This is a genomic window from Micromonospora fiedleri (assembly GCF_016774385.1).
GTDB classification, from domain to species: Bacteria; Actinomycetota; Actinomycetes; order Mycobacteriales; family Micromonosporaceae; genus Micromonospora; species Micromonospora gifhornensis.
Window position 1 is genome coordinate 340428 of the sequence record NZ_JAETXL010000006.1, and the last position, 115343, is coordinate 455770.

Sequence of the window (115343 nt, forward strand, 5' to 3'; positions counted from 1 at the left end):
GCAGGCGAGCACGCGTACCCGCGTCTCCGGGTTGACCAGGTGGGGTGCGGAGAACGTGCGGGAGACGGTGGAGATGTGCACCCCGGAGGCCCGCGCTACGTCCCGGATCGTGACTGGCACTGCGGCCCCCTTCGTCGATGTGTCGGCGGTCACGGGTGCCGCCAATTAATGCAAACGGTTGCTCCAGTGTCAACGGCCGATGATTACAGCTAGGTTTCACGGCCGCGCTCGCCATGCCCTCCAATACTCATGAATCACCACAAAGGCCGCTGATTACTGACGCACCGTTGACGCCGAGGGATCGAGCATGATTACTTCGCTGCAAAGGTTTGCAGAGAGATCGAGGAGGATCGGTTCGTGTCTCCGCAATCCGGCAGACGGGCCCGGTACGCCGTGGTCGGCACCGGCGCCCGCGCCGAGATGTTCGTCCGCGCGTTGGTCCACGACCACGCCGACACCGCCGAACTGGTCGCCTTCGCCGACGTCAACCAGGCCCGGATGGACGCCCACAACCGCTGGCTCAGCGAGCTCGGCCATCCGCGGGTGCCCACGTACCACGCCGGGGACTTCACCGCGATGCTGGTCAAGGAGCGGGTCGAGGTCGTCCTGGTCACCTCGGTGGACGTCACCCACGACGAGTACGTGGTCGCCGCCCTGGAGGCCGGTTGCGACGTGGTCACCGAGAAGCCGATGACCACCGACGCGCCGCGCTGCCAACGCATCCTCGACGCGGTACGCCGCACCGGCCGGCGGGTCACCGTCGCCTTCAACTACCGCTACAACCCGCTGCACGAGCAGATGCGCCGGCTGCTCGCCGAGGGCGCGGTCGGCGAGATCGGCTCGGTGCACTTCGAGTGGCTGCTCGACGTGCGCCACGGCGCCGACTACTTCCGCCGCTGGCACCGCGACAAGGCCAGCTCCGGCGGGCTGATGGTGCACAAGGCCAGCCACCACTTCGACCTGGTCAACTGGTGGCTGAATGCCACACCCGTGCAGGTGTACGCGGCCGGACGGCTGTTCTTCTACGGCGAGAACGGCCGCCGGCACGGCTACGCCCGCGACTACGACCGGGCACACGCCAGCCCCGCCGCCGACGACGACCCGTTCGCGCTGCGCCTGGCCGAGCACCCCCGGCTCCGCGAGCTGTACCTCGACGCCGAGGCCGAGGACGGATACCACCGGGACCGCAACGTCTTCGCCCCCGGAGTCAGCATCGAGGACGACATGGCTGTGCTGGCCACCTACAGTACCGGCGCGACGATGACCTACCACCTCACCGCGTACGCCCCCTGGGAGGGCTACCGGGTGATGGTCAACGGCAGCCGGGGCCGCCTCGAACTGGAGGTCACCGAGAGCGACTACGTCAGCCCGGCCGCGGCCGGCGCGCTCAAGGGCGCCGCGCTGCACGGCGACCAGGCCGCCGCCGAAGGTGGCTCGGCCACACTGACCCTGCGTCCCTTCTGGTCCCCACCCCAACGCATCGAGGTCGACGGGTACACCCGCCACGGGCACGGTGGCGCGGACGCCCGGATGACCCAGGTCCTCTTCGGCGGGGCGACCGACCCGCTGCACCGGGCGGCCAGCGCCCGGGACGGCGCACTGGCCCTGCTCACCGGGTTGGCCGCCAACCGGTCCTTCGACACCGGCGCCCCGGTACGCGTCGCCGACCTGCTCACCCTCGACTGACCTCTACCCCAGGAGTCGCACCCCGTGCCCACCTCGACCCGACCAGACCTGCTCCTCCCCGCCGACCCGGGCCAACGCGCACTGGCCCGGGAGCTGTACGCGCTGGTGGCAAGGTTGCCCATCATCTCCCCCCACGGGCACGTCGACCCGGCGCTGCTGGCCGAGGACCAGCCGTTCGGTGACCCGGCGCAGCTGCTCATCGTGCCCGACCACTACCTGACCCGGATGCTGCTCAGCCAGGGTGTACCCCCGTCCGAGCTGGGTGTGCCCAGCCGCGACGGCACCCCGGTGGAGACCGACGGGCGACGGATCTGGCGTCGCTTCGCCGAGCACTGGCACCTGTTCCGGGGCACCCCGTCACGGCTGTGGCTGGAACAGACCTTCACCGAGGTCTTCGGCGTCGACACCCGACTGTCCCCGGCCACCGCCGACGAGGTGTACGACGCCCTCGCCGCCAAGCTCGCCGAGCCGGACTTCCGGCCCCGGGCGCTGTTCGAACGGTTCAACATCGAGGTGCTGGCCACCACCGAGTCGCCCCTGGACGACCTGGGTCGGCACGCGAAGCTGGCCGCCGACGGCTGGGGCGGTCCGGGTGGGCGGGTGGTCACCACGTTCCGCCCGGACAACGTGGTCGACCTGGAGTTCGAGGACTGGTCGGCGAACGTCGACCGGCTCGGCGAGATCACCGGCGAGGACACCGGCACGTACGCCGGTTATCTGGCCGCGCTGCGGGCCCGCCGGGCGGCGTTCATCGACGCCGGGGCCACCTCGTCCGACCACGGTCACCGCACCGCCCGCACCCTCGACCTCGGCGCGGACGCGGCGACGCTGTTCGACCGGGCCCGGCGGGGCCGGGCCGAGCCCGGCGACACCGAGGCGTTCGCCGCACACATGCTGCTGGAGTTCGCCCGGATGTCGCTGGACGACGGCCTGGTCATGCAGTTGCACCCGGGCGCGGTCCGCAACCACAACCGCTGGCTGTACGCCCGGCACGGCCGCGACGTCGGCGGCGACATCCCGCAGGTCACCGAGTACGTGCACGCGCTCGCCCCGCTGCTGGACGCCTACGGCAACGACCCCCGGCTGCGGGTCGTGCTCTACACCCTCGACGAGGACACCTTCACCCGGGAACTCGCGCCCCTGGCCGGCGGGTACGCCGCCCTGCTGCTCGGCGCGCCCTGGTGGTTCCTGGACTCCCCCGAGGTGCTGCGCCGGTTCCGGGAGACCGTCACCGAGACGGCCGGCTTCTACAACACCGCCGGGTTCGTCGACGACACCCGCGCGTTCTGCTCCATTCCGGTACGCCACGACGTGGCCCGCCGCATCGACGCGGGCTTCCTGGCCCGGCTGGTCGCCGAGCACCGGCTGCCCATGGACGAGGCCGCCGAGACCATCGTCGACCTGGCGTACCGGCTGCCGAAGCAGGTCTTCAAGTTCGGGGAGAAATCATGACCACCATCACCGACGTCACCGTGCACGACGTGCGGTTTCCCACCGCTGCCAGCGGCGACGGCTCCGACGCCATCAACCGGGGTGACTACTCGGCCACCTACGTCGAGCTGAGCACCGACGACGGGCCGACCGGTGCCGGGTTCACCTTCACCAACGGTCGTGGCAACGAGATCACCTGCGCGGCGGTCGACGCCCTGGCCCACCACGTGCGGGGGCGGACGATGCAGGAGATCACCGCCGAGCCGGTGGCGTTCTGGCGCTCCCTCGTCGCCGATGTGCAGCTGCGCTGGCTGGGCCCGGAGAAGGGGGTCATCCACATGGCCGCCGGGGCGCTCGTCAACGCGGTGTGGGACCTGCGCGCCAAGCTGGCCGGCAGGCCGATGTGGCGCTACCTGGCCGAGATGCCCACCGACGAACTGGTCGCCAACGTGGACTTCGGCCACATCACCGACGCGCTGACCCCGGACGAGGCCGCCGCCATCCTGGACAAGGGCCGTGACGGGCTCGCCGATCGGCTGGCCGTGCTGGAGCGCGACGGTTTCCCGTCGTACACCACCTCGGTGGGCTGGCTGGGCTACCCCGACGACAAGGTGCGAGCCTTGACGCGGGAGGCGTACGCGGCCGGGTGGCGGGCGATGAAGATGAAGGTGGGCGGCCCGCCCGCCGACGACCTGCGGCGGGCCCGGATCATCCGGTCGGAGATCGGCCCGGACGCGCTGCTGATGATGGACGCCAACCAGGTGTGGGACGTCGACGAGGCGATCACCAACATGACCGCGCTGGCCGAGGTGGACCCGTACTGGATCGAGGAGCCGACGCACGCCGACGACATCCTCGGCCATGCTCGCATCGCCCGGGCGGTGACCGAGTTGACCGGCGGGCGGTGCCGGGTGGCCACCGGCGAGGTGGCCGCCAACAAGGTGATCTTCAAGCAGTTGTTGCAGGCCGAGGCGATCGGCGTGATGCAGATCGACGCCTGCCGGGTCGCCGGGGTCAACGAGGTGCTCGCCGAGATCCTGCTGGCCGCCAAGTTCGGGGTGCCGATCTGCCCGCACGCGGGCGGCGTCGGCCTCTGCGAGTACGTCCAGCATCTGGCGATCTTCGACTACCTGCGGGTCGGCACCAGCCTGGACGGTCGGATGGTCGAGTACGTCGACCACCTGCACGAACACTTCGTCGACCCGGTACGCACCCGCGACGGGCGGTACCTGCTGCCGACCGCTCCCGGTTACAGCGCCACCATGCACCCGGAGTCGATCGCCACCTTCCGCTTCCCGGACGGCCCGACGTGGCGATGACCGTGGGCGCGTCCCGACTCGACCTGGGGGCGCTGCGCCGGCTGCCGGCCGACGCGCGTCCGCTGGTTGAGCCCGGCACCGTGCCGGCCGGGGTACTGCACCTGGGGCTCGGCGCGTTCCACCGGGCCCACCAGGCGGTCTACACCGAACAGGCGGTGGCGTCGGCCGGTGGTGACTGGGGCATCGTCGGGGTGGCGCCGCGCAACGCCGACCTGGTGCGGGTGCTGACCGCGCAGGACAACCTGTTCAGCGTCAGCACGCTGTCCGCCGCCGACCGGCACACCCGGGTGATCGGGGCGCTGGCCGGGGTCCGGCTGGCCGCCGCCGACCCGCAGGCGGTGGTGGCGCTGCTGGCCGACCCGGCGATCCGGGTGGTCACGCTGACGGTGACCGAGAAGGCGTACCAACTCGATCCGGCCGGTGGGACGCTGCGCCCGGACCCGGCGCTGGTGGCCGACCTGACCAGCGACCGCCCGCCGGTGACCGTGCCCGGTCTGCTGGTGCGCGGGCTGCTGGCCCGGGCCGCCGCAGACGCCGGGCCGATCGCCCTGGTCAGCTGCGACAACCTGCCCGCCAACGGCCGCCGGCTACGCGGCCTGGTCCAGCATGCCCTGGCGTACGCGCAGGCGCCGCGACAAGCCGTCGACTGGGTCGGCGCGCAGGTCGGGTTCCCGGGCACGATGGTGGACCGGATCGTCCCGGCCAGCACGACGGAGACCCTCGCGGCGGCCCGGCGGGCGCTCGGGGTGGAGGATCTGGCGGCGGTGGCGGCCGAGCCGTACACCCAGTGGGTCATCGAGGACGACTTCCCCGGCGGACGGCCGGCGTGGGAGCGGGCCGGCGCGGTGCTCTGCGCCGACGCCGGGCCGTGGGAGCGGTTGAAGCTGCGTACGCTCAACGGGGTGCACTCGGCCGCCGCGTACCTCGGCGCCTTGGCCGGCTGCGAGACGATCGCGGACGCGCTCGCGCTGCCGCACCTGGCGACGGTGCTGCGCCGGCTCATCGCCGAGGACGTGGCCGCCAGCTTCACCCCACCCGAGGGCGTCGACGTGGTCGACTACGGCGAGCAGGTGCTGGCCCGCTTCGGCAACCCGGCGATCCGGCACCGCACCCTGCAGGTGGCGATGGACGGCTCGCAGAAGCTGCCGCAGCGGATCCTGCACACCATCGCCGACCTGCGCGCCGGGGGCCGGTCGGCGCACTGGGCGGCGCTGGTGCTCGCCGCCTGGATCCGGTTCGCCCAGGGCACCGCCGACGACGGTCGTACGCTGCCGCTCGACGACCCGCTCGCGGACCGTATCCGGGCCGCCCTGGCCGACGCGCCGCAGACCCCGGCCGGGGCGGTCGACGCGGTGCTCGCCCTCGACGAGGTCGTCCCGCCCGAGGTGGCCGCCGACGCGCAGGTACGCGCCGACGTGACCGCCTGGCTCACCGACCTGACCCGCCACGGCGTCCGCCCCACCCTCACCGCCGCATGAGGGAAAGGAAGGGCACCTTGTTAACGCCTGGTGTAGAGGAAGGGCCCCCTGTTAACGCACCACGGGTCGCGCTGATCGGGGCGAACGGGCACGGTCGCTGGCACCGGCGGGTGATCGGCCCGCTGCACGACTCGGGACGGCTGCGGCTGGTCGCCCTGGTCGACCCGAGGCCGATCGAGGAGGAACCGGCCGCGCCGGTGCCGGCGGGTACCCGGATCTTCACCGACCATCGGGCGATGCTGGCCGAGGTGGCCCCGGAGGTGGTGGTGATCTGCACCCCGCCGCACACCCATCTGCCGATCGCCCGGGACGCGGTGACCGCCGGCGCCGACCTGCTGCTGGAGAAGCCACCGGTGCTCAGCAGCAATGAGCACGAGGAGTTGGCCGGTGCCCTGGCGACCACCGGCCGGGTGGCGCAGGTCGGGTTCCAGGCGCTCGGCTCGGCGGCACTGACCGCGCTGACCGACGCGGCGACGACCGGCCGGCTCGGTACGGTCACCGGCATCGCGACGGTCGCGGCCTGGCAACGGCCGGACGCGTACTACGCCCGCGCCCCGTGGGCCGGACGGCGGCTGCTCGACGGCCGGCCGGTGCTCGACGGCGCGCTGGCCAACCCGCTCGCGCACGCGGTCATGCAGTGCCTGGCCGTCGCCGAGGCGGTCACCGGGCAGCCGGTGGAACCGGCCACCGTCGAGGTGGAGCGGTACCGGGTCCGGCCGATCGAGGTCGACGACACGGCGGTGCTGCGGCTGCGACCGGTGGCCGGTCCGCCGATCGTCGCCGCGGTCACCCTCGCCGGGGAGGACTTCATCGCCGGCGAGGTGATCGTCACCGGCACCGAGGGCCGGGCGGTGCTGGAGTACCCGACCGACCGGCTGTGGCTGTCCGGCGAGGCGGGTCCGCGGGTGGTGCCGGGCCGGCAGGGCCTGCTGGAGAACCTGCTCGCGCATCGGGCCGACCGTCGGGTGCCGCTGATCGCGCCACTGGCCCGGACCGCCGCCTTCACTGCGGTGTTGACCGCGGTGCAGGCGGCACCCGAGCCGACGCTGCTCGGCGGGGACCTGGTCGACCCGGTCGGCGAGGGTACCCAGCGGGTGCTGCGCATCCGCGGCGTCAACGCGGTGTTGCGTCGCGCCGCCGAACATGGCGAACTGCCGTCGGAATCGGGCGTGCCGTGGGCGGTCGCGCCGTGGCGGGTCACCACACCGGAATAGGAGGTAACCGCAACCGGACTGCAAATCGGCGATCCGAAATGGATCGACGCAATGCGTTGACCAGCCACGTCCCGACCAGGGCAGGTCGGGTCAATTCCGGCCGATCACAATTAATGCAACAAACCTGCATAACAATAATATTGACCACCATAAAACTCCATCCGTAGCCTTCGTTACATACGAGAAACACAACGAAGGAACGGACCCACCCCATGCGCAGAATCGCCGCCGGCGCGGCACTGATCACACTCACCCTGACCGTCGCACCCGCTCCCGCCGCCGCCCACGCACCGGCCGGCGTCGCCGCACTGTCCTCGTCGGGCCTGTCCTCGTCGGGCCTGTCCTCGTCGGGCCTGTCCTCGTCGGGCCTGTCCTCGTCGGGCCTGTCTCCGCTGGCTCGCCAGCTCGGTCGGCAGACGCTGCCGGCCGGTGACGGCTGGGCGTCCGCCGGGCCGGGCACCACCGGCGGCTCGACCGCGACCGCCGACCAGGTGCACGTGGTCACCACCCGAGCCGAGTTGGTCGCCGCGCTCGGCGGCGACAACGCCACGAACGCCACGAACAGCACCCCCAAGATCGTGTACGTCAAGGGCACCATCGACGGGTTCGAGGGCCCCGACGGCACGCTGCTGGACTGCACGGATCTCGCCGATCCCGGCTACTCGCTGCCGGCGTACCTGGCCGCGTACGACCCGGCGGTCTGGGGTCGGGTGGCGCCGAGCGGGCCGGTCGAGGAAGCCCGGGTGCGGTCGGTGACCAACCAGACCCGGCACACGCAGATCAACGTCGGCGCGAACACCACAGTCATCGGGCTGCGCGGGGCGCGGCTGACCGGCCTCACCCTGATGATCGACCGGGTCTCGAACGTGATCGTCCGCAACATCACCTTCGACGACGCCCGGGACTGCTTCCCCGCCTGGTCCCCCACCGACGGCGAGGCCGGCAACTGGAACTCCCAGTACGACCAGATCTCGGTGCGCCGCAGCGAGAACGTCTGGATCGAACACAACACCTTCACCGACGGCGACAACCCGGACAGCGCCCAACCGGTCCACTTCGGCCGCCCGTACCAGGTGCACGACGGCGCGCTGGACATCACGCACACCGCCAGCCTGGTCACCGCCGCCTGGAACCGGTTCGACGGGCGGGACAAGCTGATGTTGATCGGCTCGTCCAACACCGTCGGCCCGGACGTCGGCCGGCTCAACGTCACCCTGCACCACAACCTGTTCGACGGGTCGCTGCAACGGCTGCCCCGGGTGCGTTTCGGTCAGGTCGACCTCTACAACAACGCCTACCGGCTCGCCGGCGACGACTTCGAGTACGCCATCGGCGTGGGCGTGCAGTCCGCGGTGTACGCGGAGAACAACCACTTCACCCTCGGCACCGGCATCACCGCCGCAGACCTGCTCTACGACTGGGGCGGCACCGCCATCACCACCCGGGGCAACTGGGTCACGCCGGCAGGCGGGCTGCCGCGTCCGGTCGACCTGGTGGCCGCGTACAACGCCGGACACGACCCGGACCTGTCCCCGAACGCCGGCTGGACCCCGACGCTGCGGCACGGCCCGGTGCTGCCGGCACCGCTGGTGCCGCTGCTCGTCGGCCCGCTCGCCGGTGCCGACCGACTGCCGCTGTAGCGGCACTCCCACCAAGTCACCACCACCACCAAGGAAAGTGAGGCAAGGATGAGACGCACAGTCGCGCTACGAGTCCTGGCGGCGCTGGCCACCACGGCCACCGGAGCCGCCGTCTGCGTGGCCGTCATGACGCCACAGGCGTCGGCGGCCGTCGGCAGCGCCACCGGCTTCGCGACCCGCAACGGCGGCACCACCGGCGGTGCCGGCGGGCAGACCGTACGCGCCACCACCGGCACCCAGATCCATGCGGCCCTGTGCAACCGGGCCAGCAGCAGCACCCCGATCACCATTCAGGTCGAGGGGACCATCAACCACGGCAACACCACGAAGGTGTCGGGGTCGAGCTGCAACACCGCCGCCGACGTGATCGAGCTCAAGCAGATCAGCAACGTCACGATCCTCGGAGTGGGCAACGGCGCCACCTTCGACCAGATCGGCATCCACATCCGCGAGGCCAGCAACATCATCATCCAGAACGTGACCGTCCGGAACGTCAAGAAGTCGGGCTCCCCCACCTCCAACGGCGGCGACGCCATCGGCATGGAGGCCAACGTCCGCAACGTCTGGGTCGACCACGTCACCCTGGAGGCCTCGGGCGGCGAGTCGCAGGGCTTCGACGGGCTGTTCGACATGAAGAACAACACGCAGTACGTGACGCTGTCCTACAGCATCCTGCGCAACTCCGGTCGCGGTGGCCTGATCGGCTCCAGCGAGAGCGACCTGTCGAACGGTTTCGTCACCTTCCACCACAACCTGTACGAGAACATCGACTCCCGCGCTCCCCTGCTGCGCGGCGGTGTCGCGCACATCTTCAACAGCCACTTCTCCCGGATCAACGAGTCCGGCATCAACTCCCGCGCCGGTGCCCAGGCCAAGGTGGAGAACAACTACTTCCAGAACGCCAAGGACGTGCTGGGCACCTTCTACACCGACCAGGCCGGCTACTGGCAGGTCAGCGGCAACATCTTCGACAACGTGACCTGGTCCAGCCGTAGCGGCGACACCAACCCGGCCGGCCCCAACCCGACCTCCAACACCAGCGTCAGCATCCCGTACTCGTACCGCCTCGACCCGGCCAACTGCGTGCCGGACATCGTCCGCCAGACCGCTGGCGCCAACAAGGGCATCCGTACGTCGAACGGCAGCTGCACGCCGACGAACCCGACGAGCAACCCGACCACGCCCACCCCCGGCCCGACCACCCCGACGCCGGGCCCGACCAGCCCGACCCCGACGCCGAGCCAGCCCAGCGGCACCAACCTGAGCATCGGGGCCGGTTCCGACGGCTCCAGCAAGGCCAGCGGCACCAGCTACGGCGACGTCCGCGACGGCAACATGAGCACCGCCTGGTCGCCGTCCGGCTCGACCGGCCAGATCTCCATCAAGTGGGACACCGCCACCCGGGTCTCCCGGGTCAACATCCGCGAAGCATCGGGCGCGGTCGGCAACGTCCGGTCGTGGCGGCTGCTCAACCACGACACCGGCGCGGTCCTGGCCACCGGCAGCACCGCCGGCGTGATCACCTTCCCGGCCACCTCACTGCGGAAGATCACCTTCGACATCACCAGCTCCTCCGGCACCCCCCGAATCGCCGAATTCGAGACGTACGCCAACTAACACCTGACGTGCCGGCCACGCCGGCACCTGCACCTGCACCTGCTCACCAACCCGGTGGGGGCCGTCAACGCGGACGGCCCCCACCCTCACGTCTCAGCCCCCTTTGCTCTGCTTCAACCCACGCACAGGTTCTACGGCCAGAACGTTGCGTGGGTTGAAGCAGAGCAAAGGGGTGCCAGGGGACACCGGGAGCCCGCGCCGACGGGGCTGTTCCGGGTTACTGCGGCGTGCCGGCAGGGTTGGGGCGTACGGCGGAAGCGGCGGGCGATGGAGGCGGCGGCGCGAACACTGCCACCCGTCCGGCGGCAACGAGGGCGTACGAGCCGATGCGGTCATCCTCACCGCGCTCGCCGACCTGGCTCCGGCGGGAGGCGAGCGGGTCCTCGACGTGGCCGGAGGTCACCGGCTGCTGGTCTGGCTGCCGGAGCCGGGACCGCGGCCCGCTCAACGCGTCAACTGGACCGCTTGGCGGCGCAGGACGCGCTCACGATCACGGTGATCGGTGATCCGGCGACGATGCGGTGCACTACGAGGAACGCATGCACCGTCGTGGCCTGGCCTTCCTTGTCGGAACCACTACCTACGGCTCCCGCATCCAGGTCTTCGGATCGGTCACGAAGACGCCCTTGCCTTGGTGCCGTCGGATGACCCGCAGCGCTTCCAGCCGGACGTAGACCATCTGGATGGTGGACGTGCCCACCTTGTAGTCCGCCGCCATCTGGGCAATCGACGGCAGCTTGTCTTCCGGCTTCAGCTTCCGCGCCTCGACAGCTGCGATGACATCGTCGGCGATGCGGATGTAGTCAGGCGTTGTAGGCATGGCGCTCCTTGCGTGGCTCGCCAATTCGATCACGAAACGCCCACAAACGACAACAATCAGTGGTTAACTTAAACGACTAAGCCGTTAGTGTTGAGCCCGAGCCGCTCCTCGCGTGGCAACGAGTTCGGCTCATCCCCCTGGTCGGGGCAGGTGCGCGTGCCCGTCCCGGCCCAGACAGGCTGCTCTGTCGTCGTACTGCCGAATGGGCAGCGGCGGCCGAGCGGGCGGGCCGTGCGGACGCCGGCCACGCACGGCCCGCCCTTCCACCCCTACCGCACTGACCTTCGCGCTTCCGCTCGCCCGAGGAGAGGACCGACGTGGCCCAGGTGTATCGATCCGGCCGGCTCTACGGGACCGGGCTGCCGGCCCGGTTGACCCCGCACGAGGTACGCACCCGCAGCTTCGACCCACGTCGCCGTGGGGTCGACCCCGATCAGGTACGCGAATTTCAGAACCGGGTCGCCGGTGACCTGGTCGACCTGCACCGGCACATCCGCACCCTGGCCGAGGAGAACGAGCGGCTCAAGCGGGCGCTGCGCGACTGGCAGACCATGCACGCCCGGGAATGCCGCCCGCCGAACGACGGCCACTGGTGACTGTGCGTCCTGCCCCAGGTGACCTGCTCCGGATCGACGGGCGCGCCTCGGTGCAGTTCGCCGGGGACCGGGCGCTGACCCTGCGGGTCGTCTCGGTCAGCGACCGCCAGGCGTACGACGGCTGGATCTGGCTGACCGGGTACGTCCTCGACCGGGGTGGGTCGGGGTTAGCGGCGGGTGGCGAGGATGGCGAGGGTTTCTCGGCGTACCTCGTCGGGCTCGTGGAACAGGCGGCGGTGGGCGAAGCGGACCACCAGGATGCCGATGGTGGCCAGCAGTGCGTCGCGGCGCAGGTCGATCTCGCGTTGGCGAGGGTTGCCGTGGGTGGTGGCCCCGTCGAGTTCGATGTTGACCTGTTCCTGTTCGGCGAACAGGAACAGGTACATGGTGCGCCGCCCGATGCTGATCCGCTTCTGCCGTTGGAAGGCCGGCATTCCGGGGGCGGTGAACACGCGCTCGTGCCCCCAGATCTCCAGCGGACTGCGGCAACCCTCGGCGAGCCGGGTCACCAGCGTGCGCAGGGTTGCCCGCTCCGGCAGCGTTGACGTGTCCCGTAGGGCCGTCGCCAGCCGCGCGGGGGTGGTCAGCCGGTCGTTGACCGCCTTGATCATCGGTGCTCGCCGCTCGGCGGGCGGCAGCAGGGGCCAGGAGTCGACGAGGGCCTGCTCGATGCGGGTCACCGCCAGCGCGTGGCGTACCACCACCTGCGGGGGCTCAAGAGTGAAGTCTCGACGTCGGTGCACCCGCACGCCGGGTCGGCTGCGCAGGCCCCCACCGAACGGCGCGGTCAGATGCACCAGGTCGTCGCCCGGCTGCCGGCACAACCCCCACACGTGGAGCGCGGTGAAGTGGCTCAACGCGCCGCGCCCCTCGGCCCAGGCGTACGCCGCGCGGCATCGCAGGGCGGGGTCGAGTCGGCTGATTGTCGGCTCGCTCGGACATGAGTCGCCGAGCAGCTGCGCTGCCACGAACACCTCGGGCAGCACCCGCACCAGCTCACCGTTGCCGCAGGCCCGCTGCAGAATCCACTCCGGCACCACTCGCTCGGCCGCAGTCCGGGTCACCAGCCCGCCACCCCGTGCCACCAGTTCCCGCAGCACCCCGTTCACGCCGCGACCCTGCCCACCCCCACCACACCGGCGCAACCTCCCCACCCCTGCCCTGTGGACACGCCACTGCCCTGTGGAAATCCCCTGCCGGACCGCGAAAGGTGCTACGAGCGGGCCGTGCGCCGTCGGGGGTGGGTGGTGGAGATCCGATATAAGAGACGGATGGAGTTACCGCCGTATCTGGCCACCATGCCGATGCACGCCATCACCGAGATGCACGGCGAGCCGGGCCTGCGGGAGAGGTTCCGGCTGGAGTGTGAGGCGTTCGACGCTGACGCCCGGCGTCGGTTCGACGAGGCGTTGGAGTTGGCTGCCCGGCTGCACCGCGACGACCGGCGGTCCCGGGAGCCGTACGTCAACCATCTGCTGCGGGTGGCGATCCGGTTGATGCACCACTACCAGGTACGCGAACCGGACGTGATCGTCGCCGGTCTGCTGCACGACGCGGTGGAGGACCATCCGGCGGAACTGGCCGGCGAGGCGTACACCGGGGGTGATCCGACCACGGCGGCGCTGGCGGTGCTCGCCGACCGGTTCGGTACGCGGGTGGCGCGACTGGTCGCGGCGGTCACCAATCCGCCGTGGGATCCGGATCGGGACCGCAACGAGCAGTACCGTGAGCACCTCGTGCACAGTCTCGACGGTGAGCCGTGGGCCCGGGTCATCAAGGTCTCCGACTTCACCGACAACGGTGTCGGCGTCATCCACTCGGTCGGGCCGAAGGTGGAGGCGTTGGCACGCAAGTACCGTCCGTTGGTGCCGCTCTTCCGCGACCTGATCACCCGCGCCGACACTCCCCTGTCCGCGCCGGTACGCCAGCACATCCTCGACCAGCTCGACCTGGCCGAGGAGCGGTTCAGCGCCATCCTCGACCAGCCCGCACAACACGCCTGAGCACTGCGCCTGAACGCAGCACGCCTGAACGCCGTCGGGTGATCACGGCGCCGGCCTCACCGAGGCACCGGTTGGGTCAGCGTTGCGCGGGTGGGCGGCTGTGGCGTGGGTAGAGGCGGTCGACCAGCAATGCGGCCTGGGCCACCGAGCCGCCGCTGACGCCGAGGCCACCGCGGGCCGCGTCGTAGAACTGGTCGCGTGCCTCGTTGGCACGGTGCAGCAGGTCGGGCAGCCCGTCGGTGGCGGAGCCGTCGCGGGCCAGGAGTTCGACCTCCCAGACCGCGTCGCGCCACGCCCGGGCGGCGGTCACCGTCGGGGCGTCGCCGAGCAGCAGGACGCTCTCCCAGGCGATGGTGTGCCGGAAGTTGGCCTCGGCGACGCCAGCGGGCGCGGTCGGCGAGCGACGTGGCCACGATCGTGCCGATGGTGCCGACCAGCACACCGATCAGGGCGGGCAGCTGCGTGACGAGGTTCCCCATGGCGCACAGCCTGCCAACCGTCGGCAAACCCGGCGTAGTGGCGTCAGCGCAGCCGTTGCAGGGCGGCGGTGATCGCCGTCGCGTCGAAGCGGGCCGGGTCGAAGGCGGTGGATTCGGCAAGGCCCAGCCAGTCGCGGCGGTCCTGGTGCTCGGGATGCGTGGGGTCGGCGAGGATCTCCACCAACTCCGCGTAACCCCACACGCCTCCGCAGTCCTCGGGTGGGGCGGCCCGCCGGCCACCGACACAGCGCGGGTACGTCACGGCCGGATCAGGGTCGAGGATCTGTTCCACCAGAATGTCGTGCTCCCAACTGTCACCGAAGTCGTAGGTGTAGTGGAGCTTGTCGTTCACGGCGGTCGCGACCTGTTCCAGGGTGACCCGTGACTCGGCCCGGTGACCGAGTTCTGCGTCCGGCCGGCCGAAGCTGCCGTACGGGGTTTCGAAGACGTGCAGGTGACTGTCGTCCCAGTCGAAGGCGACCTGAATCAGCGTGTGCAGCCGGGCCAGCGTGATGTCCCCGGGCACGTCGAGGCGGCGCCAGATCGGCGGGCGGGCTCCCTTCAGACCGACTTTGATCCGGTAGATGGGGGCCGGCCCGGCGGACTTCTTCCGCTTGGGCGGCAGTTTGGCGGTGCGGGGTCCCGGTACGGCACCTCTTCGTCCCCGCCCCGGTATGCGGTCCAGCAGCGCGGAGATCGAGGCGATGTCCAGTTCGCCGTCGTGCCGGTGACGCGGCAGGCTGGCCGGCTCGGGCAGCGCCCGTAGCCAGCTGCGCAGGAGCAGGGCGAACGCCGGATAGCCGGGGCCGTCCTCGTCGTCGAGGAGGTCGTCCACGTCGCGGTCATGGTCTTGGTCGTGGTCGGCACGGACCTCCAGCGCCTCCTGCACGGCGCGGCGGAAGTCGGCCGGCTGAATCTCCTCGTCCCGGATGGAGACGCCACCGGCCTGCAGGTCGGATCGGAGCGACCGGCGCGCGGCATCCCACTGGTCGGGGTCGATCAGGAGGATCTCCTGCGCAGCGCCGCAGTCGAGGGGATCGACCACCACGAACACGGCCAGCGACCGGCCGGCCCGCTGGAACATGCCAGCCAGCAGGAAGGTCTCCCCCATCGGGTTGAGGAACTGGCGGCACTCCTGTGCCACGACCGGGATCTCCAACTCGGCGAGCCAGGCCGGCGCGTCGACGCCGGCCTCGGCGAGCCGACCGGCTGCCTGCGCCGCGAATCGGCTCGTGTCGCCGTCGCAGATTGCGGCGATGCCGGCGAGCATGGCCCGCGCCGATGCCGTGGCCGTCGTCTCCAGCGTCGGCACGAACAGCTCCGGCAACGCCCGGTCGAAGTCCTCCCCGACGAGGGCACCGACCGCCAGGAACATCGCGGCGGCTACCTCGATTTCCGTCGGGTCCTGCATCGCGCCCAGGTCGACCAGCGGCATTAGGCCGTCGAGTTGCTCCGGCGTGGGCTCGCCCCCGGCGCAGTGCGGGCAGTCGCACTCTTCCGGCGGGTCCACCACCACGAGCGGAGCACCGCTACGGACGGATCGACTCTTCGGCTTACGGCGACGACTCACGGGACTCACGCACTGCAGTCTGCCCCATGCCGAGGACGCGGCGACGTACAGGCACGGCATGTCCGACGCCCACCACGTGCACCAGGCAGATCGAGCGGTGCAACGACACGGCGGGGACCCGATCGGGTCCCCGCCGTGGTCATGTACCGGTCAGGAGGTGAACTTGTCCAGCGCCAGCTCGATGGCACCGTCGTCCGGCGAGGCGTACGCCCGCATCGTCGACTTGTTGTAGGAGATGAAGCTCGGGCAGCGGATGGCCGGAGCGTTGATCCGACCGCCGTCACCGATCTTCTCGCCGGTCTTGGCGTTGTGGAAGGTCAGCGTATAGCGCGCGGAGACGTAGTCGACCGTGATCTTCTTGTCGTCGCTGTCCTTGTAGTCGCACTTGCGCGGCTCGCCCTCGCTGCCCTCTTCGAAGGTGAGGCAGCCGACGACCGAGACCTTGGACCAGTCGGAGACCTTGGCGTAGTACGGCTTGTTGTAGCCGACCGACTTGCTCAGCCAGGATTCCGGGCGGTCCGGGGAGTTGGCGAAGGTGTAGACCTTGGCGTTCTTCGCGCTGGTGTACGGCGCGGCGTTGAGGACGGGGTTGCCGTCACACACGGCCGACAGGTCGCTGGAACTGCGGGCGGTGATCGCGTTGTTGTTGTCCGGCTGCTCCTCGTCCACGGGCGGCGGTGCCGCCGAGGGGGATTCGGAGGTCTGCGGAGCGGCGGCCGACGGGCTGCTCGATCCGCTGGCCACCGGCGTGGGGTTGTCCTCGTCGTCCGCGGAGAGCATGAAGTAGCCGATGGTGCCGCCGCAGGCGACGAGCACGGCCATCACCGCGGCGCCGATGCCCAGCCCGAGCCAGAGGCCGTTCTTCGACTTCTGCGGCGGTGGGGCGCCGTACGGCGGCGGGGGCGGTGGGACCGGCGTGCCGTACGGCGACGGGTAGCCGGACTGACCGACCGGGGATCCCGGCGGCATCGGCTGACCGACCGGAGAGCCGGGCGGCATCGGTCCGACCGGAGATCCGGGCGGGGTGCCCCAGCTCCCGGCGTTGGGATCCGGCTGCCCCCCGTACGGCGGGTAACTGTCACTCATGTGTGGCCCTTGTCAAGTCGAGAGGTTCGCTGGCACATGATCAGGGTCAGGGTAGTTACCGGCGCAAACTCGCGCACGGTCACGCTGCGGCGATTCCGTAACGTGAGCAGGCCAGCGGCGACATTCACCACCGTTGGTGGCGACTCCCATGCAGGGTGCGACGACGTGATCCGACGGTGCGGACTAATGGGGCAGACCGCCGGAGCGAGGTGTGGCATTTGCCATAGGGCAACCAGTCGCGCATTCGACGCCGCCGGGGCCGGCTCGGCCGAGATCCTGTGTGGCCGGAGCCGCCAGCGGGTACCTGACCCTCACCTGCACGAGGGAGGACGAGATGACCACCGATCCCAGGTACACCCCGATCGCGGTCACCGCGACGGGCAAGTTGGTCGCCGACGGCGGGGACACCGACGGCGGCGAGGTGGTGGGCGCGGACGACGCGGCGGCCAACGCCGCCCGGGCGGGCGCGGACATCGACCTCAGCGAGGCGCGGCGCGACACCGACCCGACCCCGGTGGGTGCCGCCGACGCCGAGGCCGATCGGCGACGCGCGGCCGAGCAGAGCTGACGCGGGTACGCCCGACGCGACGCCCCGGGGAGCGCTCCCCGGGGCGTCGACCGTTGCCGAGACTTCGATGCATCGAAATATTGCGTCATTGTTTCGACCCGACGTAGGCTCTCGTGGGAGCGCTCCCGGCCAACCGTCCTAAGTGGCCAGAGTTGCCGTACCCCACCGAGCCGTACCCGTCCACCAGGCCCGCACCCACCACGAGCAGATTGCGACGGTCCACCATGAAGCATCCCCCGTCCCGTCCACGACGTCTCCTGGTCGCGGCCGGCACCGTCGGCGCGCTGACCCTCGGCGCGCTCGCGGCGCTGCCCGCCGCCAACGCGATGGCCGCGACCGGCTGCTCCGTGACCTACACGACGAACAGTTGGTCCGGCGGCTTCACCGCGAGCGTCACGGTCACCAACCTGGGCGACGCGGTCAACGACTGGACCCTCGGGTTCAGCTTCCCGGACGGTGGGCAACGCGTCACGCAGGGCTGGTCGGCGACCTGGAGCCAGAGCGGCAACGCCGTCACGGCCCGCAGCATGAGCTGGAACGGCGCCCTGGCCACCGGTGCCAGCACCAACATCGGCTTCAACGGCAGCTTCACCGGCAACAACCCGTCGCCGACCTCGTTCACCCTCAACGGCACGGTCTGCACCGGCTCGACCACCACTCCCCCGCCGACCACGCCGCCGCCGACCAGTCCGCCGCCGACCACGCCCCCGCCGGGACAGACGCCGGTGCAGATCAACGGTCAGCTGCGGGTCTGCGGGGTCAACCTCTGCAACCAGTACGGGCAGCCGATCCAGCTGCGCGGCATGAGCACCCACGGCATCCAGTGGTTCGGCAACTGCTACAACAACGCCTCGCTCGACGCGCTGGCCACCGACTGGCGCGCCGACCTGTTCCGGATCGCGATGTACGTGCAGGAGCAGGGGTACGAGACCGACCCCGCCGGGTTCACCAACCGGGTGAACAACCTGGTCGAGGAGGCCACCCGGCGCGGCATGTACGCGATGATCGACTTCCACCTGCTCACTCCGGGTGACCCGATGTTCAACCTGGAGCGGGCCAAGACCTTCTTCGCCGCCGTCTCCGCCCGGCACGCGTCGAAGAACAACGTGATCTACGAGATCGCCAACGAGCCCAACGGGGTGAGCTGGTCGACCATCAAGAACTACGCCGACCAGGTCATCCCGGTGATCCGGGCCAACGACCCGGACGCGGTGGTCATCGTGGGCACCCGGGGCTGGTCCTCGCTGGGCGTCTCCGAGGGCTCCAACCACACCGAGATCGTCAACAACCCGGTCAACGCCAGCAACGTCATGTACGCGTTCCACTTCTACGCCGCCTCGCACCGGGACAACTACCGGGCCGAGGTGGAGCGGGCGGCGGCCCGGCTGCCGCTGTTCGTCACCGAGTTCGGCACGGTGGACTACACCGGTGACGGCGGTGTCGACCTGGCCAGCAGCACCCAGTGGCTGGACCTGCTGGACCGGCTGAAGATCGGCTACGCGAACTGGACCTTCTCCGACAAGGCCGAAGGCAGCGCCGCGCTGCGACCCGGCACCTGCAACGGCAGCAACTACACCGGCACCTCGGTGCTGACGCCGTCGGGTGTCTTCATGCGGGAGCGCATCCGTACCCCGGACAACTTCCCGACCAGCTGATCAGCGCCACGCCACGGCGGCCCCGGGGGATCTTCCCCCGGGGCCGCCGACGTGCGCGAGCACCGATTCGTCAGGACAGGTCGACGACGCGGTCGGCCCACCGGGCCAGCAGCGCGGCATCGTGACTGATCACCAGCACGCCGGCGGAGTGCCGGCGCTGGTACTCCCCGATCACCGCCGCCACGTGGGCCTGGGTGGAGGCGTCCAGCATCGCGGTCGCCTCGTCGCACAGCAGGTACGCGGGCCGGTGCACCAGCGACCGGGCCAGGCAGGCCCGTTGCAGTTGGCCGTCGCTGACCGCGTGCGGGCGGCGGGTCAACAGGTCGGTGGTGAGCCCGACGGTGTCGGCGAGTTCGGCCGTACGCTCGCGGGCCTGCTCCGGCGGGGTGCCGGTGGCGCGCAACGGCTCGGCGATGATGTCCGCCAGCGTGAGCCGAGGGTCGGTGGCGGCGCGCGGGCTCTGGAACAGGATCGCCACCCGGGTACGCACCGCCACCGGCACCTGATGCCGGGTGCCGGTCACCGTGGTGCCGTCGAGGCTGACGTGACCGGAGTCCGGCCGGTGCAGCAGCGCCAGCAGCCGGGCCAGGGTGGACTTGCCGCTGCCGGAGGGGCCGCTGAGCCCCACCGTCTCACCGGCGGCGATGTGCAGATCGACGCGATCGAGCACCCGCTGCGATCCGTAGCTCGCGCTGACCTGGCTGGCGGCCAGGGCGCGGCCGGTCACGCCGGCACCTCGGCGCAGAGTTCGGCGCGCTCCAGCGGATGGTGGCAGGCGACCTGACCCGCGCGGGTGCCGGTGAACGCGGGCTGCACCCGGCAGGTCGGGGTGGCCCGGTCGCAGCGGGCGGCGAACGCGCAGCCGGTCGGCAGGTCGGTCAGCATCGGCGGGTGCCCCGGCACGGGCCGGAACGCCCGCTGCGGCAGCGCGTCGAGCAGCGCCGCGCTGTACGGGTGCCCGGGTGCCTCGAACAGCGCCTCGGTGGGGGCGTGCTCGACGATGCGGCTGGCGTACATGACCGCCACGGTGTCGGCCACCCGCTGTGCCGCAGCCAGGTCGTGGGTGATCAGCAGTACGGCGGCGCCGGCGTCGCAGCGTCGGCGCAGCAGGTCGAGGGTGTGGTCGACAAGCGGGCGGTCCAGGCCGGTGGTCGGCTCGTCGGCCAGCAGCAGCGGCGGGTCGGGCGCGAGCGCCAGGGCGGTGGCCAGTCGCTGGGCCATGCCGCCGGACAGCTCGTGCGGGTAGCGGTCGAGGTCTGCCGGGTCCAGGCCGACGTCGACGGCGAGGCGGTCGGCGGCGGCAGGGGCGTCGGCGCGGGTGTGGCCGTGTGCCCGCAGCGTCTCCTCCAGCAGCCGACGGCCGGTACGCACCGGCGTCAGCGAGGTCGCCGGGCTCTGCGGCACCAGCCCGACGACCCGTCCGCGCACCTGCCGGGCCAGTTGTCGTGGCGGGCAGGCGAGCAGGTCGACCGGCGCTGACTGCGCTGCCCCACCGCCGCCGCGCAACCGGGCACCGCTGCGCACCGCGGCGCTGCCGGTGCGCGAGCCAGGGCTGCCGTTGCGCACCCCGGCGCTGTCGGTGCGCAGCAGGGCGCGGCCGGTGACCGTGGCGTTGCGGGGCAGCAGGCCGAGCAGGGCGTGGGCGAGGACCGACTTGCCGCAGCCGGACTCGCCGACGACGGCGACCAGTTCACCGGGTCGGATGTCCAGGTGCAGGTCGGTGACGGCGTGGACGACGGCGTCCGGCAGCCGGAAGCGGACCGTGAGCCCGGCGACGGCCAGCAGCGGGTCGGTGGTGGTCACAGTTGCAACTCCGCGCGTACCCGGGGGTCGAGGTGGTCCCGCCAGTGGGCGGTGAGGGCGGCCAGCGCGAGCGTGACCACGATCAGCACCAGGCCCGGGGTGAGACTGGCCCACCAGGCGCCGGCGAGCAGGGAACCCCGACCGTCGTTGATCATGTTGCCGAGGGAGGCCAGGTGCGGGGGCAGGCCGAGACCGAGGAAGGACAGGGCGGTCTCGTGCCACACCGCGTGCGGGATCATCAGGGTGGTGGCCAGCGCGAGCCGGGGCAGCACGTGCGGCAGCAGGTGCCGGGTGAGCACCCGCATCCGTCCGGCCCCACCGGAGACGGCCGCGTCGATGAACGGCCGGTGCCGCAGGCTCAGCAGCTCGGACCGGACGATCCGGGCGGTGGACAGCCAGTGGGTGAGCCCGACGGAGAGCACCACCGCGCCCAGGCTGGGTCGCAGCATCGCCACGATGAAGATGCCCAGCAGCAGGTGCGGCATCGCCGCGATGGTGTCCACCAGCCGCATCAGGATCCGGTCGACCCAGCCGCCGAGGGTGCCAGCGAGCGCACCGACGGCACCGCCGATGACGGCGGCGACCACGGCGGCGAAGACGCCGACCAGCAGCGAGACACGCAGCCCGTAGATGCTGCGCAGCAGCACGTCGCGGCCGAGATCGTCGGTGCCGGCCGGGTGCGCCGGCGACGGCGCCAGCCGGGTCTGCGACAGGTCGATCGCGCTCTGGTCCAGCGGCCAGAGCACCGGGGCGAGCAGGCAGGCGAGCACGGCGACGGCGAGCACCGTGCCGGCGACGGTCGCGCCGAGGCGGCCCGGCCGGAGTCGGGGCAGTCGGCGTACCCGGGTGAGGACGGCGGCGGTCATTCGAGCCGTACCCGTGGGTCGGCGGCGGCGTACGCGAGGTCGGTGGCGAGGTTCGCGGCCAGCACCACGACGGTGGTCGCCAGGGTGATCGCCGCCAGCAGCGGGAAGTCGCTGCCCAGCGCGGCCTGCACGGTCACCGCGCCCAGGCCGGGCAGCGAGAACACGGTCTCCACCAGCACCGCCCCGCCGACGAGTTCGGGCAGGTGGGTGCCGATCAGGGTGAGGAAGGGCAGCAGTCCGGTGCGCAGGGCGTGACCGAACAGGACGGTACGCCCCGGCAGGCCACGGGCGCGGGCGGCCAGCACGTGGTCGTCGCGCAGGCTGTCGGCGACCGAGTCACGGATGAACAGCACGAACCATGGCAACTGGGACACCGCCAGCACCCCGACCGGCAGGATCAGGTGCCGGGCGACGTCGGCCACGCCGGTGCCGGTGGCGGTGATGTCGGTCAGGCCGCCGGCCGGCAGCCAGCCGAGGCTGAGCGCGAACAGCGCGATCGCGGCCAGGCCGAGCCAGAACGACGGCACGGACTGGATCGCGTACGCGGTCGTGCGCAGCGCCCGGTCGAACCAGCCACCCCGGCGGTACGCGGCCAGGGTGCCCAGCAGCAGGCTGGCCACCAGCACCACGACCAGGGCGGCACCGCACAGCAGCAGGGTCCAGCCGGCGCGGGCGGCCAGCACGTCGACCACCGGCTCGTGTCGGCTGGTCGACCAGCCCAGGTCGCCCCGGAGCAGGTTGCCCAGCCAGCGGAGGTACTGCACCGGCAGCGGGTCGTCGATGCCCCAGTTGGCCCGGATCTGGGCGAGGTTCTCCTCGCTGGTGGTGAAGGCCGCCGCTCCGGCGTACTGCTGGGCCGGGTCGATCGGTGAGGCCGCGCCGAGGGCGAACATGCCCGCGCTGGTGGCGAAGAGCACCGGTACGGCCACCAGCAGCCGGTTGCGGATCATGCGGCCGGCGCCGGTGCGCCGTCGACGCCGGGCTCGGGTCGAGGCGGTCACGAGCGCCGGGTCCAGGTGTGGATGTTCCACCAGATGCTGTTGGCGACGTCGTGCTCGTGCGGCTCGACCCGGGGCACCACACCGTTCACCGAGTCCCGCACCACGTAGGTGTGCTCCAGGTAGGTGAGGAACACCCACGGCACGTCGGTGGCCAGCTGCCGCTGGAAGGTGGCGTAGGCGGCCTTGCGCCGCGCGGGGTCGGCCTCGGCCCGGCCGTCGCGCAACGCCCGGTCGGTCACCTCCGAGGCGTACGAGCCGGGGTTGAAGAAGCCCTGCCCGGCGAAGTCGGAGTGGAACAGCTTGTAGGAGACGAAGTCCGGGTCGTACGGGGTGCCGTAACCCATGATCAGGGCGTCGGAGCCCATCCGGGGAGTGATGGCGTCCCAGGTGAGGCCCTCGGGCGTGACCGCGATGCCGATCTTCTTCGCGTCCGCGGTGACGGCCAGGGCGAGCTCCTTGCGCAGGCTGTCGGCGGCCGGGTACATCAGGCTGAAGGCGGCCCGGGTGCCGTTCTTGACCCGGATGCCGTCCGGGCCGGGCCGCCAGCCGGCGGCGTCCAGCAGCGCGGTGGCGGCGGCCGGGTCGGCGGTCGGTGCGCCGGCCACGGACGGCTCGGCGAACTCCGACGACGGCGGCACCGGACCGTACGCCGGCTCACCGGCCCCGCCGAGGACGCCGTTGACCATCGCGGCGCGGTCGACGGCGACGTTGAGCGCGCGGCGCACCGCCACGTCGCCGGTGACCGGGTTGCCCATCGGCAGCATGACGCCCCGGTAGTCGGCGGTGGGCGTCTTGTGCACCCGGTAGCCGGCCTGGGTGTCGAAGCCACTGGCCAGCTTGGGCGGCAGTTCGGCGGCGTCGAACTCGCCCGCGCGGGTGCGCTGGGCGCGGACGTTGTCGTCGGGTACGAACGCGACCACGACGCCGCTGTTCGTGGGTCGGCCACCCCAGTACCGGTCGTTGGCGGCCAGCACCAGCCGGTCACCCGGGGTCCACGAGGTGACCCGGTACGGCCCGGTGCCGATCGGCTGCCGGTTGAAGGCGGCCTTGTTGACGTCCTGCCCGTCGAACGCTGCGGCCGGCACGATGCCCAGGGTCAGCCGTTGCAGGAACGGCGCATAGGCGTACCGGAGGGTGAAGACCACGGTGGCGTCGTCCGGTGCAGTGACCGAGGCGAGCATGTCCAGGTCGCTGCGCAGCGTCGAATCGACCTTCTCGTCGAGCACCGCCTGGTAGGTGAAGACGACGTCCCGCGCGGTCAGCGGGGTGCCGTCGTGGAAGAGCACCCCGTCGCGGAGCCGGGCGGTGACGGTCCTGCCGTCCGCGGAGACCGTGGGCAGTTCCCGGGCCAGGGCCGGGACGAGGTGGTTACGCTCGTCCCGGCCGACCAGACCGTCGAAGATCAGCGCCGCCCCGTCGACCCCGTAGTTGAGCACCGGGTTGAGGGTGTCCGGCTCTCCGGCGGTCGCCACGATCAGGGGGGCGTCGGCCGCAGCGCCCGACGGGTCGGTCGGTGACGAGCAGGCGACCAGGGCGAGCAGCAGTGCGGCGCTGGCGGCCAGCCGGACACCGGTCGTTCGGGGCATGACTGTTACCGCTCCTCGCGGGTGGCGACGATGGGTGCGGCGTCCGACCCGAGGTGGCCGGCCGGTAAGCCGCCCAACGGGTGCGATCTTGGATCGCCACAGCGCCATACTTGCGTAGTTGCAAACTCATGGCAAGAAGCCGCGCTGTGGCCAATGCCACGTTCGCCTCACCCCGCGCCGATCAGGGTCAGACCCGGCCGTTCCGCATCATCCAAGCCCCGGAAAACCGCAGCTCACGCCCGGGTTAACCGCACCCCACCACCCGATGAAAGCCCAGCCCATCCCTCTCGTGCCAGCTCACGCATCCCTGGTGCCCAGCTCACGCCTTTGGCCCACCTCACGCGCCCCCCGGTGCCAGCGCACGCCCTGACTCCCCGCTCACGCGCCCCCGGCGCCCAGCTCACGCGTCGGTGTGACGTCTCCCGATCACTCGTCGCCGCCGTCGTCCCCACCGTCGTCGCCGAAGGCGTCGAAGACCTCCTCGGCGACCATGCCTCCGGCGAAGCCGAGCGCCGCACCGCCGACCACACCGGCGGCCACCGCGCCCATTCCGGGTCCACTCCGTCCGTGATGGTCGTGGTCGTGGCCGTAGGCGGGCTGATGCGGCGGATACCCGTACCCCGGCTGGCCGTAGCCGGGCTGGCCGTAGCCGGGAGCGCCGTAACCCGGCTGCGCGTAACCGGGAGCGCCGTAGCCAGGGGCGCCGTAGCCGGGTTGGGTGGCGCGGTACTGCTCCAGGGCCTCGCGGAGCCAGCCGTCCACCACGGCGGCCCAGTCGAGTCGCTCGGCGTCAGCGTGGGCGACCCGGTAACGGCCGTAGGAGTCGTGGCCGCCGGTGAAGAGACCGCCTCGCCGGTCGAACTCCAGGACGATGTCCATGCCCTGCTCGTCGGCCAGGAAGGTCACCTCGACCTCGGTGACCCCGTGGGCGTACTGCGGGGCGGCGAAGTACTCGATCTCCTGGTAGAACGGCAGCGTCTGGTGCACCCCGGCGATCTGCCCCCGCTCCAGGTCGGCGCCCTTGAACTGGAAGCCGAGCCGACCGAAGGCCTCGAGGATGCGCTCCTGCACGGGCAGCGGGTGCACGTGCACCGGGTCGAGGTCACCCTTGTCGACTGCGCCGCGGATGACCACCTCCGTACGCAGCCCCATGGTCATGCCGGGCAGGCGCTGCCCGTACACGTCGGTCACCGGGGTCTGGATCGGCATCTGGACCTGGAACGGCAGGGACAACTGCTGCCCCTGCGCCAGGCGCAGCCCACCCGCGACCGGCGTGCGGTGGAACTCGACGGTGGCGTCGTGGTCCCCCTCCTCGCCGTCGATCTCGATCCGGGTGACCAGCCCCACGACGATCTGGTCGATGTCCACGTCGTGGCTGCCACCGGTCAGGTTCACCTGCCCGCCGAGCATCAGCCCGGGGCGGGTGCTCGGACTGGACAGGACCGTGTCGACGCTGGGCGCGCCGATCCCGAAGGCACCCAGCATCTTCTTGAACACCACGAGCATCTCCCTCGACAGCGGCAGGCGCGGCGCGGACGCGAGACTCTTACGCAGATCCGTTGTGCCGCAACGGGATCAGCGCCATCCACGATGGATCCCGTCGGGTCGGCAAGCTAACATCACCAACTGTGAGATAGCTGAGAGGGGTCGGGCTATCACAATCAGTGAGAGTTTCGCGCCGCCGGTCGCGGCGGACGCCAGCCGGTCGCCGGGCCCAGCAACGAGTCGGCGGGTCCGGTGGAGCCGGCCGGGTAGTCCCGCAGCGGCACCGCGCCCGCCTTCCAGGCGGCCAGCACCGGCTCGACGATGCGCCAGCACTCCTCGGCCACGTCGCCGCGCACCGACAGGGTCGGGTCCCCGTCGAACGCGCCGCGCAGCACCTCGCCGTACGCCGGCAGGTCACCGGGGCCGAACTCCGCCATCAGGTCCACCTGGTCCAGGTCGAACGGGTTGCCCGGACCGTTGATGTTGAGGTCCAGGCCGAGCCGGTCCGGTCCGAACCCGATCCGCAGCCGGTCCGGACGCTCGTACCCGGTCAGCCCGTCGGGCACCCGGTCCGGCTGCTTGAAGGTGATGACCGCTTCCTTGCGTACGCCGGCCATGGCCTTTCCCGACCGCAACCGGAAGGGCACCCCCGCCCAGCGCCAGGTGTCCACGGTCAACACCAGCTCGGCCAGCGTCTCCGTGCCCCGGGCCGGATCGACGCCCGGCTCGTCGACGTAGCCCGGCAGCCGCCGACCGGCGATCTCGCCCGCGGTGTACCGGCCTCGGCGGCTGGACGCCACCGGGTCGTCGCCCCACAGCCGGGTGGCCCGCAACACCTGGGCCAGGCGGCCCCGCAACTCGCGGGCCTCCAGACTGGGCGGCGGTTCCATGGTGAGCAGGGCGAGCACCTGGAGCAGGTGGCTCTGCACCATGTCCACCAGCGCGCCCGCGCCGTCGTAGTAGCCGGCCCGACCCTCCAGGCCGAGGGTCTCGTCGAAGACGATGTCCACGCAGGCCACGTGCGTGGAGTTGAGCACCGGCTCGAAGATCCGGTTGGCGAACCGCAGGCCGAGCAGGTTCAGCACCGTCGACTTGCCGAGGAAGTGGTCGATGCGGTGCACCTGCTCCTCGGGCACCAGGGTGGCCAGCAGGTTGTTCAGCGACCGGGCCGAGATCCGGTCCACACCGAACGGCTTCTCCAGCATCAACCGGGTGCCGGGCGGTACGCCGATGCGGGCCAGTGCGGCGGCCGAGCGGGCGGCCACCATCGGCGGCAACGCGAAGAAGATCACCAACGGGCCGCTGCAGTCGCCCAGCAACCGCCGCAGGTCCTCCTCGCGGGTCACGTCGGCCGGCACGTACCAGCTCTGGCGGATCAGTTCGGTCTCCCGGGGGCCGTCCGCGCCGACGGTGGCGAAGGACTCGGTGACCCGGCGACGCCACCGCTCGTCGTCCCAGTCGTCCATACCGCTGCCGATCAGCCGGAGACCGGGCAACGCGCCGCTGGCCACCAGCCGCCCCAGGCCGGGCAGGAGCAGCCGACCGGTCAGGTCACCGCTGGCGCCGAGCACCAGCAGGGTCTGCGGTATGCGGGTGGTGGCGGGCATCGCGGGAGCGGCTGGGGAGGCGATCGGGGCCGACGTCGTCATGTCCTTACGATGCCCTGTCCCCGGCCCAGGTCGTACCGCGGCCTCTGACCTCGACATCGGCGGACACGCCTGGTCGTCGCTCCACCTGCGGATCGTGACCACTCGCGGGCGTCGGGCTGGCGCGGCGATCTTTGTGTGGCAGGCTGGTCTCAGCCGTCGGCCGGACCCCGGCGGTGTGCCGACACAGCGAGGAGACGATCGATCCGATGGCTGCGGACGTCACCACCACCGACGAGTGGCAGGCCCTGCGCAAGCACGCCGACGAGATCCGCGCGACGCACCTGCGGGACCTGTTCGCCGCCGACCCCGAGCGGGGCGAACGGTTGACCGTCGAGGTGGCCGACCTCTATGTCGACTACAGCAAGAACCTGGTCACCGACGAGACCCTCCGGCTGCTGACCGCGCTGGCCGAGCGGGTCGGGCTCGCCGACCGGATCGCCGCGATGTTCGCCGGTGAGCACATCAACGGCACCGAGGACCGGGCGGTGCTGCACACCGCGCTGCGCCTGCCCCCCGACGCCGCGCTGACCGTGGACGGTCAGGACGTGGTCGGCGACGTGCACGCCGTACGGCAGCGGATGGCGCACTTCGCCGATCAGGTACGCGGCGGGCAGTGGCGCGGGCACACCGGCGAGCGGATCCGCACCGTGGTCAACATCGGCATCGGCGGCTCCGACCTGGGACCGGTGATGGCGTACGAGGCCCTGAAGGCGTACCGCGACGCCGGTATCTCCTGCCGCTTCGTGTCGAACATCGACCCGACCGACATCGCCGAAGCCACCGCCGACCTGGACCCGGCGACCACCCTGTTCGTGGTGGTGTCGAAGACGTTCTCCACCCAGGAGACCCTGGCCAACGCCCACCAGGCCCGGCGCTGGCTGCTGGCCGGGCTCGGCGGCGACGAGCAGGCGGTGGCCAAGCACTTCGTCGCGGTCAGCACCAACGCCCAGCGGGTCGCCGACTTCGGCATCGACCCGGCGAACATGTTCGGCTTCTGGGACTGGGTCGGTGGCCGGTACTCGCTGCCCTCGGCGGTCGGCCTGTCGGTGATGCTCTCCATCGGGCCGGCGCGCTTCGACGAGATGCTCGCCGGCTACCACGCCGTCGACGAGCACTTCCGCACCGCACCGCTGGCCCACAACGCGCCGGCGCTGCTCGGGCTGCTCAACGTCTGGTACACCAACTTCCTCGGCGCGCAGACCCACGCCGTGCTGCCCTACTCGCAGTACCTGCACCGGTTCCCGGCGTACCTGCAACAGCTGACCATGGAGAGCAACGGCAAGTCGGTACGCGTCGACGGCCAGCAGGTGTCGTACGACACCGGGGAGATCTTCTGGGGCGAGCCCGGCACCAACGGCCAGCACGCCTTCTACCAGCTCATCCACCAGGGCACCCGGCTGATCCCGGCGGACTTCATCGCGTTCAGCGAACCCCACCACGACATCGGCGACATGCACGACCTGTTCATGTCGAACTTCTTCGCCCAGACCGCCGCGCTGGCCTTCGGCCGTACCGCCGAGCAGATCGCCGCCGAAGGCACCCCGGCCGAGTTGGTGCCGCACCGGGTGATGCCCGGCAACCACCCCACCACCTCGATCGTGGCCGCCCGCCTCACCCCCGCCACCCTCGGCCAGCTGGTAGCCCTCTACGAACACATCGTCCTTACCGAGGGCGCGATCTGGGACATCAACCCCTTCGACCAGTGGGGCGTAGAACTAGGCAAGGTGATGGCCAACCAGCTGGCCCCGCTGCTCACCGGCGCCGAGCCCGACCTGGACGGCCTCGACTCCTCCACCGCCACCCTCATCCACCGCTACCGCACCCAACGCCACCGCCCCTAACCTGCCCCTCCCCCTTTCGCGGGGCACGCGGGGCACGCGGAGTCGCGGGGCACGCGGGGCACGCGGGGTTGATCAAGAGGTTTCGGTCACGCCACGCCGACGCACATGACCAAAACCTCTTGGTCAACTTCATCCCTGCACCGGGACTCCTCCTGGTCAGCGTTGATCAAGACGTTTTGGTCAGGACGGGCCGCCACCCGGGACCGAAACCGGTGCACCGGGAGGACGCTGTAGCGGCACCACCTCTTGATCAGCTTCCAGGACGGGGGGTGGTGGTTCAGAGGGGCGGGTAGGTAGTCGCGTTACGTCGGCACCGGCACCAGGGGCTACCGCGACTGCCGCCGTCGGTGCAGTTGGCTGGGCTCCGAAGGGTCGGAAGCGGCGATCAACCGCCGATCCATCACCTCCGCGTGCTCACCACCGCACGCTGAGTGCGGCATGCGTGCGCACCAAATCCGTACCTCCAGATCCGCACCTCCGGCGCTCGGCTTGGGTGCCCTTCTCAAGGTCACGCTCGATCCAGGATCGAGTGGTTACCTTGTCGCTCTGATGCCACTCGATCCCTGATCGAGCGTGACCTTGCAGGGGAAGGGTGCGCACTCGGGTCAGCTACGCGTTTCGAGGACTTGCGACCGCGGCCAGGCTGGGTCGTGGTCTCCTCGTTGTTCTGCTTGGCCTCTTACCGCGTCGCTGCTGACCTGGGACAGGCCCGAACAGGCGGGCACAGGGACCGACTGGCGGCGGGATCTGTCACGCAACTGTCATCCAACCGTGCGGTCGACTCCAAGGTCCTTGCGCAAGGTGGTCACCGATCGGGACGGCGCGTCGGGTTGCCGACCTCGACGACGAAGGAGACCGCTGTGGTGATGCCGTGGCCCTGGCCGATGCCCGACGATCATTCGTTCCGGGCACTGTGGGACGCGCCGCAGGACCATGACGAGGACGTCCGTCTCGCCGCACTGGTCGCCCAGCGACTCAGCGCCGACTGGAGCACCCGTCGGCAGCAGATCACGGTGATGGTGCAGAACCGCGTCGTGATCCTCACCGGCCTGGTCGCCGGCGCGGAGACCCGGCGGGCCGCCGGCGAATTGGCCTGGGATGTCGAGGGCGTTGCGGATGTCTGCAACGCCCTCCGGCTTGCGGGGCATCGACGCGGCCGTCGCTGAACTTCGACCCGCTCGCGCCGCCTGGCACCGGCGAGCGCGAGCGGGTCGGACCTCACCACCCCCGCACCCACGCGATCTTGCACTTTTCGTCGCGACAGATCCGGCGAAAAGCCGCGTAAGGGCGACCAAATGTGCAAGATCGCCGGGATGAGGGCTCGCCGAGCAGCGCGGACTCGTGCGAGGGGCGTCAACGCGTGCCGCGCGTGGAGCTGCGCGGGTGGGCGGTGGGGCCGGGTGGGGTCAGGAGGCGGCGCTGGTGGGGGCGGTGCTCGGGGCGGCGGTCAGGTAGGCGAGGGCTGCGGTGCGGGTGTCCGCCACGGCGAGTACGTCGTGGAGGCCGGTGACCTGTAGGACCTGGCGGATCAGCGGCGACGTCACGGCAACGCAGAGCCGTGCGCCGCGTTCGACGGCGTCGTGGTGGGCGCGGACGAGCAGGCCGAGGGCGGTGGAGTCGATCAGGTCGGTGCGTACCAGGTCGACCAGGACGTGACCGCCCATGTCGGCCGCGTGTCGTAGCGCCATGCGCAGGGTGTCGCCGGTGTCGAGGTCCACGTCGCCGGCGGTGGTCACCACGGTGACGCCGCCGAGGTGCTCGATGCCGAGGATGCCGCCGGGCGGGGTGCCGGGCGCCGGGCCGAAACGGATGCAGTGGGCGCACCGGTGGGGACCGTCGGCCAGCGGGGATCCGCCCCAGCCGTGCTCGGACAGCAGGGTCCAGACGACCTCGCCGTCGGCGAGCGGACGCGTACCGGTGACGCTGTCCCCGCAGTTGTCACAGGTCAGGGTGGCCAGTTGGGCAGCCAGGACGACAGCCATACCGGGCTCCTTCCCACGTCGTGATGATCGGCCACCCACCCTGCACGGGCCAGGTGGCGGGCACCGCGCAGACACATGACGGTTGGGTGACGAATCCACTTCCGGCGGGCGTCGGGTCGGATGGCTGACCGCCGGCTGCCACAGCCCCGTTGATCTGGGACTATGACAGTGAGGTACGGAAATATCACTGCGTGCGACAGGAGGTCGAAGGATGCGGACCGGACTGCCCACCGATGAACCAGTCGGCACGCTGGAGGTCGTACACCGATTCCGGGGGCCGATGCCGACGGGGGTGACCGTCTCGCACCGCGGGCGGATCTTCGTCAATTTTCCCCGCTGGGGCGACGAGGTGCCGGCGACCGTGGTGGAGCTGCGCCACAACCGTGAGGTGCCCTATCCCGACCTGCGGTGGAACTCCCCCGCCGGCAACGACGACGCGTCGGCGTTCGTGTCGGTGCAGAGCGTGGTGGTCGACCCGGTCGACCGGCTCTGGGTGCTCGACACCGGCAGCCCGATGTTCCAGCCCACCGTTCCCGGCGGGCCGAAGTTGGTCCGCATCGACCTCGGCACCAACACGGTCGCCCAGGTGATCACCTTCCCGCCCGACGTGGTGCTGCCGACGTCGTACCTCAACGACGTGCGCTTCGACCTGCGGCGGGGAACGGCGGGGATCGCGTACATCACCGATTCGGCGGACGGCGCGCCGAACGCGATCATCGTGGTGGACCTGGCCAGCGGCACCTCGTGGCGGCGGTTGAACGACCACCCGTCCACGAAGGCCGAATCGCTTGTGAACTTCCGCCCGGTGGTGGAGGGTCGGCCGTTCCTGGTCCGGCCGCCGCAGGGTCCGCCGCAGCCGGTGGGCGTGGGCGCGGACGGCATCGCGATCTCCGCCGACGGCGTCCGGCTCTACTACTGCGCGCTCGCCTCGCGCCGCTGGTTCAGCGTGGCCACGGACGCGCTGGTCGACCGGAGCGTCGACGAGGACGAGGTGGCCGCGACCGTACGCGACGAGGGCGACAAGGGTGGCGGCGCCGACGGCCTCGAATCCGACGACGCGGGACGGCTCTACCTCACCAACTACGAGCACAACGCGATCCTGCGGCGACGCCCCGACGGCGAGTACGAGACGGTCGTGCACGACCCGCGCCTGCTGTGGCCCGACACGTTGAGCGTGGCCAAGGACCGGCACCTGTACGTCATCGCCAACCAGGTGCACCGGCAGCCCCCCTTCAACCGCGGTCGGGACCTGCGGCGCAAGCCGTACGCCCTGTTCCGGACCCGTATCGACGCGGGCCCGGTCCTGTTGCGGCCCTGACCTGGCCCCCTCGAACGGGTGGTGGTTGCTGCGGCCGGGGCGAACGCCCACCGGTGCCCGCATAGCGTCGGTGGGACGTGACCCCGAGGTGAGGAGTGGGCCGGTGACCGAGCCGGAGGAAGACCAGGAGAAGACCCGCAAGACCGATCAGGTGCTCTTCTCCCCCGACGGCGATCCGCACCACACCCTGGCGGAGGCGCCGCAGCCCGACGAGCACCTGTCGGTGCGGTTCACCCACGACGACGAGACCGAGGTGGTCGGCGACGAGCAGTGACCGGCGCGGCGCGGCTTGTCACCGCACACCCTCAAGACTGATAATCATCGATGTTCATGAGCCGGACGAGATCGGGCGCCGGGCAGCCTCGATCGGAACACCCCCCTGCACACATCCGTCCGGAGGACATCCTGCCCATGAAGAAAGCGATCAAACTCGGCTGGGCTGCGCTGACCGCAGTCGCCCTGACGGCGGTTGCCGCGCTGTCGATCCCCAGCCCGGCCTCGGCGGCCACCCTGACCGAGGTGACCAACTTCGGTGCCAACCCCAGCAACCTGCGCATGTACCTCTACGTGCCGGATCGGGTCGCACCGCGACCGGGCCTGCTGGTCGCGATGCACTACTGCACCGGCACCGGGCCGGCCCTGCACTCGGGCACCCGGTTCGCCGCGCTGGCCGACCAGTACGGCTACATCGTCGTCTACCCGTCGGTGACCCGCAGCAGCCAGTGTTTCGACGTCTCCTCGCCGCAGGCGCTGCGTCGCGGCGGCGGCAGCGACCCGGTGGGCATCATGTCGATGGTCGACCACGTCCGGTCGCGCTACTCGGTCGACCCGGCCCGGATCTTCGCCACCGGCGTGTCGTCCGGCGCGATGATGACCAATGTGATGCTCGGGGTCTACCCCGACGTCTTCGCCGCCGGTGCCGCCTTCGCGGGGGTGCCGTTCGCCTGTTTCGCCACCACCAACGGCTCGGAGTGGAACAGCGAGTGCGCCAACGGGCAGATCAGCCGTACCCCTCAGCAGTGGGGTGACCTGGTGCGCAACGCGTACCCCGGTTACAACGGCCCGCGTCCGCGGATGCAGACCTGGCACGGCACCAACGACGACATCCTGCGGTACCCGAACTTCGGCGAGCAGGTCAAGCAGTGGACCAATGTGCACGGGCTGAGCCAGACCCCGACCTACACCGACAGCCCGCAGTCCGGCTACACCCGCACCCGCTACGGCAGTTCCGGCAACTACGCCCAGGTCGAGGCGATCAGCATGCAGGGCGTGTCGCACAACCTGCCGGTCGACGCGGCGCAGGCGATCCGCTTCTTTGGCCTGGACAACCCGTCCACCACGCCCACCCCGACCCCGACCACCACCCCCACCCCGACGCCGACTCCCACCCCGACCCCGACCCCGACGCCGACGACGTCGCCGACGCTGCCGCCGGGTCCGGGCTGCCAGGTCCACTACGAGGTCAACGCCTGGAACGCCGGGCTGACCACCTCGGTGACCATCACCAACACCGGCAGTACGGCCATCAACGGCTGGACCCTGGCGTTCACCCTGCCCGCCGGGCAGACCATCACCAACGGCTGGAACGCGACGTACTCGCCGACCTCCGGGGCGGTGACCGCCCGTAACGTCTCCTACAACGGCACCATCGCGCCGAAGACCTCGACGACGATCGGGTTCCAGGCCAACCACACCGGCGACGCCGGCAAGCCGGGCGTCTTCACCCTCAACGGCGGTTCCTGCTACTTCTCCGGCTGATCCCGGTAGGGCCGGCACCCCACGGGGGCACGACGTGGGGCGCCGGCACGGGACCGCTGTTCGCGAGCACTGCCTCCTCGACACGTTGCGGGTCGGGACCCGACTCGCGCCGTCCAGGAAAGCGCTTACCCTGGCAGGTGCCTCGCCCCTTCACCACCACCCGTCCGTCCGGAAAGGAAGCTCACATGCCGTCCAGGACAACAACACCCCGGCGTACGCCCCGATGGCTGGTCGCCGCCAGCACGTTGGTGCTGGCCGCCGCCGGTACGGCCATCGCCGCGCCGAGCCCCGCGCAGGCCGCCACCGTCGACCCGAACGCCACGTACGTCTTCGTCAACCGGCACAGCGGCAAGGCGATGGACGTGTGGAACTGGTCCACCGCCGACCAGGCCCCGATCAACCAGTTCACCCGCAACGACGCCGCCGTGCAGCAGTGGCGCTTCGTCGACGTCGGCAGCGGCTACTACCAGATCCGGTCGGTGCACAGCGGAAAGGTCCTTGAGCTGCCCAACGCCAACGACGGCGTACAGCTGGTGCAGAACGCGGCGGCCAGCGGCAACACCCGGCAGCACTTCCGGCTGGCCGACTCCGACGGCGGTCATGTCCGGTTCATCAACCGGCACTCCAACAAGGCGCTCGACCTGTGGGGCTGGTCCACCGCCGACGGTGCGATGATCTCCCAGTACCAGGATGTCAACGGCGCCAACCAGCAGTGGCGGATGATCACCGTCGGCGGTGGCAGCGGCAGTGGTTGCGGCAGTGGCACGTTCCAGGCCGAGGCGGTGCTCAACGGGGGCACCTGGACCGCCCGTAACGGTGGCACGACCGTCTACACCGGCGGCGACATGCGGGAGGCCGTACAGGCCGCGATCAACAGCCTCAGCTCCGGCCGGACCAGCAAGCAGCGGGTCGTCGTACGCGGCTCCGGCTCGATCAGCGCGGGCTCCCGGATCTCGCTGCCCAGCTACACCACGATCGACGTGTGCGGCACGATCAACGTGACCGGCTCCGGCAGCGGTGACCAGGCCCCGATCTACTCGCGCGGCACCACCCAGGTCGAGGTGCAGAACCTCAACGTCACCGGCACCCCGCTGTACGGCATCTTCATGCGCAACGTCAGCAACGTGATCCTCGGTCAGATCGACATGCGGCTGTCCAGCGGGCTCGGGATCCGCATCGACAACCGGGGCGACACCAGCCAGTGGAGCCGCAACATCCGCATCGACAACGTGTACGTCTCCGGTGCCCGCGCGCACGCCGTGGAGACGTACGGTGTCGACGGGTTGACCATCGGCACGGTGACCGCCCGCAACGTCGGCGAGTCGGGGCTGCTGCTCAACGAGACCATCAACGCCACCGTGACCACTGTCGACGCGGAGAACGCCGGCGCCGGAACCGGGTACGCGGCGTTCCGGATCGCCAACCGGGCCGGCCGGATCAACTCCGGGTACCCGATCAACATCCGGGTGGGCACCGTACGGGCGCGCGGCGGCGGCCGGGGCATCTTCTGCGTCTCGGAGTCCGGCGGCCTGGCGGTCAACCGGGTCGACATCGCCAACACCGGCAACAACGCCATCCTCATCGAGAACTGCTACGGGGTGGACATCGCCGCCGGTGGCGGCACGATCAGCGGTGGCGGTGAGGTGCGGCTGGCCGCGCGCAGCGAGTTCCCCGGCAACCGCGACATCACCCTGCGCAACTTCACGCTTGTCAACAGCCGGATCCTGGAGAGCCCCTGCACGGCCAACCTGACCATCAGCAACGTGTCGCTGAACAACGCGACGATCAACCGCTGCTGAGCGTACGAACACGTTAAAAGGGGCCCCTTCCTATGCACGAGGCGTTAGGAAGGGGCCCCTCCTTTCAGATCAGCCTGCGTTGCAGGTGGGGGTGCCGGAGGGGGCAGAGCCCGTGCCCTGGAACCCGAACTCGGTGGTGGTGCCCGGTGCCACGTTGGCGTTGTAGCCGACGTTGCGGAAGGTCACGGCGCCACTGTTGCCACTCGCCTGGGTGTTCCACGAGTTGGTCACCGAGGTGCCACCCGGGAGTGTCATGTTCACCGCCCAGCCGTTGAGACCGCTGGAGCCGGCCGTCACCCGCACATGGGCGACGAATCCACCGTTCCAGGTGTCCAGTGTGTACGTCGCGGTGCAGGCACCGGTCGGCGGCGGAGTGGTGGGCGGCGGGGTGGTGGGCGGCGGCGTCGTGGGCGGCGGAGTGGTCGGCGGGGGCGTGGTCGGCGGCGGGGTGGTGCCACCGGCGTTCAGCGCCTCCAGCGTCGCGTTGTACGCCTGCTTCTTGTTGCCGTTGTTGTCGAACAGCAGCGGGGTGCCGTAGGAACGCCACGAGTCGCTGTCCCGGATGCCCCACACGGTGATGCCGTTGCAGCGCGGCACCGCGAGGCAGTCCTGGACCACCCGGCGGTACGTGTCGGCCTGCTGGCTGCCGGAGCCCTCGATGTCCAGCTCGGTGATCTGCACGTCGACGCCGAGGGCGGCGAAGCTGGACAGCGTGGTGCGGTAGTTGCTGTTGTACGCCGACTGCGCGTTGAAGTGCGACTGGAACCCGACGCAGTCGATCGGTACGCCCCGCTGCTTGAAGTCGCGCACCATGTTGTAGACGGCCTGGGTCTTGGCCCAGGTCCAGTTGTCGGTGTTGTAGTCGTTGTAGCAGAGCTTCGCGCCCGGGTCGGCGGCGCGGGCGGCGCGGAAGGCCGCCTCGATCCAGTCGCCGCCGGTGCGCTGGAGGTTGGAGTTACGGCGGGCGCCGTTGTTGCCGTCGTCGAACGCCTCGTTCACCACGTCCCACGAGTCGATCTTGCCGCGGTAGTAGGTGGCGACCTGGGTGACGTGGTTGAGCATGGCCGAGCGCAGCGCCTGGCCTTCCATCCGCTCCATCCAGGCGGGCTGCTGCGAGTGCCAGGCCAGGGTGTGACCCCGGACCTTCCAGCCCCGGGAGAGGGCGTGGTTGACGATCCGGTCCGCGGTGCCGTAGCTGAAGACACCCTGCTGCGGCTCCAGGGCGTTGATCTTCATCTCGTTCTCAGCCGTGATCGAGTTGAACTCGCGGTTGAGGATTCCGGTGTAGACGCTGTCGTTGAGCTTGTGCGCCGCGACCGCGGCCCCGAAGTACCGACCGCTCTCCGCGGCGGCGGCGCCCAGGGTGGTCCCCGCACTGGCACTGGAGGCCGTCACCACCACGGTGGTGGCGACGAGGGAGAGACCGACCACGGCCGAGATCAGCGCGGGGCGTGATCGCAGTCGGGTCGCGGGACGCCCGCTGGCGCGGGCGAACGCGTTGTTCATGGCATGAGCCTTTCGACGAAGCCGTGCTGATGGAAAGCCGGCTCCGACTACCGCCCAACACGATGACCTTTCCGTCGCCTGCGCAGTCGCCCGGTTTGCCGCGCAGGCCGGTGCACTCAGCCGGCCATCGTGAGTAGATCGGAGCTGTTCTATCGAAAACAGTATCGAAACCCGTCCGTAAGCTCAACGTGCCTGACGGTCTTCTCGGCAACTACACGGACCACCGCGTCGCGACTCCGACGGCGGTTGACCACAGTTGGCAGCCGGCCGGCATCGACCGCGCGGACCGAAAGTTTCGGTCCGCGCGAGCCGGCCGCCGATCAGCCGGCGACCGCCGTCTCCACCGGCCGGGCCGCGTCATCCGGTGGCGGCGCGCCGGCCGGATCAGCCAGCAGGTCGGCGAGCCAGCGCAGTTGCCGGCGTACGTGCACCGCTTCGCCGTGCTCGTGCCCGTTGAACGGGTAGACGTGCAGGCTGCGTTCCGGCACCGGCCCGCCGTTGGCGGCACCGTACTGGTGGTAGGCGGCGAACACCGTGCTCGGCGGGCACACCCGGTCGCGCAGCCCCACCCCGAGGTGCAGCGGGGCGGTGGCCCGGCGCACCAGGCAGGCCACGTCCACGTGGGAGAGCGTGTGGCGTACCGCCGCCTCGGCCTCCCGGTGCACGGCGAGGTAGCCGGCGATCTCGCCGTACGGGCCGACGTCGGTGATCTCGATGGCCCGTTGCAGGTGGCAGAGGAACGGCGCGGTGGCGAGCACGGCGGCGATCCCCGGCGCCAACCCGGCGACCGCGAGCGCCAGTCCACCGCCCTGGCTGTTGCCGGTCACGACCACCCGCTGCGGATCGACCGCCGGCAGGAGCCGGGCCGCCTGCACGGCCCGGACCGCGTCGGTGATGAGCCGGCGGTAGTAGTAGCCCTGCGGCGACAGGATGCCCCGGGTCACCGGCGACGGGCCACCGGGCGCGCTGCCGTGCGGGTCGGCCGTGTCGCCGACGCCGTACTGGCCGGACTGCCCCCGGGCGTCCATGAGCAGGTGGGCGTACCCGGCGACGGGCCAGGTCAGCCGCTCGTGCGGGGTGCCCCGACCGCGCCCGTAGCCGACGTACTCGATCACCACCGGTAGCGGCTCGTCCACCCCGGCCGGCCGGGTGTACCAGGCGCGGACCGGGTCGCCGGCGAACCCGGCGAAGGTCACGTCCCAGGTGTCGAGCAGGCGCAGATCGGTCGGTTCGGGACGGACGTCGAGCAGCACCGGCACCGCCTCCGCCGCGCCCAGGGTGCTGCGCCAGTAGTCGTCGAAGCCCTCCGGCTCGGCCACCGTGGGCGCGTACTGCCGCAGTTGGTCCAGGGGCAGGTCGAACAGGGACATGAGTCCTCGCAGCTGTCGTCAGGATCGCGGTGGCGGTGCGGTGCTCTCGCGCACCACCAACTCGGCGACCAGGTCGATGCGGCTGGTGGGCAGCGCGACGCCGCGGGCGAGGTCGAGCAGCATCTGGGTCGCCGTGCCGGCCATGTCGTGCAGCGGCTGGTGCACGGTGGTCAACGCGGGGCCGAGCCAGGCGGAGACCGGCAGGTTGTCGTAGCCGACCACCGACACGTCGCCGGGCACGTCCAGACCGAGTTGCCGGGCCGCCCGCAGCACCCCCATCGCCTGCAGGTCGGAGCCGGCGAAGACCGCGGTCGGCCGGTCGGGACGGCTCAGCAGCTCGATGCCGTGGGTGTAGCCGGCGTCGAGATGGAAGTTGCCCGAGCGGACCAGGCTGGGATCGACAGGTACGCCGAGTTCCTCGTGCGCGCAGCGGTAGCCCGCGGTGCGGGCCCGGGCGCAGAGCACGTCCTGCGGGCCGGAGATGACCGCGATCCGGCGGTGGCCGAGGTCCAGCAGGTGTCGGGTGGCGAGCAGGCCGCCGTTCCAGTTGTTGGACCCGACGGTCGGCCCGGAGGCCACGCTCGCGCTGTCGCTGTCGACCACCACCACCGGGATGGCCTGCCGCCGCAGCTGTTTGCGCTGCTGATCGGTGAGGTTGCACATGACCAGCAGCACACCGAGCGGGCGTCGGGCGAGCATCGCGTCGAACCAGGGCTGTGGGGGTCGATGGGCCCCGCCCAGCTGCGAGAGCACCACGTTCACCCCCTCGGGGGCGGTGACCGCCTCGACCCCACGAATGATCTCCAGCGCCCAGTCCGAGCCGAACTCGTGGAACACCAGGTCGATCTGGCCGTCCCCGGTCGTACGCCGAGCGCGGCGTCGGTAGCGGTGCCGTTCCAGGCTCGCCTCGACGCGGGCTCTGGTCGCGGCCGCCACGTCCGAGCGGCCGTTGAGGACCTTGGACACCGTCGCCGAGGAGACGCCGACCTCCCGGGCGATGGTCGCGAGTGTCGTGGTGCCGAGCGCGGCCACCGAGCGGTTCTCAGTCATCGGCCCCTCTACCACCCGGCCCCGAAAATATCGGAGAACTTAGCATGCCCGGACCGAGCGCCGATGACATCAGTCGATGACTCGGGCGATGGCCACCGAGGGCAGGCAATCGCTTACCCGCACTACAGTGCCAGTGGCGTAGGCGGATTTCCAGGCCTTGACATCGATTTATCGACACACTTAGGTTCCCGACACAAGCTTCGAGCTGATTTCCGAAATTTTCGATGATCGCTGTTGCTCCGCAGCAACAGGTGGAGCCGTCGGGACGACCTCCCGGACGCGACCGGAGGGACGCATGACAAGCCAGCTGTCCGTCGACGATCCACCAGCGCCACCGCGCGTACCGCTTCCGGTCGTACCCCGTGCGGCGGCGCGGCGGACCTGGCGGCGGGCGCTGCGGCGGGACTGGCAGCTGTACTCCCTGGCGATCCTGCCGCTGCTGTTCTTCCTGATCTTCCGGTACCTGCCTATGCTCGGCAACGTCATCGCCTTCCGCCGGTTCCAGCCCGGCGGCAACATCTTCGGCGAGTACTGGGTGGGCCTGCGGTACTTCAAGATGTTCCTGAACGATCCGACGTTCTGGAACGTCTTCACCAACACGCTGGCGCTGGGCGCGTTGACGTTGCTGTTCTGCTTCCCGCTGCCGATCGTGCTGGCGCTGCTGCTCAACGAGGTACGCGCCGGCCGACTCAAGCGGTTCGTGCAGTCGGTGTCGTACCTGCCGCACTTTCTGTCCATCGTGATCGTGGCGGCCATGGTCATGCAGCTGCTGTCCATGGACGGCACGATCAACCAGCTGGTCCACGCGGGCGGCGGTGAGGCGATCCCGTTCCTGCAACGGCCCGAGTGGTTCCGCACCATCTACGTCTCCTCCGAGGTCTGGCAGACCGTCGGCTGGGGCACCATCCTCTACCTGGCCGCGCTCACCACCATCGACGACGACCTGTACGAGGCGGCCCGCATCGACGGGGCCAACCGCTGGCGGCAGACCTGGCACGTGACGCTGCCGGGGATCCGGCCGACCATGGTCACCCTGCTGATCCTCAACATCGGCACGTTCATGGCGGTCGGGTTCGAGAAGATCCTGCTGCTGTACAACCCGCTGACCTATCCGACCGCCGACGTCATATCCACGTACCTGTTCCGGGTCGGCTTCACGTCCAGCAACTTCAGCTACGCGGCCGCGATCGGGCTGTTCGAGGCGGTGATCGGGCTGATCCTGGTGCTGTCGGCGAACCTGATCGCCCGCCGTACGGTGGGGACGAGCCTGTGGTGACCGCCGAGGCAGCCGAGCCGGCCACCGCACCCGCGCCCACGCCTCGGCGACGACGGCGCGGCATCCGGCAGACCCGCGGTTACCGGGCGTTCCAGGTGGTCAACGCGATCATCCTGACCGCCGTGGTGGTGGTGACGCTGTACCCGTTCGTCAACATCGTGGCCCGGTCGATGAGCCACGAGGCGTACATCATCGCCGGCCAGGTGAACCTGGTGCCGCGCGGGTTCACCCTGGACACGTACCAGTTGGTGCTCTCCGACTCGATGTTCTGGACCAACTACCGCAACACGGTGTTCTACACGGTCACCGCCACGCTCATCTCGATCGTGATGACCACCTGCTACGCGTACGTGTTGTCCAAGAAGGACCTCAAGGGACGCAGCGCGCTGGTCGGCATCGCGGTGTTCACGATGTTCTTCACCGGCGGGCTGATCCCCAACTACGTGCTGGTCACCAGCCTCGGGTTGAAGAACAGCGTCTGGGCCATCGCGCTGCCGAACGCGATAAACGTGTTCAACCTGCTGGTGATGAAGGCGTTCTTCGAGAGCCTGCCGAACGACCTGGAGGAGGCCGCCGCGGTCGACGGGCTCAACACGTACGGCATCCTGTGGCGGATCGTGCTGCCGTTGTCGAAGGCCATCGTCGCCACGATGGTGCTGTTCTACGCGGTGGCCTTCTGGAACTCCTGGTTCGCCGCCTTCCTCTACCTGGACCGGCAGGAGCTGTGGCCGGTCACCATCTACCTGCGCAACCTGATCGCGGGGGCCACCGGCGCGGAGAACATCGGCGCCATCTCCGAGGCCAACGAGGTGCAGGCCGAGGCGACCCTCAAGGCCGTGACGATCGTGCTCACCACCCTGCCCATCCTGCTGGTCTATCCCTTCGTCCAGCGGTACTTCGTCCGCGGCATCATGCTCGGCGCGGTGAAGGGCTGAGCACGCAACACCACCCACCCTCCCACCACCAGATCCGAAAGGACCCGCCATGTTCCGCAGATCGTGGCGTCACACAGCGGCGGTGGCCACCGTCGCGCTGCTCGCCCTTTCCAGCGTCACCGCCTGTGGCGACGACTCGTCCGACGCGCAGGACCTGTCGGAGAACCGGGCCGGCGCGATGGAGAACTACGCCGCCGGTACGCAGTTCAAGGCCACCGAGCCGCTCTCCTTCTCCGTCCTCTACAACAACCACCCGAACTACCCGCTCAAGAACGACTGGCTGTTCTGGAAGGAGCTGACGGCGCGCACAAACGTCACGCTCGACCCGGTCGCCGTGCCGTTGAGCGACTACAACCAGAAGCGCAGTCTGCTCATCGGGGCCGGTGACGCGCCGCTGCTCATCCCGAAGACGTACCCGCCGGACGTACACGCGTACGTCTCCTCGGGGGCGATCCTGCCGGTCAGTGACTATCTCGATCTGATGCCGAACCTCAAGGACAAGATCGAGAAGTGGAACCTGAAGCCTGAGCTGGACACGCTGCGCCAGGCCGACGGCAAGTTCTATCTGTTGCCCGGCGTGCACGAGAAGCCGTGGCACGAATACTCCCTGGTGGTCCGTACCGACATCCTCGACGAGCTGGGCCTGGAGATCCCGAAGACCTGGGACGAGCTGTACACCGTGCTCAAGGCGATGAAGGCGAAGTACCCGGACGTCTACCCGTTCTCCGACCGGTACAGCCAGCCCAACCCGGCCGGCAACCTGCTCAACCTGCTGGCCGTCTCGCACGGTCTGGAGGGCGCGGGCTGGAACTTCCAGCACGTCAGCTGGAACGCCGGCGCGCAGAAGTTCGAGTACACCGCCGCCACCGAGCACTACCGGCACATCCTGGAGTACCTCAACAAGCTGGTCGCCGAGAAGCTGCTCGACCCGGAGAGTTTCACCCAGACCGACGACCTCGCCCGGCAGAAGCTGGCCAACAGCAAGTCCTTCGTGATCAGCGGCAACGCCCAGGCCCTGGTGAACGACTACCGGCCGGACCTGGCGGCGACCAACCCGAAGGCGAAGATCACCAAGATTCCGCTGCCGGTCGGCCCGGCCGGAGAGATCAACCCGGCCAGCCGGCTGGAGAACGGCATGATGATCTCCTCGAAGGCCCGTGACAGCAAGAACTTCGTGGCGATGATGCAGTTCGTCGACTGGCTCTGGTACTCCGACGAGGGGCAGATGTTCGCCCGCTGGGGCGTGGAGGGCACCACCTACGTCAAGGACGCCGCCGGCAAGGCCGGCCTCGCCGAGGACGTCGACATGATCGGCCTCAACCCGGGCGCACCCAAGCACCTGCAGAAGGACTTCGGCTTCGCCAACGGGGTGTTCGCCTACGGCGGCAGGCCGGAACTGGTGCAGGCGTTCTTCTCCGCCGAGGAGCAGGAGTTCCAGAAGGTGATGAACGCCCGTACGCCGAAGTCGCCGCCGCCGCCGTACCCGCTGACCGACGAGGAGCGCGAGCAGGTGTCGCTCTGGGAGACCCCGCTCAAGGACCACGTCTACCAGGCGACGTTGCAGTTCGCCCTCGGCCAGCGTGACCTCGCCCAGTGGGACGCCTACGTCACCGAGCTGAAGAGCAAGAACATGGACGCCTACCTGGACACGGTCAACAAGGCGTACGAGCGCTACCGCAACGAGCACAACTGATGTCGAGGGTCGGTCCGGTGGGCACCGGACCGGCCCCGCACCACCGGACGATGAGGACACCGATGCGCAACACCGTCGCCGCACACTCCCGCGGCCGGATCGTCACGGCGGGGTCGTCGTGAGTACGGCGACCCGACGCGAGTTCGGTGCGGGACCGCTGTCGCGGGTGGCCGCGCTGGTCTACACGCTGCTGGTGGTCGAGGTGTTGCTGCTGATCTGCGCCGCCCCCGGACTGGTCGCGTTGTTCGCCCTGGAACGGCACGTGAGCAACCTGCCGCTGGTCGCCGTCTGCGCGGTGCCGCTCGGCCCGGCCCTGTCGGCGGCCCTGTACGCCCTGCACCATCAGCGTCTCGACCTGACCGACCTGCACCCGGCCCGGCTGTTCCGGCGCGGCTACCGGGTGAACCTGGTGGGATCGCTGCTGGTCTGGGTGCCGATGCTGATGTGGCTGGCCCTGCTCGCGATCAATCTGGTCAACCTGACGGCGGTCGGGCTGCCCCGCTGGTGGGTGGTGCCGCTGCTGCTGGTCGCCGCCGGGGTGGCCGTGGTCGGGGTCAACGCGCTGGTGATCACCTCGCTGTTCGCCTTCCGGCTGCGCGACGTGCTCCGGCTGGCCGGGTACTTCGTGCTGCGTACCCCTGCGGTGGCGGTGGGCACCGCGTTGCTGCTGGTCGCGGCGGTGGTGTTGACCCTGGTCACCTCGGAGGCCGCGCTCGCCGCGCTGGGTTCGGTGCTGGCCCTGGCCCTGGTCCGCGGTGGTGAACCGATGACCACCGCCATCCGCCAGGAGTTCACCCGGGCGGACGGCGACTGATCACCCGACGGGCCCGGCAGCGGCCTGCCGCAGCGCGGCGATCGCGACGCGTACCGCCGGGGTGTGTTCGACGGCGTCGTGGATCACCAGGTGGATCGACCGGACCGGGGTGGGACGGAGCAGCCCGACCCGGGTCACGCCGGCGGGCAGCCGCACCGCGCCGAGCGCGGGAAGCACCGTGGGACCGATGCCGGCCTCGACGAACGCCAGGGCGGTCGGGTAGTCGTGCGCCTCCACGCCGAAGGTCGGGGTGAATCCGGCCGCGGTGCAGGCCTCGATGAGGTTGGCCCGGCACCAGCCGCGGGCGAAGTCGTTGTCCACCCAGCGCTCCTCGGCCAGCGCGGCCAACTCCACCTCCTGCTGGTCGGCGAAGCGGTGACCGGCCGGCAACACCGCCACGTACGGGTCGTCGACGAGGTGGTGGGCGGTGAAGCCGGAACCGGGGTCGAAGCCGCGGGGCGCGACCACCACCTGGAGGTCGGCGCGTTCCTCCCGGGTGTTGGGGATCTCCTCACGCAACTCCAGTTTGAGCCGTACCCCGGGCAGTTCGGTGCCGATCCGGCGCACCACGTACGGCATCCACGCGGCGCCGACGGAGGCGAAGTAGGCGATGGTGAGCACGCCGGTGCGGCCGGCGCGCAGGTCCGCGATCAGTGACTCGGCCTCGCCGACGCGGGCGAGCAGCCGATCCGCCTCGGCGGCGAGGGCATGCCCGGCGGCGGTCGGTCGCATGCCGCGACCGGCTCGGGCGAACAGGGCGAGGCCGGTCTCGCGTTGCAGCGCGGTGAGGTGCTGGCTGACGGCGGAGGGGGTGTAGCCCAGGTTGGCGGCGGCGGCCTGCACCGACCCGGAGGCGACGACGGAGCGGAAGATCCGGAGGCGATGAACGTCGAGCACCGGACAACTATAAAGCCGGACTTAATCGTCGTGAAGAAATCGTCGCTGGTACTGAAATGTCGACGGGACCAGAATCGGCCCTATGACCAGTCTGGAGATGACCGCCCCCACCGGGGCCCACGTCGAGCGTGCGACGCCGCCCGCCCCGCCGGCCGGAGCAGGTCGCTCCTGGCCGGTCATCGCCGCCGCCGGGACCACGGTGCTGCTCTGGGCGTCGGCCTTCGTCGGGATCAGATTCGCCGGGCACGACTACTCCCCCTGCGCCATGGCACTGGGCCGGATGCTGGCGGCGTCCGTCGCGCTGAGCGGGTTCGTGGCGCTGACCGCCCGACGCCGACGATCCGCCGCACCGGCCCGCACCCGCCGGCCGCGAGGCGCGACCCTGGGACTCGTCGCAGTCTGGGGCGTTGCCTGGTTCGGCGGGTACAACGTGGCGCTCAACGGCGCGGAGCGGCTGGTCGACGCCGGCACCGCGGCGCTGCTGGTGGCGGTCGCCCCCATCCTGGTCGCGGTGGCCGCGACCCTGGTGCTGGGTGAGCGGCTGACCGGCCGCCTCGGCGTCGGGGTGGCGGTGGCCTTCGTCGGCGTGGCCCTGATCGCGGCCACCGGCTTCACCGGGCACGTCGATCAGCTCGGCGTGGCGCTGTCGGTGCTCGCCGCCGTGCTGTACGCCTTCGGCGTACTCCTGCAGAAGCGCCTGCTGGCCCGGGTGGACGCGGTGACGATGACCTGGCTCGGCGCGCTGGCCGGCACGATCGCCCTGCTGCCGTTCGCGCCCGCGCTGCTCGGCGAACTCGCCGCCGCGCCGACGTCGGCCACCCTGGGCATGCTCTACCTGGGCGTGTTCCCGACCGCGATCGGCTTCCTCACCTGGGGTTACGTGCTGTCGCGCTGGACTGCCGGGCGCACCACCGCGGCCACCTACCTGGTGCCGCCGGTGACCGTCGCACTGTCCTGGATGCTGCTGAGCGAGGTGCCGGCACTGCTCGCTCTGCTGGGCGGCGCGCTCTGCCTGGCCGGCGTGGTCCTCGCCACCCGCCGCTGACGGGCCGGGGGCGGCGGGTGGCACCCACCGCCCCCCCCGGGGAGGTCAGTTGTTGTTCGGGTTCTGCATGTCCGCGATCATCTTGGCCAGGTCGAGGGTCTCCGCGTCCGGCGGCGTCTCGACGGTCACCGGCTTGCCGTAGTCGGTGTAGTCGATCGTCAGGTCGCTCATCGCACCCATCACCACGCTGGCCCGCCGCGGCCGGTACTGCTCGTCGACCCAGAGGTCGATCTTGATCTCCTTGACGCCCTGCTCGGTCAACTGCCCTTCGACGGCCGAACGCAGCTCGGCGTCGACCTGCTTGAGGTAGTCCGCCAACGGCGTGGTGACGGTGTAGTGGACGGTACGGATGCCGTCCACCGTCTCCTCGCCGACGACCGTGACGCCCTCACTCGCGAGCAGCGTCTTGACCTGCTTGGTCGGGTCGACGTCGTCCAACTGCTTGCTGAACTCCAGGCCCTGCTGCCCGCCGCCGGCGGCAGGGTCCATCTTCATCCAGCTCTTGCCGTCCATGCTGTCCCGCTGGTCTGCCGGAACCTCGACGAAGATCACCCCGTCGATGATCCGGACCGTGACGGTCTGGTTCTCCGAACTGGTGGTGGTCAACTCGGCCTTGATCGGGTCGCGCAGTTCCACCGCGCCCGTCATCGAGATCTTCTCGCCGCCCACACTGCCCTGCACGGTCAGGGTCACCGAGTCGCTCTTCTCGGTGGCGTCGACCGTCTTCTGCAACGAGCCCTTGAGATCGGTGGCGAGCAGTTCCAGCGCGCTGGACTTGGCCGGCGCGTCGGCACCCGCGTCGGACTTCGTGCCGCCGCAAGCGGTCAACACTGCGGCCGCGACGACGGAGACCGCCAACACCGCGGGCCTCTTCCACACTGACATGCAACAGCCTCTTTCCCGGATTCGTCTGGCTTTGTACGGGCGATCGAAGGAACACGCTATGCCAGCCGGTCAAGCACCGCCGGACGGGCGGGCGGTCAGTGCAGCATCCGGCCGTGGGCGTCGGGGATGCCGGATTTGCGGTGGAAGTAGGCGTTGACCTGGTCACGCCACTCCTGCGCGCTGCGCAACTGCTCGGTCAGCCGCTCGGTGACCCGGGCGTGCACCGCCGGGTCGACCAGCCGGGCGAGCCATTCCCAGCGCCGGCACATCGCCTCGACCTCGCGTACGCCCTCGAAGTGGGTGTCGTAGATGTGCTGGATGACCGTGCTGCCGCTGTGCAGCAGGTGGCCGTAGGGCACGTGGTGGAAGAAGAGCAGCAGCTCGTCGGGGCAGGTCTCGACCGACTCGTACCGCTCGGACCAGGGGGGCGGGTACTGGCCGGTGAAGCCGGTGCCGGTGGCGCGGGTACGGTCCACACCGACGCCGTCCCGGTCGGCGAAGTGGTACGTGCCCCACGGGGTGTACTCGTACCCGTCGACGTCGGGGCCGTAGTGGTGACCGGGTCGGACCATGAAGCCGACGCCGAGCGGCGCGGTGTACCGCTCGTAGGTGCGCCACGAGTCGTCCATGATCTCGTGCAGGGTGCGGCGCAGCAGGTCCGGATCGACGCGGGTGTCCGGGGCGAAGGTCAGGTCGATCCACTCGTCGAGCACCGCTTGCGGGCCCAGCCGGGGGTTCCAGCAGAGCCGGCCGAAGGCGTACAGGTTGGCCTGGGCCAGCGGATGCCCGGTCCAGAACCGGTCGTCGCCCACATTGGAGACGGCGACCAGGCCACCGCCGTCGGCCGCCACGTCGGCGACGGTGCGCCCGTCGTCGCCCCAGGGGGCGAACCGCAGGATCTCGCTCCACCAGGGCGCCAGGTAGCAGACGTGGCGCTGCTGACCGGTGTACTCCTGGGTGACCTGGAACTCCACCGCCAGCCGGGTGCAGGGCATCGCGGCGATCACCGGGGAGACCGGCTCGCGGGTCTGGAAGTCCATCGGCCCGTGCTTGACCTGCACGATCACGTTGTCCCGGAACCGGCCGTCCAGCGGCGCGAAGTGGTCGTACGCGGCGCGGGCCCGGTCGGTGGAGCGGTCCCGCCAGTCCTGTCGGTGGTTGTAGACGAAGGCCCGCCAGTGCACCACACCGCCGTACGGTGCCAGCGCCTCGGCCAGCAGGTTCGCCCCGTCGGCGTGGTCGCGGCCGTAGCTGAACGGGCCCGGTTGGCCTTCCGAGTCGGCCTTGACGAGGTAGCCGCCGAAGTCGGGGATGCGGGCGTACACGCGGGCGGTGGTCTCGGCCCACCAGTCGCGCACCGCCGGGTCGAGCGGATCGGCGGTGGGCGGGCCGCCGAGCACCACCGGGGCGGCGAAGGTCACCGCCAGGTGCACCCGGATGGCGTACGGGCGCAGCAGGTCGGCCAGCTCGGCGACGTCGTCGAGGCGCTCGGTCAGCAACCGCGCCTCGGTGGCGTGCACGTTGACGTTGTTCACCGACACGGCGTTGATCCCGCAGGCGGCCAGCAGCCGGGCGTACGCGGTGACCCGGGCCCGGTCCCCACGGGGTCGGCCGTCCCGCCAGAAGATCGAACCGCCGGCGTAGCCGCGCTCGACCTGCCCCATCACCGGGTGCACGTCGACGTTGTCCCAGTGATCCAGCATCCGCCGGGCCATGGCCGGACGATGCACCCGGACGGGGTGTGTCGGACCGAAACCGGCCTCCCCGAGCCGGACCAGCTCGAAGAGCCCGTACAGCAGCCCGGCCGGCGCGTCGGCCAGCACCACGGTCACCCCGCCGTGCCGGGCCACCGCGAACCCCTCGACACCGAGCGATTCGCCGACCTGCGCCGTTGCGGTGTCGAGCTGCGCCTTAGCGGTGGCGACAGCGGTGGCGGCGAGCGTCCCGGACGTTTCGGGTGGGCCGGGTTCGGGGGCGGGTGGGCTGTCGGGGGGCGGTGCGCCGGTCAGCGCGAGCACCAGGTCGGCCGGTGGCAGGTCGGCATCGGTGGGGCTCCGCCACACCGCGCCGCCGTACCGGTCGGTGGCCCGCTCGACCTCGGCCTGGACGGTGTCGACGAGGGTTGCCTCCCCGCAGACCAGGATGCGGCGGACGCCGATGGCGCGCCACGCCTCGTCCGGCAGCCACGCGGGATGGACGTCGGTCGGATCGGGGGTGCTCATCCGCACCTGGTCGCGGTGCCGTCGCATTGCGCAGATCGTAACGATATTCCTGAATGCGTCAAGGTGCTTCCGGAAGATCCGGCATGCCGGTGACCGCCCTGGGCCGCCGTTTGCTGGGCCGCTGTGCGGGTACACGGCGCATCCGCAGCGAGAAGGGGGCCGGCCAGGTGGACGACAACGAGTTCATCGATTCCGTGGCGAGCCGCACCGGAGCGTCGGCCGAGCAGGCGACCGCCATCGCGCGGGCCACCCTGACCACCCTGGCCGAGCGGATCGACGGCGGGCAGGCCCGGGAACTCGCCGACCAACTTCCCGAAGGGCTGCGGGCGTACACGTTCGCCCCGCACGAGGACGCCGAGCGGTTCGGGCTGGACGTGTTCGTGCAGCGCGTCGGCGGGCGGGCCGACGTCGACCCGGAACTGGCCGAGGCGGGCATCCGGGCGGTTCTCGACACCATCCGCGCCGCCACCACCGCCGACGAGTACGACGACGTGATCGCGCACCTGCCGGCCGAGCTGTGGCAGGTGGCCGACCCGGTCCCGCCGTACGACGGGTGACCGGTGGCGGGTCAAGCGTCGGCGACGGCCGGTTCCAGGTAGACCGGCAGGTGGTCGCCGGCCTGGGCGACGAACATGGCCACCTCGTACGCCATGTCGCCGACCTCGGCCTCGGCGTCGATGCCGACGGTGAGGATGGCCCCGTTGCCGGTGGTGGCGTGGAACAGGAAGGCCCGCGACATGTGGATGACCACCTGGTGCAGTTCGCCCTCGCCGCACACCCGGGCGGCGGCGGTGCCCAACGCCTGAAGCCCACAGACCATGCTGGACAACTGCTCGGCCAGTTCACCGTCGATGCCCCGGGATGCGCCGAGCATGATGCCGTCCGGCGAGAGCACCACCGCGAACTGGGCGCCCGGCACCCGGTCGACCAGGTCGTCCAGTGCACGACCCAGGTTGTCGGCGATCAGGGCAGAGGGCATAGGGCTGTCCTTCCTTTCGGCAGCGACTACCGACGGTGCGCTCGTCGTTCGGTTCTCCTAACGTACGATGACCGACTCGCTGCGGATCAGCCGGGGCGGACGGATTCGTCCCGATGGTCCGTCTTCCCTGCCCACCGGCCGGACGCACCCAGTCGCCGCGTCAGACGCGCCCCGTCAGGCCGCGCAGCCCCACCAGACCGGGCACGGCGAGCCGGCCGAGTTCCCGGCCGCTGGCCGAGTCGTGCCAGCTCAGCGCGGCAGACCCGGCCACGTACAGGCGGCTGCCGTCGGGGCTGACCAGCAGCCCGTCGATCCGCTCCCGCACCGTCAGCTCGTTGCCGCCACCGAGGTCGGCGAGGTCGGAGACGGCGACGGAGTCGCCCGTGGCGACGAACAGCCGGTCACCGTCGGTCGTCGCGTACGCCGGCCCGGAACCGCTGGTGATCTTGGCCAGCCGGCGTACGGCCAGCTCCTCGGTGGCGATGTCCGCGACGGCGCCCGAGGTGACGTCGACCACCAGCAGCCGGGTACCGTCCGGGGTGATCGCCATGGCGTGCCCCTCGGCCGGCCCGTGCCCGAACGGACCCGGCAGGTCCACGCAGTACGCCCACCGTTGCTCAAGGTGCAGGGTGTGCACGAAGGCGTGCACGTCGCTGCCCGGTCGCCCACTGATCCGGTCCCGGGTGTGCTGATGGTCGGGCTGGTGGGTGTAGAGCGTGTAGAGCACCTGACGGTTCGGGGCGAGCACCGCCTGCCGTCCGTCGCCGCGCATCTCCTCCTCCGCGCCGGGCGGGATCAGCCCCTTGTCGCGGGTGACCAGCGGGCCGGGTTCGCCGGTGGTGAGGTCGACGACGCGGACCCGGTACCGGTCCGGCGCGTCCGGCGGCAACCATTCGAGGACGAAGAGGCCGGCGAGGTCGCCGGTGAACGCCTCCGGGACGAAGTTGCCCGGCAGCCGCAGCCGCTGCCGGACGCCACCGGCGTCGGCGATCAGCACGGGAGTGACCTCCCGCCCGGCGGGGCGTTCCTTGGTGACGCTCACCTCCTCGGTGGTCAACGCCACCCGCGTACCGTCGGTGGAGACGGTCTGCGGCACCCACCGACCCGGCAGCCGGACCCGGTCCGAGGCGTTGCCGGTGGCGGCGTCGATCCGCCAGAGGGCGGTGTCGGCGCCGTCCGGGGCGGTGGCATGGATGGTCTTCCCGTCGGCGGTGGCCACCGCGTGCGGGATCGTCTGCGGGTTGCCGCCGCCCAGCACGGCGAGCCCGCCGTCGACCTCGACGATCAGAGCATCGGGCAGCCGGGGTGCGGAGGCCGGCGCGGCCGGGCTGCGTGCCCCTTCGCAGCCGGCCAGCGTCACGGCACCCGCGCCGGCCAACGCGGTCAGCAGGGTGCGCCGGGAGATCATCGTCTTCGTCGTCATGCCCGGGTGACACCGCTCACCCGAACCAGGTTCCGCCGGGATGGAACCCCGGCCGCACCGGTGGTGTCATGACAGTGATCCCACCGGAGGTACCACTGGACGACGAGGAGTTCGTCACCCGCGCGCAGGCAGGTGACCGAGAGGCGTACGAGTTCCTGGTCGCCCGGCACACCGCGTCCGCGTACCGGACCGCGGTGCTGCTCGGCGCGGGATCGGATGCGGAGGACGTCATCCAGGAGGCGTTCGTGAAGGCGTACCGGAAGCTCTCCCGCTATCGCGGGGAGTCGTCCTTCCGCTCGTGGCTCCTGGCGATCGTGGCCAACGAGACCCGCAACCTGCACCGGTCGCGGGACCGGCGCCACGGCCTGGTGTTGCGGGCGGCGCGGTGGGTGTCCTCGGCGTCGGAGGTCGCCGAGGACGACGCCGTCGGCGGGGTCCTCGCCGGGGAGCGCCGGGCCGCGCTGGTACGGGCACTGCGGTCGCTGCCGGCCAAGGACCGCGAGGTGATCGTCTGCCGGTACTTCCTCGACCTGAGCGAGGAGGAGACCGTCACGATGCTGGGCTGGCCCCGGGGCACGGTGAAGTCACGGACATCCCGGGCCCTGGTGAAGCTGCGCGGGCTGCTCGCCACCGAGAAGGCCAGCCGGCATGGATGACCTGGAACGGGAGCTGCGCGAGCTGTCCACGTGGCTGGAGACACCCGAGCCGCCCGACGTGACGGCCCGGGTCCGCGCCCGCCTCGCCGCCGAGCCGCCGAGCGCTCCGGCACGCCCTCGGTGGTGGCGGCGCCGGTGGCGGTACGCGGTCGCCGCGGCGCTGGCCGCCCTACTGGTCGCGTTGCTGCCACCTGGCCGGGCCGCGCTCGCCGACGCGGTGGCGGGGCTGTTGCGCTTCGCCGGGATCACCATCAGTACGTCGTCCGCGCCGGTCCTGCCGACCGGCACCCCGTCGCCGCTGCCCGCGCAGCGTCCGGCCGGGCTGGACGAGGCGCAGCGGGCGGTGCGGTTCCCGATCCGGGTGCCGGCGAAACTGGGCCCGCCCGAGCGGGTCCTGGTGGCCGATCCCGACGGCACCGGCGGCCACCGGGTGGCGACCCTGCTATACCGGGGCGGCGAGCTACGCCTCGACGCGTTCGACGGCCGCCTCAATCCGGTCTTCTTCAAGGAGGCCGGTGCGGTCGGGGCGGAGTGGACCCAGGTCGGTGGCCGACAGGCAATCTGGGTCGGCGGCCCGCACCCGGTGTCGTACGTGGACCGGGCCGGCACGGTCCGGCAGGAGAGCGCCCGGCTCGCCGCCGCGACCCTGATCTGGGAGGAAGCGGGGGTCACCTACCGCCTCGAAGGCCGGCTGACCATGGCCGAGGCGGTCGAGATCGCGGCTTCGCTGCGGTAGTGAGGAGCAGCCGGGGGCAGCCGTGCCACACCATGGCCTCGCTGCCATCGGCCCCGGTATCGGTGTCGCCCTGACTCGACCGCCCGCAGGGATCACCGCTCCGACCTTGGAATGCGCCGTGACGTCTGATTCGAGTACGGGCCGAGGCGCAGTACAGCCGCCTACCCCAGCGCCAACGCCCGCGACGACCGATCTTGGACAGTTACCGTTCTCAGAGAACGACAACTGTCCAAGATCCACCGCGTCGTCCCGATAGGGAGCGCGGGGTGCCGCAACTGAGGGGCTGGGCGGACGTCACGATACAAGCCCACCTCGGACACCACGACCTCGTCAACCTCGCTCGCCCCTGGCTGACCTGGAGCAGGTGTCGGCGGATCCGACGCATTTACTTTTAACAAAGTTAACGATAGCCTCCGATTCCATCGATGAGGAGGCATGCCATGCGACGCCGTCCCGTGTCATCCGCCCTGCTGGCCACCGCCGCCCTGGTCGCCGCCGTCGCGGCGCTACCTGCCGCCGGCAACTTCGCCGCCACCCCCACCACCGCCGCCGCCGCCCAGTTCGCCGCCCTCGCCGCCTGCACGGCACCCGCCTGGGCCGAGGGCAACACCTACCAGGCCGGCAGCCGGGTCACCTACGCCGGCCGCACCTACCAGGCCCTGGTGACCCACACCGCGCACGTCGGCGCCGGCTGGAACCCGGCGGCCACCCCGACACTCTGGACCGACCTCGGCCCCTGCGACGGCGCCCCGTCCCCCACCCCGACCCCGTCCCCCACCCCGACCCCGTCGCCCACCCCCACCCCGCCACCCACCACGACTCCCCCGCCGGGCTCGGACACCTGCCCGCTCAAACCGAAGCCGACCGGCAAGGTGCTCCAGGGCTACTGGGAGAACTGGGACGGCGCGGCCAACGGCGTACACCCGCCGCTGGGCTGGATCCCGATCACCGACTCGCGCATCCCCGCCCACGGCTACAACGTCATCAACACCGCGTTCCCGGTGATCCGCGCCGACGGCACCGTACTCTGGCAGGACGGCATGGACGCCACCGTCAAGGTGCCCACGCCCGCCGAGATGTGCCGGGCCAAGGCGTCCGGGCTGACCATCCTGATGTCGATCGGCGGCGCCACCGCCGGCATCGACCTCAGCTCCACCGCGGTCGCCGACCGGTTCGTCGCCACCATCGTGCCGATCCTCAAGCGGTACAACTTCGACGGCATCGACATCGACATCGAGACCGGGCTCACCGGCGGCAACATCAACCAGCTCTCCACCTCGCAGGCCAACCTGATCCGCATCATCGACGGCGTCCTGGCCCAGATGCCGGCCGGCTTCGGCCTCACCATGGCCCCGGAAACCGCGTACGTCACCGGTGGCAGCGTCGTCTACGGCTCGATCTGGGGCTCGTACCTGCCCATCATCAAGAAGTACGCGGACAACGGCCGGCTCTGGTGGCTGAACATGCAGTACTACAACGGCAGCATGTACGACTGCTCCGGCAACTCGTACGCGGCCGGCACCGTGCAGGGCTTCGTCGCCCAGACCAACTGCCTCAACACCGGCCTGGTCATCCAGGGCACCACCATCCGCGTCCCCTACGACAAGCAGGTCCCCGGCCTGCCGGCCCAGGTCGGCGCCGGCGGCGGCTACATGGCACCGTCGGCCGTGGCGCAGGCATGGAACACCTACAACGGCAGCCTCAAGGGCCTGATGACCTGGTCGATCAACTGGGACGGGTCGAAGGGCTGGACCTTCGGCGACAACGTCAAGGCACTCCAACGCCGCTGATCGGTCGGGTGGGCACCGGCGGCTACCCGGTGCCCGCCCGAGGCGTAATCTCAGCGCAAGGCGTCAGCCCGAGTAGACGCTCAACCCGCCCACCGACCACCAGGCCACCGACGGAAGCGGCCTGCGCTGGCAGGCAGCAACGCCACAGGTGGGTGAAAGCCCAGTACCATGATCGGCACCTAGGACACCAGCAACGACCGTCTCACTGTGGCGGTCGGGTCACCCACATCACGCCGTATTCAGCCGGACCGCGGCGATCCCGCACTCAGCTGGCCAGCCCCCAACTCCCTATGTAACAACCGGAGACCAAGGGCTCCACGCCTACCGACGCGACAGCCGGCCCGTCCCATCACCATGCCCACCAACAGCACCCATCAACCAAACACGATAGATCTGACGTGGGTCAAGCCAACGTGTCGGGCCATGAACGACCGAGGTTAGGGGATCATGGTCAGGTACAACCTCGTCCACGAAGGCAAGGGCCCACCGTGACTACAAGCGATCAGCGCGATACGACTGTGAAGCGCGGCGCTATTAAGGACTCCGTCCGCAACGCCTTGTGGGCGCGCACGGCAGGCCGATGCACTATCTGCAACCGGCGCCTCCTGGGCGATGCCAGGACATACTTGCACTCGGTCCTGCTCGCCGAGCTAGCGCACAACGTTGGCGCAACCGAGGGGCCAGACTCGCCTCGCCGCAAGGACAACGATGGAGTTGCCGATACCGAGGCCGAGGAGAACTTACTCCTCCTTTGCCATGACTGCCACAAGATCATTGATGATTCCGAGCACATCAAGTTCTTTTCGCCCGCGAAACTCCGCGAGATCAAGGAGTCGTTCGAGCGGCGCATTGAAATGGTCACCGAGAACGGCGGGTTGACCCGGACCGCGGCACTCCGTGTCGGCAGCGAGATCCGCGGCTCGCTCGCGCTCGCCTCGCAACGCGAGGTCGCGGAGACACTCCTGGCCGCCAACTACCTCGGGCTCGTCGAAACCCAGCGCAGTGGCGACTTCACGTGCCGCATCCACGGTGCCGCAGGAGGGCGTGGCTTCTGGGATGCAGCCCAGCAGGCCATTGACAACACGCTCCGCCTCGTTCGTCAGGCCATCCAGAGCGGCGACGTTGCGCACATCTCTGTCTTCGCCATCGCACCGGTCCCGCTGCTCGTCTACCTCGGATGGCACCTGGACGATAAGACGCCGACCCGAATCTTCCAGAAGCACCGTGACCAGTTCGTCGGTTGGAGCTGGGTAAACCAGGGTGACCCGGTGGAGTTCGAGGTGTCTCCCACCGACGGGCAGGGCGATGCCCAGGATGTCGTTTTGGTGTGTGCGGTTACAAGTGAAGTGAACTACAACCTCCTGCCTGAGAACATCGCCGCTGCACCCCGTGTTGAAATCCGGCCGGTTGACGTCTCCCCGGACCCGGGGCTGATCTCGCACGAGCAATCTTTGTCCAACTTCGCCGCACGATGGCGAACAGCGTTGGCCAAAGCCGAGTCGCAATTCCCGGCTGCTCGACGGTGGCATCTCGTCGCATCGGTACCCATAACGGTTGCCATCGAGGCAGGACGCGCAGTCATGCGGGACGCCCACCCGCAGGTGACGGTCTATGAGCGCGGCCTCGACTCTTACGAAGGCGTGCTCGTAATCAATGAGTAACCGGCTTCCCGCACGCCGTCAAAGCAGCTCCGCAACCTGACACACAATCAACGGGCGCCGTCTAGGCAGGCACAAACGCCCTAAGCGGTCCTGCCTCACCATGCGGGAGCGAGATCAGGTGGGTACCAGAGACTGCCGTTCCGGCACTCAGATGGGCTCCGAGGATACTAGTCAGGCTCCCGGCCACTCCGGCAAGGTCGGCGGCAGACCCGTGAAACGTTGGCGTCGAGCAGCCGCGTGTCGGGATGATCTCATCTCCCGATGCAAGCGGCTTCCACAGGCAATGAAATGCCTCGTGCGCGCCGTCCTTGGCAATCTGCTCGCCGGCTTTTCGGTCAATGGTCAGCGGGCCGACCCGCAGCGGCGGCATCGAGACAGTCATGGTACCCAGTGTCCCGGTCCCAGCGTCGGTAGCGACCTGGGCCAGCACCGGCCGATGCTCCCGGCTGGCAGCGAGGCCATCGAGAATTCGGCCGATCGCGACGCTAACAGTGGCGTCGATGATGACGTCGACGCCGACCAGATCCTCTTCCCCCGGAATCATCGCATCGTTCGCGATCACCACAGCACCGTCACTCATGGCCCGCAGACGCCGAGCAAGCGCCTCAGCCTTCCGGCTGCCGATGTCGGCCTCCACAAGGTTCTGACGCACCAGGAGACCCCCTGAGACTGTACCCGGATCGCACAGGATTACCTTCTTCGCTCCTGCTCGGACAACATACTCGGCAATCCACGAGCCGAGGCCGCCGCAGCCCCAGACGTGGACCGTCGCGCCTACGTACCCAGCGACCGGTCGCGCCGAGTCGCGGCGAGTCGTAACCTCCTCGCGCTCATCGGAGATCGGCCACCACTCCAGAGGTGTGGTCGGATCGATTTCCGCCTGATCGATGTTGATCATTGGACTACTCTTCCTGCTCGCCCTGGCGAGCGCACGGATATGATCGGCTCCGGCGGCTGGGATGTTGGCGACTAACAGGTGGAGAGGGCCGCCGGCCGGGTGGGGAACAGCGAGGATAAGGCGTTGCGGCGTGCCGTCGGCGTTTCGGATCGCGCTTGCTCCGAGCACAGTTAACACCACCGATGAAAGGCCGGCATCGATGTGCTGTAGCAGATATGCCCCGCTGGGGGCAGGATAGCCGTGGTAGGGGTCGTCGGCCGTCCGGAGAAATTTCCTGAAGTCGGTGCCGGCACCGAAGGGCAAATCTGCGTCGAGCAGGACAATCGGGACATGATCACTATGTTCGGACAGTGACGGACGTTCGAGGGATAGGTCGAAGCGGTGCGGCGTCCGGGCTACCAGCCATCCATGGCGGGCACGCTTGCCAGACCAAGCCCCGTCTCGCACGACGACCGTAGGAGCGTCGTCGGCGGCGTGGAGCACGCCGCCGACGGCGTGGTATAGCGCGGTCTGGGCGTCGAAACGACCACCAGCCGCGTCGCCTAGCCAGTCGACGAGCCGATCAATGAAGCCACCAAACCCACTGATCGGATCCCATTCCCTGGATGGGTCGAGATATAGGCACAGGCGATGTCCTTGAAGAACGTGCGCGTGGTGAAGGAACCGAAGGTGATCGACCTCAATACGCGGCGGCGTCAAATCGGATGCGCCAACAGTGACAAGGAACTCCTCGTGCTCACCCAGTGGCATCCCTTCAGGCTCGCGGGGAATATCGCCAGTCCGAATCCTGAGGCGCAACCGCATGGACCCGGACCGCTCAAGCCGATATGCACCCAACATCTTGACGTCGCCCGGGAACGCCTCAGCAATGGCGCCCAGGTCGGCTAGGACCCGATGCTGCCAGCCACTAAGAATCCGCCTGCTCACCCCGCTCGCCCGGACAGGTTGACGGTCGCGACGCCGGCGGCGCTGGCGCCGGTTCCTACCGTGCTGTACTTCCCGCTTGACGTGGAGGATTCTGGTGCCTTGAAGCTGGGGCCGAAAAGGGCTTGCCACTTCTTCACACTCTCGTCGAAGTCGGTCTCATAGTAGGCGGCATTGATCTCGGCGGAGTGAGCGTGGATGCGATCCCGGAAGTACGCGTAAGTCTCCTGCGTCCACCGGTGGTCGAACGAGGTTCCCGATCCGGATGGGTCCATGATCAACGGCTTGGTCGGCCTGGCCTGAAGCCAAGTGTCGAGGTCAGAGACGATGTGCAGCAGAGCGGTCGGCAAGTCTGCGTAGTATCCAGCGTCGAGGACCTTGTGCCACTCCTCGACCTGTTCGCCTAGCAGAGTCGTGAGCAGGATCGACTTCGTTCCGGTGAACGAGTTTTTGTGGTCACGCAAGAACTTCATGATGCGAATTACCTCACGAAGATGCTTGCCTGCGGTCTCGTCCTTTGCCCTCATCCAGCCGGTGAAGCCGTCGGTGTCGGTGCGCTCCCACACGTTGTCGTCTCGGTTGATGATCCACTGGGTTCCGTCGGCGCGGGTCACGAACGGCACGATGTCGACATGCATCGCGTTGTTTGCATAGTTGACGTATACGCACCGACACTTTCGACCGTGCGGCATGTCCTTGTAGGGCGACTTATTGTGGAGCACGTTGTAGATCGCATCGCCGTACTTCTTCAGGTCAGAAGCCCAGTCCGGGTTCTCGACCATCTCTACCATGAAGTCGCCATCGAACGCCTTTCCGTTCTGCGGGCTAATAATGGTCTTCTGCGGCCACGAGCCCTGGGGGATCTTCTTCTTGATCAGCGCACCGAGATCCTCGTCATCCTTCAGGACGTCGTAGATCGTGTCGACTCGCTGGCTCAGCAGGTCCAGATTGAACTTGGACAGGTTGACCGTGTTGTCGAGGAAATTCTTGAAGTAATCCGTGTGCTTCATGACGCACCTCCGGGCGATATCAATGTGGCGAGCGCTGAGCCGGCCGAGACATGGGTACTAGGGTTCGCAACGCGATCGGGTAGGGCCGAGGACGCGGGGCCACGACCAGCGACTAGCCCAGCCAGATTGCGGGCTGGCACAGTCCAAAGTGGGAGAGTCACCCGGGCACGTTGGCATTGAATCGGGCGAGGCGCCTTGCCTGCGAGATGAATCAGCCATGCCCTGCGCCCCGCGGCTGGACGCCGTGATCATCAACGATGCGGTACGACGATGCACATGTCGCCCATGCGCCTCTTCAAGATGTTCAGGATGGTTCGTCCGTTGGCCGATGCCAACGGTGCCCAGGACGCGGATGGACTCCGATTAAGGGCCGAGCAGCCCGACCGGCCCCGATCGCGATCGCGATCGCCGCAGGATTGCTGGCCCAAACACCGCTGCCGGCGAGCCTCCGTCCGTCCACCGAGTGATTCGGCGCACCTGCCTCCGAACGGCAGGTTTCCGGCCAAGGGCGTGACCGAAACTTCGTGTGGTGGTGCTTGTTGGCATGGTTGTTCACTTTCGCGCAGTAGATCTTGCTGACGGAGGCGGGTCAGACCTCACGCGGCGGCCTCTCCGCGTGCGGCGATTGCTCCATCGCAACGCGTGCCGGTGTTGCAATCGACCTTGCCATGGCGATGCCGAGGATGCAAGTCGTTTCGTCCGTGCAATGATTGGGTTGCCTGACGAGCAAGGGAGACGGGATGAGCGATGAGCCTGAGAGGGGGCGCTTCGACGCCGCAGCGTTCTACGCGGCGCTGGACCGCACTCGGGTGGAGCGTGGGCTCCGCTGGAAGCAGGTTGGGGATGAGTCAAAGGTGAGCCCGTCCACGCTGACCCGGCTGGCCCAAGGCCGTCGACCCGATGTCGACAGCCTGGCCGCGTTGCTGGATTGGGCCGGATTGAGCGCCGACGACTTCGTTCGCCGCACCCAGCCGATGAAGGAAACACGCGGCACTCTTGCGGGTGTGTCGACCTACCTGCGCGCCGACAAGAACCTGGACGACCGCAAGGCCGACGCGATCGAGAAGGTTATTGAAGTCATGTATCGCCAAATGACGGAAGGCTGAGCCGACCGTGGGACGACTGCGCACAGGCTTCCATGGCGAGGCAAACGAGATCGCCACGTCCGTCCGAGCCGAACTGAAGCTTGGAAATTTCGACCCGCTGGATCCGTGGAAGCTGGCCGAACACCTGGGCATTGAGGTCCAGAAGCTGAGCGACATCGCGAAAGTAGAGCCCGCAGTCTTGTGCCTGCTAGAGGAAGGCGACAGGTCACTCAGTGCCGCCACCGTTTTCAACGGCACAGAACGGCGCATCGTGGTGAACGACGCGCACGAGACTCCAAGACAGTGCTCCAGCATCTGCCATGAGCTGGCTCATGGCCTGCTTCTGCATACTCCTGTCGTTGCATTTAGCGCTAGTGGATGTCGTTACTGGGATCAGGAGATGGAGGACGAAGCCGACTGCCTGGGCGGAAAGCTATTGCTTACGGACCAAGGCGCACGAGGCATCGTCTTACGAAACGTCCCGGCAGATTTTGCCCAACGCAAGTATGGTATCAGCCGCGAGATGCTTCAATATCGTCTCAACATGAGCGGCGCCGAGAGGCTGCGACGGAGCAGGGCCAGCCGGCGCGCCGCCAATCAATAGCCGACGCTTGCGCGAGCGGCGGACCACGGCGATGCAGTCGAGCCAGAGAGTGTGGTTGGGGTGCCTCCGACTTTAGACGTTAGGGCACCCTAGCGGCTCAACCTAAAGCTCGCGAAGCTTCGAGTGCCGCAGACCGAAACAGAAACTACATCAAACATAGTCGAGCGCCCCAGCATACGGCGACTAAACGCCGCTAGAGGGAGCGAAAACATGCGCCATAGCACTAGTTAAATGGCGAGTTCGGCCAGCTTCTGCGCCAATCTAGCACCGCAAAGCCAACGGCGTACGCCCTCGGGCCGCAACGGCGACTGCCCCACATTCATGAGGTAGATCCCAGAGGGTGGTGGTGCCTCTTGAACCCCTCAACTCCCCATGCTGTGGGGAAGTTCCCTGCGGGAGGTTGAGTGCGTACCGTCGGGCCATAGGCGTCAATAGGTGCGGCTGGATCGGGGATGGTGGCGTGTCCGAGGGACGGTCGGAGAGTCTGCGCCGGCAGCAAGCGTGCCTGGCTGCCGAGTTGCGGTCGGCGGGAAAGACGTGGGTTGAGGCGGCCGAGGTTTTCCAGACGAGGTTTCGGCTGAATCCACGGGTGGCGTTGCGGGCGGTGCGGGGGTGGAGCCAGGCGCAGGCGGCCGAGGAGTGGAATCGGCGCTGGCCGCACGAGCCCAAGACTTTCAAGAATTTCTCGTACTGGGAGATCTGGCCGGGCAAGAGCGGCCATTCGCCGTCGCAGGACAATCTGGTGCGGCTGGCTCAGATCTACGAGTGCAGTGTCGCTGACCTGCTGACCGACCTGCCCAGCTTCCGTCATCTTGACTCCGCCGCCGGCACAGCCGTGGCGGTCTCGTCGGGGTCGACCAGTGGCGCCCCGAGTGGAATCATCATGCCTGGTGAGGCAGAGACCCTGCTTCACGATCTGCTCGGCCGGCATACCGGCACCGAGGCGGGAGCGCCGCAAACAGCGGATGTCACCGGCCTGTTTGACCGGCCCGAGGAGATCGACTTCGGGAAGCTGGCGCAGGTCATTGTCATGTGGATGCAACGGATACCGCACTCCAGTGCCCGGCGAGACATGCTGGGCAAGCTGACCGCTGCGTTGGCGGTCGCCGCAGCGGCGCCGCTGGTCGAACTACCGGGCATGGCCGACCGCGCCAATGCCGCGTCGGTTCCGGAGGTCAGCAGGTTCGACCCGGCGACGGTGGCGCACTGTGAGGCGATGATGCCCCACCTGCGTAAGCAGGGCGATGTGCTTGGCGCGGCTTCGACGTTGCCGAGTGCGTTGACCTACCGGCGGATCGCCGAGCAGCAGGCGAGGGTGGCTCCGCCTGGCCTCCCGCGTGACCGGGCGGTGGCTGTTTACGCCGAGCTGACGCAGTTGGCCGGGTGGCTGTGTTTCAACATGGGCGACTATGGCGCCGCACAGCGCCTCTACGACGATGCGCGGGCCGCAGCTCACGAGGCGCGTGCGGTCGAGTTGGTGACCTACGTTCTGTGCACGATGAGCCACCTGGCGACGTGGCAGGGCAAGCCTCGGGTGGGCATCGACCACGCGGTCGCCGCCGCCTCCTGGGCGGACCAGAGCGGCAGCCCCTACGCCCGCGCCTACGCCGCCGACGTCGCAGTGCGCGCGCTGACGGCCGACGGACAGGCCGCGCGGTCACAGGATTTCCTCGACCGCGAGTACGCCGCTCTACAAGCGGCGATGAGCGACCAGGGTCCGCATCAGTCGTGGTGGTACTTCTACGACGAGTCGTTCTACTGGAGCACCAGCGCCCAGAATGCGTTGAAGTTCCACCCGGCAGAGAAGGTACTCGCGGCGACCGACAAAGCACTGCACCTGAGAGACCAGGGAAACCTGCACGAGCGGTCTTTCCGGCTGCTGTTTCGCGCCGAGGCGTTCGCCCGCCAGCAGAACATCGGGCTGGCCTGCCAGACCATCACCGAGGTGGTGGAACTGACCCAGGTGAACTCCTCCCGCCGCATCGAACAGCGGGTGCGCGAGCTACGCCGCGGACTAGAACCGTGGCGGCGCACCCGCGGCGTGCGGGAGCTTGACCAGGCGATCCGCGCCTATCGGTCGCAGCCCGCCGACTAGCGAAGCTGACGCACGAACATCGCGTACTCGCGGTAGTAGGCCCCCGGCCGTCCAGGAATAGTGCCGACCCGCTGCCAGCCCCACCTCTGATACAGCGCGTGGGTGGCGGTCGCCACCGGGTTGGCTGTCAGCGTCGCGCGTTCCTCTCGACGGCCGCTCAGGAACTCGTTGTGCAGCCCTCGCCCGACGCCCTTGCCCTGCCATGCCTTGCGCACCTCGATCTCGGCTAGGACCACGGTCCGCTCGCCGCCGCGCTCGTCGGTGAAACCCGGCTCGGGCGCCGGGTCGAGTCCGGCGAACCAGTTCCGATCCTGCCGGAGGCTGTAGCCGAAGACGAAGCCGACCAGTTCGTCACCGGTCCGGGCCGTCACCAGCTCGTAGTTGCGGGCACTCAGCGCGGCGGTGGCGCGGTCACGAAACGCATCGGTCTTGACGTTGGCGTCTTCGCCGGGCACCTCGCCGTAGGCGTCGGCGTAGACCTCGCACAACGTGTCCATCAAACCAGCAGCGTCGGCGGCGTTCACCCGGTCATATGTCACGTCGGTCATGCCCATCACCATACGTTCCTGCGGTTTCACAACATTCCCCACGTCGTAGGGAAATGCTGGGCAGTGGTCCACGACGCGTCTTTGGCCTTGGCTCTGAAGGCTGTCGGGTAATCCGTTAGTGCTGAAACTTCATGAGGCTCGCTGTGGGCACTGCTGGTGTTGCGCAAGGTTCCGGTTGCCGGTGGAGATCCACCCCCTGGCACGACAACCCAATCTCACCGTGCGCGACGCCGCTCCTACGGAATGAGATGCGGACGGTAGACCTTGGACAGTTAGCGTCAGGCGCTAACGGAAACTGTCCAAGATCTGGACCGGGATAGTCCCGAATTGCCTGGGCATGGCTGTATGAGGACGTGCCTAGCTTGCCGACCATTCACAGCTCGGCCACCGGTCGGATGTCCTCGGATTTGCCACGCTCAGCTTCCCAACTGGACGGGGAAGTTCCCTATTAAGAGGATCACCATTCCGCTGGGTGGCTTCTCGCCAACACCGAGCCGAAAGTGGGGTGACGAGCAAATAGGCGAGGCGGGGACAGATGAACTTGATCGTGCCAGTTGCGTGGCGGCCGGCGCCGATGCCGGCGGCGAGGTCGACCACGGCTGCACTCATCGCATGGCGTCCACGAGTCGGTCGGCATGATGGCTGATTCCGGATTTTCGTGGGTGGCTGTTCGTGGGGTTCATGAGCGGGCCAGCGATCATTTCTGGTCGTTCATGGAGGATCGGAGTGTGCGGTTTCTGCCGCACCGGTACGCGGCGATGTTCTTCACGACGCTCGGCCAGCTGGTCGCGGGGCGGGATGACCTCGCCGGCCGTCGTGCTGCCCTGGCGGCGTTGGGGCGGATGTACCGGCGGTTCGGGCTCCAGTCGTATCACGACACTGCCATCGCGGCGGCGTTGGTGGACACGGTGTGCCGGTTCGCGGGTACGGCCTGGGAGCCGCAGTCGACCGCTCGGTGGGAGCGGGGCTGTCGCCGGGCGTTGCGGCTGGTGGAGCGGGCGGCGGGAGCGATCGGCGACGGCCCGCAGGTCACCGTCGGCGAGGTCGAGACGTGTGTGGCGGCGGCCGACGGGGTCGCGGTGGTGACGGTACGGCCGATGCGGCGGGTGCGGTTCCGGCCGGGGCAGGCGCTGCCGGTGGGTACGCCGCGCCTGCCGGGAGTGTGGCGGTGGTACTCGCCGGCGAACGCTCCCCGACCGGACGGGACGCTGGAGTTCCACGTTCGCGCGGTGCCGCAGGGTGTGGTGTCGCCGCTGCTGGTCGGGAAGGTGGCGCCGGGCGAGCTGCTGTGGCTCGGTCCGCCGGCCGAGGTCGGGCTGTCGGTGGCGGCGGCGGGCGGCGCGGATCTGCTGCTGGCGGCCGGCGGTACGGGTCTGGCGCCGTTGCGGGCCATGGTCGAGGAGGTCGCCGCGTCACCGGGCGGCCGGCGGGTGACATTGGTCGTGGGGGCGCGGAGCCTGCTCGCCTGCTACGACGCGGTGGCGCTGGACAAGCTCCAGGATGCCCACCGGGACTGGCTCACCATCGTGCCGGCGTTCTCCGCCGATGGTGACGTGGAGCCGGCCGCTCGGGGCGATCTGCTCACGGTGGCCCGCTACCACCACCGGCCGGGGCAGGCGTTCTACGTCTGCGGTCCACCGGCGTTGATGGAGGCGGCGCGGGTGCGGCTGCCCGCCGCCGGGGTCGCTGCGGCGGACCTGCATCTGGCGGTGACCTTCCGCCGGCCCCTCGACTCGGCGCGGTGGTTGGCGGGGCAACGGCCGCCCCGTCAACCCGAGCCGGAACCAGCGCCGGAGCCCACGCCGCAGCGCGACGCCGGCCGGGGCGGCAGCGGACGATCGGCGCGGAGCTGACATGCGGACGATCGACACGGCGGCTCGCCGGGCGACCGGCCCGGATCTTCCCGCGCTGGCCACGCTGCTCGCCAGCACGTTGCAGGCGGGACGGTTGGGGGCGTGGCTGGTACCCGATCCGACCCAGCGTCGCACCGTGCTGCACACCTACGCCCGGCTGGTCCTGGCGCACGCGATGGCCCACGGCCGGATCGACACCACCGAGGACGGTACGGCCATGGCGGCCTGGCACCCCCGGCTGCGGCCACCGCCGCCGTACGCGACGATCCTGTTCGGCCTGTACCGGGCGCTCGGCCCGCATGCGGCGCGGTTCGCACTGTTGCACTCGTGGACCGACGCGGTACACCCGCCCACACCGCATCACCACCTCGCGCACACCGCCGGAGACGACCGCGCCGTCGGTGCGTTGCTCGCCGCCCACCACCGGGTCCTGGACCCGCACCGGCTGCCGTCGTACGCGGAAGCCGTCACCGACCGGCCCCGGGACGGCCTGCTCGCGCGGCTCGGCTACGCACCGCGGACGCCGGTCCTGCTGGAACCCGGCGGTCCGGTGCTGTGGCGGATGTGGCGGACACCGCCGCACCACCACCCGCCCGGCGGGCGCGACGGTGACGGAATGCCGCACCGGGTCCGGGTCCACCGGATCCCACCTCGACGTACCCAGTTCCAGGAGGACAGCTCATGCCGACCCTGACCGCGCCCGCCACCACGGCCGCGCCACCCTGGCCCCGCCTCGGGCGGTGGTGGCAGGCGCTGCTGCGCGCCGCGCCGGTCGTCACGGACGTCCCGGCCGCGACGGAGGCCGCCTACGCCTGGGGGTACGCCGTCCGGCGTGAGTGGCCCGACGGCCACCACGACCTGTTCGGCTTCACTCCGGACGCGGAGACCGCCGAGCGGCGGCTCGACCGCGACCGGAGCTACTGGCGCGGCGGGCCGGTGCGGCCGGCGGCGGTGTACCTGGTGGCCACCAACGCCGTCGCCGTGGACCGGCACCCGGTGGACGGCTGCCGCGACTCGTCGTGCCCGAACTCTCCGGAGCGGGGTGGCCGGCGGTGAGTTCGACGCATGTGCAGGTGGCGCTGGCGCGGCGGACCCTCACGCCGTTCGGGTTGTGGGTGTTCGGGGCGGCGGCGTCGGCGCCGATGGTGGTCCTGGCCGGCGGCATCGTCGCCACGTACGCGACCACCCGGGTGACGGCGCTGCCGCTCACCTTCGTCCTGGTCGCGGCCACGGTCGCGTTGCTGGCGGTCGGTTACACGGCGATGGCGCGGCAGGTCGGGCATCCGGCGGCGTACTACGGGATCCTCGCGCACGGGTTGGGACGCGGCTGGGGCGTGGCCGCCGGCCTGGTCGCCCTGGTGGCGTACAACGCCATCCAGACCAGCCTGTACGGGCTGTTCGGTGCGACGCTCGCCGCCGAGCTGGGTGGGGCCTGGTGGGTGTGGGCGGGCCTGGCCCTGGCCGCCGTCGGGGCCCTGGGCGTACGGGCGATCATGCTGTCCACCCGGGTGCTGGTCGCCGTGCTGGCGCTGTCCCTGCTGATCGTCGCCGTGTTCGTGGTGGCTGCGGTGGGTCAGCCGGCCGGTGGTGAGCTGTCCTGGCAGGGCTTCGACGCCTCGGGGTTGGCGGTCAGTGGTGTCGGTGGCGCGGTGGCGCTCTGCGTGGCCGCCTTCATGGGCGTCGACGCGCCCGGGTCGCTGGTCGAGGAGGCCGTCGACCGGCGATCCATCGGCCGGGCCACCGTCGCCGGGGTGGCCGTACTCGGTCTGGTCTACGCCCTCGCCGCCTGGGCGATGGGCGTCGCCGTCGGCCCCGACACCGTCGCCGGGGCCGCCGCCGACCCGGCCTCGGGGCTGCCGTTCTCGATCCTGGCGGGGGTCGGCGGCGGGTGGGCCGCGCTCGCCGAGGTGATGCTGGTCTTCGCGATCGTCACCTCCATGCTGGCGTTCCATTCCGTGATCGCCCGGTACGTGTTCGCGATGGCCCGGGAGGGAGTCCTACCGGCTGGCCTGGCGCGGGCCAGCAGCGCGACCCGGGTCAGCGCGCCGCGCGGCGGGTCGCTGGCGCAGACCGGCGTCGCGGCGGTCGTGGTCGGCGCCTTCGCGGTCAGCGGCGCCGACCCGATGGCAGCGCTGTTCACCTGGCTGTCGACGCTCGGCGCGATGGGATTGTTGTTCCTGCTGCTGGCCGCCGCGGTGGCCGCGATGACGGCACCCGAGCGGTTGCGGGGCCCCCGGCCCGGCGTGTGGGAGTGGCGGCTCGCGCCCGCACTGGGCGCGCTCGGCGGGGCGGTGGTGCTGGCCGCGATGGTGCTCAACGTCGGGTCCCTGCTCGGTGCCGCACCCGGGTCGCCGTACCCGTTCCTGCTGCCCCTGATCATCTGTGCCACCGCCGCGCTGGGTGGGGCCTGGGCGGGGCACCTGCGGGAGTACCGACCGGAGGTGTACGCCGGCATCGGCCGAGGCACGCCGAAGACGCATGCCGTTCCCGACACCGTCAACGTGTCCATCTAGGAGGGCGACGATGATGACGTACGCGGCTCCGCCGCCCCCGCACCCGCAGCACGACGATGGGGTGTCGCCCGCCGCCCGCCGCTGGGCCGACCTGCGGACGCAGGTCGTGTTCCGGGCCCGGCGGCTGAACCTGGGGCACATGATCGAGGCCGATCAGCGGTTCGGGCAGCGCGACGCGCTCGGCCCGCACGGGGTGATGCTGTTCTTCGTGGCGAACGCCCCGGCCGAGCCGCACGGCTACACGCTGCACACCGCGTACCGGCTGTGGCTGGCGTCGCCGGACTCGGACGACCTGGTCCGGCTGCTGGCCGACCTCACCGAGGTGACGGCCGACAACATCGCCCGCGCGACGGCCACCGGGCGCGGCTGGCATCCGCTCGGGCCGGAAGGGTCCCTGGTCAACGGCGGCGACCTGGGCCTGCCCGGCAACGCGGTCTACGTCGGTGCGGGTGTCACCACGCTCGACACCGACCGGGGCCGGTGGCACCAGGTGGCGCGGACACTGCGGGACGTGCCGGCCAACGGCCGACGCCTGTCGGTCTTCGACCTGCCCGGCCAGTGTTACGCGCTGCTGACCGACGGCACCGCGCTGCACCTGCACCGCGACCCGCACGCGCCGCTGGGCGTGGACGGGGTCCGCTGCAACCGGACCCTCGACCCCGACCGGATCAGCTACTACAACCCGCACGCCAACCTGACCGACCAGGGCGACGACGGCACCCGCGAGGTGTGGCGGCGGCTCGCGGTGCTGCACCGTACCCTCGCGGTCCACCTGCTCGGCCGGCGGCCGGCGTGACCCACCGCCACACCGCCGACCTCGCCGTCGTGGCGGACCTGAATCGCGTACGGATCGACGTGCCGGCGGTGCTGCAACGCCTGGTGGACCAGGCCGGCCGTGGGGCGTACACCAGCATCGGGTTTCCCGGTGCGGTGGACCTCGACCACAGCGCGGTGCTGGCCCGCCTCGGCCGGCGGCTGTGGAACAACATCGGCGACCCGGCGACCGACCCCGGCGGGGTGGCGCACACCAAGGCGTTGGAGCGGGCCGTCGTCGCCTGGGTCGCCGACACCCTGGCCATGCCGGCGGACGACCGGTGGGGCTACGTGACCAGCGGCGGCACCGAGGGCAATCTCGCCGCCCTGCACGCCGCCCACCGCCGGCATCCCCGCGCGGTCGTCTACCACTCGACGGCCGCGCACTACTCCATCGGCAAGATCGTCGGCATCATCGGCGCACCGGGGGTCGCCGTCCACGCCCGCCCCGACGGCGAGATGGACTACGCCCACCTCGCCGCCCAGATCCGGCGGCGCCGTACCCGGCCGGCGATCGTGGTCGCCACCGCCGGCACCACCATGACCGAAGCTGTGGACGACACCGCCGAGATCGGCAGGGTCCTGGCCACGCACGACCCCGGTGGGTATCTGCACGTCGACGCCGCCCTCTCCGGCATCCCGCTCGCCCTCGACGGCCGGCTGCGCCTCGACCCCACCAGCGGCATCGACAGCATCGCCGTCTCCGGGCACAAGTTCTTCGGCGTGCCGATGCCGTGCGGCGTCGTCCTCATCCGCGCCCGCGCCCGCGAGAACGGTGGGGGTGGAAGCACCCACGGTGGTCACATCGCCTACACCGGCACGCCCGACACCACCATCAGCGGGTCCCGGTGCGGGCTGGCCGCCGCGCTGCTGTGGCACGCCATCGCCACCCACGGCCGGGAGGGGCACCGGTGGCGCGCCGCCGAGGCCCGGCGCCTCGCCGCGTACGCCGTCGACCGGCTCACCGCCGCCGGCTGGCCCGCCTGGCGACACCCCCACGCCTTCACCGTCGTCTTCCCCACCCCACCCGCACCGGTCCGGGAGAAGTGGCTGCTGGCCACCGACGGGGATCTGAGCCACCTCATCTGCATGCCCGGCGTGACCCGGGGCCAGATCGACGCCTTCGTCACGGACCTGACCGCCAGCAGATCCGCCCCGCCGATCCCCCGCCCCCGCGCCCGGCCCACCCCCGCCAGCTGATCCTTACCCGGGTGATCGCCGTGACGGCGGCTGCCCGATCGGCCGCCGGTCTTGGAGAGGGGCGGTGGCCGGTCCGTGGCCGGCGGCAGCGGACAACGGCGTCCCCTGCCGCCGGCCACCACCAGCAGCGACACGGTGTGGCGGGTGAGAATGGGGGGACGAACGTTTCGCCCGATATCACTTCTGCCGCCCTCCGACGCGTCCTTGGAGTCGGACGCGCGCTCAATCCCAGCCGTCGTCCACCTCGATCGCCACGTCGACCGGACCGACCCGCAGCACGCCGTCGGTGAGCGGGGTGCAGCGTACGCCGCCCCGGCCGCGCAGCCCGCGCCAGGCGCCGGGGCCGACGGTGACGTCCATCCAGGCGCACGGGTGGGCGGGGCGGTTCACCCGCAGCCGCACCGGTCCCTGCCCGGTGTCCAGCACCAGCACCGTGCCGACCAGCTCGTCCACGGCGATGCCGCTGGTCAGGACGTTGCGGCGGACCTGGGCCAGGCCGGTGCCCGGCGGCAGCGACTCGGCCGCGATCACGGTCACGCTCGCCTCGCGGTGCGCGGGCTTGCCGAAGTACCGGTCCCCCACGATGCCCAGTTCGGCCCGCAGTGCGACCTGCTCGACCAACTCCCCCGCCGGGGCGGGCGCCGGACCGTCGGCGGGTCGGCCCACGAACCGGTGCGCAGGCGAGGCCAGCAACTCGACGATGTCCGGCATGGGGGCACTCTACGACGCCTCGACGTCGGGCCACCCCGTGTTCCGCTCCGTCGGGCGGGGGGCTGGCGTGGCCGGGCTGGCGCGGTTGGGCTAGACAGGTACCCGTACCGGAACCCCTCGGACGGTGGGAGCACATGTCACCATCCCTGCTGATCTGGTTGGTCGGTGGCGTGTTGCTGCTGGCCGCCGGGATCGTCACCACCCTGCTGCCCCGCCTGCGTCACCGCACCCGAACGACCCGGGTGGCCTGGTCGAGGGCGCGGGCGGCGATCGACAGCGCCACGGTCAGTCGGGACGCGGCGGCCGTACGGTTGCCCGAGGCCGACCGGCTGCTGGCCCGCGCCGAACTGCTCGCCGCCGAACGCGGCGGTACGGCGGCGGCGCAGGCCGCCACCGAGCACGCCCGGCAGGCCGACCGGTTGTGGCGGTCGCAGTCGTGAAGCTGCGGTGGTCCCGGCAACTGCACCTGCTGCGGTGGGTGCTGCTCGTCGTCGCGGTGCTCGTCCTGGTGGTGTTCGTGCTGGCCCAGCGGCAGAGCATCGAGGTCAGCTACGGCCAGTCGCCGTCGTCGGTGCGCCTCGAAGAGGGCGCGGCCGGTGAGTTGAGCGACGCGACCGTGCCGTCGGCACAGGAGATGACCACCCTGGTGGCCGCCGACTCGGTGGTGCGGCTGCCCGGTGCCGTCGCCCACTGGGACGAGCAGCGGGTACGCGAGGCGATCGGCGACGACGACATCCGGATCCTGGTCGCGCCGCCCGGCCTCGACGAGGCCGAGAACGATCGGGTACGGGAGGTCAAGAACGCCACCGTACGGGTGATCGGCACGCAGGTCAGCGGCGGTGGCCTGGTGGCCACCCCGGACACGCTGGCCGGATGGCGGGCCCAGTTCGCCACCCACGACGTGACGAACCAGTTGACCGCGCTCATCGCCAGACTGCGCAAGGCGCCGGCCCCGGCCGAGCGCGACGAGGTGCGGTGGCGCGAACCGTCCGAACGGGAGTTGGCAACCGTCCTGGCCGACCTGCGCGCCGGCGGGTCCCACGTCGGCCGGGGCGCCACCCTCGACGGGGTACCCGAACAGGTGGCGCGGACCGCCTTCCCGGACGGGGCGTGGTACGTGGCCCTGCCCGCCCAGCCGTACGGCGAGCCGCTGCCGGCGTACGGTCCGGCGTTGGCCCGGGTCGCCCCGGACCGGCCGATCGTGGTGATGTACGGCGGGTGGATCGAGTACCACGGTCCGGCGGCGGCCGAGTTCGCCGACCTGGCCGCGGTGAGCTTCTACGCCCAGTCCGGCAGCCGACTCAGCCGGTACGACTACCCGCAGCGCAACGTGCTCGGCGCGTACCTGGGCAAGGTCACCGACGTGCGGTACTCGGGCCTGTTCGATCGGCCGCTGCCGTACCGGCCGCTGGACCCGCTGCGGGTGGCGTTGCCGGCGCTGCCCTGGATCTTCACCGGTTGTGTGGCCGGGTTCCTGGTGTTGTCGGCCCGCTCGCTGCGCCGCTCGGGTGTGCTGGGCGCTTCGGGCCGGGCCCGGCACGGTGCCGGGGCGGCCCGACTGGCCGGGCTCACCGCGCTCGCCGTCGAGGTGTCGCTGCTGACCGACGCGCGCAGCAATCCCGCCCTCACCCGGGGCATCGGCAAGCTGCAGGCCGCCCGCGCGGCGCTGGACGACGGGCTGCCCGCCCGGCACGTGTGGGAGTTGCTCGACGAGGCGACGGTCGAGCTGGACGAGACCGCCCGGATGGTGGGCATCGCCAGTTACCGGCCGGCCAGCTATCTCCAGGGAAGGTTGTCGTGACCGCCACGCTCCGCCGCCTGCTCGGTGGCCTGTTCGGTAGTACCTTCGGCGGCGCTGTGCTGGTCACCCTGGTGCTGGCCGGATGGGCGTTGTGGTCCGGTGGGGTGCTCGACGGCCCGATCGCCCGGCAGGTCCGCGCGTCGTCGGTGTACGTCGCGCCGGGGGTCGACCTGGATCGGCCCGCCGCCGAGCGGATCATCGGCAACCGACGGCTGGTCGTCCTGTTGATGGCGCCCGGCGACGATCTGCGGGCCGCCTGCAAGCAGACCGAGCGGGCCGCGTCGGGCACCCTCGTGCTGGTTGTCAGCCGGGCCGGGCAGGAGTGGGACACCTACGGTTGTTCCCGCTTTCCCCAGCGGGACAACCGGGACTTCGGTCGGGCGGTCGTGATGGAGACGACGATCAGCCGGGGCATCGACGCCTTCGTCGACCAGCCGCTGGAGGCGTTGAAGGTGGTGACGCTCAACTACGACCTGCTGGTGCGGGCCGGCACCGTACCGGACGGGGCGCGCACGATCAGTCCGTCGCTGCCCCGCTACCTGCTGGCGGGCGCGGCGGCCGGTGGTGTCGTCGCCGGCGCGGCAGGGCTCTGGCTGATCGGGCGCCGGGCCGGCCGGCTCGCCCATGCCCGGCAGGCCCGCCGCGCCGGGTACGCCGACGGGCGGGCCGCCCTCACCGCGGCCACGGCCGCGCTCGCCCAGCAGATCGTCGACCTGGACCAGCGGTTCGGGGGCCGGCTGGGGACCAAGGCACAGCCGGCGTACCTGCGGCTGGCCAGTGACTACACCCGACTGCTCGACGAGGTCACGGCGGTACGGGCGGACGACGAGAGCGCCGTACGCCGGCTGCACGAGCAGGTCGACGCCCTCAGCCGGCAGGCGTCCCGACTCGCCGACGGGCCGGGCGTGCCGAGCAAGGCGCTGTGACACCTTCCTGCGGCGAGGTGACATCAATCCGTAACATCCGTCGGCTTATATGTCGGCGTACGTCTATATAACCTCCTCTCAGCGTCAGCGACCTTCCACATCGGATGGTCCGCCCCGAGGAGGCTTCGTGTCACAAGCACGTCCACTGCGCCTGCGCCGCGTCGCGGCCGCCGCCGGCATCACCGCGAGCACCGTCGTCGCCGCCCTGCTCACCCTGCCGCAGCCAGCGATGGCCGCAGGCGGCCCCTACCGGGCCACCGCCGTGCCGATCACCACCCCGCAGGCGGCCGGCGACGTCGCGGTCATCCCCGGGGCGTACGTCGTCACCATGAAGCCGGGCACGGACGCGACCGCACCGGGCCGGGCGTTGCGCACCACCCCCACCGCCTACTTCAGCCGGGCGGTCAACGGCTTCGCGGCCAAGCTCACCGCCGCGCAGGTCGCCGAACTGTCGCACAACGCCGACGTGCTGAGCATCGAACGCGACGTCATCCAGTACGACGTGGTCGACGCGACCCAGAGCAATCCGCCCTCCTGGGGCCTGGACCGCATCGACCAGACCAGCCTGCCGCTGTCGCGCAGCTACACCTACACCTCGACGGGCAGCGGGGTGCACGCCTACGTCATCGACAGCGGCATCCAGGCCAACCACCCGGACTTCGGCGGGCGGGCCACGTTCGCGTACAACTCGATCGACAACAACAACACCGACTGCAACGGCCACGGCACGCACGTGGCCGGCACCATCGGCGGCACCAACCACGGCGTGGCCAAGAACGTCCGACTGTACGGCGTGAAGTGGCTGAACTGTGGCGGTGGCGGCACCCTGTCCGCCGCCGTCGGCGCGGTCGACTGGGTGACCCGCAACGCCAACAAGCCGGCCGTGGCCAACGCCTCCTGGAACTACACCTACAGCGCCACCCTGGCCACCGCGCTGACCAACATGATGAACAGCGGCGTCTTCCTCGCCGCCTCGGCCGGCAACACCGGCGGCAACTCGTGCGACCGGCTGCCCCGCAACCTCACCGCCACGCTGGTGGTCGCCGCCACCACCAACACCGACGCCCGCGCCAGCTACTCCTCCACCGGCTCGTGCGTCGACATCTACGCCCCCGGCTCGGCGATCGTCTCGACGTACCCCACCTCCACCACCTCCAGCCTGAACGGCACCTCGATGGCCACCCCGCACGCGGCCGGTGTCGCCGCCCTCTACAAGGCGACGTACGGCGACGCCAGCCAGGCCACCGTGCACAACTGGATCGTCAACAACGCCACCACCGGCGTGGTCGGCGGCAGCCTCGCCGGCACCCCCAACCGCCTGCTCAACAAGCGCAACCTCTAGGCACCGACGACACGGCGTCGTCCACGGGCCCCACGACCCGTGGACGACGCCGTACGCTGCCGACACGTCCCCGAGGTCGTCCGGGCCGGAGCACACCTCGCTCCGCTACGGAGTGATCTGCCAGCGCCACTCCCCCACGTCGCCGAGGCGCCCGGTGTGCCGCAGCAACGTCTCAGTCGCGTCCCGGTGCTCGGTCGGGTGCGAGGTCGAGGTGTCGGGGAGCAGTCGGGCCAGGACCGCCGCGCTGAGATCGACCGGTGGCCGCCAGCCGACGCCCAGGCCCTGGGTGATGTCGTAGGTGTGGAGCAGGATCTCGGCCACGCCCAGTGCCGCGAACCCGCTGGCGTCACACGGCCCGAAGTGCCAGGCACGAATCTCCGGGCCGGCGTCACGCAGCGCCGCCACCAGCAGCCCACCACAAGCCACCGCCACCGCCAGCGCCTGCGCCGGTGTGACGTCGTCGTGGACCACCAGGTCCAGTGGCAGGTACGCATCCTGCGCCCGTCCGGCCAGTTGCGCCGCATAGCCGAGCAGGTCATGACCGATGTGGACGAGGGTTTCCCGGCAACTCCAGTCGAGCGTCCCCGCCCGTACCGACCAGTCCCGCTCCACAAGCGGGCCGAGAACCTCACCCATCACCACCGACGCCCGCCCCACACCCCTGTCCCCCACCCCACAATGATCCATTACCGCACATAGATCTTGGTACGAAAGCGCCCCCATGAGGGCAGTTTCGTACCAAGATCCGATGAGGTGGACGGATAGAGTCGGGGAATGGGGGGTGCGGGGACGGCGGAGGTGTTTCGGGCGGCGCGGGGGTTCGACAGTTCGCCGCTGTACCGGCATCTGCTCGCCGTGGTGGCGGACGAGCCGGCGTTGGTCGAGTTGGCGGCGCGTACCCGCCCGGGTCAGCAGCCGACGTTCGCGCTCTTCGGTGCCGTGCACCAGTTGCTGCTGGACGGCGTGACCGATCCGCTGGCCGCGTACTATCCGTCGGTCGTCGGTGCGCGGGCCCGGCCGGTCGACGCGGACACCGGGCGGGCCTTCACCCGATTCTGCCTCGCGCATGCCGACCGGATCGCGGCGATCCTGGCCACCCGGCTGGTGCAGACCAACCACGTGCAGCGGTCCCTGGTGACCCGGCTCGGGTTGGCGCTGCTGCGCAGTGCCACGGCGGCACCGGTCTGCGTCGTCGAGGTGGGGTGCAGCGCGGGTCTGAACCTGCGCGCCGACCGGTACGCCTTCAGCGTGGGCGACCGCACCTTCAGCGTGGGCGACAGCACTGTCGGCGTGGGCGACCGCGCAGACGACCCTGCGGCCGGTGGCCGATGGTCGCCTCGTGGCGGGAGTCGGGTGCATATCCGGGTCGACGTGTCGGACGGCCGGTTGCTGCCCGATCTTGACCGGCTGCCGGTCGTCGCCGATGTCGTGGGGGTCGACCTCGATCCGCCCGATCTCACCGACCCCGAGGACCGGGCCTGGCTGCGCGCCCTTGTGTGGCCGGAGAACGCGCATCAGGCGGCGTTGTTGGCCGAGGCGATGCGGGTGGTGGCCGACGATCCGCCGCGGGTGCTGCGCGGTGACGTCGCGAACATCGGTGCCGAGGTCGCGGCATCCCTTCCCGCCGGGCTGCCACGCCTGGTGGTGCACACCGCGACCCGGATCCATGTGCCCGTCGACCGTCGTCCGGCCTTCGACGCGGGGGTGGCCGCCTTCGGGGCGGACGGGCCGATGCTGCATCTCGCCTTGGAGGACGATCAGCTCATCGCGCCCTCCGGTCGGGCCGGCTACGGACTGACCGCCACCGACGCCGCCGGGAGCCGGAGGATCGCCGTCGCCGACGGTCACCTGGCCTGGTTGGAGCCGCTGCCCGAGTTGGGCACGCCGATCGTTCTCGGCGCACCGGAGTAGACCTTGCGCCGGAAAGGGTGACGCCCAGGGCGGCCCGGAGACGGGCCGACCTGGGCGTCGAGGGTGGATCAGGCGAGGTCGAAGCGGTCCAGCTCCATCACCTTCGCCCAGGCGGCGACGAAGTCGTGCACGAACTTCTCGCGCGCGTCGTCGCTGGCGTACACCTCGGCCAGCGCCCGCAGCTCGGAGTTCGAGCCGAAGACCAGGTCGGCGCGGGTGCCGGTCCAGCGGACCTCACCGGTGGCGAGGTCCCGACCCTCGAAGGTGTTCGCGTCCTCGGAGGTCGACTTCCACGCCGTACCCAGGTCGAGCAGGTTGACGAAGAAGTCGTTGGTCAGGACTCCGGGGGTCGCGGTGAACACACCCAGCTTCGACTGCTGGTAGTTGGCACCGAGCACCCGCAGGCCACCGACCAGCACCGTCATCTCGGGCGCGCTGAGGTTCAGCAGGTTGGCCTTGTCGATCAGCAGGAACTCGGCCGGCAGGCGGTTGCCCTTGCCGAGGTAGTTGCGGAACCCGTCGGCGGTGGGCTCCATCGCGGCGAAGGACTCCACGTCGGTCTGCTCCTGCGAGGCGTCCGTACGCCCGGCGGTGAACGGCACCTCGACGTCGACCCCGGCGTTGCGGGCGGCCTGCTCGACGGCGGCCGAGCCGGCCAGCACGATCAGGTCGGCCAGCGAGATCTGCTTACCACCGGTCTGGGCGGCGTTGAACGACGCCTGGATGCCCTCCAGGGTGCGCAGCACCTGAGCGAGCTCGTCGGGGTTGTTGACCTCCCAGCCGTTCTGCGGCTCCAGGCGGATCCGGGCACCGTTGGCGCCGCCCCGCTTGTCGCTGCCCCGGAACGTCGACGCCGACGCCCAGGCGGTGGAGACCAGCTGGGCCACGGAGAGCCCGGAGTCGAGGATCTGCTGCTTGAGGGCGGCGATGTCCTCGGCGTCGACCAGTTCGTGGGTCACCGGCGGCAGCGGGTCCTGCCAGATCAGCGTCTCGCTGGGGACCTCCGGGCCGAGGTAGCGCTGGATCGGGCCCATGTCGCGGTGGGTCAGCTTGAACCAGGCCCGGGCGAAGGCGTCGGCGAACTCGGCCGGGTTGGCCAGGAACCGCCGCGAGATCTGCTCGTAGACCGGGTCCACCCGCAGCGAGAGGTCGGTGGTGAGCATGGTCGGGGCGTGGCTGCGCGTCGGGTCGTGGGCGTCGGGGACGGTACCGGCGCCGGCGCCGTCCTTCGGCTTCCACTGGATGGCGCCGGCGGGGCTGCGGGTCTGCTCCCACTCGTAGCCGAAGAGGATCTCGAAGAAGCTGTTGTCCCAGGCGATGGGGGTGTTCGTCCAGGCGCCTTCGAGACCGCTGGTGATGGTGTCGCCGGCGTTGCCGGTGCCGAAGGTGTTGCGCCAGCCCAGGCCCTGCTCCTCCAGCGACGCGCCCTCGGGCTCGGGGCCGACGTACTTGTTCGGGTCGGCGGCGCCGTGGGTCTTGCCGAAGGTGTGGCCGCCGGCGATCAGCGCGACGGTCTCCTCGTCGTTCATCGCCATCCGGCGGAACGTCTCCCGGATGTCGCGGGCCGCGGCGAGCGGGTCACCGCTGCCGTGCGGGCCTTCCGGGTTGACGTAGATGAGGCCCATCTGGACCGCGGCGAGCGGGTTCTCCAGCTCCCGGTCACCGGTGTAGCGCTCGTCGCCGAGCCAGGTGGACTCGGGGCCCCAGTAGACGTCCTCGTCGGGCTCCCAGACGTCGGCCCGGCCACCGGCGAAGCCGAAGGTCTCGAAGCCCATCGTCTCCAGCGCCACGTTGCCGGCGAGGATCATCAGGTCGGCCCAGGAGAGGTTCTTGCCGTACTTCTTCTTGACCGGCCAGAGCAGGCGGCGGGCCTTGTCCAGGTTGGCGTTGTCCGGCCAGCTGTTCAGCGGGGCGAAGCGCTGCTGACCGGCGCCGGCGCCACCACGGCCGTCACTGATGCGGTAGGTGCCCGCGCTGTGCCACGCCATCCGGATGATGAACGGGCCGTAGTGGCCGTAGTCGGCCGGCCACCAGTCCTGCGAGGTGGTCAGCACCTCGGCGATGTCCCGCTTGACGGCGGGCAGGTCCAGGCTCTTGAACGCCTCGGCGTAGTCGAAGTCCGCACCGAGGGGGTTGGCCACCGCGGGGTTCTTCGCGAGGATCTTCAGGTTGAGCCGGTTGGGCCACCATTCGCGGTTTCCCCCGCCCTGGGTGGGGTGCGGGGCGCGCGCGGACGTGACCGGGCAGCGACCCTCGCTCTCCTCCGATTGCATGTCTCCTACGACTGCGTCGTGCTTCTCAGCCACGGGGATCCTTCCAGGATTGCGGAAACGGGTGGTTCAGGAACTCTGGGCGGTCGAACAGTCGGGGCACAGGCCCCAGTAGATGACCTCGGCCTCGTCGATCGCGAAGCGGTGGTCGTCGGAGGCGGTGAGGCAGGGTGCCGTTCCGACGGCGCAGTCCACGTCGGCGATCAGGCCACACGAGCGGCAGACGGCGTGGTGATGGTTGTCACCGACCCGCGCCTCGTAGCGGGCCACCGAGCCGGAGGGCTCGATGCGCCGTACCAGGGCCGCCGCGGTCAGCGCGCGGAGGACGTCGTAGACGGCCTGATGGGACACGTTGGGCAGATCCCGACGCACCGCGGTGATGATCGATTCGGTGTCGGCGTGCGGTTGCGCGTACACCGCGTTGAGCACCGCCACCCGGGGACGGGTCACGCGCAGCGCCGCGTCACGCAGCAGCTGTTCGAGATCCCCGGAGGTCGGCATGCCGTGCAGTCTTGCCGCTTTTCTGGAATGAGTCAAGAAGAAATCTCGGCCGGGGCGGTGCTCGACGGCCGGTTCGGGGCGGAACCGGGCGTCGACCTGGTCACTCCGCGCGCCGGATCGTCGGTGTCCCGGGTGAGATCCCGGGCGGTCGGGACCGGGTGACCCATGTGGTCCGGGACGGGTGGTCGGCAGGGTCGGTGCCGGAGTGTCCGCAGACCGAGGAGGTAACCACCCATGCATCCCGCCACGACAACGGCCGACCCGACCGAGGCGCCACCGCAGACCGTACGCCCGAGACGGGCCTGGGCGATCTTCGGCACGGTCGGTGGTCTGGTCGGGCTGGTCGGCATCTTCGCCACGGCCACGCTCACCGCGCCCGCCGAGGAGTTCCGGGCCGACAACGCCGGTTACGTCGCCGCACTGGGCGAGCGCACCGGCTACGTCTGGGCGCACCAGGTGGTGACCGTGGTCGTCATCGTCTGCCTGGCGGTCTTCGCCGCCGGGCTCCGGCGGTACCTGGCAGCACAGGAGCCGGCCGACAGCCTGGTGCCGGCGCTGGCCGCGACGGGTGTCGGGCTGGTGCTGGTCGGGCTGGTCGTCGGGGGCGGCATCTCGACGGAGTTGTTCTTCGCCCTCGGCGCGGCCGAGCAGTACGACCCCGACGTGATCGCCCCGCAGTTGACCATCGTCGCCACCATGACCTGGCTCTGGGGCGGCATCGGGCTGACCGCCGGCGCGGTCGCGGTCGGCGGGTTGCGGCACGGCTCGGTGAGCCGATGGTTCGCGGTCTTCAGCGCGGTGACCGCCGTGTTGATCGCCGCCACCCAGCTGACGCCGGTGCAGTACATCGCGCTGGTGCCCGCCGGGATCTGGACGATCGTGGCCGGGCTCGCGCTGGCGTTCGGTCAACGTACGGTGCCCGGGCGGAGCTGAGCGTGCAACCGCCCGGATCACGCCGGCCGGCTCGGCATGACGTTCGAGATGCCGGGCCGGTCGTCCGATCCACCGGGCCGGACGGGGCGGCTAGTGTCGGCGGCGCGATGACCAGCCACCGCACGGCCAGCGAGCGGGCCGACGTGCCGACGCACCCGGGCCACGACGTACGCCTCGGCTGGGCGCGCCGGGCGGCCTGGCCGGTGTGCGTCGCCACGCTGCTGCTGTCCGCCGCCGCCGTCGGGCTGGCCGTGCTCAACCGCGCCGCGGTCAACGACGTCACTCATCTGTTCCTGGTGGTGACGAACGCGGTCGTCGGCGCGACGGTCGCCGCGCGTCGCCCGGAGCACCCGATCGGCTGGCTGGCCCTGACCAGTGGGTTCTGCTTCGCCTTGCAGGAGGCGTGCGGCCAGTACGCGGCGCACGGGCTCGTCGTGGCACCCGGCTCGCTGCCGCTGGCCGCCGCGCTGGCCTGGCCGCAGAACTGGCTCTGGGTGCCCGGCAACGCGGCGATGGCGCTGATCCCGGTGTTCTTCCCCGACGGTCGGCCGCCGTCGCCGACGTGGCGGCCGGCGATCTGGGTGGTGCTGGTCACCGGCGCGGCGGCGATGGTCACCGGCGCGCTGCGGCCCGGGGCCAACGAACAGGTCGCACCGGTCGGCGCGGTCAATCCGCTGGGTGTCGCGGGCTGGCAACCGATCGCCGACCTGACCGCCGGCGCGGCCACGCTGACCAGCGCACTGGTCTTCCTGGCGGCGGGCGCGACGCTCGCCTGGCAGGCGCGCCGCGTCCGCGGGGTGCGCCGCCAGCAGGTCAAGTGGCTCGGGTACGCGGTGGCGCTGGCGGTCACGGTGGTGGCCGCCCGACTGGTGGCCGGGTCGACCGACGGGCGTCCCGGGCTGTTCCCGTACGGCAGCGTGTTCTGGGATCTGGCCGGCGGGATCAGTGGCGCGCTGATCCCGATCGCGATCGGCATCGCCATCCGGCAGCACCGGCTGTTCGACATCGATCTGCTGATCAGCCGTACCGCCGTGTTCGTCGCCCTGTCGACGGCCGTCGGAGGCACGTACGTGCTGGTCGTCGGCCTGCTCGGGGCCGGTTTCGACGCCTCGGCCAGCCTGCCGGTCTCGTTCGTCGGGGCGGCGGCGGCCGCGCTGCTCGTCGCCCCGCTGCGGCACTGGCTGCAACGGCGGGTCAACCTGCTGGTGTACGGCGAACGCGACGACCCGTACGCGGTCCTGGCCCGGCTCGGTCAGCGGCTGGAACAGACCCAGGACGCCGCCGCCGTCCTCGCCACCAGCACCGCAACCGTACGCGAAGCGCTACAACTGTCCTACGTGGAGATCGCCACTGTGGACGGCTGGTCGTACCGGTTGGGGGTGCCACCGGCCGAGCCGGTGCGGCTGCCGCTGGCCGCCGGTGAGCCGGTCGGTCACCTACTGCTCGGCCCTCGGGCCGGGGAGAGCGCGCTCGGTGCTCGGGAGCTGCGGCTGCTGCGTGACCTGGCCCGACACATCGGCGTCGCCGTGCAGGCGGTCCGCACCCTCGACCGGGCCCAGTCCCTCGCCGCCGACCTGCAACGTTCCCGCGAACAGTTGGTGCTGGCCCGCGAGGAGGAACGTCGGCGGTTGCGGCGGGATCTGCACGACGGTCTCGGGCCTACCCTGGCCGGGCTGACCATGCGCGCCGAGGCGGCTCAGGAACTCGGGCCGGGTGCGGCGACGCAGCGGCTGCTGGAGGAGATCGTGGTCGACGCCCGTACCGCCGTGGCCGACGTGCGACGGCTGGTCAACGGCCTGCGGCCACCCGCACTGGACACCATGGATCTGGCGGCGGCGCTGCGGTCACATGTCGCGACCGGGCCGGCCGACGGGCCGCGGGTGCTCGTCGACGTGCCGGCGACGTTGCCTCCGCTGTCGGCCGCCGCCGAGGTCGCCGCGTACCTGATCGCGGTGGAGGCGCTGAACAACGCCCGCCGGCACGCCCGGGCCGACACGGTCGAACTGCGCCTGTGGGTCGAGCACGGGATGTTGCACCTTCGGGTACGCGACGACGGATGCGGCCGCCGGCCGGGCCGACCCGACGGCGTCGGCATGCACTCGATGCGGGAACGGGCCGAGGAACTCGGTGGTTCCTGCGTCGTCACCTCGACACCGGGTGGCGGTACCGAGGTGACCGCCACCCTGCTCACCGGCACGAAGGGGACCGATGGATCAGATCCGGGTACTGCTGGTCGACGATCACGCACCGTTCCGGGCGGGACTGCGGGCGTTGCTGGCCACCAGTGCCGACATCGAGGTGTGCGGTGAGGCGGCCAGTGGCGAGGAGGCGCTGGCCGTGTCGGGTCGTCTCCAGCCCGACGTGGTGCTGCTCGACCTGACCATGCCCGGCATGGGCGGCATCGCGGCGACCGAGCGGCTGGTCCGGATGAGTCCGCATGTGCGGGTGTTGATCCTGTCCATGGCCGACGACGACGATTCGGTCTTCGCCGCGCTGCGGGCCGGGGCACGCGGCTACGTGCTCAAGGGCGCCCGTCGACAGGAGATCATCCGCTCGGTACGGGTGGTGGCCGACGGTGAGGCGATCTTCGGTCCGGCCATCGCCACCCGGCTGATGGGCTACTTCGCCGGACTGGCCCGCAACGAGCCCGCCTTTCCCGAACTCACCGCCCGGGAGCGGGAGATCCTCACGCTTATCGCGCAGCATCTGACCAATCCGCAGATCGCGGCGCGGTTCGGGCTGAGCACCAAGACCGTCCGCAACCACGTCTCCAACATCTTCGCCAAGCTCCAGGTCGCCGACCGGGCACAGGCGATCAGCATGGCTCGGGAACAGGGGCTGTGAGCGGCGCGCGGCTCAGCGGGGCAGGCCGGCCAGCCAACGTTCCAGGGCCTGCGGGGTGTCGAACAGCAGCACGGGAGGCCCGGAGGAGTCCTGATGCCAGGCCCGCATCCGTCGGCGTTCCTTGCCGTACTCGGTGAGGTGCCAGCGCAGCACGGAGTCCCAGGACAGCACGCTGCTCAGCGACTCGCGGTTGCCGTTGCAGATGATCTCGCCGGTGGAGAGCCGGTTCATGGTGCGCCGCAGCAGCCACCGGAAGGAGAGCCCGCGCGGATAGTCCAGGCCGATGACCAGGTCGGCGCGGGCCAGCGGTACGTCCCGCCAGCCGTGGTAGGCGCCGTCGAGGATCCACCGCTCGCGGCGGCAGATCGCCTCGATCCGGCTGCGTTGCACGGCGACCGGCACCTCCACCCAGCGCGGTTCCCAGAGCAGGTCGTCGACCGGGTACCAGGGCAGGCCGAGACGCTGGGCGAGCAGGTGGGCCAGGGTGGACTTGCCGGATCCGTGAACTCCGTAGACCAGGATGCGCGAGGGCGGGTTCATCGCGGTGCAGCCTAGTCGAGGTCTGCTCGGGCGGTCGGGTCAGCGCCCGACCGCCCGATCGGTCGTCAGCGCTTGCTGGCGAGGTCGCCGCAGTCGGTCTCGTCGGGCAGCAGCGGCCGCAGGTGGACGGTCCACTGCCTGCCCTCGGAGCTCCAGGGGGTGGCCGCGTTGGCGGTGGCGGCAGCGGCCAGCACCTGCTTGGCCTGGTCGCCGGTGGCGGTGACGCAGCTCAGGCCCAGGTCCTTGCTCAGCTGGGCGCCGGGCAGCGCCGGACCCGGCCAGGCCACCTCGGGCTGGTCGCCGACCTCGGAGTTGGTCACGTAGTCCTCGGCGACAGCGGCCACAGCGGTCGGCGCGTACGCCTGGGTGTCCGTGGTCGCCTTGCCCAGCGGGCCGGTTTCTGCAGTCAGGGATTCGGCGAAGGCGCGCAGCTTGTCCCGGGCGGCCTGCTGATCGGCGGTCACACCCTGGCCGGCACCCGCGCCGGGGTCCGCGCCCACCTCGAGCGCGTACACCTCCAGCTGCTCGGTCCGGGTGCCGTCGAAGACGGTGAACCGGGTGGAGGGCACGTCGCTGACCGGCGGGCTGCCCAGGTCGCTCACGCCGCCCACGCCGGCCTCCCGGGCCGCCTTGATCAGGTTCTCCAGTTCGGCGGTGCTGATGGTGCCGACCTGGAGGTTGGGCAGGGCCGGGCCGGGATAGGCCAGGGTGACCGGCCCTTGGGTGATCACCCGCCCGTCGCCGTAGACGCTGACGGCGGGTAGCCGGGTCGCCAGCATGGCGGGTGTGGTGAACCCGCCGACGTGGTCCATCCGGAACACCACGGTGTCGGCGGAGTAGGACTTCTCGGGAGCGCCGGAGTCCCCGGCACCGTCGGCGCCGGCCTGCTGGCCGCAGGCCGCCGACGCCAGCAACAGCAGGGGGAGAACGGCCAGTCGCCCGTAGCGTGAGGTTGTCATGCCCGATCTGACGTGGTCGGGCCCCTGTTGGTTTCGTCGGTCCGGGACCGGATTCGGGCGGGGGGTGGGGGCCGCCGGGCGGCGGCCCCCACCGACTCACTCGAACAGGGACAGGGTCAGCGTCGAGGTGTACGCACCAGCCTCGACATCCGCCGGAGTCCGCAGGAACAGATCCGCGTCGACGGTGTACTCGCCACCGGCGACCGCACCCGAGTCGAAGGTCGAGACCAGCAGTTCCTGGTCGACCAGACCCACGTTGTTACCCGGCTGGGTCGGCTCGTCCAACACGGTGACGACCTCTTCACCCTCACTGACCAGACCGGTGTCCCCACCGTCGATCAGCTTCGGTTTCCAGCCCAGGTGACCGGCACCGATCGGCGCCTGGTCGGCGTCGCCGACGAAGTCGGTGGCGCTGCCCAGCACGGCCCAGGCGGCACCGGCCGGTACCTCGTCGGGCGTACGGGTGTCGGTGACCGTCACCGTCGGCAGGGTGCCGGTGAACTGGCGGACCAGCAGCGTCGACCCGTCCTCCGACAGCAGCACCGAGTCGGCGGCGACCGTCATGGCGAGGACACCCGGCTCCCGGATCTCCTCGATCTCCACGGTCACCTCCACCCCGGCATCGTCACCCGGCTCGGCGAAGGCGGGCGAGCCCACCGCCACCGCGCCGGCCAGCAGACCGACAGCGGCACCGGCCGCCAGCAGCCGCTTGCGTTTGCCTGTGTCCATTGAATGCTCCGTTTCTGCCCGTAGTGTCAGGCGCCGCAGGTGGCGCCCGGGTGGTTCACGGTGTGGGTCGTGGTCACGGTCCGACCGTCGATCGAGCCGGTGACCCGGACCGTCGCCGTTCCGGCCGCGAGCGTCGCCGTGCGGGTGTTGAACTGCTGGAACGCGTTCGCCCCCGCCGCCACGGCGGACAGCGAGCGCTTACCGTACGCGGTCTCCAGCTCGATGGCGACCGGCCCGTCGTGGTCGTTGCGGGCCTGCACCGCCAGGTACACGGTGCCGCCGATGCACCGGGTCTGCGCGGTGGCGGTCACCGGCAGCTCGGCGGCAGCGGCGGTGAACTGCCAGGTGTCGAGCTCGAAGAGGTCGGCGCCGGCGGGGCCGCTGTAGGTGAAGTAGACGTCGTGCACGCCGGAGACACCGTCGAGCTGGGCGGAGAGCTCCGTCCACTCGCCGATGGCGCCGTCGACCGCGATGGTGGCGACCACCGGCCCGCCGACCTCGTCGAGCCGGACCTGGATCTGGCCGTCGGCCGCCAGCGGGCGCACCTTGGCGGTCACGGTGCCGGCACCGGCGCCGAAGTTCACCGACGACAGCGCCGTCCAGTCGCCGTTGTCGATGTCACGGACGACCAGGTTCGGCGCGGAGCCACCGAACTCGGCGGAGCCACCGTCGACCTTGGTGGTGGCGATGCCCTTGCTCCAGCCGAAGGTCTCCGCCTCGAACACCCGGTACGGATCGAAGTCACGGACCTGCTCGACGCCCGCGTACGTGCCGACCACCTGCTGGATCGTGCCGTCGGCGTTGAAGGCCAGTTCCTGGATGTGCGGGCTGCGGTAGCCCTGCGTGGTGTTGCCGTTGATCCGCTTGTTCAGCGTCGGCGCGTGGTACGTGAAGTAGTACTTGCCCTCGTACTCGAAGACCGACTGGTGGTTGTTGCCGCCGGTGCCGGAGCCGAAGAACTGCGACTGGTTCGGGAACAGCACCCCGGCGTAGGTCTCCTTGGGCCACGACATCGGGTCGTCGGAGATCATGTAGCCGATCTGGCCGCCACCGGGGTAGCCGGGCAGCGGCGTCTGGTTGCCACCGAAGTCGCTGCCACCGAAGTGCGACGAGTACGACAGGTAGTACCTGCCGTCGCGCTTGAACACCTGCGCGGCCTCGAACGCCACCGGGGCGTCCACCACGGCCGCGGTGCCCTCGGTCGACACCATGTCGTCGCCCAGCTTGATCGCGCGCAGGTTCTTCGGGTTGTTGAACCGCTCGGCCGCCGGCATGCTCGTCGACGCGGGACCGCCACCGAAGTAGAGGTACGGCTCGCCGTCCTCGTCGACGAACGGCGCCGGGTCGAACTTCCAGGCGACCGCTTCGGCACCGGGGGTACGGCCGTCGATCAGGGTGCTGGTGCGCTCGCTGGTCCACGGGCCGATCGGCGACGCACCCGTGATCACGTTGCTGGAGCCGCCACCGTTGGCGTAGTAGAGGAAGAACTTTTCCTGGCCGTTGACGACCTTCTTGGCCATGCCGGGCGCCCACGAGTTGTTGGTGAACGGCGCGACACCGTTGGGGCCGGCGACCGGGATCTCACCGTGGTCGGTCCAGTTGACCATGTCCGTCGTGGAGATCACGGTGATCTGGTTGATGTCGCCGTAGTTGATGCCCGGCGAGACGCCGGTGGTCGGGTTCGGCGCGTAGCCCTGGGTGTCGTTGGTCATGTACATGTACACCCGGCCGTCGTGGACGAAGCCGTACCCGTCGGCACCGAACTTGTGCCCGATCAACGGGTTGTGCTCGCCGGGCAGCTTGCCGACCACCTCGATGGTCTTCGACGCCGGCGGGGGCGGCGGGGCGCCGACCACCGAGACGTCGTCGAGCGTGAAGTCCATCAGGTGCAGGTTGGGGTCACTGGCCGGGTTGCTGGTCCACGGCGTCTCGAAGAACAGCCGGGCCGTCGACACGCCCTGGCTGGCCGGGATGGTGAACTGGCCGTTGAAGTGGGCCCACTGTCCCCGGGTCGCGGTCACGCTGACCAGGTTGGTGTAGGTGCCGCCGCCGTAGTGCATGGTGGCGAAGAACTGCTTCGTACCCGGTGACTCCGGGTTGTCGTACTTGATCCGGGCGCTGAGCGCGTACGTCTGGCCGGCCTGGACCTTGCCGGAGAGATCCTGCATCGGACCGGAGCCGGTGGTCGCCCGGTTGGTGACGTGCACCGCTGTCGCACCGGAGTAGGCGTCGGTGGTGGGGGTGAGCGTGGCGGCGTCGGTGGCGTTGCCGTTGTTGACGAACCAGCCGGTCAAGCCCTCCTCGAAGCCGCCGTTGACGATGAGGTTCGTGTCGGCGGCCTGGACCGGCGCCGCCGACACGAAGCCGGCCAGCAGCACGCCGGCAGCCGCGATCGCGGTGGCCCGGCGACGGGTCGCCCTTCGCAAATGTGGTGTCACGAAATGCCCTCCTTCAACGTGGGACGGGGCCCCGGGGCCGGCGTGGGTCCGGCCCCGGGGCAGCTTGGGGTCAGCCGCCGCAGGTGGTGGCGGCGTGATCCGCGGTGCGGACGGTGGTCACGTCCCGACCGTCGACCGTGCCGGTGACCCGGAAGGTCGCGGTACCGGCCGGGATGGCGGTCGCCCGGGTGGTGAACTGCTGGTACGCGTTGGCACCCGACGCGACGGCCGGGAAGCTGCGCTCGCCGTACGCGGTCTGGACGACCACGTCGACCGGCCCGTCGTGGTCGTTGCGGGCCTGCACCGCCAGGTAGACCTTGCCGGCGACGCACCGGGTCTGTGCGCTGACGGTGACCGGCAGCTCGGGGGTGGCGGCGCGCAGCACGCCGAGCCGGGCGAGCTGGTAGCTCAGGGCCCGTTCCGGCGCGTCGATCTGGTTCTGGGTGCCGAACTCGCCGGCCCGGGCCGTGGTCGCGGCGGCGAGCGCGGCCCGCATCGCGGCCCAGGCGTCGGCCGGGTACTGCGCCTCGTCGAGCGTGCCGGCGTACGCGATGGCCGCGTCGAGCGCGGTGGTGTCCAACGGCCGGTTCTGCGCGGTGAGGGTGTCACTGAGCAGGAAGTGGTCGAAGTCGACCTGTCCACCGGTCTGCTGGGTCGCGTAGTTGAACAGGCCCACCCGGTGACCCATGAAGTGGGCGAGGCTGCCGTCGAGGGCCTGCGGACCGACCCGGTTGCCCAACTGCGTCCAGGTCAACCCGTCCAGGCTGTAGTGGAAGGTGGTCCACAGCTGCCCGGTCGGCGCGGCGAAGTCCAGGTCGGCCTTGACGTGCACCTCGGTGGCGTCGCCCAGCGCGACGGTGGTGCCGGGCAGGAAGTTCTCCAGCGTCGACTGGTTGAGGTCGACGGCGAAGGGCTGGCCCCGGTTGACCACGCCGAGGGTGTTCACCCCACCGGCCCGCTTGACCGCCACGTACGAGAAGCCCCGGTTGTAGGCGGCCAGCCCGGCGACGTCACCGTCGCGCATCCGGGAGATGTCCATCCTGGTCTCGGCGGACTGCCGGGGGCCGAACGTCCGCTGCGACAGCGTGTTGCGGGCCTCCTCGAACCAGGCCAGCTCGGCCCGGTTGGACAGCTTGGTGTAGATGTAGTTGCCGGTCACCACCTTGCCGGTGGTCAGCCGCAGCCAGCCCTCGCGGTCGGTGAGCGACCAGTACCGGTTGTCCGGGGCGTGGTTCCACTCCCAGGCCATGTCCAGCCGCGACCCGTTGGGCCGGATCTCGGCCTCGGTCGGGTGTTCGGTGGTGGAGCGCTGCCCGATGATCGACACGTCGTCGAGCAGGTATTCCACGCTGGACGAGGCCGGCTGCGGGTTGGCCCACGGCGTCTCCACCGCGAACTTGACGTTGCTCACGTTCGCCGAGGCCGGCAGGGTGTACTGGCCGGTGACGGTGGTCCACTGCCCCGCCGGGACGTTACCGAAGGTCATCACCTGCACGCCCGAGCCCCAGTCGGCGACCAGGTTGAACCGGACGCTGCTCGGGCCCGAGGTGTACTTGATCTTCGCGGAGACGGTGTAGGTGACCCCGTGCTGCAACTTGCCGGCGAGGTACTGGTTCGGGCCGGAGCCGTTGAGGGTACGGTCGCTGACCTTCAACGCCGCCGAGCCGGTCGCCGGGTCGGCGGTGTCCCGGGTCAGGGTCGCACCGAACTGCGCGGCCCAGGGCGACACCTCGTCGGACTCGAAGCCGGCGTTGGTCAGCAGTTCGACGCCGATCAGCGACTCGTCGACGGCCGGCGGCGTCGGGATCGTCCACTGCTCGTCCATGTACGCCTTGTGCGGCGCGTCGTTGGCGAAGTCGTCGGAGACGACGATGCTCTTCTGCCGCTCGAACAGTTCCTCCGCAGGGCTGAGCCGGATCGGCTTGTCGAACGCGCCCTCGACCGGCACCACACCGTTCGTGCCGAACGTCGGCCAGCCGTCGGACCAGGTGGCGGGGATCAGCGCCGGGATACGCCCGATCGGGAAGGTGTCCCGGAAGAACATGCCGTACCAGTCGGTGGCGCCGCCGGGTCGGGCGATCGGCACCAGGCTGCCCTGGGCGAAGCCGTTGGAGTTGAGCACGCCGCGCGCCTGCCAGGTGTTCACCCCGCCGGGGGCGGTGTGCCGGCCGAGCAGTTCCGGCGAGCGGAGCATGACCACCTGGCGGCCCTGGCCGGAGGGCCAGGTGATGATGACCGCGTAGTAGTGGCCGTCGATGTAGTAGAACTGTGCGCCCTCGAAGAGGCCGCCGATGAACGGCTGGCCGGCGTAGTCGTTGGCGGTGAACACGTTCGGGTACTCCGCCACGATGGCGGTCAGCCCGGCGTTGAGGCGTACGGCGCTGATGTTGCCGTTGCCGTAGAAGATGTACGGCGTACCGTCGTGGTCGAAGAAGAGCGATGGGTCGTGCAGTCCTCGGCCGAGCGCCGTACGCTGCCACGCGCCGTTCTCGATGTCGTCGGTGCGGTAGATGTACGCGCCGCCCAGGTTGTTGGTGTTGAAGGCGACGTAGAACATGCCGTCGTGGTAGCGCAGCGACGAGGCCCACTGGCCCTGCCCGTACGAGTTCTGGCCGTTGCGCAGCGAGAACGAGTCGCCGATGTTCGCCCGGTCGAAGACGTAGTTGACGATCTCCCAGTTGACCAGGTCGTAGGACTTCATGATCGGCGCACCCGGGCTCAGGTGCATGGTGGTGCTGATCATGTAGTAGATGTCCCGGCCCTCGTCGTTCTCGGCGGCCGGCACCCGCTCCACGCTGATGTCCGGTACGTCGGAGCGCAGCAGCGGCACGGTGTAGGTGCCGTCACCCCGGTCCGTCGAGGTGTACGACGGGCGGGGCGACCAGGGCTCGGCAGCGTGTGCGGCGCCGGGGACGACCGCGCCGGCACCGACCAGCGCACCGACGGCGGCCAACGCGAGGCCACGGCGACGCGGCCGCAGCGCGGTCACGAGGCGGGTCGCGGCGCGTGCGACGGTGCGTAACGAGGTGGTGGGGCGAGGCGGTCCGGACGCGGGACGGGGGTCGGAGGCAGCGGCGACGGACACTTGCATAGCGAGCTCCAGACGCGAGCGTGACGGGGACCCTAATCGTGTTAGCGCTAACAACGATCGTCAAGACCCTGCTCGATACTTGCTTGAAATCTTCAAGCAACATCTCCCGGAAGGTCCGATGTGAGCGCTCCCACGGCCCGCTTCCGATCAGACGGGCGCAGTGCCCTGTGGTCGACGCGGCGGCGCGCGAGGGCCGACACAGTGGACGTCGAGGCGGTCAGCTCAGGTCAAGCGTGTAGTCGGCGGTGTGCACCGTCCCGCCGATCTGGAAGTCGAAGAAGGCACGGTACCGTCCGGCGCTCGGCACGGTCAGCCAGAACGTGACCGCCCCGTCGACCAGCTCCGGTTCGGGGTGAACGTGCACATAGCCCAGGTCACCCTCGCGCACCACGACCAGGTGCCCGTACGCGCCGAGGTAGGGCTCCAACTGCGCCGGCCCGGGGGCCCCGGCGACCCGCAGCACGATCGGGGCGCTCAGTCCGATGGTCGGCGTACCTTCCATCGACACCGTGTACGGCCCGGCGGTGGCCTTAGGCTCCGGTGCGGGCAGCTGTGCCGGTGTGTAGACGCCGGGCACGTGATGGTCGACGCCGAGCACCAGCGGCAGCTGCCGGCCCTCGGCGGTGGTGACGGAGAAGTCGGCGTAGAGGCGGTAGTCACCGGCCCGGGGCAGCTCCAGCGGCACGGTCCACACGCCGTCCGGGCCCATGCTCGGGTGCAGATGCTGGTAGCCGCTGAGGTCACGACCGACCACGATCAGGTGCAGCGGCTTGTCGTGCACGACCGCGAAGTCGGTCGCCGGCTGCCGGTTGCCGTCGACGATGCGGAACTGGTAGTCCACCCGTACGCCGGGCGGCTGGGACCGCTGCACCGGTTGCAGGGTGTACCCGGCGGCGCTGACCCACGCCCCGGCGACCTGGTCGCCGCCGTCACCGGTGTGTGCGTGTGCTCCGGTGCCCGGCGGATGCTGGTGCCCGTCGGTGGCCGAGCCGGCGGCCGGCACGCTGAGGCCGCCCGGCCGCGCGTCGGTCACCGCCGGCTGCTCGCCGCCACCGAGGCGACCGAGGCCGAATCCGGCCAGCAGCGCGACCACCAACCCGCTGACGAGCAGCGCCAGCCGGGTGTTGCTCGACCGATCGACCGACGGCGGCTCGTCACCCTGCACCGTCGACGGTGCCGTCGAGGGTGCAGTCGCGGCGGCGCCGGCGGTGACGGCCTCGCCGCCGGAGCGGGCCGCCGCGACGGCGGTCGTACGCCGTCGGTCGGTCGTGCCGGGTCGGGCCTTGGTCGCGGAGCCCGACCGGGTCCGGCCGGCTGGTGCGGCCGAGCGGGACGGCGCGTTCTTCGTTGCCTTGCGGGAGCCGCGAGCGCGCTGCGGGGTGCGCTCCGCTCGCCCGAGCAGCCGACCGACGATCACCGGACGACGCCAGACGAGCAGTCCGATCAGGACAGCGGCGACGGCGATCGTCACAGCGATCCAGGTCCCGGCGCCGGGGCCGCCGTCCGAGGTCGGTGCCGGTGCGGCGGCCGGCGGGGCCGAGGCCGGCGGGGCGGCGGAGGCGGGTGACGGTTCGCTGTCGTGTCCGTGCTGGTCGGCGGCGGCGACCAGGGCCGGGTCCGGCTGGTCGGTGGGCGGACGCCAGCCGGCCGGGGCCGGGGTCACCGCCCCGGTGTAGCGGAAGCTCATCGTCCCGCGTACTGCCTCGCCGTCGGAGGCCACCGACAGGTAGCTGACCGTGTACCGACCCTTGGCCGGCAGGTGTGCCAGGTTCACCACCGCCGGGAAACCGGTCGTGTACTCACGCGGCTGGAAGGTGCCGTCGACCAGGAAGTACTCGCGCACCGGCCGGTCGAGTTGCCGGGGCTGCCCGTGCGACCAGCCGTTGTCGACCCGGGTACCGCCCGGCGCGGTGACCGCGAAGTAGGCGTTCGGCACCACCTGCTCGGTGAAGTAGAGCTGCACCGTGGTCAGTGGCTCGCTCACCGTTGCGTCGGCCTTCGGGGTGGACATCGCCAGGTTGCCGTGCGCCGCCGCCGGGGTCGTGTCGGCGAGCAGGGTGACCGCCGTGGCGAGCAGCAGGGCGAGCAGGCCCGAGGTGACCCGCACCGTGGTCCGAGGGCAACGACGCATCAGTTCATCCTCACGACGGCGCAGCTTTGGCCAAGACGCATCTATCTTTTTGCATAGATGGCAAAAGTCAAGACACTCACGGACCTCGACGCCCCGCGACCGTGCCGTTGTGGTGCGAGGTACCCGCTCAGCCGGTGGTCTCGGGTCGGTCCGCCGAGGCCCGGGTGGCGGCCTGGGTCAGCAGCCACGGCAGGCTGGCCGTCCTGGACCGGGCGGCGCCGAGCAGGGTCACCAGCAGCGTACGGTCACCGAGACGCAGGACGGCCCGCTCGCCGAGCAGGTACGCCCCGTCGCCCACCCCGGGCACTTCCTGACCTCGGGTGTTGAGCCGCCAGATCCACTGTGCCGCCGTACCGGAGACCGCCTGGATGGTGAGCACCGGCTGGCCATCGCCGGCCGCCCGGAACTGCACCCCGGTGAACGGGCCGGGCAGCTCGACCGCCTCGGGGGCGTGCACCGCCACGCCCAGCGCCTGGCCGATCTCTTCCGGGGTGATCAGGTACGCGGGCGATTCGGCACCCGTCGCGGCCGCCATCTCGCTGGGGTGGATGACCGGTTCGGCCAGGTTCCGGGATCGACCGTGGCCCACCACCGCGAACGCGACGACCCGTCGGGACCAGGGCCGCACCCGGATGGTCACGGTGTCCCCGTCGTGGCAGTCCCCGGCCCACTGACTCGGCAGCCCCCAGGCGGTGGTGCGATCGCCGCTGCCGTCGTCCACCGCCAGGTGGTACAGCCAGGGCCGGGACGGCATGTTCTTCCCGTGCGCGGTCGACTTCCACACCTGCACCCAGAGCACCTCGCCGGTGATGGTGCGTTCGGTGAACAGGTCCACCACCGCGCGTACCGCCGTGTAGACGGCCCGGGCCAGCATCAGCCCCGCCACCACGACCAGGCCGACAATGACCAGGGAGAAGGCCCGGGCGCCCGGATACTCGCTGGTCGGGGTGGGATCGGCCACCGGGCCGAAGAGTCTCAGCACGAAGATCGCCGCCCCGCCGAGGACCACCGCTCTGAGCAGCAGTCCCGGCAGGGTGCGACCCTGGTGGGACCGCTGGGGGTAGCGGACCCGGACCCGGTGCCAGGTGCCCCCGTACGACGACCAGACCAGGTTCCGATCGCCCATGCCCAGGTCCAGGACCGCGCTGGTCAGGTGGGTGGTGCCGAGGGCCGCGCCATAGCCGAGGTACCGGTCCCAGATCGCCACCGAGGCCGGGGGCAGGTCGGCGAACTGCTCATGCCCCCGCAGCCAGTCCCGCACCCCCAGCCACCGCGCCGCCACCTCGGCGCCCCGGGGGGTGTCCCGCTCGCCCGGCGTCGCTGCGGCGAAGCTGGACAGCACGGCGAAGGTGAAGAACCCGGCGGCCAGCCCCCGGGTGTCCCCCGCCGGGTGCGACAGTCCGTACTGGGTGACGGCGAGCCAGACGAACACCCCGGCGACCAGGGCGGCGGCCGACAGCATCGCGGTCACCCTCGGGCCGAAACGCCGCCGGGACAACCCGGCCTGCCGCGCGTGGTCGACCACCTCCGCGCGGAACCGCCTGTTCCACGCCCTGGCCTGGCCCTGGTCGCGGAAGGTCAGGGCGGTCAGCGGCAGCGCCCCGCCGGCGGCCAGACCCCGCATCCGGTCCAGGACCCGGCGTTCGTACGGACGCAGCCCGGACTCGTCCGGCGGTGCGGCGGGCAGGTGCAGGGTGGTCTGCATCGGGTCGTCGCCGGGCTGGCGCAACTCGACGAAGCCGCGGGCCGCGAGGTCGAGCAGGGTCGCCTCGGCCGCGTCCTCGGTGACCGTCCACCGGTTGGCCAGCATGTTGACCAGGGCCGGTGGTTCGTCGCCGAGTTCCATGGTGGCCGGCGCCGGTGTCGGGTTGGCCGGTCGGGTGGCGAACCGGACGGCGCCGTACACCGCGAACCAGCCGGCCAGTGCCACCGCGCTCACCGCGAGATCGACGAACAACCGGGCCCCCCTCGTGCGCTCTCGCCGTCAGTACCGGACCTGGACGGCGGCGCGTTCCCCGCCGTCGGCCTGGAAGAACTCCGCCGGCCGGAACCCACCGAGGCTCGCGACCAGGTTGGTGGGAATGGACTGCACACTCGTGTTGAAGGTCAACACCGCGCTGTTGTAGAACTGCCGCGCGTACGCGATCTTGTCTTCGGTACGGGCCAGCTCGCCTTGCAGGGACGCGAAGTTCTGGTTGGCCTTCAGCTCCGGGTACGCCTCGGCGACGGCGAACAGTCGCCCGAGGGCCTGGGTGAGGGTGTTCTCCGCCTCCGCCCGGTGGACCACCGCAGGGGCACCGGCCGCGGCTATCGCCCCGCTGCGGGCGGCGATCACCCCGGTCAGGGCCGCGTTCTCGTGCGTCGCGTAACCCCGGACGGTCTCCACCAGGTTGGGGATCAGGTCGTAGCGGCGTTTGAGCTGGACGTCGATCTGCGCCCAGGAAGCCTGCACCTGGTTGCGCTGACGGACCAACCGGTTGTACGCGACCAGCACCCAACCGAGCACGAGCACCGCCAGCAGGCAGAACACGCCACCGGCGATGCTCATCAGGATTCCTGTGCCCATCCCCTACCCCCCCCCGGAAGCACTGGCCTGAGCATCAGCAGCCTAGTCACGGGGCGCAATCAGACGAACGGCTGTCCGGGTGGCCGTGGCGGGCGGCGACTCATCGCGGTCCGGGGTTTCGGGCCCGTCCCCGGATGTGCGGGGCGGCCGGTCCCACCGGGCCGGTCTCGGGGAACCGGAACCGGCGCAGATCCTCGACGACGAAGCCGGCGGCGGTGATCGCCGCGGCGGTGTCGCGGCCGGTGTGGCAACCGCCCAGCAGCAGCGGCCAGACGGTCGCGTCCACCAGCCGCTGGACGCGACGTAGCCCGGTGCCCGGTGGCGCGGCGACATGTTCGAGGAAGCGCAGATCCGCGCCGGGACGCAGCACCCGGCGCAGTTCCCTGAGCGCGGCAGCCTGGTCGGGCACGGTGCAGAGGACCAGGGCCAGGACCCCGGCATCGAACTCGCCGTCCGCGCCGGGCAGGGCCTCGGCCAGGCCGTCGACCACGGTGACCGGGATCGGGGCGCTGCGCGCCGCCGTGACCGCCGCAGCTCGCAGCCGGGGTTCCGGCTCGACGGCGACAACCTCGGTCACCTCGGGCGGATAGTGCGAAAACATGCGCCCGTTGCCGGCACCCACCTCGATCACCCGGCCGGACAGGCCGACCGTCAGGGCTCGGCGGTGCTCGGCGATCCCGGCCCGGTCCAGTTGGGCGCTGAACCGCTCGTAGAGCCGGGCGAAGATCGGATGGGACACCCCTGCCACGACCACTCCCCTGTCCTGCCGCGCGCTCGCCCGGATCGGCGTCGTCTGCCGACAGCATCCCCCGCTCGCGCCAGCGGGGTCGAGGCCGGCACGGGCGGGTGTATCGGGAACGCAGGGGGGTAACAAGCGCACCCACCGTCGCTCGCGGGCGCCGCACAGCAGGTCAGGGGGTCGGGATGAGCCGCGTGCGGAACCTGCGCGTACGCCCGGACCTGCTCTACGTGGCCAGCGGCTGGAGCACCCTGGTCACGGACGTGCGCGGGCGCATCACCGGTGTCGGCGCGCAGGGCTTCTTCGCCCGCAACACCCGGGTGCTCAGCGCCGAACGGATCACCGTCGACGGTCGGGAACCGGTGCCGTTCAGCACGGCGACCGTGCAGGGGCACGCCCAGTTGTCCTACGCCGAACTCGGTGACGGTGAGGTGCTGCCGTCACGGGCGGCGTACCTGGCCGTCGAGCGGTTCGTGGCGGCGGGCCTGCGTACCCGGCTGACCCTGTTCAGCTACGCCGACCAGCGCCTGGACCTGCGGCTGCGGATTCGACTCGACGCCGACTTCGCCGACACCAGCGAGGCCGAGAGCGGTCGCCGCATCCAGTCCGGCACGGTCGAGGCCCGGTGGGATCCCGCCGCGCAGGAGCTGCTGATGACCTACCAGTGCGACGGGCTGGACCGGGCGGTGGCGATCCGGGTCCAGGCGTCGGGCCCGATCCGGTACGTCGACGGCGGGTTCGACATCGACGTGACGCTGCCACCGGGCGGAGTCGACCGCGTCGACCTGGCCGTCGAACCGGTCTTCGACGGTCAGCGACTCGGCGCGCCCGCGCCCAGCTTCGCCGAGCCGGACGACACCGCCGGTTCGGCACGCCGCCGACTCACCGCCGAACTGGCCCGGCTGACCAGCACCAACTTCGACGTGACCGCGGCGTGGCGGTGCGCCCGCGAGGACCTGGCCGGGCTGCCGCTCGGCGAACCGGCCGGCCCCACCGCGCCGATCGCCGGGCTCCCCATCTACCAGGAGATCTTCGGCCGGGACACGATGACGGCGTCCTGGCAGGCCATGCTCGCCGGGCCGACGATGCTCGCGGACAGCCTCCGGCTCAACGCCCGGCACTTCGGCCGGCGCGTCGACGACTGGCGCGACGAGGAGCCCGGCAAACCGCTGCACGAGGCGCGCCAGGGACCGCTGTCCGAACTCAACGTCAATCCGTTCACCCACTACCACGGCGACTGGTCGACCGCGCCGGACTTCCTGATCTTCCTCGGCCAGTACTACGCCTGGACCGGGGATCTCGACACGGTACGGGAGTTGCTGCCGACCGCCGACCGCGCCCTGAGCTGGATCGACCGGTACGGCGACCGCGACGGTGACGGTTTCCTGGAGTACCACCGCCGGTCCCGGGGCGGGCTGAAGAACCAGGGGTGGAAGGACTCGGACACCGCCATCGTCGACGAGCACGGCCAGGTGGTGCCGAACCCGATCGCCACCAGCGAGGTGCAGGCGTACTGGTATGCCGCGCTGCGGCACGCGGCCGGGACGTACGCCGTGGCCGGTCATCCCGTCGTCGCCGCCCGCCTGGCCCGCCGGGCGACCGCCCTGCGCCGCCGCTTCCACCGCGCCTTCTGGCTGCCCGATCGGGGCTGTTACGCGATGGCGCTGGGACCGGACAAACGGCCGGTACGGTCGGTCAACTCCAACGACGGTCACCTGCTGGCCACCGGGATCGTGCCACCGCGGATCGCGCCCCTGGTGGCGGACCGGCTGCTCGCGCCGGACATGTTCAGCGGGTGGGGGGTCCGGACCCTGTCCGCCGCGCATCCGGCGTACAACCCGTTCAGCTACCACCGGGGCAGCGTCTGGCCGGTCGAGGCGGGCACCATCGGTCTCGGGCTGGCCCGGTACGGCTGCTGGGAGCAGCTGCACCGGCTCGCCGAGGGCATGTTCGCCGCGTCTGCCCTCTTCGCCGAGCACCGCCTGCCGGAGGTGCTCAGCGGGCTGCCCCGCGACGACGCCCATCCCCACCCCGGCGTCTATCCGAGCGCCTGCTCGCCGCAGGCGTGGTCGGCCAGTTCGGTCATCGCGTTGATCCAGGCCCTGCTGGCGTTGCGTCCCGCCGCGCCGTTGCGGACCGTCTTCGTCGACCCGCACCTGCCCGCCTGGCTACCCGACCTCGTGCTGGAGGGGGTACGCGTCGGCGGGTACACGGTCGACCTGACCGTCCGCCGTCGACGGGGCGGCCGCACCTCGATCCGCGCCCGGGGCGACCGGATCGCCGTGGTCCGCCGCCCCACCCGCCAGGCGATCGCCACCCGCCGGCAGCACCGCTGAGGCGCCCGGCATGTCCCGGCACCCTGCCGACACGGCCGCGACGGGCAATGCCAGCATGTCGGCATGGATATCTACGAGGACGAGCGCACCGTGTCGCGGGCGGATCTGGCGGCCTGGCTGCGGCAGGTGGCCAACCAGCTGGAGACCGGGCAGATCTTCTACGGTGCCGCCGGCACTCTCGCGGTGGCCGACCAGGTGAACTGCGAGCTGGAGATCGAGCAGGAGGGCAAGGACGAGTACTCGGTCGAGATCGAGTTCTCCTGGACCAACCCGAAGGCCGCCGCCCCCGCTGCGGAGCCGGTCGCCGAGAAGGCTGCCGAGGAGGACAGCGCGGACGAGGAGCCGACGACCGCCGCCGAGTAGTCCCGCACCGGTAAGGAAGGGCCCCTCGTCAACGCCGTGGGTGCAGGGGCCCTCATCACCTGGTGTCGCCGTAACCGGTGTCGCCCGAGTAGGTGTCGCCTCAGCGCAGTCGGTGTCGGCGGCCGAACCAGTCGCGGGAGGCCCGGGTGTTCAGCGCCCAGAGCACCCAGGCCAGCAGGGCGACCCCGACGCAGGTGATGGCGCCGAACAGGCCCAGCGAGGCCGCGGCCAGCAGGCCCGCCAGGGCGTACGCCGGAAAGGGCGCCCAGGTCCGGCGGGTGGCCAGGGCGGTGGTCACCAGCAGGCAGGCGGCCGTCATCGCGGCGAAGAAGACCGCCGCGCCCAGCGAGCCACCCTCGGTGACCAGTCGATGGACCGTGGCCAGGGCGAACAGCAGCGACAGCAGCCCGAAGACGAGCACGGTGATGCGTACCGGGGTGGGCATGACGGGGTACCGGAGCACGTCCGGGTAGCCACGCGCGCTCATACAGACAACGATGGGCGTCGAACCCTTGCCGCCGGGCGGCACTGTCGGCAAGGCGACAGCCCGGGTGCGCTTTAAGCTTCCGGTCATGGCCAGGTATTTCGACGTGCACCCGGACAATCCGCAGCCGCGCATCATCGGGCAGGTCGTCGACCTCCTGCGCCGCGACGGGCTGATCGCCTACCCGACGGACTCCTGCTTCGCCCTCGGCAGCCAACTCGGCAACAAGGACGGCATGGACCGCATCCGGGAGATCCGTCACCTGGACAGCGGCCACCACTTCACCCTGGTCTGCCGGGACTTCGCCCAGCTCGGCCAGTTCGTGCAGCTGGACAACGCGGTCTTCCGCGCGGTGAAGGCGGCCACCCCGGGCCAGTACACCTTCATCCTCCCGGCCACCAAGGAGGTGCCGCGCCGACTGCTGCACCCCCGCAAGCGCACCGTCGGCGTACGCATTCCCGACCATCCCGTCACCCGGGCGCTCCTCGACGAACTGGGCGAACCCCTGCTGTCGAGCACGCTGCTGCTGCCCGGCGACGACGAGCCGCTGACCCAGGGTTGGGAGATCAAGGAACGCCTCGACCACGCCGTCGACGCGGTGGTCGACGCGGGTGACTGCGGCACCGAGCCGACCACGGTGGTCGACTTCTCCGAGGGCGAACCGGAGATCGTCCGGGTCGGCGCGGGCGACCCGGAGCGGTTCGCCTGACCGTGGCGCGGCGCGGCGAGGGTACCTGATGATCTTCGCCCCCGATCAGCGGCCCCCGGTTCCATCGAGCGGGCCTTCGTACCGAGACGGCAGGTGGAACCGCAGGTGGCACAGGGTTGCTATCGTCGCCGCCACACAGTTGATCTCGGGAGGGGACACGATGGGGCTCATGGACCGCCTTCGGGGCGAGTTCGTAGACATCATCGAATGGCTGGACGACAGCCGGGACACGATCGTCTGGCGGTTCCCCCGCTTCCAGAACGAGATCAAGATGGGCGCCAAGCTCGTCGTCCGGGAGTCCCAGACGGCGGTGTTCGTCAACGAGGGCCAGGTCGCCGACGTCTACCTGCCGGGCACCCACACCCTCGAAACCCGCAACATGCCGATCCTGTCCACCCTCAAGGGCTGGAAGTACGGCTTCAACTCGCCGTTCAAGGCCGAGGTGTACTTCGTCAACACCCGCCAGTTCACCGAGATGAAGTGGGGCACCCAGAACCCGGTGATCCTGCGCGACCCCGAGTTCGGGGTGGTCCGGGTGCGGGCCTTCGGCGCGTACGCGGCCCGGGTGGTGGACGCCCAGCGGCTGCTCAAGGAGCTGGTCGGCACCGACCCGCAGTTCCGCACCGAGGAGGTGCAGGAGTACCTGCGCCAGCTCATCGTGGGCCGGCTCGGCGGCGCACTGGCCCGGGCCGGGGTGCCGCTGCTGGACCTGGCCGCCCACCAGGACGCGATCGGCCGGCAGCTGGCCGGCGCGCTGACCGAGGAACTCGCCGAGGTCGGCATCGCGATCCCGAAGTTCGTCATCGAGAACGTCTCCGTGCCGCCGGAGGTGGAGCGGGCGCTGGACAAGCGCACCGAGATGGGTGCGGTCGGCGACCTGGACCGGTTCACCCGCTACCAGGCGGCCACCGCGCTGGAGGCGGCGGCGAACAACCCGGGTGGCGAGGCGGGCGCCGGCGTCGGCATGGGCATGGGCATGGCGTTGGGTCAGCAGATGGCCCGGGCCATGTCCGGCGAGAGCAGTGCGCCGCCGGCCGCCGCACCGCAGGCCGCCGCACCGTACGCCGCACCGACGGCCGCCGCGCCGGGTGGCGCCGAGCCGCCGCCGCTGCCGGGCCAGGCGCAGTGGTTCGTCGGTGTCGGTGGCGAGCGCCAGGGCCCGTTCGACATCGGTGCGCTGGCTGCGCGGGCCGGTGCCGGCGGGTTCGGCCCGGACACGCTGGTCTGGCGGGCCGGCATGGCGCAGTGGCAGCCGGCCGGACAGGTGCCCGAACTGGCGTCCGTGCTGGCCAGCGTCCCGCCGCCGCTGCCGCCGCTGTGATCATCGGGATCGGGAGGGTACACCGATGAGTGAAACCGCTGTCTCGCCCCCGTCGTACGGCTGCGGGGGTTGCGGCGCCCGGGTGGAGCACGCGCCCGGCACGACCGCCCTGCAGTGCCCCTACTGCGGGCACCAGCAGCAGATCGCCGCCGCCACCCGGGAGGTGCGCGAGCACTCCTTCGACGGGCTGGCCACCCTGGCCCGCAAGCCGGCTGCCGCCGTGGGCGCGTACGTCTACCGGTGTCCGGGCTGTGGTGCCTCGACCGAGAGCGCGGCACTGGCCGAGCGGTGCCAGTTCTGCGCCACCCCGCTGGTGCCGCAGCAGGCGGCCGACGAGCTGATCGCCCCGGAGGCGGTGCTGCCGTTCGCGGTGGACCGCAACGGGGTGCGCACCGCGCTGAGCACCTGGTGCCGCAGCCGCTGGTTCGCCCCGAGCAGCCTGAAGAAGGTCAGCGAGGCGGAGACGCTCAAGGGCACCTACCTGCCGCACTGGACGTTCGACGCGCGGACCGTCTCCGACTACCGCGGCAAGCGCGGCGAGCACTACTACGTCACCGAGACGTACACGGTGACGGTGGACGGCAAGACGGAGACCCGCACCCGGCAGGTCCGGCACACCCGGTGGCACTCGGCCAGCGGCACGGTGCGCCGGGACTTCGACGACGTGCTGGTGCCCGCCACCACGCACCTGCCGACGAACAAGCTCGACGAGTTGGCCCCGTGGCCGCTCAACGAGGCGGTCCCGTACGAGCAGGACTACCTGGCCGGGTACCACGCGTTGCGCTACGACACCGAGCCGGAGGCCGGCCTGGTGGAGGCGAAGGCCCGGATGGCGCCGGTGATCGAGCGGGACTGCCGCTCGGACATCGGCGGCGACGAGCAGCAGGTCGACGCGGTGGACACCAGCTACTCGGACGTGACCTACAAGCTGCTCCTGCTGCCGGTGTGGATCGCCGCGTACCTGCACGCCGGGCGGTCGTACCAGGTGCTGGTGAACGCCCGTACCGGTGAGGTCATCGGCGAGCGGCCGTACAGCAAGGCCAAGATCGCTGCCGCGGTGCTGGCCGCGCTGGCGGTGATCGCGCTTGTCGTGTTCCTCATGTCGCGATAGGTCAACCTACGGAGTGGGTCGAGCGGGCGCGGGCCCGCAACCGCCGGAGCATCCGGGCGTCGGTGAACCCGACCGCCCGGGCCGCGGCCTCCACGGCGACGCCGTGACCGATGAGGTGCTCGGCCCGCTCGACCCGCAGCAACTGCTGGTACCGCAGCGGGGTCAGGCCGGTGGACGCGTCGAACAGCCGGGTCAGGGTGCGCTCGCTCACCCGGGCCACACCGGCCAACTCCACCAGCGGCAACGCTTCGGTGAACCGTTCGTCGATCACGTCCTGGACGCGGTGCACCACGTCGCTGAGGTGCGAGCGGTAGCGCAGCATCGCGCTGTCCTGCCGCTCGTGTCCGTTGCGCCGGGCGTACACGACCATCTCCCGGGCGATCCGGGCGGCCAGCGCCGGTCCGTGCCGGACGGCCATCAGGTGCAGCGCGAGGTCGATGCCGCTGGCGATGCCGGCCGAGGTGGCCACCCGGTCGTCGACGACGTACAGCCGGTCGTTGAGCACGGTGGCCGCCGGATACCGGCGGGCCAACTCGTCCTGGAGTTCGTGGTGGGTGGTGCACCGGCGACCGGCCAGCAGCCCGGCGCGACCCAGCAGGTAGGCGCCACCGCAGACGCTGACCACGGTGCCGCCCGCCGCGTGGTGCGCGACGAGCCGGCGCAGCGTGGCGGGCTGCGCCGGCTCGGCACGGGAGGCGGGTGACCGCCAGCCGGGGACGACGACCAGGTCGGCCGGGTCCAGATCGGGCCAGTCGACTTCGGCGCGCACCGGCAGCCCCTGTGCGGTCACCACCTCACTGCTCTCCGCGACGAAGGACTGCCGGTAGTCGAGCCCGGAGTCCGCCGCCGCGGAGAAGACCTGCGCCGGACCGGCCAGATCCAGCAGGTGCAGCTGCGGAAGCAGCAGGAAGACGACCCGGCCCACGAACACCTCAGCGGTCGGCGCCGACCGGGGTGGTCACCTCGTCGACGGTACGGATGGTGGCGAACCGGCCCGACAGCGCGTACGCGGTGCGCTCGATGATCTCGTCGGTGTTGAGGGTACGCGGATCGGCGAGGATCTCGGCGATCGTCCGGCCTGCGGGGGCGTCCGGGTGCTCGATGGGCATGGTGGCGGTCGCGTCGACGACGAAGGTGACCTCGTAGCCGAGGTCGGCGGCGAGCCGGGCGGTGGTCTCGCAGCACTGCTCGGTACGGATGCCGCAGACGGTGACCTCCCGGACGCCGTGGACGGTGAGCAACTGCTGGAGTCGGGTCGTGGTGAAGGCGTTGTGCACGTACTTGGTCAGCACCGGCTCGCCCTCGGCGGGCTGCAACCCGTCGATCAGTCGGACGAAGCCGCGCGCCGGGTCGAAGACGTCACCGCTGTCCGGCTCGGAGTGCAACACCCAGACGACCAGGTCACCTCGGCTGCGGGCGGCCTCGACCAGCCGGTTGACCTGACCGACGATGTCCGGTTGCGAGCAGGCCGTCCAGTTGGCGCGCTGGCGGAAGGACTCCTGTACGTCGATCACGACGAGTGCTGCGGTCATGCGTTCATCCTGACCGTCCCCGGTCCGGGCGCACCAGCCACGATCGCGCACCGCTGCGGAACGATCCGGTCAGCACGGTGTCGGTCAGCGCAGCAGGTGCCGGACGAGTTCGGTGCGCTTGCGTACGCCGAGTTTGCGGTAGGCGTTGCGCAGGTGGAACTCGACCGTCTTGATCGACACCGACAGCCGCGCGGCGACCTCCTGGTTGCTGAGTCCCTCGGCGACGGCGGCGGCGACCCGACGCTCGGTGGCGGTCAGCGCGGCCTCGGCCGGTGCCGACGATCCGGTGGCCGACGCCGGTACCTGGCCGGACCGGCCGCCCGGTGGCGCGTTTGTGGCAACGGCCGGTTCGGCCACCGAGGCGAGGTCGACGGCGACGCGGGCGAGCAGGCCGGCCGCGCCGGTCGCCGCGTACTCGCTGCTGGCCAGTTCCAGCAACCGGATCGCGTCGGCACGCCGTCCACAGTGGGCATGCCAACTGCCGAGCAACCAGGCCAGCCGGGCGCGCGACAGCCGTTCCACCGGCCGGTTGAGCCCGACGAGGGAGCGTTCGAGCCAGGCCATCGTCGTAGGGTTCCGAGGGTCGACGATCCATGCCCGCCAGGCCGGCAGCGCCGGCGCGCCGGGCCAGTCCAGTGGCGGGTCCTCGATGGCGGCGACGACCGCCTGCGCGGCGGCGGCATCACCACGCAGCGCGTGGTATGTGGCCAACTCGCAGCGGTGCTCGAAGACCAGACCCGAGTTGGCCCCGACGGCCGAGCCGACGAGCCGGCCCACCACTCCCACCCAGGCGTCGACGTCGCCGCTGGCCAGGTGCAGCGCGGCGGCGCACTCGGCGATGTGCGACCCCACCCAGGCGGAGCCGGACCGGGCGGCCAGCACCCGCGCCTCGGCGAGCCGACGCCGGGCCAGCACCAGGTCGCCGCAGAGCGCCTCGCACTTGGCCAGCCAGGAGGTGATCTCGGCCTCCAGGTCGAGGCGGCCGGCGGCGACGGCGTACCCGTGCGCCCGGCGCAGCGTGGCCCGGCCGCGCAACAGGTCACCGGACCACGCCTCGCCCATGCCGAGCATGGTGGTCAACCGCGTCCGGCGAGCCGGGTCGATCCGGTCGTCGACCAGCCACGGCTCGACCACCTGTGCGAAGAGCGGTCTGATCCGGTCGGGACGCTGGGCGCTCAGCGTCGCGATCATGGCGCACTCGACGTACAGCGGGTCGTGGTGCAGCCCGGCGGCGGTGAACAGGCGCAGTGCCTCGTCGGGGTGGGCCGGGCCAGGCGGGGTGGCGGGCCCGCGCCGGGCGAGTCGGCGGCCGAGGCGGGCGCTGACCGCGGCGGCGATGGCGTGGTGGAGGAACTCGATCTCGCGCTGCCGGGCGACCACCTCGCGGCTACGCGCCCCGGCCTGCGGCGTCGCCGGCTGGGCTCGCGGGCCGGCCTGCGGGGTCGCGGCCTGGGCGCGCAGGACCGCCAGTCGCCGCACCATCGGGGGCAGGCCGGCCGGGTCGGCGGTACGGGACACCGCGAGGAACGCCTCCGCGACCAGACGGGCGGCGGTCACCGGGTCACCAGCACGGTCGGCCGCGGCCAGCAGCCGGTCGGCCTCCTCCTGGTGCTCCTGTTCCTGGAGACCGTGGGATTGCTGATCGATGTCCACGTCCGTCCTTCGTCGGGCGGGTGTAGCAGGCACACCCTAGCTAGGGTTTCGCCCGGGCCGACGGTGGTTCGACTGGTTACCGACTCAACGGTCTGGGCGGCACCGGGCGGGTGTGACCGTACGGCTCATGACAGTCCGTAACCGAATGCGAGTGGCGATGATCGTCACTCCCCTGTTCGCCATGTCCATGGCACTTGTCGCCATCAGCACCCCCGCCGCCGCCGACAAGCCGTCGGAGCGGCCCCGCCTGTCGTACGCCCGGCTCTGCGACCCGACCGGCTGCTACCTGTCCTGGCGGGTCGTCGACAGCGACGCCGACGGTGTCAGCGACGCCGACGAGGTGGCCGCCGGCACCGATCCGCACGACCCGCACAGCACGCCGAGCCTCCCGGTGGTCGTCGAGGTGGCCTCGGTCAACAAGCTGCCGTCCTTCTCGTACGGTCGCGGCAGCTTCATCGCGTTCCCCGAGGAGATCCTGAAGCTCAAGGAGACGACCACCAACCTGCCGACCCTCGGTGTCTTCGCGCTGCCGGTCCGCAAGGACGCCTACACCCGGCTGGGCATCGACCTCAAGCGGTTCGACGAGTTGAAGCTGTCGGTGCAGCGCGACGGGGTCGCGATCGGCCGCGGCAGGATCTCGCAGTCCGTCGGTGACCCGCTGCGCGGCAGCCTGCTGACTCCGTTCGACTCGCACTTCGTCGAGTACCAGCCCGGTGTGACGGGGCAGAGTCCCGTCGCGCACGGCGGCATCGTGAAGACCGAGAAGGGCGGCTGGTTCGACGACTTCGACTACCAGCTGCACTACGCCGACGGATCGCGCGGCGTCGTGGACCTGGTGCCGGGTGGTTCGGTGCAGGAGTACTTCAACGCCGACGGCTCACGCGGCGACACCGTCCTGCACCAGTACGAGGAGCGTGGCGAAGACGGTGGCGTCTACATCGAGGAGCACACCTGGGTCTGGGACGTGCACGGACGTCTGGTCAGCGAGACCACGTCGAAGTCCCACTCGAAGGACGGGAAGCTGGACAGCTGGCTGGAGACGATCTACCACGTCTACGACGAGGACGGCAAGGAGCTCGGCACCATCCATATGGAGTCGGTCATCTTCACCGACTCGACGCACAGCACCGGCAGCCAGACCATCACCACCTGCGACGCGAGCGGCAGCTGCGACGACGGCATCAACATGTACTACGACTCCGACGACAACGACTCCGGCGGTGGCCACGACGATGGGGGTGACCACGGCGACGACGGCGGTGACGGCGGTGACGGCACGGAGAACGACCACGGCTACGTCAACCCGGACTACACGAGCGATGTCGTGTCGATCCTCACCGGCAGCGACGGGTTCACCCGGATCGTCGGCACGAACATCACGCCGGTACGCAACTGGACGCCGACGTACGCCGACGGCACCATCCCGGAGAACAAACTGACCGGCATCATCTACGTCGACGACACCGCCAACGCGTACAACTCGGTCTTCTCCGAGCCGCGCATCACCGGGGCGCAGCCGGAGCACGTGCCCGGTCTGCCGCAGCCGTGGCTGGACGGGCCACCGCCGAACGGCGGCGGCTGCAACGGGCTCTGCTGACCGAGCCTTCTCCGACGCCGCCCGTCCGGTCAGTGACCGGACGGGCGCTGGCCTGTCGGGGCGTTGCTATGGGTGGCCACGCTCAGGCAGCCCTCGGCTGAACGTGTGGCGCTCAGGTTTCCTGCTCCGCCACGAAGACGCCAAGCCCCTGGTGACCGTAGAGTTCGCCGGTCTCGATCAGGATGGTGACAGCCTGGCGGACGGTCGTCTGACTGTTGACGCCGTACATCTCGGCGAGCGCCTTCGTCGACGGCAGCTTGTGGCCTGGTGGCCACTCTCCCGACGCGACGCGTGCTCGGATGTCGGCAATGATCCGCCGGTAGTGCGGTTCGAACTTCCGTGGTGTGGGCATGCAAGGACTCCCAGCTAGGCCCACACATCTGATCACGCCAGCCGGGAGAACTTCAAGGGCAACGTTGACTTTACCAGTAATGCCGGTAAGGTGCGGAGATGAGGAAACACCCAGCTAGGCACTGTGGTGACTCCTTCGTCGGAGCAGCATCCCCCTGATCAGCGGAGTGACCCCAGGCTCCCGCTCAGTCGCTGCTCCGGCGTCCAAACGCCCGCACGATCCGCGACCAGGTCCGGTAGTGGCGGGAAGCAGGCAGGCCCGGGGCGGGTGCTGGGCTCCGGCGGCGTCGACCCGAGCGGCGTACGTCGTCCCCGCCCGTCTCGGTGCCGCTATTCAGGGAGGGACATGGATTCGATCGATGAGGTGCTCGGCGAGTTGCCGTTGCCGCCGTATGTGACTGCTGAGGATGTCGGCTTCGCTGTGAGGGCGTTGAGTGTGCATGCTGCGGAGCAGTGGCCGGAAGGGCTGCGGTGCCGTAACGACCGGGCACCGCATCCGTGTCGGCTGCACCGGTGGGGGCGGCGGGTGGTGGACCAGCGTGGCCTGACCGAGCGGCAGGTGCGGTTGTTGATCGCTGAGCAGGAAGCGCCCCGGCGATGATCTACGCGAGTGGGGATCGGCTGTATCCGCATCAGGTACGGGCTGCCACGTTCGACCGTCGGTGGCGGGGATGGGACCCGGGGCAGGTCGAGGCGCTGCTCGGTCGGGTGGCCGACGAGATGGCGCGGTTGCAGCGGGAGGTGGTCACCGCGAACACCGAGGCCGAGCGGATCCGGCAGGCGTTGCGGCAGTGGCAGTCCCGGCACAACGCCTGCCGCCACCCGACAGATCAGCCACAGGGTGGGCGGTGATGGGCGCACCGCGCTGGATCATCCACCTCCCGACCACGCTGACCAGCCTGGACGAGGCTGTCGACCTGGCGGTCGCGTTACGTGACTCGCTCGGCCATGTCACCGTCGTCGACTTCGGCGAGACCACCCTGAGTGAAGAGGACAAGCAGTTCCTGCGTACCCGAGTGTGGTGTGACGCCCGGGGCGACGGACCCGGCCGCTGCCAACGCCGCGATCAGCACGACGGACTCTGCGCCACCACGGCGCAGTAGCGTCCGAACAACCCCGGCTGTGGCCACGTCAGCACGATCCGGCCGCTCAGCCGGACGGGCGACAAGTTAGCCTGGCCTAACTTCAGAAGTGAGGCCAGGATGACGAAGACCCCTGCGGCGGTGCCGACCGGCCGGCTGATCGGTGGGATGTTCCGGCGGCAGCGCCGCGACACGGCGTTGTGCGCCGGTTTCTGGTCGCTGCACCAGGTCTGTGAGGCGCTCGTCCCGGTGGCCATCGGTCTGGTCATCGACCAGGCCGTGGGGACCGGGTCGACAACGGCGATGGTCTGGTCGGTGGTGGGGATCTTCGCGCTGTTCCTGGCGCTCACCATGGGCTGGCGGTTCGGGTTCTGGTTCCTGTCCAAGGCGGTGGTGCGGGAGTCGCACGACCTGCGCATGCAGGTGGTCCGGCGGGTGCTCACCGGGCGGGGCATCCGGACCAGCCGGCAGAACGGCGAGCTGCTGTCGATCGCCACCTCCGACACCCAGGCCGCCGCCGAACTGCTGGAGCTGGGCAGCCGAATGATCTCCGCGTTCCTCGGCCTGACGGTGGCGACGGTGGTGCTGCTGCGCATCGACTGGTCGCTCGGGCTCGGGCTGGTGGTGGGTGTCCCGTTGCTGGTGCTCGGGCTCCACGCGCTCGGGCCGGTGGTGGAACGGCACACCTCCGCACAGCAGCAGGCCATCGGCCGGGCCGCGGCGACCGCCTCCGACCTGCTGCGCGGGCTTCGGCCGCTGCGCGGCTTCGGTGGCGTCGACGAGGCGGCCCGCCGCTACCGGGCGGCCAGCCGCACCTCGCTGCGGGCCAACGTCGGCGCGGTGCGGGCCGGCGCGACATTCGTCGGTGTGTCGACGTTCACCACCGGCCTGCTGGTCACGGTGGTCGCCGCGCTCGCCGGCTGGTTCGCCCTCCAGGGGCGGATCACCGTCGGTGAGCTCATCACCATCGTCGGACTGGCGACCTTCATCAGCGACCCGGTGCTCAACCTGGCCGACTGCGTCTTCCGGCTGGCGACCGCCCGGGCCAGCGCGGCCCGGGTGGCCGAGGTGCTCGCCGCATCCGAACAGGCCGGGTCCGGTGACACGGTGGCGCGGCCCGGCCCGCTCGTCCTCGACGAGGTGCACGCCCCCGGACTGGACGGCGTCAGCCTCACCGTGCGTCCCGGGGAGCTGCTCGGTGTGGTCACCGAGCAGACCCGTACCGCCGACGCCATCACCGACCTGCTGGCCGGGGCGCGGCCACCCGAGCGAGGCGAGGTGACGCTGGCCGGTACGCCGGTGGCCGACCTCGACGTCGCCACGCTGCGCCGGGTCGTCCTGGTCGAACCGCACGCGGTGGACCTGTTCGGCAGCACGTTGCGCGAGGTGCTGCAGACCGGCGACGAGCACGACGACGACGCGCTGCGCCGGAGCATGGCCGCCGCCAGCGTGGACGTGCTCACCGACGGCGACGCCGGGCTGGACCGGGAGTTGCTCGACCGAGGGCTGGACCTCTCCGGCGGTCAGCGGCAGCGCATCGCCCTGGCCCGGGCGCTGCTCGCCGACCGGCCGGTCACCGTGCTGCGCGATCCGACCACGGCGGTCGACGCGGTCACCGAACACGCCATCGCCGACGGGGTACGCGCCTACCGTGCCGACGGTGAGCGGGCCACCGTCCTGGTCACCACAAGCGCCCCGCTGCTCGACCGCTGCGACCGGGTCGTCTTCGTGCACGCCGGTCGGGTGGCGGCCGTCGGACGGCACCGGGACCTGCTCGCCCGGTCCGCGTACGCCGAGGTGGTGCTGCGATGAGCGGCCTGACGTCGACGATGCTGCCCGTCGCCACCGGCCGGGCCGCCCTGGCCACCTTCTGGCGGGCGCTGCGCCGCCACCCGATGTTCGGCTGGGCCTCGATCGCGGCCTCGCTGGCGGCCAGCGCCGCCGCGGTCGTCGTACCGTTGCTGCTCGGTCGGCTCGTCGACCTGGTGGTGGCCGGCGGTACCACCCGGTCGCTGCTGCTGACCTCGGCCTGGATCCTCGGCGTGGGTTTCGCCGGCGCGGTGCTGACCGGTGCCGCCCGCTGGCTGGTCACCGAGTGGGGCATGCGGGCCTGCGCCGACCTGCGGGAGGAGGTCCTCGACCACGCGCTGCGGATGGACTCGGCCCGGCTGGAGAGCGCGGGCTCGGGGGATGTCGCCTCCCGGGTCACCGACGACGTGGAGCAGGTCACCGACTCGATCCAGTTGGCGGCCGGGGTCTTCACCGCACTTGTCACAGTCGTGGTCACGTTCGTCGGCTTCACCGCCCTGGACTGGCGCATCGCCGCCGCGTTCCTGGTCGTCTTCCCGGTGTACGCGCTGAGCCTGCGCCGGTTCGTCCCGGCGGCCAAGCGTCTCTACGCCGCCGAACGGCAGGCCGCCGCGGTACGCACCCAACGCCTGCTGACCACCTTCGGCGGGGTCCGGACGGTGCACGCGTACGGCATGGAGCAGCGGCAGAGCCAGCGGGTCGAGCAGGCCTCCCAGGAGGCGGCCGACGCCCGACTGCGGGCGGTACGCGGGTTCCTCTGGTTCGCGAACATGATGAACTACGCCGAGGCGATCGGCCTGACCGCCGTCCTGCTGACCGGGTTCCTGCTGGTGCGCGCCGGGGACAGCAGTGTCGGTGACGTGACCGCCGCCGCGCTGTTGTTCCACCGCCTCTTCGGCCCGCTCGGCATGCTGCTGATCTCGTTCAACGACATCCAGTCGGCCGGCGCGGCGCTGGCCCGGCTGGTCGGTGTCACCGAGGTCGACGTGCCGGCGCAGCGGACCGCCGAGACGCCGACCCGAGGGCCCGCCGGGGTCACCGCCAAGTCGGTGTCGCACCGGTACGCCGCCGGCCCGACGGTCGTGCACGACGTGTCGATCGAGATCGCCGACGGTGAGTCGCTGGCGATCGTGGGTGAGAGCGGTGCCGGCAAGACCACCTTCGCGGCCATTCTCGGCGGGGTGTTCCCGGCCACCGAGGGCGCGGTGTGGCTGGGTGGCCGGTTGATCGACGACCTGGGCCCGGACGAGTTGCGTCGCACCGTCGGTGTGGTGACCCAGGAGGTGCACGTCTTCGCCGGCACGCTCGCCGACGACCTGCGGCTGGCCGCCCCGCACGCCACCGACGAGCAGTTGCACGCCGCGTTGCGGATGGTCGGCGCGCACGGCTGGGTCGCCGCGCTGCCGGACGGGCTGGCCACCCCCGTCGGTGACGGCGAGCATCCGCTCACCCCTGGTCAGGCCCAGCAGTTGGCGCTGGCCCGGATCGTCCTGCTCGACCCGCCGATCGTGGTGCTGGACGAGGCGAGCGCGGAGGCCGGCAGCGCCGGTGCCCAGCAGCTCGAACTGGCCAGCCAGGCGGTGATCCGGGGTCGTACCGCCATCGTGGTGGCGCACCGGCTCACCCAGGCGCACGCCTGTGACCGGGTCGCGGTGATGTCCGGCGGTCGGATCGTCGAACTCGGTCGCCCCGACGACCTGGTCGCCGCCGGTGGCCGGTACGCCGAACTCTGGGCGGCCTGGCGGCGCTGACCTGACGACGGACCTGGCGGTGCCGGCAAGCACCGCCAGGTCCGGGTAGCTCAGCGGGTCAGCAGGTGTTCAGCATCGAGGCCAGGGCCGACTTCTCCGCGCTGTCGACGGAGAGCGAGTAGTACCACTTCACCTGGATCCAGGCGCGGGCGTAGGTGCAGTGGAACGCGGCGCGCGGCGGCTTCCAGGCGGCCGGGTCCTTGTCGCCCTTGGACTGGTTCACCGTGCTGGTGACCGCCCACAGCTCAGGGCCACCGAGGTCGTTGGCGTAGGTCTGCCGCCGGGAGGTGGTCCACGACCAGGCGCCGGAGCGCCAGGCCTCGGCGAGCGGGACCACGTGGTCGATGTCGATCTGCGTCGGGCTGGTCCGGGTCAGGCCGTCGTACGGGCTGTACCAGGAACCGGAGGTCGGATAGCAGCTCGCGTCGACTGTGACGTTGGTGCCGTCACGCTTGAGGACCTGCTCGCGCGTGTTGCAGGTGCCGGTGACCGTGCTCCAGTGCGGGAACAGGTCCCGGTTGTAGCTGGACTGGTGGGATTCGGCGGCCACGGTGAGGGAGTTGAGCCGGCTCAACGCCGTGGCGTACGAGGGGATGTTGGGCGGGGTGGCGTGGGCCGGCCGGGGGACCAGCACCAGGGACAGGGCGAGGGCGACCACCAGGGTGACGGCGGCCTTGCGTACGTGAGCCATGTGGCGACTCCTGACTGTCGCCTGCCACGGCGGGTGGGGGTGGCCCGCTGACGGGCGTGACCGGCGACATTCGGATTCTCGCAAAGATCGTGATCAATGAATACGCCGGCGGACGAAACGATCGTTAAATCCGGATGAAGAGCGGCCTATCCCTGGCGGATGGCCTCGCCGGCGATCTCGATGCGCACGGTGCGACCGACCAGTACGCCGCCGCTGTCCAGGGCCACGTTCCAGACCAGGCCGTAGTCCTCGCGGTTGAGTTCCGCCGTGGCGCTGAACCCGAAGATGTCCTGCCCGTACGGGTCGCGTCGGGCACCGCCGAACTCGACCTGGCAGTCCACCGGGCGGGTGATGCCCTTGACTGTCAACTCACCGGAGAGCACGAACCGGGCGGTCACCGGCCGCGTCGGCGGCGCGGGCTCCTCCACCACCGACCGGCGACCGAGCCGGTGGTTCTTCAGCTTGGCCCAGAAGAAGATCGGATCGGTCTTGTCCAGGGCGGTGATGCCGGTGCTGCGGTACTCCAGGGTCGGGAACTGCTCCACGTCGAGGAAGTCGGCGCTGCGCAGGTGGGTGTCCCGGTCGACGTTGGCGGTGTCGATGCTGGCGGCCTGGATGGTCGCCTGGATCGTCGACTCCAGCGGGTCCTCGGCGACGGTGATGCGGGCGGTCGCCTGGCGGAACTCGCCACGCACCGGGCTGACCATCATGTGCTTGGCGACGAACCCGATCCGCTTGTGCCCGGCGTCAAGCTCGTAACTGCCGGGTGCGGGGATGGACATGCCGTTCCAGATGCGCGTGGAGCCGGTCATCGCTCGCCACTTCCTCCCCCGCCTTGACTCAAGGCCCAGACCGGCACCGGACGGCCGGACGATCATCGACGCCAAGCATAGGGAGGTCAGAGGGGGTTTCCCTGCCTCGACCAGTGGTGATCGTGAGGACAATCACCAGGCCAGACGCATCGGAGACGGCGGGCGGCGGGTCACGCCCGCAGAGAACCGTTTCGGCGGCGGCTGCGTCCTAACCTTGCGTGATGGATTCAGACGACGCAGCGTTACTGCGCCGCGTCGGTACGGGCGACCGCCCCGCGTTCGACGTGCTCTACGCGCGACACGCACCGTGGTTGGCGCTGCGGCTGCGCCGCCGGTGCCGCGACCCGGAGTTGGCCCAGGAGTTGCTCCAGGAGACGTTCCTGACCGTGTGGCGGGCGGCGGCCGGCTACCGGGAGGACGGCGCGGTGACCGGCTGGCTCTGGGCGGTGGCGTCACGCCGGCTGATCGACGCCCACAGGCGCATCGCGGCCCGTCCGTCCACGGTCGGGTCGGTGGCGCCGGAGGCGGTGCCGGTCTGGTCGCCGTCGGCCGAGGACGAGGCGTTGGCCGGGTCCTAC

General features: G+C 70.7%; 103 protein-coding genes (2 of these 103 cut by a window edge). 57 read left to right on the top strand and 46 right to left on the bottom strand.

From position 1 onward, the window contains the following. A protein-coding gene (locus JMF97_RS18645; RefSeq protein ID WP_203222705.1) for a LacI family DNA-binding transcriptional regulator crosses the window boundary here: on the bottom strand, positions 1-120 show its beginning. 1011 nt of this gene lie to the left of the window's left edge; only the first 120 of its 1131 coding nucleotides appear in the window; the start codon lies at positions 118-120; its stop codon lies off the left edge, out of view. 237 nt (positions 121-357) lie between these two features. On the opposite strand from JMF97_RS18645, the gene JMF97_RS18650 reads away from it, so the two are divergent. The 7 genes from JMF97_RS18650 to JMF97_RS18680 all read left to right on the top strand — a co-directional run bounded on the left by JMF97_RS18650 (position 358) and on the right by JMF97_RS18680 (position 10385). Then, positions 358-1686, top strand: a complete 1329-nt coding sequence (locus JMF97_RS18650) for a Gfo/Idh/MocA family protein (protein WP_203222706.1) — start codon at positions 358-360, stop codon at positions 1684-1686. 24 nt (positions 1687-1710) lie between these two features. After that, positions 1711-3138, top strand: a complete 1428-nt coding sequence (gene uxaC / locus JMF97_RS18655) for a glucuronate isomerase (protein ID WP_203222707.1) — start codon at positions 1711-1713, stop codon at positions 3136-3138. After that, complete coding sequence (locus JMF97_RS18660; RefSeq protein WP_203222708.1) at positions 3135-4436, top strand: enolase C-terminal domain-like protein; 1302 nt, start codon at positions 3135-3137, stop codon at positions 4434-4436. Before uxaC ends, JMF97_RS18660 begins: the two co-directional genes overlap by 4 nt. Next, the gene (locus tag JMF97_RS18665; protein ID WP_203222894.1) at positions 4433-5914 is read left to right on the top strand and encodes a mannitol dehydrogenase family protein; all 1482 of its coding nucleotides are present in this window, start codon (positions 4433-4435) and stop codon (positions 5912-5914) included. Before JMF97_RS18660 ends, JMF97_RS18665 begins: the two co-directional genes overlap by 4 nt. Beyond that, positions 5911-7128, top strand: a complete 1218-nt coding sequence (locus JMF97_RS18670) for a Gfo/Idh/MocA family protein (protein ID WP_238359589.1) — start codon at positions 5911-5913, stop codon at positions 7126-7128. The genes JMF97_RS18665 and JMF97_RS18670 overlap by 4 nt, the downstream gene beginning before the upstream one ends. 212 nt (positions 7129-7340) lie before the next feature. Continuing rightward, complete coding sequence (locus JMF97_RS18675; RefSeq protein ID WP_203222709.1) at positions 7341-8768, top strand: pectate lyase family protein; 1428 nt, start codon at positions 7341-7343, stop codon at positions 8766-8768. Between the two features lie 48 nt (positions 8769-8816). Beyond that, positions 8817-10385 (top strand): pectate lyase family protein, encoded by a 1569-nt coding sequence (locus JMF97_RS18680; RefSeq protein WP_203222710.1) that lies wholly within the window; start codon positions 8817-8819, stop codon positions 10383-10385. Positions 10386-10602: 217 nt separating this feature from the next. On the opposite strand, the gene JMF97_RS18685 is transcribed toward JMF97_RS18680, so the two are convergent. Both JMF97_RS18685 and JMF97_RS18690 read right to left on the bottom strand, forming a co-directional pair. Then, the gene (locus tag JMF97_RS18685) at positions 10603-10833 is read right to left on the bottom strand and encodes a hypothetical protein (RefSeq protein ID WP_203222711.1); all 231 of its coding nucleotides are present in this window, start codon (positions 10831-10833) and stop codon (positions 10603-10605) included. A gap of 132 nt (positions 10834-10965) precedes the next feature. Then, positions 10966-11205: a winged helix-turn-helix domain-containing protein gene (locus tag JMF97_RS18690; RefSeq protein WP_203222712.1), complete on the bottom strand. Its 240-nt coding sequence runs from the start codon at positions 11203-11205 to the stop codon at positions 10966-10968. A 317-nt stretch (positions 11206-11522) separates the two neighbouring features. On the opposite strand from JMF97_RS18690, the gene JMF97_RS18695 reads away from it, so the two are divergent. After that, entirely contained in the window at positions 11523-11801 is a 279-nt protein-coding gene (locus JMF97_RS18695; protein ID WP_307816977.1) for a DivIVA domain-containing protein, read from the top strand. Between the two features lie 167 nt (positions 11802-11968). On the opposite strand, the gene JMF97_RS18700 is transcribed toward JMF97_RS18695, so the two are convergent. Then, a complete protein-coding gene (locus tag JMF97_RS18700; protein ID WP_203222713.1) occupies positions 11969-12910 on the bottom strand; it encodes a DUF559 domain-containing protein in 942 nt (313 codons plus the stop codon). 162 nt (positions 12911-13072) lie between these two features. On the opposite strand from JMF97_RS18700, the gene JMF97_RS18705 reads away from it, so the two are divergent. Beyond that, positions 13073-13804: an HD domain-containing protein gene (locus JMF97_RS18705; protein WP_203222714.1), complete on the top strand. Its 732-nt coding sequence runs from the start codon at positions 13073-13075 to the stop codon at positions 13802-13804. A 76-nt stretch (positions 13805-13880) separates the two neighbouring features. On the opposite strand, the gene JMF97_RS18710 is transcribed toward JMF97_RS18705, so the two are convergent. The 3 genes from JMF97_RS18710 to JMF97_RS18720 all read right to left on the bottom strand — a co-directional run bounded on the left by JMF97_RS18710 (position 13881) and on the right by JMF97_RS18720 (position 16822). After that, positions 13881-14246, bottom strand: coding sequence for a hypothetical protein (locus JMF97_RS18710; protein ID WP_238359590.1), 366 nt, complete (start codon positions 14244-14246; stop codon positions 13881-13883). A gap of 80 nt (positions 14247-14326) precedes the next feature. Next, a complete protein-coding gene (locus tag JMF97_RS18715; protein WP_307816978.1) occupies positions 14327-15862 on the bottom strand; it encodes a plasmid pRiA4b ORF-3 family protein in 1536 nt (511 codons plus the stop codon). Between the two features lie 141 nt (positions 15863-16003). Then, entirely contained in the window at positions 16004-16822 is an 819-nt protein-coding gene (locus JMF97_RS18720; protein ID WP_238359591.1) for a hypothetical protein, read from the bottom strand. Positions 16823-17273: 451 nt separating this feature from the next. Between JMF97_RS18720 and JMF97_RS18725 the strand changes: the two genes are divergently transcribed. After that, a complete protein-coding gene (locus JMF97_RS18725) occupies positions 17274-17507 on the top strand; it encodes a hypothetical protein (RefSeq protein WP_203222716.1) in 234 nt (77 codons plus the stop codon). A 224-nt stretch (positions 17508-17731) separates the two neighbouring features. Further along, the gene (locus tag JMF97_RS18730; protein ID WP_203222717.1) at positions 17732-19162 is read left to right on the top strand and encodes a cellulase family glycosylhydrolase; all 1431 of its coding nucleotides are present in this window, start codon (positions 17732-17734) and stop codon (positions 19160-19162) included. Between the two features lie 70 nt (positions 19163-19232). Here JMF97_RS18730 and JMF97_RS18735 read toward each other — a convergent pair whose 3' ends face one another. From JMF97_RS18735 to JMF97_RS18765, 7 genes are all read right to left on the bottom strand, one after another. Continuing rightward, complete coding sequence (locus tag JMF97_RS18735) at positions 19233-19889, bottom strand: ABC transporter ATP-binding protein (protein WP_203222718.1); 657 nt, start codon at positions 19887-19889, stop codon at positions 19233-19235. Continuing rightward, the gene (locus JMF97_RS18740) at positions 19886-20965 is read right to left on the bottom strand and encodes an ABC transporter ATP-binding protein (RefSeq protein WP_203222719.1); all 1080 of its coding nucleotides are present in this window, start codon (positions 20963-20965) and stop codon (positions 19886-19888) included. Before JMF97_RS18740 ends, JMF97_RS18735 begins: the two co-directional genes overlap by 4 nt. Continuing rightward, positions 20962-21831, bottom strand: coding sequence for an ABC transporter permease (locus tag JMF97_RS18745; protein WP_203222720.1), 870 nt, complete (start codon positions 21829-21831; stop codon positions 20962-20964). The genes JMF97_RS18740 and JMF97_RS18745 overlap by 4 nt, the downstream gene beginning before the upstream one ends. Next, positions 21828-22862, bottom strand: a complete 1035-nt coding sequence (locus JMF97_RS18750) for an ABC transporter permease (RefSeq protein ID WP_307816979.1) — start codon at positions 22860-22862, stop codon at positions 21828-21830. The genes JMF97_RS18745 and JMF97_RS18750 overlap by 4 nt, the downstream gene beginning before the upstream one ends. Further along, positions 22829-24418, bottom strand: a complete 1590-nt coding sequence (locus tag JMF97_RS18755; RefSeq protein WP_203222721.1) for an ABC transporter substrate-binding protein — start codon at positions 24416-24418, stop codon at positions 22829-22831. The genes JMF97_RS18750 and JMF97_RS18755 overlap by 34 nt, the downstream gene beginning before the upstream one ends. A 426-nt stretch (positions 24419-24844) precedes the next feature. After that, positions 24845-25918, bottom strand: a complete 1074-nt coding sequence (locus JMF97_RS18760; RefSeq protein WP_203222722.1) for a sporulation protein — start codon at positions 25916-25918, stop codon at positions 24845-24847. Between the two features lie 161 nt (positions 25919-26079). After that, positions 26080-27552 (bottom strand): glucose-6-phosphate dehydrogenase, encoded by a 1473-nt coding sequence (locus JMF97_RS18765; protein ID WP_438803762.1) that lies wholly within the window; start codon positions 27550-27552, stop codon positions 26080-26082. A 206-nt stretch (positions 27553-27758) separates the two neighbouring features. Between JMF97_RS18765 and pgi the strand changes: the two genes are divergently transcribed. Then, positions 27759-29393, top strand: coding sequence for a glucose-6-phosphate isomerase (gene pgi, locus JMF97_RS18770; RefSeq protein ID WP_203222723.1), 1635 nt, complete (start codon positions 27759-27761; stop codon positions 29391-29393). An 866-nt stretch (positions 29394-30259) separates the two neighbouring features. Further along, complete coding sequence (locus tag JMF97_RS18775; protein ID WP_043724991.1) at positions 30260-30559, top strand: BON domain-containing protein; 300 nt, start codon at positions 30260-30262, stop codon at positions 30557-30559. Between the two features lie 240 nt (positions 30560-30799). Here JMF97_RS18775 and JMF97_RS18780 read toward each other — a convergent pair whose 3' ends face one another. Next, positions 30800-31375: an STAS domain-containing protein gene (locus JMF97_RS18780; RefSeq protein WP_203222724.1), complete on the bottom strand. Its 576-nt coding sequence runs from the start codon at positions 31373-31375 to the stop codon at positions 30800-30802. 211 nt (positions 31376-31586) lie between these two features. On the opposite strand from JMF97_RS18780, the gene JMF97_RS18785 reads away from it, so the two are divergent. The 4 genes from JMF97_RS18785 (at position 31587) to JMF97_RS18800 (ending at position 36250) form a co-directional block, all read left to right on the top strand. Further along, a complete protein-coding gene (locus JMF97_RS18785; protein ID WP_203222725.1) occupies positions 31587-32693 on the top strand; it encodes an L-dopachrome tautomerase-related protein in 1107 nt (368 codons plus the stop codon). Positions 32694-32796: 103 nt separating this feature from the next. Next, a complete protein-coding gene (locus JMF97_RS18790; RefSeq protein ID WP_203222726.1) occupies positions 32797-32967 on the top strand; it encodes a hypothetical protein in 171 nt (56 codons plus the stop codon). 137 nt (positions 32968-33104) lie between these two features. Continuing rightward, a complete protein-coding gene (locus JMF97_RS18795; RefSeq protein WP_203222727.1) occupies positions 33105-34451 on the top strand; it encodes an extracellular catalytic domain type 1 short-chain-length polyhydroxyalkanoate depolymerase in 1347 nt (448 codons plus the stop codon). Positions 34452-34636: 185 nt separating this feature from the next. Continuing rightward, the gene (locus tag JMF97_RS18800) at positions 34637-36250 is read left to right on the top strand and encodes an RICIN domain-containing protein (protein ID WP_238359593.1); all 1614 of its coding nucleotides are present in this window, start codon (positions 34637-34639) and stop codon (positions 36248-36250) included. A gap of 69 nt (positions 36251-36319) precedes the next feature. Here the strand turns inward: JMF97_RS18800 and JMF97_RS18805 are convergent, their stop codons facing one another. The 3 genes from JMF97_RS18805 to JMF97_RS18815 form a co-directional block, all read right to left on the bottom strand. Beyond that, positions 36320-37756, bottom strand: a complete 1437-nt coding sequence (locus JMF97_RS18805; RefSeq protein WP_203222728.1) for an endo-1,4-beta-xylanase — start codon at positions 37754-37756, stop codon at positions 36320-36322. 320 nt (positions 37757-38076) lie between these two features. Next, on the bottom strand, positions 38077-39126 hold the full coding sequence (locus JMF97_RS18810; RefSeq protein ID WP_203222729.1) for an acetylxylan esterase: 1050 nt from the start codon (positions 39124-39126) through the stop codon (positions 38077-38079). Positions 39127-39144: 18 nt separating this feature from the next. Then, entirely contained in the window at positions 39145-40176 is a 1032-nt protein-coding gene (locus JMF97_RS18815; protein WP_126710703.1) for a LacI family DNA-binding transcriptional regulator, read from the bottom strand. 295 nt (positions 40177-40471) lie between these two features. On the opposite strand from JMF97_RS18815, the gene JMF97_RS18820 reads away from it, so the two are divergent. The 4 genes from JMF97_RS18820 (at position 40472) to JMF97_RS18835 (ending at position 44894) form a co-directional block, all read left to right on the top strand. Continuing rightward, positions 40472-41452 carry an ABC transporter permease gene (locus JMF97_RS18820; protein WP_203222730.1) on the top strand — a complete coding sequence of 327 codons (981 nt, stop codon included), beginning with the start codon at positions 40472-40474 and terminating at the stop codon, positions 41450-41452. Further along, entirely contained in the window at positions 41449-42387 is a 939-nt protein-coding gene (locus JMF97_RS18825) for a carbohydrate ABC transporter permease (protein WP_232510824.1), read from the top strand. Before JMF97_RS18820 ends, JMF97_RS18825 begins: the two co-directional genes overlap by 4 nt. Positions 42388-42436: 49 nt before the next feature. Continuing rightward, the gene (locus JMF97_RS18830; RefSeq protein ID WP_203222731.1) at positions 42437-44080 is read left to right on the top strand and encodes an ABC transporter substrate-binding protein; all 1644 of its coding nucleotides are present in this window, start codon (positions 42437-42439) and stop codon (positions 44078-44080) included. Between the two features lie 118 nt (positions 44081-44198). Further along, positions 44199-44894 (top strand): DUF624 domain-containing protein, encoded by a 696-nt coding sequence (locus JMF97_RS18835; RefSeq protein WP_203222732.1) that lies wholly within the window; start codon positions 44199-44201, stop codon positions 44892-44894. Here the strand turns inward: JMF97_RS18835 and JMF97_RS31370 are convergent, their stop codons facing one another. After that, entirely contained in the window at positions 44895-45791 is an 897-nt protein-coding gene (locus JMF97_RS31370; protein WP_203222733.1) for a LysR family transcriptional regulator, read from the bottom strand. Between the two features lie 82 nt (positions 45792-45873). On the opposite strand from JMF97_RS31370, the gene JMF97_RS18845 reads away from it, so the two are divergent. After that, complete coding sequence (locus tag JMF97_RS18845) at positions 45874-46836, top strand: DMT family transporter (RefSeq protein WP_203222734.1); 963 nt, start codon at positions 45874-45876, stop codon at positions 46834-46836. A gap of 45 nt (positions 46837-46881) precedes the next feature. Here JMF97_RS18845 and JMF97_RS18850 read toward each other — a convergent pair whose 3' ends face one another. Both JMF97_RS18850 and JMF97_RS18855 read right to left on the bottom strand, forming a co-directional pair. Continuing rightward, the gene (locus JMF97_RS18850; RefSeq protein WP_203222735.1) at positions 46882-47721 is read right to left on the bottom strand and encodes an SCO4651 family lipoprotein; all 840 of its coding nucleotides are present in this window, start codon (positions 47719-47721) and stop codon (positions 46882-46884) included. Positions 47722-47816: 95 nt separating this feature from the next. Next, positions 47817-49970, bottom strand: coding sequence for an alpha-glucuronidase (locus JMF97_RS18855; RefSeq protein ID WP_203222736.1), 2154 nt, complete (start codon positions 49968-49970; stop codon positions 47817-47819). 140 nt (positions 49971-50110) lie between these two features. On the opposite strand from JMF97_RS18855, the gene JMF97_RS18860 reads away from it, so the two are divergent. Continuing rightward, positions 50111-50500 carry a DUF2267 domain-containing protein gene (locus JMF97_RS18860; RefSeq protein ID WP_307816982.1) on the top strand — a complete coding sequence of 130 codons (390 nt, stop codon included), beginning with the start codon at positions 50111-50113 and terminating at the stop codon, positions 50498-50500. A gap of 11 nt (positions 50501-50511) precedes the next feature. On the opposite strand, the gene JMF97_RS18865 is transcribed toward JMF97_RS18860, so the two are convergent. Next, positions 50512-50922: a roadblock/LC7 domain-containing protein gene (locus JMF97_RS18865; RefSeq protein ID WP_102655808.1), complete on the bottom strand. Its 411-nt coding sequence runs from the start codon at positions 50920-50922 to the stop codon at positions 50512-50514. A 160-nt stretch (positions 50923-51082) separates the two neighbouring features. After that, complete coding sequence (locus tag JMF97_RS18870; RefSeq protein ID WP_238359594.1) at positions 51083-52345, bottom strand: YncE family protein; 1263 nt, start codon at positions 52343-52345, stop codon at positions 51083-51085. A gap of 68 nt (positions 52346-52413) precedes the next feature. On the opposite strand from JMF97_RS18870, the gene JMF97_RS18875 reads away from it, so the two are divergent. The 4 genes from JMF97_RS18875 (at position 52414) to JMF97_RS18890 (ending at position 57188) form a co-directional block, all read left to right on the top strand. Beyond that, the gene (locus JMF97_RS18875) at positions 52414-53001 is read left to right on the top strand and encodes an RNA polymerase sigma factor (protein WP_126710698.1); all 588 of its coding nucleotides are present in this window, start codon (positions 52414-52416) and stop codon (positions 52999-53001) included. Beyond that, complete coding sequence (locus JMF97_RS18880; RefSeq protein WP_203222738.1) at positions 52994-53737, top strand: hypothetical protein; 744 nt, start codon at positions 52994-52996, stop codon at positions 53735-53737. The genes JMF97_RS18875 and JMF97_RS18880 overlap by 8 nt, the downstream gene beginning before the upstream one ends. Positions 53738-54177: 440 nt before the next feature. Beyond that, entirely contained in the window at positions 54178-55527 is a 1350-nt protein-coding gene (locus tag JMF97_RS18885) for a carbohydrate-binding protein (RefSeq protein WP_203222739.1), read from the top strand. A 626-nt stretch (positions 55528-56153) separates the two neighbouring features. After that, positions 56154-57188, top strand: a complete 1035-nt coding sequence (locus JMF97_RS18890; protein ID WP_238359595.1) for an SAVED domain-containing protein — start codon at positions 56154-56156, stop codon at positions 57186-57188. Between the two features lie 61 nt (positions 57189-57249). Here JMF97_RS18890 and JMF97_RS18895 read toward each other — a convergent pair whose 3' ends face one another. Both JMF97_RS18895 and JMF97_RS18900 read right to left on the bottom strand, forming a co-directional pair. Next, positions 57250-58836, bottom strand: coding sequence for a ThiF family adenylyltransferase (locus JMF97_RS18895; RefSeq protein ID WP_238359596.1), 1587 nt, complete (start codon positions 58834-58836; stop codon positions 57250-57252). 173 nt (positions 58837-59009) lie between these two features. Next, positions 59010-60020: an SMODS domain-containing nucleotidyltransferase gene (locus tag JMF97_RS18900; protein WP_203222742.1), complete on the bottom strand. Its 1011-nt coding sequence runs from the start codon at positions 60018-60020 to the stop codon at positions 59010-59012. Positions 60021-60760: 740 nt separating this feature from the next. On the opposite strand from JMF97_RS18900, the gene JMF97_RS18905 reads away from it, so the two are divergent. The 3 genes from JMF97_RS18905 to JMF97_RS18915 all read left to right on the top strand — a co-directional run bounded on the left by JMF97_RS18905 (position 60761) and on the right by JMF97_RS18915 (position 63804). Next, complete coding sequence (locus JMF97_RS18905; protein ID WP_203222743.1) at positions 60761-61126, top strand: helix-turn-helix domain-containing protein; 366 nt, start codon at positions 60761-60763, stop codon at positions 61124-61126. 7 nt (positions 61127-61133) lie between these two features. Next, complete coding sequence (locus JMF97_RS18910) at positions 61134-61709, top strand: ImmA/IrrE family metallo-endopeptidase (protein WP_203222744.1); 576 nt, start codon at positions 61134-61136, stop codon at positions 61707-61709. 460 nt (positions 61710-62169) lie between these two features. Then, positions 62170-63804, top strand: coding sequence for an NsdA family TPR-like regulatory protein (locus tag JMF97_RS18915; RefSeq protein WP_126710693.1), 1635 nt, complete (start codon positions 62170-62172; stop codon positions 63802-63804). Here JMF97_RS18915 and JMF97_RS18920 read toward each other — a convergent pair. Continuing rightward, a complete protein-coding gene (locus JMF97_RS18920) occupies positions 63801-64352 on the bottom strand; it encodes a GNAT family N-acetyltransferase (protein ID WP_238359597.1) in 552 nt (183 codons plus the stop codon). The genes JMF97_RS18915 and JMF97_RS18920 overlap by 4 nt on opposite strands. Positions 64353-65080: 728 nt before the next feature. On the opposite strand from JMF97_RS18920, the gene JMF97_RS18925 reads away from it, so the two are divergent. Genes JMF97_RS18925 through JMF97_RS18950 form a run of 6 tightly spaced genes read left to right on the top strand, consistent with a single transcriptional unit; the run spans position 65081 to position 70731 of the window. After that, complete coding sequence (locus JMF97_RS18925) at positions 65081-66205, top strand: FAD-binding oxidoreductase (RefSeq protein WP_307816985.1); 1125 nt, start codon at positions 65081-65083, stop codon at positions 66203-66205. 1 nt (position 66206) lies between these two features. Further along, complete coding sequence (locus tag JMF97_RS18930; RefSeq protein WP_238359598.1) at positions 66207-66899, top strand: N-acetyltransferase; 693 nt, start codon at positions 66207-66209, stop codon at positions 66897-66899. After that, positions 66887-67261 carry a hypothetical protein gene (locus JMF97_RS18935; RefSeq protein WP_203222746.1) on the top strand — a complete coding sequence of 125 codons (375 nt, stop codon included), beginning with the start codon at positions 66887-66889 and terminating at the stop codon, positions 67259-67261. Before JMF97_RS18930 ends, JMF97_RS18935 begins: the two co-directional genes overlap by 13 nt. Positions 67262-67272: 11 nt before the next feature. After that, positions 67273-68718, top strand: a complete 1446-nt coding sequence (locus tag JMF97_RS18940) for an APC family permease (RefSeq protein WP_438803767.1) — start codon at positions 67273-67275, stop codon at positions 68716-68718. Between the two features lie 10 nt (positions 68719-68728). Continuing rightward, positions 68729-69514: a hypothetical protein gene (locus JMF97_RS18945; RefSeq protein ID WP_238359599.1), complete on the top strand. Its 786-nt coding sequence runs from the start codon at positions 68729-68731 to the stop codon at positions 69512-69514. Next, positions 69511-70731 (top strand): histidine decarboxylase, encoded by a 1221-nt coding sequence (locus JMF97_RS18950; protein ID WP_203222748.1) that lies wholly within the window; start codon positions 69511-69513, stop codon positions 70729-70731. The genes JMF97_RS18945 and JMF97_RS18950 overlap by 4 nt, the downstream gene beginning before the upstream one ends. Before the next feature lie 222 nt (positions 70732-70953). Here the strand turns inward: JMF97_RS18950 and JMF97_RS18955 are convergent, their stop codons facing one another. Further along, positions 70954-71442, bottom strand: a complete 489-nt coding sequence (locus JMF97_RS18955; protein ID WP_203222749.1) for a molybdenum cofactor biosysynthesis protein — start codon at positions 71440-71442, stop codon at positions 70954-70956. Positions 71443-71576: 134 nt separating this feature from the next. Between JMF97_RS18955 and JMF97_RS18960 the strand changes: the two genes are divergently transcribed. From JMF97_RS18960 to JMF97_RS18975, 4 genes are all read left to right on the top strand, one after another. Continuing rightward, positions 71577-71882, top strand: a complete 306-nt coding sequence (locus JMF97_RS18960; protein ID WP_203222750.1) for a DUF6403 family protein — start codon at positions 71577-71579, stop codon at positions 71880-71882. Next, positions 71879-73243: a hypothetical protein gene (locus JMF97_RS18965; RefSeq protein WP_307816986.1), complete on the top strand. Its 1365-nt coding sequence runs from the start codon at positions 71879-71881 to the stop codon at positions 73241-73243. Before JMF97_RS18960 ends, JMF97_RS18965 begins: the two co-directional genes overlap by 4 nt. Next, positions 73240-74169 carry a hypothetical protein gene (locus JMF97_RS18970; protein ID WP_203222752.1) on the top strand — a complete coding sequence of 310 codons (930 nt, stop codon included), beginning with the start codon at positions 73240-73242 and terminating at the stop codon, positions 74167-74169. The genes JMF97_RS18965 and JMF97_RS18970 overlap by 4 nt, the downstream gene beginning before the upstream one ends. A 127-nt stretch (positions 74170-74296) precedes the next feature. Next, a complete protein-coding gene (locus tag JMF97_RS18975) occupies positions 74297-75511 on the top strand; it encodes a S8 family peptidase (protein ID WP_203222753.1) in 1215 nt (404 codons plus the stop codon). A 105-nt stretch (positions 75512-75616) separates the two neighbouring features. Here JMF97_RS18975 and JMF97_RS18980 read toward each other — a convergent pair whose 3' ends face one another. Beyond that, positions 75617-76183 (bottom strand): maleylpyruvate isomerase N-terminal domain-containing protein, encoded by a 567-nt coding sequence (locus JMF97_RS18980; protein ID WP_203222754.1) that lies wholly within the window; start codon positions 76181-76183, stop codon positions 75617-75619. A 102-nt stretch (positions 76184-76285) separates the two neighbouring features. On the opposite strand from JMF97_RS18980, the gene JMF97_RS18985 reads away from it, so the two are divergent. Next, the gene (locus JMF97_RS18985; RefSeq protein WP_203222755.1) at positions 76286-77422 is read left to right on the top strand and encodes a DUF2332 domain-containing protein; all 1137 of its coding nucleotides are present in this window, start codon (positions 76286-76288) and stop codon (positions 77420-77422) included. A 68-nt stretch (positions 77423-77490) separates the two neighbouring features. Here the strand turns inward: JMF97_RS18985 and katG are convergent, their stop codons facing one another. Together katG and JMF97_RS18995 are read right to left on the bottom strand one after the other, a co-directional pair. Beyond that, a complete protein-coding gene (gene katG, locus JMF97_RS18990) occupies positions 77491-79695 on the bottom strand; it encodes a catalase/peroxidase HPI (RefSeq protein WP_203222756.1) in 2205 nt (734 codons plus the stop codon). Positions 79696-79761: 66 nt separating this feature from the next. Beyond that, the gene (locus tag JMF97_RS18995; RefSeq protein WP_203222757.1) at positions 79762-80193 is read right to left on the bottom strand and encodes a Fur family transcriptional regulator; all 432 of its coding nucleotides are present in this window, start codon (positions 80191-80193) and stop codon (positions 79762-79764) included. 27 nt (positions 80194-80220) lie between these two features. Between JMF97_RS18995 and JMF97_RS31800 the strand changes: the two genes are divergently transcribed. The 4 genes from JMF97_RS31800 (at position 80221) to JMF97_RS19010 (ending at position 83970) form a co-directional block, all read left to right on the top strand. Next, a complete protein-coding gene (locus tag JMF97_RS31800; protein WP_273543876.1) occupies positions 80221-80355 on the top strand; it encodes a hypothetical protein in 135 nt (44 codons plus the stop codon). 72 nt (positions 80356-80427) lie between these two features. After that, positions 80428-81126: a hypothetical protein gene (locus JMF97_RS19000; RefSeq protein WP_203222758.1), complete on the top strand. Its 699-nt coding sequence runs from the start codon at positions 80428-80430 to the stop codon at positions 81124-81126. Positions 81127-81233: 107 nt separating this feature from the next. Then, a complete protein-coding gene (locus JMF97_RS19005; RefSeq protein WP_203222759.1) occupies positions 81234-83435 on the top strand; it encodes a sensor histidine kinase in 2202 nt (733 codons plus the stop codon). After that, positions 83335-83970 (top strand): response regulator, encoded by a 636-nt coding sequence (locus JMF97_RS19010; RefSeq protein ID WP_102655796.1) that lies wholly within the window; start codon positions 83335-83337, stop codon positions 83968-83970. Before JMF97_RS19005 ends, JMF97_RS19010 begins: the two co-directional genes overlap by 101 nt. 12 nt (positions 83971-83982) lie before the next feature. Here JMF97_RS19010 and JMF97_RS19015 read toward each other — a convergent pair whose 3' ends face one another. The 9 genes from JMF97_RS19015 to JMF97_RS19055 all read right to left on the bottom strand — a co-directional run bounded on the left by JMF97_RS19015 (position 83983) and on the right by JMF97_RS19055 (position 97172). After that, entirely contained in the window at positions 83983-84510 is a 528-nt protein-coding gene (locus JMF97_RS19015) for a P-loop NTPase family protein (RefSeq protein ID WP_013734613.1), read from the bottom strand. 65 nt (positions 84511-84575) lie between these two features. Continuing rightward, positions 84576-85469: a hypothetical protein gene (locus JMF97_RS19020; RefSeq protein ID WP_013734614.1), complete on the bottom strand. Its 894-nt coding sequence runs from the start codon at positions 85467-85469 to the stop codon at positions 84576-84578. Positions 85470-85565: 96 nt separating this feature from the next. Beyond that, positions 85566-86198, bottom strand: coding sequence for a hypothetical protein (locus JMF97_RS19025; protein WP_203222760.1), 633 nt, complete (start codon positions 86196-86198; stop codon positions 85566-85568). Between the two features lie 26 nt (positions 86199-86224). Beyond that, positions 86225-88636 (bottom strand): family 43 glycosylhydrolase, encoded by a 2412-nt coding sequence (locus JMF97_RS19030; RefSeq protein WP_203222761.1) that lies wholly within the window; start codon positions 88634-88636, stop codon positions 86225-86227. Between the two features lie 70 nt (positions 88637-88706). After that, positions 88707-91727, bottom strand: a complete 3021-nt coding sequence (locus JMF97_RS19035; RefSeq protein ID WP_238359600.1) for a beta-xylosidase family glycoside hydrolase — start codon at positions 91725-91727, stop codon at positions 88707-88709. Positions 91728-91944: 217 nt separating this feature from the next. Continuing rightward, positions 91945-93858 (bottom strand): copper resistance CopC family protein, encoded by a 1914-nt coding sequence (locus JMF97_RS19040; RefSeq protein ID WP_203222762.1) that lies wholly within the window; start codon positions 93856-93858, stop codon positions 91945-91947. A gap of 127 nt (positions 93859-93985) precedes the next feature. Beyond that, positions 93986-95815, bottom strand: a complete 1830-nt coding sequence (locus JMF97_RS19045; protein WP_203222763.1) for a DUF2207 family protein — start codon at positions 95813-95815, stop codon at positions 93986-93988. A 27-nt stretch (positions 95816-95842) separates the two neighbouring features. Further along, positions 95843-96406 (bottom strand): LemA family protein, encoded by a 564-nt coding sequence (locus JMF97_RS19050; protein WP_203222764.1) that lies wholly within the window; start codon positions 96404-96406, stop codon positions 95843-95845. 118 nt (positions 96407-96524) lie between these two features. After that, positions 96525-97172 (bottom strand): class I SAM-dependent methyltransferase, encoded by a 648-nt coding sequence (locus tag JMF97_RS19055; protein ID WP_307816988.1) that lies wholly within the window; start codon positions 97170-97172, stop codon positions 96525-96527. A 176-nt stretch (positions 97173-97348) separates the two neighbouring features. On the opposite strand from JMF97_RS19055, the gene JMF97_RS19060 reads away from it, so the two are divergent. Beyond that, a complete protein-coding gene (locus JMF97_RS19060) occupies positions 97349-99499 on the top strand; it encodes an amylo-alpha-1,6-glucosidase (RefSeq protein ID WP_203222766.1) in 2151 nt (716 codons plus the stop codon). A gap of 63 nt (positions 99500-99562) precedes the next feature. Next, the gene (locus JMF97_RS19065; RefSeq protein WP_203222767.1) at positions 99563-99862 is read left to right on the top strand and encodes an amphi-Trp domain-containing protein; all 300 of its coding nucleotides are present in this window, start codon (positions 99563-99565) and stop codon (positions 99860-99862) included. Positions 99863-99962: 100 nt separating this feature from the next. Here JMF97_RS19065 and JMF97_RS19070 read toward each other — a convergent pair whose 3' ends face one another. Next, on the bottom strand, positions 99963-100349 hold the full coding sequence (locus JMF97_RS19070) for a hypothetical protein (protein ID WP_203222768.1): 387 nt from the start codon (positions 100347-100349) through the stop codon (positions 99963-99965). An 85-nt stretch (positions 100350-100434) separates the two neighbouring features. Between JMF97_RS19070 and JMF97_RS19075 the strand changes: the two genes are divergently transcribed. The 3 genes from JMF97_RS19075 (at position 100435) to JMF97_RS19085 (ending at position 103487) form a co-directional block, all read left to right on the top strand. Further along, the gene (locus tag JMF97_RS19075; protein WP_013734627.1) at positions 100435-101055 is read left to right on the top strand and encodes an L-threonylcarbamoyladenylate synthase; all 621 of its coding nucleotides are present in this window, start codon (positions 100435-100437) and stop codon (positions 101053-101055) included. A 169-nt stretch (positions 101056-101224) separates the two neighbouring features. Next, positions 101225-102376 (top strand): SPFH domain-containing protein, encoded by a 1152-nt coding sequence (locus JMF97_RS19080; protein WP_013734628.1) that lies wholly within the window; start codon positions 101225-101227, stop codon positions 102374-102376. Positions 102377-102401: 25 nt separating this feature from the next. Continuing rightward, on the top strand, positions 102402-103487 hold the full coding sequence (locus tag JMF97_RS19085; RefSeq protein ID WP_203222769.1) for a TFIIB-type zinc ribbon-containing protein: 1086 nt from the start codon (positions 102402-102404) through the stop codon (positions 103485-103487). A gap of 1 nt (position 103488) precedes the next feature. On the opposite strand, the gene JMF97_RS19090 is transcribed toward JMF97_RS19085, so the two are convergent. The 3 genes from JMF97_RS19090 to JMF97_RS32040 form a co-directional block, all read right to left on the bottom strand. Beyond that, positions 103489-104412, bottom strand: a complete 924-nt coding sequence (locus JMF97_RS19090) for a GlxA family transcriptional regulator (protein ID WP_203222770.1) — start codon at positions 104410-104412, stop codon at positions 103489-103491. A gap of 7 nt (positions 104413-104419) precedes the next feature. Beyond that, positions 104420-105019, bottom strand: a complete 600-nt coding sequence (locus JMF97_RS19095) for a cysteine hydrolase family protein (RefSeq protein ID WP_199743796.1) — start codon at positions 105017-105019, stop codon at positions 104420-104422. An 84-nt stretch (positions 105020-105103) separates the two neighbouring features. Next, positions 105104-106672, bottom strand: a complete 1569-nt coding sequence (locus JMF97_RS32040; protein ID WP_203222771.1) for a helix-turn-helix transcriptional regulator — start codon at positions 106670-106672, stop codon at positions 105104-105106. A 127-nt stretch (positions 106673-106799) separates the two neighbouring features. Here JMF97_RS32040 and JMF97_RS19105 point away from each other — a divergent pair, with 127 nt between their 5' ends. Next, positions 106800-108269, top strand: coding sequence for a thrombospondin type 3 repeat-containing protein (locus JMF97_RS19105; RefSeq protein ID WP_203222772.1), 1470 nt, complete (start codon positions 106800-106802; stop codon positions 108267-108269). A 112-nt stretch (positions 108270-108381) separates the two neighbouring features. On the opposite strand, the gene JMF97_RS19110 is transcribed toward JMF97_RS19105, so the two are convergent. After that, positions 108382-108621 carry a GntR family transcriptional regulator gene (locus tag JMF97_RS19110; RefSeq protein ID WP_013734635.1) on the bottom strand — a complete coding sequence of 80 codons (240 nt, stop codon included), beginning with the start codon at positions 108619-108621 and terminating at the stop codon, positions 108382-108384. A 345-nt stretch (positions 108622-108966) separates the two neighbouring features. On the opposite strand from JMF97_RS19110, the gene JMF97_RS19115 reads away from it, so the two are divergent. The 5 genes from JMF97_RS19115 to JMF97_RS19135 all read left to right on the top strand — a co-directional run bounded on the left by JMF97_RS19115 (position 108967) and on the right by JMF97_RS19135 (position 113262). Further along, positions 108967-109221 carry a hypothetical protein gene (locus JMF97_RS19115; protein WP_203222773.1) on the top strand — a complete coding sequence of 85 codons (255 nt, stop codon included), beginning with the start codon at positions 108967-108969 and terminating at the stop codon, positions 109219-109221. After that, positions 109218-109472 (top strand): DivIVA domain-containing protein, encoded by a 255-nt coding sequence (locus JMF97_RS19120; protein WP_203222774.1) that lies wholly within the window; start codon positions 109218-109220, stop codon positions 109470-109472. The genes JMF97_RS19115 and JMF97_RS19120 overlap by 4 nt, the downstream gene beginning before the upstream one ends. Continuing rightward, a complete protein-coding gene (locus tag JMF97_RS19125) occupies positions 109472-109723 on the top strand; it encodes a hypothetical protein (protein ID WP_203222775.1) in 252 nt (83 codons plus the stop codon). Before JMF97_RS19120 ends, JMF97_RS19125 begins: the two co-directional genes overlap by 1 nt. A 99-nt stretch (positions 109724-109822) precedes the next feature. After that, the gene (locus JMF97_RS19130; RefSeq protein WP_203222776.1) at positions 109823-111514 is read left to right on the top strand and encodes an ABC transporter ATP-binding protein; all 1692 of its coding nucleotides are present in this window, start codon (positions 109823-109825) and stop codon (positions 111512-111514) included. Further along, entirely contained in the window at positions 111511-113262 is a 1752-nt protein-coding gene (locus tag JMF97_RS19135; protein ID WP_203222777.1) for an ABC transporter ATP-binding protein, read from the top strand. The genes JMF97_RS19130 and JMF97_RS19135 overlap by 4 nt, the downstream gene beginning before the upstream one ends. A 58-nt stretch (positions 113263-113320) precedes the next feature. Here JMF97_RS19135 and JMF97_RS19140 read toward each other — a convergent pair whose 3' ends face one another. Next, positions 113321-113953, bottom strand: a complete 633-nt coding sequence (locus JMF97_RS19140) for an HNH endonuclease family protein (protein WP_203222778.1) — start codon at positions 113951-113953, stop codon at positions 113321-113323. A 146-nt stretch (positions 113954-114099) separates the two neighbouring features. Next, a complete protein-coding gene (locus JMF97_RS19145; RefSeq protein ID WP_203222779.1) occupies positions 114100-114765 on the bottom strand; it encodes a YceI family protein in 666 nt (221 codons plus the stop codon). 218 nt (positions 114766-114983) lie between these two features. Here JMF97_RS19145 and JMF97_RS19150 point away from each other — a divergent pair, with 218 nt between their 5' ends. Next, on the top strand, positions 114984-115343 hold the 5' portion of the coding sequence (locus JMF97_RS19150; protein WP_126710665.1) for an RNA polymerase sigma factor. Its footprint extends 180 nt past the window's final position; the window shows 360 of its 540 coding nt (coding positions 1-360); the start codon lies at positions 114984-114986; the stop codon falls past the right edge of the window.

Bases quoted from the DNA above. Each gene is read 5' to 3' on its own strand.
- JMF97_RS18660 (WP_203222708.1), top strand. From the start codon at position 3,135: ATGACCACCATCACCGACGTCACCGTGCACGACGTGCGGTTTCCCACC.
- JMF97_RS18665 (WP_203222894.1), top strand. From the start codon at position 4,433: ATGACCGTGGGCGCGTCCCGACTCGACCTGGGGGCGCTGCGCCGGCTG.
- JMF97_RS18670 (WP_238359589.1), top strand. From the start codon at position 5,911: ATGAGGGAAAGGAAGGGCACCTTGTTAACGCCTGGTGTAGAGGAAGGG.
- JMF97_RS18675 (WP_203222709.1), top strand. From the start codon at position 7,341: ATGCGCAGAATCGCCGCCGGCGCGGCACTGATCACACTCACCCTGACC.
- JMF97_RS18680 (WP_203222710.1), top strand. From the start codon at position 8,817: ATGAGACGCACAGTCGCGCTACGAGTCCTGGCGGCGCTGGCCACCACG.
- JMF97_RS18690 (WP_203222712.1), bottom strand. From the start codon at position 11,205: ATGCCTACAACGCCTGACTACATCCGCATCGCCGACGATGTCATCGCA.
- JMF97_RS18705 (WP_203222714.1), top strand. From the start codon at position 13,073: ATGGAGTTACCGCCGTATCTGGCCACCATGCCGATGCACGCCATCACC.
- JMF97_RS18720 (WP_238359591.1), bottom strand. From the start codon at position 16,822: ATGCCGCCGGGATCCCCGGTCGGTCAGTCCGGCTACCCGTCGCCGTAC.
- JMF97_RS18725 (WP_203222716.1), top strand. From the start codon at position 17,274: ATGACCACCGATCCCAGGTACACCCCGATCGCGGTCACCGCGACGGGC.
- JMF97_RS18730 (WP_203222717.1), top strand. From the start codon at position 17,732: ATGAAGCATCCCCCGTCCCGTCCACGACGTCTCCTGGTCGCGGCCGGC.
- JMF97_RS18745 (WP_203222720.1), bottom strand. From the start codon at position 21,831: ATGACCGCCGCCGTCCTCACCCGGGTACGCCGACTGCCCCGACTCCGG.
- JMF97_RS18755 (WP_203222721.1), bottom strand. From the start codon at position 24,418: ATGCCCCGAACGACCGGTGTCCGGCTGGCCGCCAGCGCCGCACTGCTG.
- JMF97_RS18765 (WP_438803762.1), bottom strand. From the start codon at position 27,552: ATGACGACGTCGGCCCCGATCGCCTCCCCAGCCGCTCCCGCGATGCCC.
- pgi (WP_203222723.1), top strand. From the start codon at position 27,759: ATGGCTGCGGACGTCACCACCACCGACGAGTGGCAGGCCCTGCGCAAG.
- JMF97_RS18775 (WP_043724991.1), top strand. From the start codon at position 30,260: ATGCCGTGGCCCTGGCCGATGCCCGACGATCATTCGTTCCGGGCACTG.
- JMF97_RS18780 (WP_203222724.1), bottom strand. From the start codon at position 31,375: ATGGCTGTCGTCCTGGCTGCCCAACTGGCCACCCTGACCTGTGACAAC.
- JMF97_RS18785 (WP_203222725.1), top strand. From the start codon at position 31,587: ATGCGGACCGGACTGCCCACCGATGAACCAGTCGGCACGCTGGAGGTC.
- JMF97_RS18795 (WP_203222727.1), top strand. From the start codon at position 33,105: ATGAAGAAAGCGATCAAACTCGGCTGGGCTGCGCTGACCGCAGTCGCC.
- JMF97_RS18800 (WP_238359593.1), top strand. From the start codon at position 34,637: ATGCCGTCCAGGACAACAACACCCCGGCGTACGCCCCGATGGCTGGTC.
- JMF97_RS18805 (WP_203222728.1), bottom strand. From the start codon at position 37,756: ATGAACAACGCGTTCGCCCGCGCCAGCGGGCGTCCCGCGACCCGACTG.
- JMF97_RS18810 (WP_203222729.1), bottom strand. From the start codon at position 39,126: ATGTCCCTGTTCGACCTGCCCCTGGACCAACTGCGGCAGTACGCGCCC.
- JMF97_RS18815 (WP_126710703.1), bottom strand. From the start codon at position 40,176: ATGACTGAGAACCGCTCGGTGGCCGCGCTCGGCACCACGACACTCGCG.
- JMF97_RS18820 (WP_203222730.1), top strand. From the start codon at position 40,472: ATGACAAGCCAGCTGTCCGTCGACGATCCACCAGCGCCACCGCGCGTA.
- JMF97_RS18830 (WP_203222731.1), top strand. From the start codon at position 42,437: ATGTTCCGCAGATCGTGGCGTCACACAGCGGCGGTGGCCACCGTCGCG.
- JMF97_RS18845 (WP_203222734.1), top strand. From the start codon at position 45,874: ATGACCAGTCTGGAGATGACCGCCCCCACCGGGGCCCACGTCGAGCGT.
- JMF97_RS18850 (WP_203222735.1), bottom strand. From the start codon at position 47,721: ATGTCAGTGTGGAAGAGGCCCGCGGTGTTGGCGGTCTCCGTCGTCGCG.
- JMF97_RS18855 (WP_203222736.1), bottom strand. From the start codon at position 49,970: ATGCGACGGCACCGCGACCAGGTGCGGATGAGCACCCCCGATCCGACC.
- JMF97_RS18865 (WP_102655808.1), bottom strand. From the start codon at position 50,922: ATGCCCTCTGCCCTGATCGCCGACAACCTGGGTCGTGCACTGGACGAC.
- JMF97_RS18870 (WP_238359594.1), bottom strand. From the start codon at position 52,345: ATGACGACGAAGACGATGATCTCCCGGCGCACCCTGCTGACCGCGTTG.
- JMF97_RS18875 (WP_126710698.1), top strand. From the start codon at position 52,414: ATGACAGTGATCCCACCGGAGGTACCACTGGACGACGAGGAGTTCGTC.
- JMF97_RS18880 (WP_203222738.1), top strand. From the start codon at position 52,994: ATGGATGACCTGGAACGGGAGCTGCGCGAGCTGTCCACGTGGCTGGAG.
- JMF97_RS18885 (WP_203222739.1), top strand. From the start codon at position 54,178: ATGCGACGCCGTCCCGTGTCATCCGCCCTGCTGGCCACCGCCGCCCTG.
- JMF97_RS18895 (WP_238359596.1), bottom strand. From the start codon at position 58,836: ATGCCACTGGGTGAGCACGAGGAGTTCCTTGTCACTGTTGGCGCATCC.
- JMF97_RS18900 (WP_203222742.1), bottom strand. From the start codon at position 60,020: ATGAAGCACACGGATTACTTCAAGAATTTCCTCGACAACACGGTCAAC.
- JMF97_RS18905 (WP_203222743.1), top strand. From the start codon at position 60,761: ATGAGCGATGAGCCTGAGAGGGGGCGCTTCGACGCCGCAGCGTTCTAC.
- JMF97_RS18920 (WP_238359597.1), bottom strand. From the start codon at position 64,352: ATGACCGACGTGACATATGACCGGGTGAACGCCGCCGACGCTGCTGGT.
- JMF97_RS18930 (WP_238359598.1), top strand. From the start codon at position 66,207: ATGCGGACGATCGACACGGCGGCTCGCCGGGCGACCGGCCCGGATCTT.
- JMF97_RS18935 (WP_203222746.1), top strand. From the start codon at position 66,887: ATGCCGACCCTGACCGCGCCCGCCACCACGGCCGCGCCACCCTGGCCC.
- JMF97_RS18945 (WP_238359599.1), top strand. From the start codon at position 68,729: ATGATGACGTACGCGGCTCCGCCGCCCCCGCACCCGCAGCACGACGAT.
- JMF97_RS18955 (WP_203222749.1), bottom strand. From the start codon at position 71,442: ATGCCGGACATCGTCGAGTTGCTGGCCTCGCCTGCGCACCGGTTCGTG.
- JMF97_RS18960 (WP_203222750.1), top strand. From the start codon at position 71,577: ATGTCACCATCCCTGCTGATCTGGTTGGTCGGTGGCGTGTTGCTGCTG.
- JMF97_RS18985 (WP_203222755.1), top strand. From the start codon at position 76,286: ATGGGGGGTGCGGGGACGGCGGAGGTGTTTCGGGCGGCGCGGGGGTTC.
- katG (WP_203222756.1), bottom strand. From the start codon at position 79,695: ATGCAATCGGAGGAGAGCGAGGGTCGCTGCCCGGTCACGTCCGCGCGC.
- JMF97_RS18995 (WP_203222757.1), bottom strand. From the start codon at position 80,193: ATGCCGACCTCCGGGGATCTCGAACAGCTGCTGCGTGACGCGGCGCTG.
- JMF97_RS31800 (WP_273543876.1), top strand. From the start codon at position 80,221: ATGAGTCAAGAAGAAATCTCGGCCGGGGCGGTGCTCGACGGCCGGTTC.
- JMF97_RS19000 (WP_203222758.1), top strand. From the start codon at position 80,428: ATGCATCCCGCCACGACAACGGCCGACCCGACCGAGGCGCCACCGCAG.
- JMF97_RS19005 (WP_203222759.1), top strand. From the start codon at position 81,234: ATGACCAGCCACCGCACGGCCAGCGAGCGGGCCGACGTGCCGACGCAC.
- JMF97_RS19010 (WP_102655796.1), top strand. From the start codon at position 83,335: ATGGATCAGATCCGGGTACTGCTGGTCGACGATCACGCACCGTTCCGG.
- JMF97_RS19015 (WP_013734613.1), bottom strand. From the start codon at position 84,510: ATGAACCCGCCCTCGCGCATCCTGGTCTACGGAGTTCACGGATCCGGC.
- JMF97_RS19020 (WP_013734614.1), bottom strand. From the start codon at position 85,469: ATGACAACCTCACGCTACGGGCGACTGGCCGTTCTCCCCCTGCTGTTG.
- JMF97_RS19025 (WP_203222760.1), bottom strand. From the start codon at position 86,198: ATGGACACAGGCAAACGCAAGCGGCTGCTGGCGGCCGGTGCCGCTGTC.
- JMF97_RS19035 (WP_238359600.1), bottom strand. From the start codon at position 91,727: ATGCAAGTGTCCGTCGCCGCTGCCTCCGACCCCCGTCCCGCGTCCGGA.
- JMF97_RS19040 (WP_203222762.1), bottom strand. From the start codon at position 93,858: ATGCGTCGTTGCCCTCGGACCACGGTGCGGGTCACCTCGGGCCTGCTC.
- JMF97_RS19050 (WP_203222764.1), bottom strand. From the start codon at position 96,406: ATGAGCATCGCCGGTGGCGTGTTCTGCCTGCTGGCGGTGCTCGTGCTC.
- JMF97_RS19060 (WP_203222766.1), top strand. From the start codon at position 97,349: ATGAGCCGCGTGCGGAACCTGCGCGTACGCCCGGACCTGCTCTACGTG.
- JMF97_RS19065 (WP_203222767.1), top strand. From the start codon at position 99,563: ATGGATATCTACGAGGACGAGCGCACCGTGTCGCGGGCGGATCTGGCG.
- JMF97_RS19070 (WP_203222768.1), bottom strand. From the start codon at position 100,349: ATGAGCGCGCGTGGCTACCCGGACGTGCTCCGGTACCCCGTCATGCCC.
- JMF97_RS19075 (WP_013734627.1), top strand. From the start codon at position 100,435: ATGGCCAGGTATTTCGACGTGCACCCGGACAATCCGCAGCCGCGCATC.
- JMF97_RS19080 (WP_013734628.1), top strand. From the start codon at position 101,225: ATGGACCGCCTTCGGGGCGAGTTCGTAGACATCATCGAATGGCTGGAC.
- JMF97_RS19085 (WP_203222769.1), top strand. From the start codon at position 102,402: ATGAGTGAAACCGCTGTCTCGCCCCCGTCGTACGGCTGCGGGGGTTGC.
- JMF97_RS19095 (WP_199743796.1), bottom strand. From the start codon at position 105,019: ATGACCGCAGCACTCGTCGTGATCGACGTACAGGAGTCCTTCCGCCAG.
- JMF97_RS19105 (WP_203222772.1), top strand. From the start codon at position 106,800: ATGACAGTCCGTAACCGAATGCGAGTGGCGATGATCGTCACTCCCCTG.
- JMF97_RS19110 (WP_013734635.1), bottom strand. From the start codon at position 108,621: ATGCCCACACCACGGAAGTTCGAACCGCACTACCGGCGGATCATTGCC.
- JMF97_RS19115 (WP_203222773.1), top strand. From the start codon at position 108,967: ATGGATTCGATCGATGAGGTGCTCGGCGAGTTGCCGTTGCCGCCGTAT.
- JMF97_RS19120 (WP_203222774.1), top strand. From the start codon at position 109,218: ATGATCTACGCGAGTGGGGATCGGCTGTATCCGCATCAGGTACGGGCT.
- JMF97_RS19125 (WP_203222775.1), top strand. From the start codon at position 109,472: ATGGGCGCACCGCGCTGGATCATCCACCTCCCGACCACGCTGACCAGC.
- JMF97_RS19130 (WP_203222776.1), top strand. From the start codon at position 109,823: ATGACGAAGACCCCTGCGGCGGTGCCGACCGGCCGGCTGATCGGTGGG.
- JMF97_RS19135 (WP_203222777.1), top strand. From the start codon at position 111,511: ATGAGCGGCCTGACGTCGACGATGCTGCCCGTCGCCACCGGCCGGGCC.
- JMF97_RS19140 (WP_203222778.1), bottom strand. From the start codon at position 113,953: ATGGCTCACGTACGCAAGGCCGCCGTCACCCTGGTGGTCGCCCTCGCC.
- JMF97_RS19145 (WP_203222779.1), bottom strand. From the start codon at position 114,765: ATGACCGGCTCCACGCGCATCTGGAACGGCATGTCCATCCCCGCACCC.